Consider the following 115343-nt stretch of genomic DNA (forward strand, 5'->3'; position numbering starts at 1 on the left):
GGGTCATCCGATGCTGGCCTCCACTCCAGCCAGCATCTTGAATCACAAAACAGATAAATCTGGAATCCCCTTTGATTCCGTCAAAGGGGGAACCGCTCTAGCTGTGAAAGCAGTTTGTGGATCAGCAAACGAGCCATCCATCCAGCCGACGGCTTGTCGCGGCTGCACGTAGCACTCGCGCGAAGGCCCGCTTCGACCCTGGATGGATGGACTGCTGGATTTAGGCGGCATAAGGCACCGTCGTCCAGGTCAAATCCTGAGCCTGGCGCAACGGTTTCGCCGGTCAGGCCGCCTGCAGGATCTGGATTCCGTGGCGTCCGGTAAGCTCGATCACGCGGTTAATCATGTCAGCGGTCGGCGGGCCGGAGGGCGCGTCCTTGGATGCAGCCTCTTCGAAGAATGCGATCATCTCGTCGTCGACGATCGCCATGAATATAACCGGCACGGGACCAGCATTGCGATAGCCATGGGGCGCGTTGCCCGGAATGGTGACGACATCACCGGGTTCCACCTCATATTCTTGCGCGACACCATCGATCACCGTCCACATCGTGAGAGTGCCCTCGAGAATGCGGAAAATTTCCGCGGAAGGATGCGTGTGGGGCGGCGTGCCGCTTCCAGGAGGTACCGTGACGTCGATCACGTTGAGTGCCGTCCCAGCGAGCTTTGCCCGGACAGCGACCTGATCGCCCATCACCCAGAAGCCTTGAACCGAATCGGCCGGATGGACCGTCGCTTTGGTCTTATGCCAAGTCACTTGCTTTTTCCCTTTCGAACAGCGCCCTGCTGCGATTTTGCCGCATTGAGCAAGGCGCGAATTGCCCAGGCGGCTGCCTCTCCGGCCTCACGGCCGGTAAGACCCCAGTAGTCTTTCATCGTCTGCCAGGCAGTGGCGCTGAACAGGAGCTGGATCACGGCCTCAAGCTGGCGCGCCGCCTTCGGGTCCATTCCGTTTGCGACTTGCGAAAGGCTGCTCCGAAAGGCACGTTGCCGCTCACCATTGGCTTGCAGGCGCATCTCGCGCCCGGTAGCGCTCGCATGCGAGGCCCTGACTACGCCTTCGATTGCGTCCAACGAAGCGAAAAGGTCGGGAGGAAGATCGATCAGATCCTGCTCCCGCTCAGGCCAGAACCGCACTCCCAGCGAGGCATTGGTGCTGGCCCAAAAGGCTTCCAGAAGCGCTTCCTTCGTCGGGAAGTGGCGGAAGATCGTCCTTCGGTTCACGCCCGAAACCTCGGCAACCTCATCGAAGCCAAGGAGGCTGTATGGATTTTGCTCCAGGATCGTTCGAATGGACGCGAGGATGCGCTCGCGCGTCGCCTGCGCCTGCTCTGCCCGCAGCGGGCTCTCGTATTTCTGAGTCATCATTTGTGAATTCATGTCACTGCTAGTGACACAAAGCTTCCCAGTCGTCAATGGACATTGCGAAGGCTACGCACCAGTCCGTTTCCCGCTGCGAGAAGCCAGCTGACGCTCAGCGAGGCGAGCGGGAAGGCTTGCGTGGCCAGGCTGGCTGAGGCCGGAAGAGCGCCAATGTCATGCAGGATCGACAATCCAGAAATTCCTCTTGTTAGATTGTCGACAATCTGCTTGTGTCGCTTTTGGTCTCCTGGAGCAGCCGGATGGCAAAGCTGGATTTCAATCCGATCGCCGATACGACACGCAGGGCAGAGATCGTCGCGCTGCTCCGGCGGGCGATCCTGACCGGCCAGCTGGAGCCGGGGCAGAAGCTCAACGAACTCAGGATTTCCGAGCAGATGCGGGTGAGCCGCGCGCCGCTGCGCGAGGCGATGCGCGAACTGGTGCAGGAAGGCATCCTGACCAGCATCCCCTACGCCGGAACCTTCGTCATCGACGTTACCGCCAAGGATATCGACGATGCCTATTCGCTCAACAAGGTGCTGGACGAATTCGCCATCGCGCGGACCTGGTCGCTTCGCGACCAGCGCTTCTTCGACGAACTCGACCGGCGCCATGCGGCGGTGAAGCAGGCGACGCGCGAACTGGACACGACGCGGCAGATCGAAACGGCGCTGCAACTGCATGGCCTGATCCACGAATGGGCCGACAATTCGGTGCTGCTTGAAACGTGGCAACGGCTGACCAGCCGGCTGCAGATGTACTTCGCGTTGCACCAGCGGGCGCGCAACGAGCCGGTGCCTGCCGAAGATGCTCACGAGACCTATGTGCGGCTGCTCAAGGGCACCGACATGCGCGCCGCCCAGCGCCATGCCAAGGAGCACATCGATTTCGATTTCGAGGCATTGCTCGCCTATGCGCGCGGGCTGGAGCAACGCGGCTCAAATGACGCTAGTCGTGCAAGTCTGACCCGCGGCCGGCCCGAAACCGCCTGATGAGCCCGATAAGTTTGGTGGGCCACCCTTAATATCGCAGATAACGGACAGAAAACGTGCAGATCAAAACCATTGAAGCCTACCATGTCGTCCAGCCCTTCGTTGACGGGCCTTATCGTATGTCCAAGGGGCGCGTCGCCGATGCGTTCGACGCGGTGATCGTCGCCGTCACCGCCGATAGCGGGCTCACCGGCTGGGGCGAGATGGCGCCGCTCGGCAATTTCTATTCGCCGGCCTTCGCCGCCGGTACGCGCGCCGGTGTCGTCGAGATCGCGCCGTATCTCATCGGCCATGATCCACGCGGGCTTGCCAGTATCAACAGGCTGATGGATACCGTGTTCAAGGGCCATCCCTACATCAAGTCGGCGCTCGACATGGCGTGCTCGGATCTTGCGGCGCGCGCCGCCGACGTGCCGCTGGTGACACTGCTTGGCGGACGCGAAAGCGAGACTGCCGAACTCTACAAGGTCGTCACCCACGGCACGGTCGACGCGATGGCAGCACTCGCCAAGCACATCGTCGACCAAGGATTTCACCGGCTGCAGGTCAAGGTCGGCGGCAACGTCCATGACGACATCGAACGCGTCACAGCCGTTGCCGCCGCGGTGCCGAAAGGCACCGTCATCTTCTGCGACGCCAATGCCGGCTGGACCCCTTACCAGGCGCGCCAGTTCGTGGATGCGACGCGCACCATCGACTATACGTTCGAGCAGCCCTGCACGACGATCGACGAATGTCTGTCGGTGCGCCGCTCGCTCGACAAGCCGATGGTGCTCGACGAATCCGTCGCCTCGCTGGATGATATGCTCGACATCCATCGCAAGGGCGCCGCCGACGGGCTGACGCTGAAGATCTCGCGGCTCGGAGGAGTAACCAAAACGCGCCAGATCCGCGACCTTGCCGTCGACCTGGGCTTCATGATCACGGTCGAGGACACTGGCGGCGCCGAGATCGACACATCGGCCATGGCGCATCTGTCGCTGTCGACGCCGGAGGAGCGCCGGCTGCACGCCATCGCCTTTCACGAATGGGTGACGGTGCGCACCGCATCCAACATGCCGCCAGTTTCGGGAAGCCGCATGGGCATTCCGGACGGGCCGGGACTTGGCATCGATGTCGTTCCCGACCTGCTCGGCGCGCCCTTCTTCGAGATCGGCAGCTGAGCGCAATAAGGCTGCACCCAATCGACCTGAATATGCCGCGTCCTTCTGACTGCAGAGGCACGGCCGTGTGGATTGACCGCTCATCCAATCGTCTTCGGCCGATTGCAGAGCGACAATGCCCAATTGCCGGTTGAAATATTTTTCATTTGGAAATAGAAATGTTCAAAACTGATTTGGACGCTGCGGCGCGTCAGGAACTGGAGGAAGCGACATGTCCCATCCGCAATTTGCAGCGGAACTTCTGCAGCGCGCTGAACAGCAGGGACCGATCACCATCGGGCTTGCCGGCGCCGGGCAGATGGGCACCGACATCGTCGTCCAGGTCGCGCTGATGCCGGGCATGCGGATCGGCGCCATCTCCGAAGTCAGGCCGCAGGCAGCGATCGACGCGGCGCTGCTCGCTGGCCACGACCGTTCCGACATCGTCCAGGCCGGCAATGCGGCGGCGATCGACCGCGCCATCGAGGCCGGCAAGATCGCGGTGACCGAAGATTTGCATGCGCTGGCGGCGGCCGGCCGTATCGACGTCATCATCGACGCGACGGGCAATCCCAATATCGGCACGCTGTTCGCGCTCGAAGTGATGAAGAATGGCAAGCACATCGTCATGCTCAATGTCGAGGCCGACATCACCATCGGCCGCTTCCTCAAGGAGGAGGCACGCAAGGCTGGCGTCGTCTATACCGGTGCGGCCGGCGACGAGCCCGCCTGCACGCTGGAGATCATCGGCTTTGCCAAAAGCCTCGGCTTCAACATCATCGCCGCCGGCAAGGGCAAGAACAATCCGCTGAAGATCGACGCCATGCCGGCCGACTACGAGAAGGAGGCGGCCGAGCGCAACATGAATGCGCGCATGCTGGTCGAATTCGTCGACGGCTCGAAGACGGCGATCGAAATGGTGGCGATCGCCAATGCGACCGGGCTGGTGCCCGACGTGCCGGGCATGCACGGCCCAACCGCGACGCTGGAGGAACTGGCCAGCGTGCTCTGCCCGCGCGAGAATGGCGGCGTGCTGCATCGCAAGGGCGTGGTCGACTATTCCATCGGCAAAGGCGTCGCGCCCGGCGTGTTCTGCATCATCGAGACCCGGCATCCGCGCGTGCTGGAGCGCATGATCGACCTCAAGGTCGGCAAAGGCCCCTATTTCACGATCTTCCGGCCCTATCATCTGACCAGCCTGGAAGTGCCGCTGTCGGCGGCGCGCGCGGTGGTCTACAAGCGCGCCGACATGGAGCCGCTCGACCGTCCGGTCGCCGAGGCGGTGGCGGTTGCCAAGAGCGATCTTGGTGTTGGCCAGTCGCTCGGCATGATCGGCGAGAACGACTATCGCGGCTTCGCCATGACGTGGGACGATGCTCGCGCCCGCGGCGCCCTGCCGCTCGGCCTTGCCGAACGCGCCAAGGTGGTCAAGCCGCTCAAGACCGGCGACTTCCTGACCTATGAAAATTGTGTACCCGACGATTCGATGGTGATAACCCAGATCCGCCGCCGTCTCGACCAATCGGACGGACGGTTCGCTACCAACGCAGCCTGACCCCGCCGGATCTCCGCCTGATGGACGATGTCGTAATCGGGATCGATGCCTCGACCACGGCCGTGAAGGCAATTGCCTTCACGCGCGACGGCGAAGAGCTGTTCCAGGCGCGCGAAGCCTATCCGCTTTCAAATCCGAAGCCTGGCCATTTCGAGCAGGACGCCGAACATTGGTGGACCGCGCTGCTTGGCGCATTGAAGCAGGTCACCGAGGCGGTCGGCGCTGCGCGGGTGGCGGCGATCTGCATTGCCCACCAGCGCGAGACCTTCACGCTGGTGGACAGCGCCGGCAACCCACTTATCCCTGCGATCCTGTGGCTCGACGAACGCGCCCGGCCTCACGTTATCAGGCTTTCGGCCGAACTCGGCCGCGAGGCGATCCGCGACTGGAGCGGCAAGCCGCCGGACCCGACGCCGGCGCTCTACGCCATTGCCTGGCTTGCCGAACACCAGCCCCAGGTGCTTCACCAGGCAGCGGCGGCGGTCGACGTGCACGGCTTCTTCGTTCAGCGGCTGACCGGGCGATTGGTCACCAGCACCGCAAGTGCGGATCCGCTCGGGTTGCTCGACGTCGAGAAAGGTACCTGGCATCCCCGTCTCGTTGCGGCCGCCGGACTGCAGATGGAGCAATTGCCCGAGCTGGTCGCGCCGGGCGCAATTTGCGGCGGGCTTTCCACAACCGCGGCGCAGCTGACCGGCCTGGAGGCTGGCACGCCGGTTGTGGCAGGAGCGGGTGACGGGCAAGCTATGGGCCTCGGCATGGGTGTCTATGGCGAGGGCAAGAGCTATCTCTCGCTCGGCTCCGGCGTGGTCAGCGGCTGCTATTCCGGCAAGGTGAAAACCTCGGACGCCTTTCGAACGCTGGTCTCGCCGACCGGGTCCGGTTTCATGCTGGAGACCGTGCTGCGCTCGGGCATGCAGCTGGTCGACTGGATCGTTCGCACGACCGGTTCGCCGTCGGCGGCAGCGCTGGAGAAAGCTGCGCTGGATGTTGCCGCGGGCAGCGAGGGCCTGCTCATCATGCCCTATTGGGCCGGCGTCATGAGCCCGTATTGGGACGGTGCGGCACGCGGCGCCATTGTCGGCCTGTCGCTGGACCACCGGCCGGAGCATCTCTTCCGCGCTGTCCTGGAAGGCATCGCCTTCGAGCAGGCCGTTGCCACCGAGGCCATGGAAGCCCGGGCCGGCGGCAGACCGGCAGCGATAATTGCCGCGGGCGGCGGCACCAATTGCGCGCTGCTCATGCAGATCATGGCAAGCGTGCTCGAGCGGCCGCTCTCGGTTTCGCCGGTCAACGAGGCCGCCGCACTCGGCGCTGCCATGCTGGCGGCTGCCGCCGTCGGCTGGTTTGCCTCGCCGGAAGCCGCCGCGAAGGCAATGGCCGCCACTCCCACCAGGCATGTCGATCCGGTCGACGGACTTGTCGCCGGCTATCGCGACCGCAAGGCAATCTACCGCGATCTTTATCAGGCGACGCGCGACATCCACACCCGCCTCGGCGCTCTCAGCCGGATCTAAAGCGCGTCGCGTTCGACCGGCCTCATGCGATGCGCTTTAGATTCTTGTTTTGATGCATGTCGTTACCGCAAAACCGCTGCACACTTTTGCGCGACATGCATTAGCGGTTGAGCAGGCCCTTGGCCGCGTCTTCGTCGGTGATCAGAACCGATACCTTGGTGTTGGCGAGTGCAGCCCGCATCACCGCAACCTTCTCGCTGCCTCCCGACACCAGGATGATGCTCGGGATATCCGATAGATCCTGCAGCGGATAGGCACAGACGCGGCGGTTGACCTCGTGGTCGACCGGGCGGCCCTCGGCGTCGATGAAATGACACAGAATATCGCCGACGGCGCCGGCCGCCTGCAGTTCCTCGAGTTCGCTGGGCTTGATGAAGCCGTAATTGGCGATCGGGCTGTCGTTGGAAAACGAGCCGACGCTGAGCACGGCGATGTTTGCCCGGCGTGCTCGGAAGACGACGTCCTGAACGCTGCGCTGGCTCATGAAAGCGTCGCGCTGCTCCGGCCTGTCGGCATAGACCGGCACCGGCAGCAGGAAGCACTCCGCACCGATCTTTTCGGCGAAATCCCAGGCGCTTTCTGTCGGGTTGAGCGGCTGGGCATGGGTCAGGCCGCCAAGCATCGAAACTACCGTCGTCCTGGCGATGGGCCGCCGCGGCAATTCATTGATGGCGAATTTCAGTGTCCGCCCCCAGCCCAGTGCGATAACATCGCCGGCATTCACGTGGTCGGCCAGGTAGGCGGCGGCGGCGTGGCCGATCATCAGCGGCGCGTTGCTTCGGTCGGCCGCCGACGGTACCACAACAGCTTGGCTGAGGCCGAACCGCTGCTTCAGGCTTTCCTCCAAAATCACACATTCGACGACGCTGTCGCGGATGCGGAACTGGACGACACCCTCTTCGCGGGCGGCGGAGAGAATGCGATGCACCTTGATGCGGCCGACGCCGAGAATTTCGGAAATCCGCTCCTGTGTAAGGCCCTCGACATAATAGTGCCAGGCGGCGCGGGCCTTGAGTTCGGCGTCGGGGAAGCGCGAGGCTCTTTCGTTCTCTACGATCGTCATCTGTTTGCCTTGCCGCAGCCGCCGGCTCTGCTCACGATATTCCAATCCGGCGACTTCGAAATGCCCAAGATTTCGGAGACCTTGCGTAAGGCAAACCGGCGGACAGCGCAAACCCGTCGTCGAATGAAGCGGCAGGCCTTGACAATTTTCCGACGAACAGTTTAGCTGAACAAAATTGCATACTAAAGATAAATTGTTCACAGGGAGGGGCCTGGTGAACAAAGTGGCCCGGTGATGCAGCGCCGGATTGCTGTGGAGGAGACAAAGTGGCTGTGAGCAACGACGCAAGCGAGTTGAAGGCAGGCTCTGGCGCGCAGGCTACGGCGGGCACAAGGTTTTCGGCTGTCTTTGCCGGAACCATGGGCCCGCTGATCGGGCTGGTTCTGCTGTGCCTGGCGCTCTCGCTGACTACCGACACCTTCCTGACTGTCCGCAACATCCTCAACGTGCTCGACCAGGTCACCGTGCTCGGCATCATGGCGATCGGCATGACGCTGGTCATCCTGATCGGCGGCATCGACCTGTCCGTCGGCTCGGTGCTGGCGCTGGCTTCCATGGTGATGGGCTTCGTCGCCCATCCGGACTATCTCAATCTCGGCCTGCCGGTCGGCATCGCCGCAGCCCTCGTCGTCGCTGGTCTTTGCGGGCTGGTTTCGGGCCTGCTGGTGACGGTCACCAAGCTGCCGCCCTTCATCGCCACGTTGGCGATGATGTCGGTGGCGCGCGGTCTCGCCAACATGATCACCGACGGCTCGCAGATCGTCGGCTTTCCCGACTGGTTCACCAGCCTGTCGATCATCCGCCATTTCGGCTTCCTGTCGGTCACCGTCGGGCTGATGATCGTGCTTGCCGTCATTTTCGCGATCTTCCTGAATTATCGCGCCACCGGACGCAGCCTCTACGCAATCGGCGGCAGCGCCGAAGTCGCCCGGCTTTCCGGCATACCGGTCAAGTCGCTGACCAACTGGGTCTATGCGATCTGCGCCGTGCTCGCCGGTCTCGCCGGCATCGTGCTTGCCGCCCGGCTCGATTCCGTCCAGCCAAGCTCCGGCCTCGGCTACGAACTCGACACGATCGCGGCAGTGGTGATCGGCGGCGCCAGCCTGTCGGGCGGCGTCGGTTCGATCGGCGGCACCGCCATCGGCGTCCTCATTATCGGCGTGCTGCGCAACGGGCTGAACCTGCTCGGCGTGTCGCCCTTCATCCAGCAAGTGGTTATCGGCGTGGTGATCGCGCTGGCGGTGGCCACCGACACCTGGCGCCGCCGAGCACAATGAAGAATGGGGCACAATGAAGAATTGGGCTCAATGAGATTCACCCGGATATTCGGGCGAAAACGGATCGGTGATCCGAAACTGGGAGTTGTTCGGCCAAGGGGCGCCGCGATGCGCGGGCAGGACAGATTGAACATCAACGGAGGAATAAACATGCTGACCAAACGTTCATTGCTGCTTGCCGCCGCGGCCGTCATCCCGCTGCTTGGTCTGTCCGACATGGCCTCGGCCAAAGAGGCCAAGAAGCTCGGCCTCGCCGTCGCCAATCTGCAGGCCGACTTCTTCAACCAGATCAAGCAGTCCGTCGAAGCCTACGGCAAGGAAAAGGGCATCGAGGTCGTCACCGTCGACGCCAAGGGCGATTCGGCGACCCAGGTCAGCCAGGTGCAGGACCTGATCACGCAGAACATCGATGCGCTGATCTACATTCCGGCCGGCGCCACAGCCGCCACCGTGCCGACCAAGACCGCCAAGGCTGCCAGCATCCCGGTCATCAATGTCGACCGCAACGCCGACGGCGCACCCGGCGACACCTTCATCGCCACCAACAGCGTGGCATCGGCCAAGGCGGTTTGCGACTACATCGCCAAGCAGGCCGGCGGCAAGGGCGAGTTGATCATCATCCACGGCCAGAAGGGTACGACGCCCGAGGTCGACCGCTCGAAAGGCTGCGGCGAAGCGTTGAAGGGCTGTCCCGACATCAAGGTGGTCGGCGAATTGTGGAGCGAAGGCTGGCACCAGGACGAAGGCTTCAAGCTGACGCAGGATTTGTTGCAGTCGCATCCCGATGTGTCGATCGTCATCGGCCAGGCCGATGCGCTGGCGCTCGGTGCGGCGCAGGCCGTCAAGGTCGCCAATCCCGGCCACAAGGTCTGGGTTGCCGGCTTCGACGGTGACGTGGCGGCGCTCAAGGCACTGAAGGACGGCGTCTTCGACGTGACCGCGACGCAGCAGACCCAAGGCATGGGCCGGCTTGCCGTCGATGCAGCAATCAAGCTGGTGGCCGGCGAGACCATTCCCGCCGAACAGCTGCAGGATGCGACGCTGACCACCAAGGACAATGTCGAGCAGTTCATCGCCAAGCATCCCTGATTGAGACCAGTCCGGCAGTCGACGAGCGCAACGATGTCCACCGATCCTCGCCACACGCACAGCCTCCATAGCGGGCTCGTCGTCAGCGGCCTCTGCAAGAGCTACGGGCCGGTACAGGTCCTGGCCGATGCGAGCTTCGAGGTGCGGCCGGGCGAGGTCGTGGCGCTACTTGGCGAAAACGGCGCCGGCAAATCGACTGTCTCAAACATCATCGCCGGGTCGACCAAGCCCGATGCCGGCACCATCACCTGGCGGGGGAACCCTTATTCCCCCGCCAATCCTGCAGCGGCGATCGACGCCGGCATCGGCATGATCCATCAGGAGCTGAAGCTCTTGCCCGATCTGTCGGTCGCCGAAAACGTCTATGTCGGGCGCCTGCCGATGCGTGGCGGCCGCATCGACCGCGCGGCAATGAATGCACGGGCATCGGCCCAGTTGAAGCGTCTCGGCCTCGATGTCTCGCCCGAGCGCAAGGTGCGCACGCTGCGTATCGCCGCCCAGCAGCAGGTCGAGATCGCCAAGGCGCTGACGCTCAATGCCGAGCTGCTGATCTTCGACGAACCAACGGCAGCCCTCGGCGGCGAGGAGACGGAACTTCTGTTCCAGCAGATCCGCAAGCTCAAGGCGGAAGGCATGTCCTTCATCTATATCAGCCACCGGCTGGACGAGATCGCCCAAATCGCCGACCGCGTGGTGGTGATGCGCGACGGGCGCATCGTCGCCCGGCACGAGCGCGCCGACATTCCGGTGCGCACTGTCGTCGAGCAGATGGTCGGCCGCAGTGTCGAGCGGATGTTCCCTACGGTATCGGCGCCGGGCAACGACACGCTGCTCGAGGTCGAGAACCTGTCCTCGCCGGAACGCAGCTTCCAAAATGTCAGCTTTTCGGTGCGGGCCGGCGAAATCCTCGGCATTGCCGGGCTGATCGGCGCCGGACGCACGGAGCTGGTGCGGGCGATCGCCGGTGCCGATCCGATCTCATCGGGATCGGTGCGCGTCGCCGGCAAGCCGGTGCATCTCAATGGCCCGGCGGCGGCGATCAAGGCCGGCGTCGTTCTGGTACCGGAAGACCGCAAGGCGCAAGGCGTGGTGCTCGACCAGACGATCGGCGAGAACCTGGCGATCGGCAATTTCGACCATGTCGCGCCGAATGGCTGGGTGTTCCCGAAGGCGGTGCAGAAATTCGCCGAGGCTGGTATTCGCCGGCTCGGCGTCAAGGGACGGCCGAACCAGGCGGTCAGCAAGCTCTCCGGCGGCAACCAGCAGAAAGTGATCATTGCCAAATGGGTGTCGCGCCCGCCCAAGGTTTTCATTCTGGACGAGCCGACGCGCGGCATCGACGTCGGTGCACGCGCCGCGATCTATGATGTCATCGCCGACCTTGCCCGTTCCGGCATGGCGGTGGTGGTCGTGAGCTCCGACCTCGAGGAAGTGCTCGGCCTGTCGCATCGTGTGCTGGTGCTGAGCCGCGGCCGGCAACGCGGCATTCTTGACCGCAGCGAAGCAAGCAATGTCGCTGTGATGGAACTCGCCACGAGCTAGGACAGCCCATCGAAACAAAGCGCAGCAGGTGGTATCCTCCCAGGCACCAGACCGCGCGGGGCGCCAGCAACAGAGTTGGCGCCCCTTTATTTCCGGAGGACGGCGGTTGGAGCAAAGGGACCGACGATGAAACTATTCGAACTTCATGGTGACGTGGCACTTGTGACAGGCGCCGGCAGCGGCATCGGGCAAGCAATCGCCATTGGGCTGGCCGAGGCCGGCGCCGACATCGCTTGCTTCGGCCACGCCTCCAAAGGCGGGCTGGAGGAGACCGCACACCAGATCACCGCATTGGGCCGCAAAGCACTGGTGCTGACCGGCACGGTGACTGCAGAGGCCGATCTCGCGGCCGCGATCGAGCGTACGGAGGCGGAACTCGGCGCGCTGACGGTCGCCGTCAACAATGCCGGAATCGCCGGAGCTGAGCCGGCAGAGACGCTGTCGCTGGAAAAATGGCAGAAGCTCTATGACGTCAATGTCAGCGGCGTGTTCCTGTCCTGCCAGGCCGAGGCCCGCGCCATGCTGACGCGGCGCAAGGGCTCGATCATCAACATCGCCTCGATGTCGGGCTCGATCGTCAATCGCGGCCTGACCCAGGCGCATTACAATTCGTCGAAGGCCGCGGTCATCCACATGTCGAGGAGCCTCGCCATGGAATGGGCCGATCGCGGCCTGCGCGTCAACGTCGTCAGCCCCGGCTACACGCTGACGCCGATGAACAAGCGGCCGGAGGTCGCCGACCAGGTCAGGATCTTCGAGCGCGATACGCCGATGGGCCGCATGGCGGCGCCGGAAGAGATGGTCGGCCCGACCGTGTTCCTGGCCAGCCGCGCCGCGAGTTTCGTCACCGGCATCGACCTGATCGTCGATGGCGGCTTCGTCTGCTGGTAGGAGAAAAGATGCAGAAGCGATTCCAGGGAAAAACGGCGGTCATCACCGGCGCCAGCGGCGGCATCGGCGCGGCAATGGCCAGGCGCTTCGCGGCGGAAGGTGCCGCGGTCGTCGTCAGCGCCATCGACGCGCGCGTCGACGAGGTTGCCGCCGATCTGAAGGCTGCGGGCGCCAGGGTCGCATCGCTGCGCATGGACGTGACCAGGAAGGACGAGGTCGTTGCCCTCTACGACCTGGCCGAGCAACAGTTCGGACGCGTCGACATCTCCGTACAGAATGCCGGTGTCATCACCATCGCCAGGATCGAGGCGATGACCGAGGCCGAATGGGACAAGGTGATGGCGGTCAACACCAAGGGCGTGTTCCTGTGCTGCCAGGAGGCGATCGCGCGCATCCGCAAGCATGGCGATGGCGGCCGGCTGATCAACACCGCATCCGGCCAGGCGCGGCAGGGTTTTATCTACACGCCGCATTATGCGGCCTCGAAATTCGGCGTCGTTGGCATCACCCAGAGCCTCGCCAAGGAAGTGGCCAAGGAGAAGATCACCGTCAACGCGATCTGCCCCGGCATCATCGACACCGACATGTGGGCCTATAACGATGCCGCATGGGGCAAGTTGATGGGCGACTACAAGCCCGGCGAGCTGATGGCCGAATGGGTGAAGAACATCCCGATGGGCCGCGCCGGCAGCGGCGAGGATGTCTCCGGCCTGGTCAGTTTTCTGGCCAGTGACGATGCAGCCTACATCACCGGCCAGACCATCAATGTTGATGGCGGCCTGATCATGTCGTGAGCGGCGGCGCGGGCCAACGTACCATCGACCGGGATATGAAAGCCGCTTCGCTGCGTTCAGGCTGCTCGGCCCGCCCGTGCCAATCCATGTTCCACGAGCCGGTCGATGATTTCGGAATAGCTGACGCCGCTTGCCGCCATTGCCTTGGAATACATGCTGATATCGGTGAAGCCGGGGATGGTGTTGATTTCATTGACCAAGAACTGCATGTCCGGTGTCAGGAAGAAGTCGATGCGCGCCATCCCGTCACAGCCGACGGCTCTGAAAGCCCTTGCGGCTACATCCCGCATGCTTGCCTCGACCTCCGGCGGCAGTTCGGCCGGCACTTTCAGCACCGCGCCGTTCTCGTCGATGTATTTGGCATCGTAGCTGTAGAAACCGTGGCTTTCCGCCGGCACGATCTCGCCTGGCCGCGAGACGAACAGGTCGCCTGCCGGGTCCTCCAGCACGCTATATTCGACCTCGCGCCCACGAATGAATTCCTCGGCCAACAGCTTGCAATCGTGCCGGAAGGCTTCAGCAAGCGCTCCATCGAATTCCTGGCTGGCATTGATCTTTCTGACGCCGACAGACGATCCCTGACGCGCCGGTTTGATGAAGAACGGCAGGCCGAGTTCGCTTTCCAGTGTAGCGAGGGCGGGTGCCGCACCTTCATGGATCGTCACTGAGCGCGCGATTGGCAGCCCCGCCGCTTTCAGGAGCCGCTTGGCGATATCCTTGTCCAGCGCGGTTGCTGAACCCAGGATGCCGCAGCCGGCGAGCGGCACCAGAGCCACCCCGGCCACCCCCTGTACCGAGCCGTCTTCGCCATGAGGGCCGTGCAGGACGGGAAACAGGATGTCGATCTTTGGCAGATCATAGGGCGTGCCGTCGGCCGGGATCGCCATCATCCGTCCGCGCCCACCCGGAACGAGGCAAACTTGCGTGCCGCCCGCAGGTTTTGCGAGCGTACCATCCTGGAAGCTGCTCAGCAGCCACTGTCCTTCGCGCGTGACGAAGATTGGGACGGCATCGTATTTGGCGGGCAGCAGAGCCCGCATGACATTGGTTGCTGAAAGCACCGAAACGTCATGCTCGGCGGAACGTCCACCAAAGAGCACGGCGATGCGCAGTCTGTTCAGGGTCATGAAAGCCTCGGATATGATCTGGTGTTGAAAAGGTCAGAAGCCGGTGGCGATACCGCGGTTCGCAAAGAAGTAAGGCGCTTTGGTCTGCTGCATTGTATCGGTACCCTGGCCTCGCGGCTCGCATAAGGGATGACTGGCAACCTTGGCTTTTTTCAAACCCATCTACGGGTCCATGCAAAAAGACGGGCCGTGAAATTGGCACCGGCGTTAATCGTTGCGCGACATGAACGTTGGTATATATAATTTCATCTCATGAAAGTGGCTCTGGGCGAGTTGCCGAGCCAACAGCCGAGATCATGGGACTTTGATGGTTTTTACCTCAAGACCGGCGATCGATCCGCGGATGACTGCTTCGGCAGCAATCCTTCAGCAGTCATGACGCGGCCGGTCCCGCGCCACATCTTCACCAATTTGGGCACCACCCCGTTTTGCGCCGGCATCCGCTTCGGCAGCATTGTGGCGCCTACGGCCTTGCGCAACGACCAGCTTTTCCAACACAATCAAAAAAAGACGCAAGAAGGGAACTAACGATAATTTCCACCAGAGCTTGACAGGAGAACAAGCATGTCACTTCGGAGCATGATTTCGAATTTCTCAATGGGAGCCTTAACACTTGTCGCCGCAAGTGCACTGACACCTTCGGCCTATGCGGCGGCGCCGGAATCCAACGACCCGATCAAGATCGCGCTGTTCGACTGGACCAGCGTCAATCTGAACGCCAAGATCCTCGGCGGCATCCTCGAAAAGCTCGGCTACACCGTCGAGTATCCGACCGCCGACTATCTCTCCAGCCTGACCACCGGCCTGACCAATGGCGACATCGATGTCGGCCTGGAATTCTGGGACACGACGGCCGGCGAGGCGATGAAGGCCTCGGACGCGACGGGCCAGACCGAACGCCTCGGCAAGCTCGGACCCAAGGCCAAGGAAGAATGGTGGTTTCCCGAATATATGAAAGAGAAATGCCCCGGCCTGCCGAACTGGGAGGCGCTGAAGGACCCGAAATGCGCCGAGGCCTTTTCGACGGCCGAAACCACACCGAAGGGGCGCTATCTCGGCGGCCCGGTGACATGGGAAGGTTTTGACGACGAACGCGTCGAGGCGCTGAAACTGCCCTTCACCGTCATCCATGCCGGCACCGATGCGGCGATGTTCGCCGAACTGGACTCGGCCTATCAGCGCAAGGCGCCGATCATGCTGTGGATCTATTCGCCGCATTGGGCGCCGGCCAAATACAAGGGCGAATGGGTCGAATTCCCTGACTATACGACAGAGTGCTACACCGACCCGAAATGGGGTGTGAACCCCGACGCGAAATATGACTGCGGTAAGCCGCATGGCGAGATCTGGAAATATTCCTGGGCCGGGATGAAGGACAAATGGCCGGTCGCCTACAAGGTCGCGAAAAACTATACGGTCGATACCGACGAGCTCAACAAGATGAGCGGCCAGATCGATCTCGAAGGCAAGACGCCGGAAGACGTCGCCGCCGCCTGGATCGCCGCCCACGAAGCCGACTGGAAAGCCTGGGCCGAGTGACCGTCTGACTGGAAATCCGACGACCCGGCCATTCGTGGCCGGGTCTCGATCCCGTGTTCCAGAAGGACGATCGCATGACCGATACGATTGAACAGGCGGCGAAAGCGGGCAACGATGCCCGCCCGATAAAGCTTGCCTGTCGCAATGTCTGGAAGCTGTTCGGGGCGGACGCGGCCAATTTCATCCGCCGGCGCGACGGCAAGGCCAGCACGGCGGACATCGCCGCGGCCGGACTGGTTGGCGCGGTGCGCGCGGTCGATCTCGAAATCCGCCAGGGCGAGATCTTCATCATCATGGGACTTTCCGGGTCCGGCAAATCGACGCTGGTGCGCTGCATGTCACGGCTGATCGAGCCGACCCACGGCAAGGTCGAGTTTGAAGGCAAGGACCTGCTCAAGATTTCCGATGCCGCGCTGATCGAGCTGCGACGCCATCGCATGGGCATGGTGTTCCAGAATTTTGCCTTGCTGCCACATCTCGACGTACTGGAGAACATCGCCTTTCCCTTGGGCATCCAGGGGCAGGACCGACCGACGCGCGAAAAGCGGGCTCGCGAGGTCATCGAGCTGGTCGGCTTGCGCGGCCGCGAGCATTTCTATCCGCGCGAGCTTTCCGGCGGACAGCAGCAGCGTGTCGGCATCGCCCGCAGCCTCGCCACGAAGCCGGAAATCTGGTTCCTCGACGAGCCGTTCTCGGCCCTCGATCCGCTGATCCGCCGCGAGATGCAGGACGAGCTGATGCGGCTGCAGACCATGCTGCACAAGACCATCGTCTTCATCACCCATGATTTCGACGAGGCCATCCGGCTGGCCGACCGGATCGCCATCATGAAGGACGGCGAGGTCATCCAGATCGGCACGCCGGAAGAGCTGGTGGTCAACCCGGCGACCGACTATGTCGCCGAATTCACCCGCGACGTCGATCGCGCCAAGGTGATATCGGCGCGCAGCCTGATGCGCGCCTGCGACGGCGCCGAACATGGCGGTGTGGTCGCGCCGGATGCCAAGGTATCAAGTTTTTCGGCTGATATCGTCTCCGCCGGCAAACCGTTCGCGGTGGTCAACGGCACCGGCAAGCCGATCGGCGAAGTCACGCCTCAAGCGGTGATCGATCTTCTGGCAGGCATCGAGCGTCGTGGGTCCGGCGCATGACGGTCACGGCAAGCGCCAGCGCAGCGAGGCCCCGGCCGGTTCAAACCTGGCTGGCGATCTGGGCCTGCGCGCTCGCCGCCGTGCTTATTGTCTTCCTGCTGCAGGAAAGCCTGCCCTGGGCGGTCAATTACCCGGCCGACTCGACCGTTCCTGTCGCCGACTGGGTCAGTGCGCTCATGAACTGGGTGAAGTCGAACTTCTCCTGGCTGACCCGCTCGATCACCGCGGTGCTCGGCGTGCCGCTCGATTTCGCGCTCAGTCTTCTGGCCAAGAATTTCAAGATCGGCCATGGCGGGAATATGATCGTCTTGCCGCGGCTGTCCTGGGTCGGCGTCTGCGCTGCCGCCTACCTTGCGGGGCGCGCCGCCGGCGGCTGGAAGCTGGGTGCGCTGGTCGGCGGCTGTTTTCTCTACACCGCGCTGTTCGGGCAGTGGACCAGCGCCATGCTGACGCTGGGCTTGATCTCGATCGCCGTACCGTTTTGCATTGTCACCGGGCTGTTCGCCGGCATCTGGGCATGGCGCAAGCCTTGGGTGGAGAGGCTGTTGATCTCCCCTGCCCTCGATCTGATGCAGACGATCCCGACCTTCGCCTATCTCATCCCGATGCTGCTTCTGTTCGGCAACAGCCCGGTTTCGGCAATGATCGCGACGGCAATTTTCGCGACACCGCCAATGGTGCGGGCGACGATGCTGGGCCTGTCGCGGGTGCCGTCGGAGATCGACGATTTCAGCGAGATGGCCGGCTGCACGGCACGGCAGAAACTGTGGCGGGTGCTGTTGCCGTCGGCGCGGCCGACATTGATGGTCGGCGTCAACCAGGTCATCATGCTGGCGCTCAATATGGTGATCATCGCCTCGATGATCGGCGCCGGTGGGCTCGGCTATGATGTGCTTTTGGCGTTGCGCGCGCTCAAGGTCGGCGAGGCGATGGAAGCTGGCCTCGCGATCGTCGCACTGGCAATTGCACTCGACCGGCTGAGCCAGGCGATCGCCCACAATCACGCCAAGGGCAATGTCCGCCATCAGCCCGGCACCAGCTTCTGGCGGCGCTATCCCAACCTGACGCTGGCCGTCGCCATCCTCGCCGTCACCACGCTGCTCGGCCTGTTCGTGCCGGCCTTCGCCGCGGTGCCGAAGGCGATCACCTTCACCACCGCGCCTTTGTGGAAGGCGGCGGTGAACTGGATCACCATCAACTTCTTCGACACGATCGAAGCGTTCCGCGTGGCGCTTATCCTCAACGTGCTGAACCCGGTGCGCGCCTTCTGCGAGGGCTTTCCGTGGCTGGGCGCGGTGTGTCTCCTCGGCCTTGCCGGCTACCAGCTCGGCGGCTTGCGCCTCGCCGCCCTGGTCGCGGCATTGACAGCGTTCTGCGCCGTCACTGGCCTTTGGGAAAAGACCATGGCGACGGTCTATCTGTGCGGCATCTCGGCCTTTATCGCCTGCCTGATCGGCATCCCGATCGGGCTGATGGCATCGCGCAGCGACCGCTTCGAAAAGATCGTCACGCCGGTCAGCGACACGCTGCAGGTGCTGCCGTCGTTCTGCTTCATCATTCCGGTGGTCATGCTATTTAGAGTCGGCGACGTCACCGCGATGATCGCCACCGTCGCCTTCGCCGTGGTGCCGGCCATCCGCTACACCAATCACGGCATCCGGCAGGTGCCGCCGGCGCTGATCGAGGCGGCGAAGGTTTCCGGCTGTACCAGGCGCCAGACCTTCTTTCGCGTGCAGCTGCCGCTGGCGTTGCCCGAGATAATGCTCGGCGTCAACCAGACCATCCTGATGGCACTGGCGATGATCATCATCTGCGCCATGGTCGGCACGCGCGATCTCGGCCAGGAGGTGTTCATCGCCCTGTCCAAGGCCGATTCCGGTCGCGGCATCGTCGCCGGCCTGGCCATCGCCTTCATCGGCATCGTCGCCGACCGGCTGTTCAACGCCTGGACGGCGAAGGCTCGGGCAAGGCTGGGATAGTCCGGGACGTCGCTAATGGCGCGCCGGTGATGAGTTACCGATCCCTATGCCTAAAGACATAGCCCTTCGGGATTATTGCTCGCTCTAGCCTCACATCGTACGGCTGTCATGGGACGGGCAGGCTCAACAGGAGAGCGAACAATGTCTAAACGCGTTCCCTTTACTCCCGGTGATCTAACGGATCGTCAATGGGGCACTGATGACACCCTCGCAGGCGATCTAAATACAAATATCTTGATCGGCGATGCTGGCGGCAGCCTGCTAGATTTCTCGAGGGGCGGCAACGACACCTTCACGGGGCCGCCATCCTCCACCACCACTGCTTACGGCGATGCCGGCGAGGATAGCTCGGACCACAGCAAGGGCGGCAATGACACTTTCACAGGCGCCTCGCTAGGCACCTACATCTTCTTCGGTGACGTCGGCGGCAACATGTTCGTCCATGCTCAGGGCGGCGACGACAGTTTTAGGGCCGAGGGCGACTCCTTCAACACTTTTTACGGCGATGCCGGCGGCGACATGTCGGACCACAGCAAGGGCGGCAACGATACCTTGAGCAGTGAAGTGGGTAGACGGGTAGACAACACGTTCTACGGTGACGCCGGCGGCAACATGTTCGGCTTTGCTCAAGGCGGCGACGACATTTTCGTGACCAGCACTCGACAAGGAGCCGACCACACCTTTTACGGTGACGCGGGCGGCGAGATGTCCGATCATAGCAAGGGCGGCAACGACACCTTCCAGGGCTCGATAGAAGCCAATAACATTTTCTACGGTGACGCGGGCAGCAACATGTCCGGCAATGCGCAGGGCGGCGACGACAGTTTCACGAGCCGGACCGACTCCTTCAACACTTTCTACGGCGATGCCGGCGGCGATATGTCGGCCTACAGCAAGGGTGGCAACGATACCTTCACGGGTAGCTTCTTTTCCACCAACACCTTCTTCGGTGACGCCGGCGGCAACATGTCTGACCATGCTCAGGGCGGCGACGACCACTATACGGACCTGGGTGGGGAGATTGGGAGCAAAACTCTTTATGGCGATGCGGGTGGCGATCTTTCCGGTTTTGCCGCGGGCGGCAACGACAGCTTCACGAGCGCGGGTGGCTCGGAGATAACTTTCTACGGCGACGCGGGCGGCAGTATGTTCGACCATGCGCTTGGGGGCGACGACGTGGCCGTGCTGCAAGGCACTCATAATTTGGGGTACGGCGATGCGGTCACGATGCTCGGCAGCGCTGTGGGCGGCAATGATTCCCTGACTGGCGGCGACAGGAGCTCCGGTCCGGATGTTCTAAGCGAGTTGTACGGCGACGCCCTCGCTATGTCCGGTTCCGCCCAGGGCGGCAACGACATTCTTACCGGGGGCGACAACAACGAAAGCGGCCAGGTCCATAACTTCCTGTGCGGCGACGCTCTACAAATGTCCGGTTCGGCCAAAGGTGGAGATGATACCCTGTACGCCGGGAGCGCGGCACCTGGCTGCACGGTCATCAATGACATGTGGGGTGACGGACAACTGAGCGAGTTGGCTCAGGGCGGCGCAGACCAATTCATATTCAAGGACGATGGTTCAATGACGGTCGGAACCCAAAACACCATTTACGACTTCAGCCAGACCCAAGGCGACACTATCGTGTTTAGTGGCGTGGAGGGCGTCCAATCGTTCGATGATCTCACTATTTCGCAAAATGGAACCAGCACCATCATTACCGCGGGAGTCGATCAAGTTACTCTCGCAAACTTTACAAGCCCGCTGACGACGAGTGACTTTTTGTTCGTCTGAAAGCGAAGCTCTTATCGCATTCGAAGAGGGGGAATGGGTGAGAATTCGTTGAGCATCGTCGCGCGGCCGGTCGCCCCAATTCTGCTCGACCGGCCGATCGACAATCCAAGCCGCAGGTATGGCTCAAGCGGCCAGAAATCTCTCGGTCAATCGAGCCCAGAGCGCTGCGCCGACGGTCAAATTGCCGTCGTTGAAATCATATTTCGAGCTGTGCAGGATGGCTGAATCCTCGCCGTTGCCGAGGCGGAGGAAGCAACCAGGTTTGTGCTCAAGGAAATAGGAAAAGTCTTCGCTGCCGGGGATCAGCGGGCAGACGGACACCTTGTCCTGACCGACGAGTTCGACAGCGACGTCTGTCGCGAAGGACGTCTCGCCCTCGGAATTGATCAACACCGGGTAGCCGCGCTCGTAGTCGATCTCGACCGTTGCGCCATGTGCCTGCGCCACAAGTGCTGCGATACTGCGAATGCGCTTCTCAAGCGTGTCGCGAATCTCGGCCGAGAAGGAGCGGACGCTCAGCGTGATCTCGGCGTGTTCCGGGATGACGTTGGAGGCCGTGCCGCCATGAATGGTGCCGACGGTAACGACAGCCGTCTCGATCGGGTTGACGTTGCGCGACACCACCGTCTGCAGGGTCATCACGATGTTGGCGGCAGCGACGATCGGGTCAACCGTCAGGTGCGGACGCGAGGCGTGGCCGCCACGCCCGGTGATCTTGATCGTGACGGTATCGCTCGCCGCCATCAGCGGCCCGGCGCGCATCAGGAACGAACCCGTCGGCGCGCCCGGATGGTTGTGCAGCCCGAATATCGCATCGCAGGGAAAGCGCTCGAACAGGCCGTCGGCGATCATCGCCTGCGCCCCGCTTCCCTTGCCGGCTTCCTCGGCCGGCTGGAAGATAAGGTTCACCGTGCCGTTGAAATGCCGCGTGCGCGCCAGGTATTCGGCCGCGCCGAGCAGCATCGTGGTGTGGCCGTCATGGCCGCAGGCGTGCATCTTGCCGCTGGCTTGGCTGGCATAAGGGAGATTGGTCGCTTCGGTGATCGGCAGGGCGTCCATATCGGCGCGGATGGCGATGCTGCGGCCGCTGCCCTGGCGCAAGCGGCCGACGACCCCGAGCCCGCCGACATTGCGCGTCACCTCATAGCCCCAGCTTTCGAGGCGTTCGGCAACGTATGCAGCGGTTTCGTGCTCCTGGAAGGAAAGCTCGGGATGCGCGTGCAGGTGCTGGCGAGCCGCCGCAAGCTCGGCGGACTTGTCGGCGAAGTCGGAAACATCGGCGAACTGGTTGGAGGTCTTTGGCATCGAAGGTCCTTTGCCGGCCGAGCAGGTAATCGCGCCGGCTTTGCTTTAGATGAAACGGCTCAAGAAAGCCCGCGTACGCGGGTGCCTGGGTTTGGCGAGAACCTCGTCCGGAGGCCCGGCCTCGATCACATTGCCGTCGTCCATGAACACCACCCGATCCGCCGCTTCGCGCGCGAAGCCGATCTCATGCGTGACCACGATCATGGTCAAGCCCTGCCTGGCGAGATCACGCATGGTGGCGAGCACCTCGCCGACCAGCTCCGGATCGAGCGCCGACGTCGGCTCGTCGAAGAGCATCAATTTCGGGCGGATGGCGAGCGCACGGGCGATGGCGACGCGCTGCTGCTGGCCGCCTGAAAGCTGGCGCGGATAGGCGTCGATCTTGTCGGCGAGACCGACACGGGTCAGCAGTTCGCGGGCGTAGCCGATCGCCTCCTTGCGGTTCTCCCGGTGAACGCCGACCGGAGCCTCGATGACGTTCTGCAGGGTCGTCATGTGCGGATAGAGATTGAACTGCTGGAACACCATGCCGATCTTGCGCCGCTGCGCGGCGATCGCCCGGTCGGAAAGCTTGTCGAGGCGGCCGTCGTGCAACCGGTAACCGAGCTGCTCGCCGTCCACCTCGATCGACCCTTGGTCGATCGCCTCGAGATGATTGATGCATCGCAGGAAGGTCGACTTTCCGGAGCCGGACGGTCCGAGAACGACCACCACCTCGCCAGGCGCGACGTCCAGGTCAATGCCTTTCAGCACCTCGAGCGGGCCGAACGCCTTGTGAACGTTGCGCGCCCGGACCAGGGGCGTGTCATGCGCGCTCATTGGCGGCCTCCAGGGTGGCGGTCGCCGTCTTCTCGCGGTCGCCGCGGCTGTAGTGGCGTTCGATCGCGCCCTGCGCGACGTTGAGAATGGAGGTGATCAGCAGGTACCAAAGCACCGCAACCATCAGCAGCGGAATGATTTCGAAGGTGCGGTTGTAGATCGACTGCACCGAGTAGAGCAGGTCGGCCATGGCGATGACGCTGACTAGCGACGTCGCCTTGATCATGCTGATCAGCTGATTGCCGGTCGGCGGGACGATCGACCGCATCGCCTGCGGGATGATGATGCGCCGCAAGGCCCGCGGGCGGGTCATGCCGAAGGCTTCAGCCGTTTCGGCCTGTCCCTTGTCCACCGACAGCAGCCCGCCACGGATGATCTCGGCCATGTAGGCGGCCTCGTTCAGCGCCAGACCAAGAACCGCGGCCGTCAAAGGCGTGATCAGGTCGTTGGTGTTCCAGCTGGCGAAGCCGATGGAAATGCGCGGAAACAGCGTCGAAAGGTTGTACCACAAGATCAGTTGCACCAGCAGCGGCGTTCCCCGGAAGAACCAGATGAACAGGCCGGAGAGGAAGGATGCCAGCCTGTCCTTCGACATGCGCGCGATGGCGAGCAGCAGGCCGAGCACGATACCCAGGATCATCGCCACGACCGTCAGGCCGAGCGTTACGGAAAGCCCCTGCATGACCGTGGGATCGAAGAAATACTGGGCGACGACCGGCCAGCCGAAATTCGGGTTGACCGCAACGATATAGGCGAAGCCGGCCGCCACGGCGACGGTGAACGCCCAGAGCGCCAGCCGGACGAGCGGAAACGGCCGGTGGGCTCGTTTGACGTCGCGCAGCGCGTCGTCGGGACGTCGCGGCAGCCCGGCCGCGTAGGCAGCGGTCGCGTCGGTCATGGCAGCCTCTACTGGCCCTGGTTGATGCCGGGTGCATCGATCATGTTCTTCTCGAGACCCCACTTCTTCATGACCGCGGCATAGGTGCCGTTCTTCATCAGGATTTTGAAGGCGTCGAGCAGCACACCGCCCAGCGGCGAGCCCTTCTTGACGACGGCGCCTTGATAGATGTCCTTGAAGCCGTTGGCCTGGCCGACACCGGCGAGTTCCAGCTGGCCCTTCGCCTGCTCGACGAAATAGGTCAGCGGCGCCTGCGAGGAGAAGAATGCGTCGGAGCGCTTCGACCGGACGGCCAGTATCGAACTCGGCTGGTCGGTGAAGGATTGCACCTCGACGGCCGGCTTGCCGCCCTCGGTGCATTTCTGCGCCTGCTGCTTGATGACCTTTTCGGCCGACCCGCCCGACATGACGGCGATGCGCTTGCCGCAAGCGGTGTCGAGCGAGGTAATGTCTTGCGGATTGCCCTTCTCGACGGCGAAGACGACGTATTCGCGCACCCAATCGACGAAGTCGTTGGATTTCTGCCGGTCGGGATAGTCGCCGACAGGCCCCATCGCGAACTGATAACGGCCGGCATTGATGCCACTCAGCAACGCCGGCAGGCCGGCGACCGAGGCATGATCGACTTCGACGCCGAGCAGCTGGCCGATGGCGTCCGAAATGTCCTTGGTCGCCCCCGACAGTTCGGTGCCGGTGACGATCTCATAGGGCGGGAACGAACCGTTGTTGACGGCCGTGATCTTTCCCGCCGTGCGGATCTCTTCCGGCAGCCGGGCCCGCAAGTCTTCGTTCACCGATTGCTTTTGGACGTCCTGGGCAAAGCTGGCCTGCGCCAGCATGGTGACGAGCGAGGCGAATATGAAGCTGATTGTCCTCATGGCATTCTCCTTCGTGTTCTCCGTTGCGCGTTGTCAGGCTGCAGTGGCCCGCGACCTGGCCTCGAAAGGAAACAAGGCTTCGGCGGAAATCGGTTCCGTCAGAATGCCCTGGGCATGTAGCTCGGTGACGAAATCCTCGATCATGCGCCAGTTGGCAGGCAGGCCGCTGGCGTTCCAGGAGGCAGGCAGGTCGCGCCCCGCATGAAGCAGCTCCTCGAGGACCCAGGGCGAGGTATCGGCATATTTTCGGCGCTTTGCCGTCCAGACGCGCTGGCTTTCGTCGATCAGCCTGGCAAGTTCCTGCGGCAGCCAAGAGTGCTCCCTGGCTATTGCGGCCTTGACGGCGACCAGATGCATGCCCGGCACATAACCGACGTCGGCGAAATAGGCGCGTTCGGCCGCGCGAAAATCGCGCAGCACTTGCCGGAAGCCGGAAGCCGGGCCGAAAAAGCCGTCCGGCATGAAGGGCGTGAAAACGGCGTCGAGCTCGCCTTGCGCCAGCAGTTCCATCATCGGGCGCTCGCCCGGTGCCGCTTCGATGCGCCCCGGCCTGCCGAATCCGTCGAGGCGGTCGGCGACCGGGTGCTCGGATGTCAGCCTGCCGGCAAACCAATAGGCATCCTCGATGCCGACACCTTCCCGGCGAAGTGCTGCTCGCGTCCATGTGTTGCCGGAATCGCGCCAGCCGGTCACGCCGATGCGTTTGCCGGCAAGGTCGGAGAGCCGCTCCAGCGGGCTGGTCTCGACCGTTATGATGCAGCGATGGCGAAAGCCGCGCATGATGAAGCACGGTATTCCAACCACCGTATCCCGGCCCGACTCCATGGCCGACACATAACGGCTGAATGAGACCTCCGCCGCATCGTAGTTCGGATCGGTGCCGAGATCCGCGATCAGCGTGGCGACACGATCAACCTTCACCGACAAGCGGCTGGAGGCGACGTCACCCAAGACCAAGGGAGTGAGATAGTCCCAATCGCGGGTGGCTATAGTGATGGAGACGGGCATCGGCATGAACTTCAAAGCTATGTTTGACCGGCGATTGGTAAATGTTTATTTTTGGCCGATCAAATGTTATTATGTTACTGAACATTCACCCTGACAGTTGTTGATTCGATGGACTTCGATGCAGGATGGTTCGCTGAACGCCTTGGCGACCGCACGACGCGGGGCATCGCGCGCGAGACCAGTGCGCTGATCAGAAGCGGCGCGCTGCCTGTCGGCGCAAAACTTCCGCCGGTGCGCGATCTGGCCTATGTGCTTGGCGTCAGCCCGGCGACTGTCTCGCAGGCGTGGAGCGAGCTTCGGCGCTACAAGATCATCGGCGGCCGTGGGCGCAACGGCACCTGGATCATGGGCAACCGCTTTGCCGCCCGGCCCGAGCGCCACATGAGCGGCGGCAATTACGGTGCGGACGTTCTGAACCTGGCGATCGCGGAGCCCGATGTGATGCTGTTGCCGCCGCTCGACATCGCGCTGGCGCATGGCGCGCGCGCCGAAAAGCTCAACAGCTACGAGCGGGTGCGCATTCTGCCCGAGCTGGAGGCCGCCGTGCGCCCGTCATGGCCGTACGATCCTGGCGCGTTCCTGGCCACCAATGGCGGCTACAACGCCATCTACACCTTGCTGCATGCGCTGGTCCCGTCGGGGGCGCCGGTGGCTATCGAGAACCCGACGGCGCTTCGCCTTCTCGACATCCTCGAAGATCTCGACGTGCCGATCATCCCGGTGGACTGCGACAGTGAAGGTCCCTTGCCGGATGCACTTGCCAACGCTCTGCGGCAGCGGCCCGTCGCGTTCCTGTTCCAGCCGCGCGTCCATTCGGTGACCGGCGCCTGCATGTCGTCGGCGCGGCTGGAAGTCATCGGCGACCTGCTCGCCGGCACCGACGTACTGATCGTCGAAGATGACGGCGTCGGCGATATTGCCTCGGCGCCGCGCATTTCGCTGGGCCGGCGCTTTCCCGATCGCGTCGTCCACATCCTGTCCTATTCCAAGACCCATGGCCCGGACCTGCGGCTCGCCGTGCTGTCCGGATCGGCGACGATCGTCGAGCAGATCCAGTCCTATCGCAGCTTCAGCTCGGGATGGACCAGCCGTATCCTGCAGGCGGCCACCGCCTGGCTGCTACAGGATCCTGCCACGGCTGACCTCGTTGAGCAGGCGAAGGAGGTCTACCGCCGCCGTCGCGCACGGCTCGCCGGCGAACTGGCGAAACGCAATGTCGCGATCGACGCCGGACACGGTCTCAGCGTCCTCATTCCGGTTGCCTCGGAACCTTACGCGATGGTCACGCTGGCCGCGCACGGCATCGCGGTCCATGCCGGGGCGAAGTTTTCGACCGGAAAAACGAACGCCGTCCGCGTCGCGACCAGCATCCTGGACGAGGAGCACCTCGAGCACGTCGCAAATTCCCTGGCGCTGGCAGCCGACCCGGCGCGGGAGGTTAGCTGAAGGCAGGCCTCCGATGGATAGTCGCCGACTTGCTATATACAGGCCCTGTCCTCCGTCGCGCTCAACTGCCACTGGCGCTTCTCGAGATCATGCTCGGCGTCAACCAGTCCCTCGTGATGGCGCGGCGATGATCAGAAGATCTCACTAATCCGCCGTTCACCGAGACGAGGCTGCAGGTCTAGGCGGGGCCGTTTCCACGGCCCGCGGTGGAGCTTTCCACGCTGACGCACACGCCTGCTTCCATATCGCTGGCCGATGACAGCTTCGAAGAGATCCTTCGAGGGGCAAGAACATGTCGAATCGTCAAATATCACCAACTGCAGGCAGGGAGGTTCGGGACAGCACAATACGGCTGCGCGGCCTATTGGCCGCGGCCGGCGCCACGATCGCCATGGCTTTCGGATTTGGCAGCCTGGCACTCACATCCGTTTTCATCAGACCGCTTGAGGCGGAGTTTGGCTGGTCGCGAGCCGACATCAGCCTTGCCTACACGCTATCGAGCGTCGGCATGGCCCTGGGCGGGCTGTTCTGGGGCCGGCTTGTGGACCGTTTGAATATCAGAACACTGCTATTCATCGGCTCGGCTGGCATGGTGGTCGCGCTCGCCGCGCTTTCCTTTGCCACTTCGCTCTGGCAGATCTATGCCGCCAACTTCGCTTTAGGCGGGCTAGGCTTTGCCTGTCTCTATGCGCCGGTACTTGCCGTGACCGGGCTCTGGTTCGACCGCCGCCGCGGCCTGGCGATAGGGATCGTCACAGCAGGCGGAGCCCTGGGCCAGGGCGTACTGCCCTACGCCGCAAATGCATTGATCGATGGCGTCGGCTGGCGCCTCGCATACGCGATCATGGCTGTGGCGACGACGGCTGCGCTGGCGATCTTCATGCCGGCGGTTCAGGCGCCGCCCGTCAATCGGATCCTTGCCGCACCGGCGCATTTTTCAGCGAGGCCAGGCTTCCAAGGTGGCCATCTTTCCCCGGTGACGCTGCTATCTGCCGCAGCCTTCCTCTGCTGCGCCTGCATGGGCGTCCCGCTGATGCACCTCACGAGCTTCGTCACGGCCGTGTGCGGATCTTCGGATGTCGGATCGCTCAGCCTGCTGATCGCCATGCTGTTCGGCGCCATCGGGCGGATCGTATTCGGGCTCCTCGCCGACCGGGCAGGCAACATTTCTGCCTACGCCCTGGCGTCGTTTATTCAGACGGCATGCGTTGCGATTTTTCCCGCGCTGGACCAGCAGCTGAGCCTGCTGGCGCTGTCGGCGGTTTTTGGCTTCGGCTTTGCCGGAAACATGACATGCCTGATCCTTTGCGTGCGCCAATTTGCGCCAGCCGAACGCTTTGGCCAGTCACTCGGCATCGTCATGCTGATCGCCTGGGTGGGGATGGGCGTGGCCGGATATTTCGGCGGCTTTGTCTATGACAGCTTCGGCAGCTATGGGCCCGCTTTCCTGGCGGCATTTGTCGCAGGCGCGGCCAGTCTCGTGGTTCTGGGCGCATTGGCGGCATCATCCAGCGCAAGAGCGCAGGTCCCATGCAGCCGCGTTCCGGATCCTGCGATGTGCCGCTGATTCAAACGTCGAAATCCATTTACTTCAACGTTGGTTCGAACGCTGCAAACCACGGCCTTCCTGCCAACCTCAGAGATCGAACGGACCGGCGGAGCACCGTCGTCACCAAGCAAGGACCAGCTGAGATGAGCAGTATCTACGACAGCATTCTCGACACGATCGGCAATACGCCGGTCGTCCGCCTTTCCCGCATCAACAACGGCGCCGCTTCGCTCTATGCCAAGCTCGAGGCGTTCAATCCTGGCGGCTCGGTCAAGGACCGGCTTGCCGCCGCGCTCATCGAAGAAGCGGAGAGTTCCGGCGCACTTCGGCCTGGCCAGACGGTGATCGAGGCGACGAGCGGCAACACGGGCATAGGACTCGCCATGGTTTGCGCGAGGAAAGGCTACCCTCTCGTCATCGTCATGCCGGAAAACGCCAGCCTCGAACGCCGCAAGCTGATGCGTTTTTTCGGGGCCAAGGTCGTGTTGACCCCTGCCGTCGAGCGCGGCAGCGGCATGCTCGCCAAGGCGGTCCAACTGGCCGGAGCGCACGGCTGGTTCCTGTGCCGGCAATTCGAGACGCCCGTCAACGCCGATATTCATGCCCGCACGACAGCGCTTGAAATCCTCGCGGCGTTCCAGAACCGTCCACTCGACTACTGGGTCACCGGCACCGGGACCGGCGGAACACTTGCCGGTGTGGCGCGAGTGCTCAAGCGCGAGCGGCCGGAAACGCGGATCATAGTCTGCGAGCCCGACAATTCGGCGCTGCTGTCGAGTGGCATTCCCCAAACTTTCGACGAACAGGGGCTGCCGACTCGGGCGCACACCCGCTTCCGGCCACATCCGATGCAGGGGTGGAGCCCTGATTTCATTCCGCAGATCGTCGGCAACGCGATGGCTGACGATCTTGTGGACGAGATCCTACCCGTTTCAGGCGCCAGCGCTCTGGAAGCCGCGCGCCGGCTTGCGACGGAAGAAGGAATACTGGCGGGCATCTCCGGCGGGGCAACCTTGAGCGGGGCACTGGAAATCGCTCGACGCGTCGGCCCGGACCGAAACGTGCTCTGTATGTTGCCTGATACGGGTGAGCGGTATCTCAGCACGATCCTGTTCGATCACATCAGCGAGGAAATGTCGCCCGCCGAAGAGGCGATCTCTCACTCCACACCCGGCTACCGCTTCGACCGGCCGCCATCCTTCGCCCTTTCATCGGCACCTGTAAACGAAATCCAAATCGATCAGTCGGCGCATGCGATGGTCGACAAGGCGATCCGTGATCCGGAGCGTCCGGTGGTCATGTTCGCGCTGACATGGTGCGAATTCTGCTGGACGGTAAGAAAGCTCTTCGACCGCGCGGGAATCGCCTACAGGTCCATCGAAATCGATGCTCCAGAATTCCAGAAGAACGGCCTGGACGGGGAAATCCGGAAGGCCCTGAGGGCCCGGATCGGTTCGCCTACAATTCCGCAGGTCTTTGTCGGCGGCGAGCATATCGGTGGCTGCATGGATACGCTTGCGGCCTGGCGGGACGGCACGCTCGCCGCCCGGCTGGAGTTCGTCGGGGCAAGCTACACGTCCAGCGCATGCGCAAATCCCGAGAGCCTGCTGCCTCGATGGGTGCGCGCGGCAGCGTGAGATCCCGCCTACGGGCTTTTCAGAGTGCCGTTACCAGCACTAGCCGAGCCGGAACGGGCGTGATCCCGTTTCCGGCTCGGCTTTCATCCGCACCTGTCCGTCCCGGCTCTCTCACGAAGAGAAGAGCAAATCAGCGCAGGCGGAAACCTCGCGCTCCGGAAACGAACGCTTTCGGCAGCGGCACGGACTTGATACAATCCATCGCTAATTTAGCAGGCGCACTAGGATCAACAAAGTGTCGCTCGAAATTCGCGTTCTCGGAGATCTGACCGTCCTTCGCCTTGGCGAGGTCGTTTCCTTGCCGCCTTCGAAAAAGACGCGGGCGCTGCTGGCCTATCTTGCCCTCGTAGAGCGCCCGCAGCGGCGCGAGCGCCTTTGCGAGATGTTCTGGGAGGTACCGGACGATCCTCGCGGCGCCCTGCGCTGGAGCCTCTCGAAGATCCGACAGGTTGTCGAGCTCGGGGACGGCGGGATCCTGGAAGCCGACCGTAACGCAGTTCGCCTGAACACCAGCGAAATCGTGCTGGACGTCGCGCCGCTCCGCGGCCTTGGCGCTCGCGACATAGAGGCTCTCGAAGGGGAGAAACTGGAGGCACTCGCCGGAGCGTTCCGCGGAGGTTTCCTGGATGACCTCTCATTGCCGCGCTGTCCGGAATTCGAAGCCTGGCGCATTGCGACCGCCGACGAACTGCACGTGACGCATCTGCGCATCCTTCGGGTGCTCGTCGACCGGCTGGCGGATGAGCCGGCGCGGGCGCTTCCGTACGCCCATGTCCTTCACGGGTTGGAGCCCGAAGACGAGGCTCTTCGAGCGGACATCCGCCGGCTGAGCGAGGCAGCACGGCAATCCGCCATGGTCCAGAGCCGCGCTTCGAGAACCGAACCCGCGGCCGCTCCCAGCGGAGAGACCGTCACTCCGCAGGTTTGGCCTGCAGCGGAGATACAGCTCCGTCCTCCGCCGGAGCGAGTCCTCGCGCAGGAGATCCGCCGGTGCACGACGCCCGATGGCGCGCGCCTGGCCTATTCCTTGAGTGGTCAAGGTCCCCCTTTGGTAAGGGCCGCGCACTGGATGTCCCATCTCGAGCTCGAATGGGACAGTCCGGTGTGGAAGCATTGGATCGAGGGCCTCTCGGCGCACTACCAGCTGATACGCTACGACCAGCGCGGCAACGGTCTGTCGGACCGGTATCCCGCCGACCTATCCTTCGAAGCCATGGTCGCCGACCTGGAGAGCATCATCGATGCGGCCGGTCTGCGCCGCGTTTCCCTGCTTGGCATTTCCCAAGGGTGCGCCGTTTCGATAGCCTATGCCGTCCGGCATCCCGAGCGCGTGGCCGGGATGGTGCTGTATGGCGGATTTACCAAAGGCTGGCGCAAACGGGGCAATCAGCGCGAAATAGCGCGCCGCGAAGCGATGGGATCGCTGATACAGGAAGGGTGGGGCCAAGACGACCCTGTGTTCCGGCAGATGTTCACCTCCCTCTTCATTCCTGAAGCAACGCCGGAACAGAGGAATTGGTACAACGAGCTGCAACGCAATACCGTCTCGCCGGAGATTGCCCATCGCATTTTCGAGGAAGGCGCCGTCATCGACGTGGACGAGCTGTTACCACGGGTCCGCGTTCCGACTCTGGTGATGCATGCCACGCGGGACGCAGTCATTCCGTTCGACCATGGCCAAGCGATGGCAGGGAAAATTCCCGGCGCGCGTTTCGTCGCGCTCGACAGCGCCAACCACGTGCTGCTTGGCCATGAACCGGCATTCGCGACCTTCGTGGAGGAAACGCGTCGTTTCCTTGCCGACCCTGAACAGACGCAGCAATTGGCCGGCCCTCCGGCGTCCTTGGGAATCAACCGCTCCCGGCAGTACATAACCGTACTAGCCACGGAAGTGGTCAGTCCCATGCATCTCCTCGAAACGGAGGATCCGGAAGTGGCGATCCGCGAATTCCAGCCCGTCGAGGATCGGGTGATAGAAGTCGTGGAGAGTCATGGCGGCGTCGTCACGTCGGCTGCTGACGGGACAATCACCGCAGCATTCGGCCTCGCTCGCGCCACGGAGGATCACGCTTATCTTGCATGCCGCGCCGCGCTTGCGGCCAAGCTGGCGGTGGAGGAGCTTTCCCAGGGCGGGATCCAGTTGAGGGTCGGAATAGACACCGGCGAGGTGATCGTACGGCAGCAATGGACGACCCAAGCCAGCAAGGTTGAACTGGCCGGAGCCGCGCCGCGTGCAGCCAACCGGCTGATGCGTGCCTTGCACCGTGCGACGATCGCCGCGACAGGCCGGGCGCGCGCAGCAGCCGGGGGCTATGTGCAGATGCACCGCTTGGCGCATTCGGAGCATCCACAACTTGGCCGCGACGAACGCGTTTACGAGCTGTTGGGCGAAAATCACGCTCTGTCGCGCTGGCACTTGAGGGCCAACCGCGGCCTCACCGGACTGGTGGCCCGCGAGCTCGAGCTCAAAATCCTTCTTGCAACCTGGCGCAGGGTCAGGGAGGGCCACGGCCAGGTCGTCGGGATCGTCGCGGACCCCGGCATGGGCAAGTCGAGGCTTGCCCATGAATTTCTCTCCCTCGACGAGGTGGCCGGTTTTACTGTGCTTGAATGCGGCGGTCTGGAATTTGATTCGTCAGTTGCTCTCGGGGCTGTAAAGAAGCTGCTGCTCTCGGCCTGTGGCATTCGCGGCGAAGACGGCTTGGCGGAAGCCGAGCGCCTGTTTGCCTTCAAACAGGCGGAGTTGAACCTGGATCCACGTCACACGGCGCCGCTCTCCTTCCTCGCGGACCTGCCGGTCAACGATTCTTCCTGGCGGCATCTCGATGCGCGGGAGCGGACCTCACGCGTATCCGAAGCGATGAGCGCTTTTCTCGTTGCCTTGAGCCGAGCCGCACCCGTCGCCGTGCTTATCGAGGATCTGCACTGGATCGATGCCGAGAGCGAGGCTGTAATGAACAGGCTGGTCGAAGTCATGGGTGCCAACCGCATCATGCTGCTCGCCACCTACAGGCTGCAGTATCGGCACGAATGGAATCGCCGCGGCTATTTCCAGCAGATAAGACTGGAGCGGTTCGCGCGAGATGAAATGGAGCAGTTCCTCACCGAATTGCTAGGATCCGATCCCAGCCTGGGGGAACTGCGGAAGTCGCTTGCCGAGCGGGCCGAGGGCACACCGCTATTTCTGGAAGAAATGGTGCGCGGACTGGTGGCGGACGGCGTCCTTGCCGGCCAGTTGGGCCGCTACGAGCTCACGAGACCGGTGGAATCCATCACCGTCCCGTCGACGGTTCAATCGCTCATCGCCGCACGCATCCAGCAGCTAGGTGACTCGGAAAGGCAAGTACTCCAACTGGCTTCGGTTATCGGCAAGAATGTTCCGTTTCCGCTGCTGAGGGCGCTCTCGCCGCTCTCGGAGGCGGAGTTGGAGGCATGCCTGGCCAAACTGCAGAGTCTGGAATTCCTGTTCGAGGTCCAGAGCTATCCTCACGTGGAATATACCTTCAAGCACGCGTTGACGCTGAAGGTGACCAACGAATCTCTGCTGGCGGAGGACCGAAAGAGGCTGCATCGGGCTGCGTTGGTTGCGACGGAAAGACTCTATGCCGGGTCGCTGAACCACCACATCGAGCAATTGGCCGAACACGCTCTTCGTGCCGAGGCATGGGAATCTGCCGCGGATTATCTGCTGCAAGCGGCGGGTCGGGCGGAGGAACGTTCGGCCTATTCCGCCGCGGTCCAGTTCCTGGAAAGCGCCCGCAAGGCGGTCGCCGCGCTGCCCCGAAATCCGACAACCCTGGCCCAGGCGATCAACCTGCGGGTGCGGATGCGACCCGCCTACGGCGCCCTCGGGGCCTACCGGAAGGTGCTGCCGCAGCTGTTGGAAGCGCGCGAACTGGCCATGGAACTGGGCGATCCGCAACTCATTTCCGACGTGTTGCTCCACTTGAGTTATCTTAACAGCTCCCACGGCCGCTACGAGGAGGCGCTGGAACCGGCCGATACACTCAAGCGCGGCGCCACGGCAAACGGCGTGCAGCGCTGCATAAGCGAGTCGGATCTGGCCGCCTCACAGGCGCTTCTGATCCGCAGCGAGGCCCGGCAGGTGCTGGAGCGGCTTGTTCCGCATGAGGAGAGATTCACCAAAGCTTGGCGTCTGGAGCGTTTCGGACAGCTCGGTGCGCGTGCGGTTTGGTACCTGGGGCACCGTGCGCAAGCGGAAGCGCGCCTTGGCCGGTTTGACGATGCGGAGCGTTCGCTTGCCGAACTGCATAAGGTCGCCGCCGAAGTGGCGCGCCCGATCGACAGCTGCGCGGCCGCCTATTTCACCGGTGTGGTGGGCGTCCTGCGCGGACCCGAGCCGACGCTTGTCGAGGCGCTGCAATTGTGGTCCTCCGAAGCCGCGACCAGCGGATCTATCCTACTCCGGCCATGGCTGTTGACGGTGCTCGGGCATGCGGAATTCCTGCTGGGCCGCAACCACGACGCGGGCGCCACCTTGGAGATGGCGGTGACCGAGTCTGAGCGGCTCGATCTTGCCCAGTTCGAATGTCACGCGCGCGCTGTGCTCGCATGCGTGCGTGCGCGCCTCTGTGAGCCGGAAGCTGCGGCCAATCTCGGCCATGCGCTCGAGTTAGCACGGGGGCGCGGCGATCCGTGGAGCCAGATCATCGTACTGCGCGGCCTTGCCGAGCTGAAACCTTCCAGATCGGCGATTGGCTGGCTCGAACAGGCCTGCAATCTTGCCAGGCGGGTGGAATTGCGGCCGGAGCTTGCCCGCTCCTTGCTAGCTCTCGGGCTTGCGAAGCGGCGCGGCAAGATCGCTGGCGCGGATGCCACTCTCGCGGAAGCGGCCAAGCTCTACACAGAAATGCAGATGCGGGACGATTTCTTCGACACGGAGGAGCCGGCCGGAAATATGATACGCGATCGCATAGAAGCTACGGTGTGAATTCTCCGCACCCACGGATCTGCTTCGAAGGGTCGTGCTGCCTGTGGGACAGGCAAGTTGCGGTCATGCAGCTCGCGATCCCGCGGTGTCATGGGACAAAATCTGCCGGACCAAACGATCCGCCACCAGATCTGCGTGGGTCAGCGGCCCCATGTGTCCCGCGCCAGGAACAATCGTACCGATTGCGCCCTGAACGCGGGAAATGAGTTCCCGGGCGATGAGCCGCGTCGGAACTGAAGCAAATTCGCCGCGCAATACCAAGACCGAAAAGCCAAATCGGGCATATTCGCTTGCTGACATCGACTCATGGATCAATGCGTGGAAGTCGAGGCTGGCCTTCGGCAGAAACTGCACCAGTGCCGCCTGAACGCGTGCGGCGGCTGGGGTCACGCCCGGCAAACCAGGTGATCGAGTTGATCTCGAAGCGGGTGATGCCGACGTCGCGCAGGATGTAGTCCGGCAGCTCATTAAGCTGTCGACGGTCCCGCTGGATGCGAATGAAATGCCAGACTGCGGCCAGCATCGTTCCGCCGGCCCAGCGCAAACCTCGCGTTGTGGTGAGGGACAGGGAAGGGTTCATCATTGTACTCATTTCGATTTTCTCCATGGTTGCGGGCGCTAACTATGGCGCCAGTGGAGCCCTTGTCGTGGTCGGGCGTGAGCGTCAGCGTTGATGGCAACGTCGATTTTTGCCGCACCAGCGTTGTATTCGGCGGTCAGGCCGCGGCTCGGCGAGAGGCGTCGAGAAACATTGCCATGTGAGCCGCCAAAGCCTCGGCATCGCGGCCGACGCCGTCGAGGAAGCTGGAGCTTCGATGGCGCATGAAATTCAGGCCTAGCACGTAAAGTCCCGGATACGCGCAGACGCCGCCATCGTTCAGGATTTCGCCCCGGGCGTCGAACACATCCAACTTCAGCCATGGGTATTCGCGGCGATAGCCGGTGGCCCATATGATGGTCTCGATACCCTCGTCGATGAGGTCGATTTCGGTCGGTTCGGCGCTCAGGATCAGGCTCGGAATGGAACCGGGATCGATTGAGTAGCGGCCCTCGCCGGCGGCCGCGCGGTCTATGTTGGCCAGCACGCGCCTCAGTGTGCGTTCCGCCGCCGCGGTCGTGTCGGCGAGATCGCCATTGAACCGAATGCGTGTATCGCAAGCGGCAATGGCTCGACCAACAAGACGAACGCCTTGCTGCCGAAGGCCGGCGAGATCGAGCGACCTGCGCTCGGGTGTACCTATGAGCTGTAGCGAGGGCTGCCGCCGTGCCGCGGCGAGATCCGAGACTTCGGCGACGGGCTTGGCAAGCATTCCCAGCCGGTCGAGCCACCACAGGATGTCGTGCCCGCGGTAGAGCCTCGGCAGGCGTGTATGGCTGCCGACCGACAGGGTTACCGGGCGGCCGGACCGATTGATCTCCTCCGCAAGTTGTATGCCGGTCGCCGAGGCCCCGGCCACGAGAACGCCGCCCTGAGCCAGTTGCCGGGGATTGCGATAGTCCCGCGGCACGATCTGCCTGATGCGGGAGGAGATCTCCTTTGCCAGTGGCGGAATGCGTGGCCTGTCGCTGTATCCGGTCGCGATCACGACCGCACGCACGCTCCATTGGCCGCGATCGGTCAGCAGCCGGAAGCCTCCGTCGATCGTTTCGACCGAAAGCACCTCCACACCGTCCTCCACCGGCGCGGTGATCGAGCACGCGTAATCCTCCAGGAACCCGACGGTCTCAGCCATTGTCATGAAGCCGTTGGGATCGGCGCCGCGATAGCCGCCGCCGGGCAGGCGCGTCATCCAGTTGGGCGTCAGCAGGCGGAGCGAGTCCCACCGTTCGCTGCGCCAGCGCTCCGCGATCCGGCCGCGCTCCAGCACGACGTGGTCGACGCCGCGCTCGGACAGGCATCGGCTCATGGCTAGACCCGCCTGTCCGGCGCCGATAATGGCCACGTCTGTACGCTGCATGGAATCCGCGCCTTGCAAGCAGGGGCAACAGATCGCCGGCGCCATCCTTTTCCAGGACGAGGCCGGCGATATTGCTCTTCCGGACCGAAGTCAGCCTTTCACGACAACCGAGACCGGCACGCCGTTGGTCAGCACGTCGAACACGGCGGAACGGGCACGCGACTGCGTCACGATTTCCTCGAGCTTCTCAGCGGGAGCATCGCCCTTGATCTTGAAGGAGATACGGATGCCTTGGTAGCCGTTGCGGACCTCGTTCGAGATGCCGAGGATGCCGCGAAGGTCGATGTCGCCTTCGACGGTCGATTCCACCTCATGCAGCGTCACCCCGCGCACGGCCGCGATGTTCGCGATGCCGGCCGTGAGGCATGAAGCAAGCGCGTGGAGAAGATATTCGACCGGCGTCGGGCCGTTGTCTGTGCCGCACAGCACCGCTGGATGGTCGCTGTCAGCCTGGTAGGCCATCTTGTGAGACTGCTCGGTGCCAGCGCCGAAGAAATTGGCCATGGTGCTGCTGCTGTGCGTGCCGGCAATCCAGCGGCTCTTGGCACGGAACTGGAACTTGGCAAGCTCGGGCTGCCCCGCGACTGCGTTGATGGTGGCCAGAAGGGTGGGCGTGTCAACGCCGTTCCTTGGCTCCCGCGGCGCCTTCTTAACGGAAGACTTCTCCATGACCATTGTATCGTCCTGCATGTCATTCACTCCTGGTTCGGATGTTGCTCGACCGGGATTGCCCGGACGGCTAAACCTCGGCCGGCAGCGTTTGACGTGCAGTGGGAACAATAGTGGGAAAACGAGAGGTTTTTTGCGTCAGCCGGTAGTGAAGAGCGCCAGGACCGTAATCAGCGAAACGACGGGCCTTCAAACGCTTGCTTCCCGCGACACCGCGATCTCACGCAGCGCCGAGAAGGCGTCAAAACCGAAACCACAGGGTCAACTTGCGTCGTCCGGACCTCTGCGACGACGCAGCCCGTCCAAACGATTTGGGTATTCGACCCCTGGCCTACTCCGCCGCGACCCCCTTCACCTCGAGATAGCTTTCCATTGAATCGTCCATCGCCTGCAGCCAGGGCGTATGGTGCAGCGGCGCCATCGTGCCGGTCATCAGCGAGCGATAGGAATGGTCGCGGAAGCCCATGATGTCTTCCGCCTTGTGGTGCTCCCACTCCATGAAGGTCTGATTGACGGCCTCGACATCGAAGCCGGGATAATCGGTCTGCTCCATCAGCTTCCTGGTGTAGTCGCCCTGGAACCAGATCATCTGCTCGGCGTCTTCCAGCGTTTCCTCGCGTGCCCGCCACTTTTTGCCGTGCTCGGCCATCGCTTCGGCCGAGGGCAGCTTGATGCGACCCATGATGACGTCGCGGGCGAACCAGGCCTGCGCGTCGAACATGTTGAAGGTGTAGAACTGGTCCTGCATGCCGATATAGGACAGCTTGGGGTTTTTCTCCCAGACGACGCCTTCGTAAAGCCCGTCGGGCCACATGCGGTTGGCGGTCTTGAGCTTCAAATCCTCGGTGAGGAACGGGAAGGAATGGAGATAGCCGGTGCACAGAATGATGGCGTCGACGTCTTTGGTGCTGCCGTCCTTGAAATGCGCCGTCTTGCCGACGACCTTCTGCAGCAGCGGCACTTCCTTCCAATTCTCCGGCCATTTGAAGCCCATCGGCTTCGAGCGGTAACTGGAGGTGATCGATCTGGCGCCGTATTTGTAGCATTGCGAGCCGATGTCCTCGGCCGAATAAGAGCGGCCGATGATCAAAATGTCCTTGCCCTTGAATTCCATGGCGTCGCGGAAATCGTGGCTGTGCAGGATACGGCCGTTGAAGGTCGAAAAGCCCTCGAAATAGGGAACGTTGGGCACGGAGAAATGCCCCGAAGCGACGACGACATTGTCGAACTCTTCCGAATAGGTGAGGTCGTTGGTGCGGTCATGCGCGGTGACGGTGAATTTTTTTGTCGTTTCGGAAAAGGTGACCATGCGCACCGGGCTGTTGAAGCGTACCCATTGGCGCACGCCGGACTTTTCGACGCGGCCCTTGATGTAGTCCCACAGCACGGCGCGAGGCGGATAGGAGCCGATCGGCCGGCCGAAATGCTCCTCGAAGGTGTAGTCGGCGAATTCGAGGCATTCCTTCGGGCCGTTCGACCAGAGGTAACGGTACATCGAGCCATGCACGGGATCGCCGTGTTCGTCGAGGCCGGTGCGCCAGGTGTAGTTCCACAGGCCGCCCCAGTCGGACTGCTTTTCGAAGCAGACGATTTCGGGAATGTCGGCGCCCTTGTCGGCGGCCGACTTGAAGGCCCGGAGCTGGGCCATGCCGGACGGCCCGGCTCCGATGACGGCAACACGATCTTTCATTGCGGGCCTCCCGATCTCATTTCCCTAACGAAACAAATTTCACTGACAGGACAGTAATTGCCCCTTCGATGCTGTCAACAGGTCTTGTCGCGAAACCCTCGTTTCACCAAGCTGGATTTCCAAGCGACGTGGTAGCTCGGGCGAAATCCGGACATTGCGCAATTCGACACGGGTGGCTTGCCGTGAGAGTTGCGCTTCTGTATCGGCACCGAATATGTTCACCGTGAGTGAAATGAATCGGCAAGGTCCGGGGTGGCAACATGGCGAAAAAAGCATCCAGTCTAAAGCCTGCTGCAGCCGCCGCGGGCAAAGCCAAGCCGTCGGTTGCTGTAATCGATCCGCGCAAGATACGCGCGCCGCTCACACAAAACCCGCACGCCATTCGCGATACCCGCGAAAAAGTCCTGGAGGTCGCGATCGGCCGCGAGGTGCGGGCATTCCGCAAGAAGCTCGGCATTACGGTGGCCGATCTGGCTGCCGCCACCGACATTTCGTTGGGCATGCTGTCGAAGATCGAGAACGGCATCACCTCGCCGTCGCTGACCACGTTGCAGGCGCTGTCGCGGGCGCTAGGCGTTCCTGTCACCGCTTTCTTCCGCCGCTTCGAGGAAGAGCGCAGTGCCGTCTTCGTCAAGGCCGGCGAAGGGCTCGACGTCGAACGCCGCGGCACGCGCGCCGGCCACCAGTACAATCTGCTCGGCCATATCGGCTCCAACACCAGCGGCGTCGTCGTCGAACCCTATCTGATCACGCTCACCGAGGATTCCGACGTGTTTCCGACCTTCCAGCACGAGGGCATGGAGTTCCTCTATATGCTCGAAGGCGAAGTGGTTTACCGGCACGGCAGCAATCTCTACCCGATGAAGCCCGGCGACAGCCTGTTCTTCGACGCCGACGCGCCGCACGGACCGGAAGTGCTGAGCGTTCTGCCGATGCGCTATTTGTCGATCATCTGCTACCCGCAAAGCGCGGGTTAGCGGAGCTCGATCTCCCCCTTGGTCGCCTCGTGAGGGAGATCGGCGGCTTCGCGACGGCTACTCTTTTGCAGCATTGGGGATTGGCGAAAGCCGAAGTGACATTCGATCTCCCCCCTTGAGGGGGAGATGTCCGGCAGGACAGAGGGGGGCGAACCGCGATGACGCATAATCTAGTATCCGCCAACAACCGCCGCAATGCGCGCAGGATGCGCAAGGCGATGACCGATGCCGAACTCAAGCTTTGGAATGAGATCAGGGCACACAGGTTGATGGGACTGGGATTTCGACGCCAGATGCCTATCGCCGGCCATGTCGTCGATTTTGCATGCCCGGACAAAAAGCTGATCGTCGAGCTTGATGGTTCCCAGCATGGCCAGGCCGAAACGTCGGAATCGGACGCTGCAAGAACCGCGAAGTTCGAAGCGCTGGGCTGGACGGTCCTGCGCTTCTGGAACGACGATGTCATTCGCGATATCGACAATGTCTGTCAGCATGTCGTGATCGTGGCTGGGCTGGGCGGCGCGGCGTGAGCTTCGCGGAGGCGCTGGGGTGGGAGATTGGGCAAGGCCGGCGCTCCACGGCGCCCCCCCTCTGCCCTGCCGGGCATCTCCCCCTCTAGGGGGGAGATTGGCTGCTTTAGGGGCAGCGCCAACAGGGGCGAGAAAAACTCAATCCGGCCCGAACCCAGGCGACGTCGGGCTGCCATCATCCAACCTCGACAGCCACTCGACCAGTGTCGGCCGATAGCGCGTCAGGCCTTTGTAATTGGCGAGTTCCTCGGGCAGGTCGCGGATGACGCGGTGCAGGCGCCGTGCCCATTTCGGCTGCGTCACCAGCTCGTCCATCTTGATCAGGTAGCAGCGGATCGGGAAGACGATCGCGTTCGAGCGCGGCAGCCGCCAGAAGCTCTGCAGCTCAACGCGCAGATGCACTTTTTCGCCGACATTTTCCGGCGTCACCGTGGCGCGGTCCGAGCCCCATTTGTGGTAATTTTCCGGGCTGGTGTCGAGGCGCGGATTGATGGTCATCGTCCAGTTCAGCCGGCGCGCCGGCTTGCCCTGCTGAATGTTGGTGAGGAACTTCAGCGCCCGGACGAATATCCCCTTCTCATGCGCCAGCGGCACCGGCGCGTGCCATTCGAAGAAGTTCATGCCGATGTCGAAATCGAGCGACCAGTCGGCCTGGGTGGTGACCATGCCGGCATCCATCCACAGATTGCCGTCGCGCTGGTCGAGGATGCAGAAATCGCCCTGGCTCTGGCGGGTGATATATTCCATCGGCCCATAGGGCAGCGTCGAGACGTCACCGAAGGTGAAGCTGTCGTCGATGCCGAGCGGCCGGTTGATCCAGCGCCAGCGGTCGCCGTCGCGCGTCAGCGTGAAATGCTCGGGATAGCCCAGCGCCTGCTGCTCCATCAAAAGCTCGAGCAGATCCCAGCCGGCCAGCGTCATGTGCGGCAGCGACTGGCAGCGCAGCGGGTCTTCGGCCAGCACCAAAGCGCGGTCCTGCATTTCGGCGACATAGTGCTCGTCGACGTCGATCAAATTCTCCAGCACGCTGCCCTTCGGCCCGACGACATGCGGCTCGATATTGACCGCATACATGTAGCTGTCTTCATGGAACGGGAAAGGAAACCGCCTGATGTGCTCCGGGCTGTTCCTGAAGGTGAAGTCGTCGCGGAACGTTTCCTTGCGAAAGGTGATGCCCAAGCTCGCCTCCTATCTTTCCAGCACCAGCGACCGACCCTCGAAGCGCGACACGCAGGGCATGATCTTGCAGCCCGAACGGTGGTCTTCTTCGCTCAGCCAATGGTCGTTGTGGATGAATTTGCCGTCATGCGAAATGACGTTGGTCTCGCACTGGCCGCAGACGCCGCCACGGCAGAGATAGGGCGGATCGACGCCGGCCGCCTCGATTGCCTCGAGCAGGCTCTGCTGCTCGTCGACACGGATTGTCTTGCCGCTGAGCGCCAGCGTCACGTCGAAAGGCGCGCCGGGCTGCGGCGCCGCGAAATGCTCGAAATGCACGGTCTCGGGAGGCCAGCCGAGCGCCGCGGCACGCTCGCGCACCCAGCCGATCATGCCGGACGGGCCGCAGACATAGAGATGCGTGCCGAGCGGCTGCGACGACAGCAGCCGGTCGAGATCGACGCGCTCGTCGCGGTCGTCGTGATAGAACCTGACCCGGCGGTCGTAGCGCTCTCTCAGCAGATCGGCATAGGTGCCGAGCGAGGCGGTGCGGCAGGTGTAGTGCAGCTCGAAATTGCCGCCTTCCGCCGCCAGCTGCGCGGTCTGCGCCATGAACGGGGTGATGCCGATGCCGCCGGCCAGCATCAGATGCTTCCTGGCGCGCAGATCGAGCGAGAACAGGTTGACGGGATAGCTGACCACCATCTCCGTGCCCGGCCTGACCTGCCTGTGCATGAACAGCGAGCCGCCGCGGCCGGCGTCGTCGCGGCGCACCGAGATGGTGTATTCGCGGGTGTCTAGCGGCGAGCCCATCAGCGAATAGGGATTGAGCCTGGTGCGTTCGCCATCGCGCATCTCGACGACCACATGGGCGCCGCCGGAAAAGGTCGGCAAAAGCTCGCCGTCGCGCCTGCGGAAATGAAAGCGCGTCACCAGCTCGTTGACCGGAACGACATCGCTGACGACAACGTCGAGCTTGGTGGTGCCGGTGCTCATCGAAAGACCTCCTCCGTTGGAGGAATTTCGCTGCGGTCCTCGGCATTGATGCAGACGCCCTGGAACGCGGCGAGGCGCCGCGAATAGTGGTCGCGCACCAGAAGCAAGAGGCCGCAATGCGAACAGGTCGCCGGCTGCGTCGTGACGTTCTCGGTGATGCCCTTGCAATGGACGCACTGCATGCGGCGCGCCAGCGAGCCGCGATGCTCGGTCTGGATCGAGGTGTGGTCGATGCCGGCTTCGAGCGCCGCCTGCATGGCCTGGCCGATCAGGCCTTCGGTGCCGGCAAGATAGAGCCTGAGCCCCATATGCGCGTTGGCCAGCGTCTGCTTCAGCCGCGGCAGGGCGCTGGCAAAGGAATGGCCGAGGTAGAACTGCGCCGGCTTCAGTGCTTCGAGCACATCGGCATATTTGCCGTCGCGGCCGGGAATGAAGATGATGTGGGCGCCGCCGAAGAAATCCGCCGGGGCCTTAGCGGCCAGATCGGCAATCGCCAGCGCTCCCTCTGCATCCGCTATGAAAAGATGATGCTTGCCAGGCTGCGGAGACAGGGTCCCATAGACCGGGCGGCTGATGATGCTTTTCGCTGCCATACCCGCAGTATGCCTCAGCCTTTCGCCGTGCGCTTGGTCTTCTTCGGATCGTCGAAGGGAAGCGGCTCGGCCGTTGCGCTGATGGCGCCGCTCTTGTTGCGAATCTCAAGCCTGGTGCCCTGCACCGCGCAGTCGACGTCGAGCCGGGCGATGCCCATCGATTTCCTGACCAGCGGCGAATACATGGCGCAGGTCACCACGCCGACTTTTTTGCCGTCGCGATAGACCGGTGCGCCCTCGTCGGCTGGCTCCTTGCCTTCGAGCAGCACGCCGAAGATCTTGAAGCGTTCCTTGCCCTTGAGGCGATAGTGCTCCTCGGCGCCGCGAAAGCCCGTCTTGCCGGGGCTGACGGTGAAGTCGAGACCGAGCTCCCACAGCGTGTCGCCCGGGCCTTCGTTCTCGAACGGGTATTTCTGCGAATTGTCGTAGGGGTAAAACAGCAGGTAGCTCTCGACGCGCAGCATGTCGAGCGTGGTGAAGCGGCACGGAATGATGCCGGCGCTCTTGCCCTCGTCGAGGATCCTGTCCCAGATCGTGCCGGCGTCCTGGCCGCGGCAGAAGATCTCGTAGCCGCGCTCGCCGGTATAGCCGGTGCGCGAGATCATCACCGGAAAACCGAACAGTTGCGTCTGCATGTGGTGGAAATAGTTGAGGTCGCGAATGCCGGGCACATGCTTTGCCAGATAATCGATCGCCGTCGGGCCTTGCAGCGAAAGGTCGTGCAGATTGTCGTCGAAGCGCAGCGACACGTCACGACCGACCGATGCGCGCTGCAGCTCTTCATGGCCGGTGCCCGAGCCATGCACGACCATCCAGGAATTCGGGCCGGTGCGGTAGAGGATGCAGTCGTCGGTGAACTTGCCGGCCTCGTTGAGCATGCAGGCATAGGCCGACTTGCCGGGATAGATCTTTTCGACATCGCGCGTCGTCGCCAGGTCGATCAGGTGCGAGGCGTGCGGCCCGGTGATGTGGACCTTCTTCAAACCGGACACGTCCATCAGGCCGGCCTTGGTGCGGATGGCGATGTACTCTTCGTCGGCGTCCTTGTCGTAGGTCCAGGCGGTGCCCATGCCGCTCCAGTCCTCGAGCTTCGAGCCGAGCGCCCGGTGGCGGTCCGCAAGGGCCGAAAATCTCCAGGATGCCGTCATCCGCTGGTCCTCCGTTCGACAGAACTTTTTGCTTTCCCCTGCTCCCGGCACACAGGCGGGAGCGTTGCCGAATATTGATCGCAAACGCCGGGAGCCTGCAATACCCGTAAGCAAATAATTTCATTGTCAGGCAAATCCGCGGACCAAACAAACGGTTAACGCTGTGTAAAATCGTCTTGACAATTCCAAAATTCGGCCGGATTTTATGAAAAAAATTTCACTCTCTTGAAAGAGGGCAATGACCGGCCAATCCGGACCGGGCGTTGAAAAAGGGGAAAGCCGATGTCCGACCTGCAACAGCGCGTCGAAGCGTTGTACCGTTCCGACGTGCGTGGATCCATGCTCCTGATCGTCTGCCTGTGGGCGACGATCCTCTTTGTCCTGTTCATGACATGGCCGTACATTCCCGACGCCGGCATCAAGCTCGTTGTCGCGGTCGCCGCCGGCGCCGTGCTGATCTTCAACACGGCCGCGATCCTGGCGATGGTCAACCACTACAAGGAAGACAAGGACTTCATCTACGGCCTCGACATCAAGAATGCCGACGCCTACCGCAACCGCAAGTCCTGAGGGGGAGACGCATGGCCCGCTATACACCGCCCGAACAGAGCAAGGCCGGACAGGTTTTCGATATCGCCGTCGTCGTGGTCGCGATTTTCGTCGCGCTGTGGCTGCCGCTGAAACTAGGGCTGGCAGGGGCGGCAAAATCCATCGACGCGCTCGACGCCAAGACGTGGGAAGCGCTCGGACAAAACCCGACCATGGCCTCGATCTGGGAAAAGCTCGGCTACACGCCGGAAACCGCGCACGACATCATCCAGAACCGGTTCCACTACATCATCGACTGGCCGACGCTGATCATCATGGCCGCGGTGCTGATCGGCTATTTCATCTTTCTGTTCCGCGCATCGGACCGCGAATACCGCGACGTCATCGACGAAAAGTTCGGCGACAAATAGATAGGGAAGCATCGTCATGTGGGTGGCACTCTCTTACGCATGCTGGGGCATCTCGATCGTGCTCGCGCTGTGGATGCTCTACGACTGGTTCAAGATCGATACGACCTATTCCGAAGAGATGCTGACCTCGTCCAGGGAAGGCGAACTTGAAGCCGTGTCCGAAAAACACCGGATCTGAGTGGGGGATTGAACGATGACGATCACGGCTGAACCAGCGGTGCAAGTGCAAGGCGACAGGGTTTCGCTGCTCAGGGTGCTTGGCCCCGCCCATGTCTGGGCGCTCGGCGTCGGCATCGTTCTGGTCGGTGAATTCACCGGCTGGAATTTCGCGGCGGACAAGGGCGGCGCGCTGGCCGCGCTGATCGTCTGCTGGATCGTCGGGCTGCTCTACACGTCGGTGGCGATGATCGATTCCGAAGTCACCTCGACGGTCGCTGCCGCCGGCGGCCAATATGCCCAGGCAAAGCACATTGTCGGGCCGCTGATGGCCTTCAACGTCGCGCTTTTCCTGGTCTTTGCCTATACCATGCTCGAAGTGTCGGACGCGATCCTGCTCGGCGACACGATCGTCGCCAAGGCCGGCGTCGAGGGCCTCAACCACAATTCCTTCATCGCAGCGACCATCGTCGTTCTGGCGTGGCTGAACTATCGCGGCGTGCTGATGACGCTCAACGTCAACTTCGTCATCACCGCCGTCGCCTATGTCTCGATCGTCATCCTGTTCTTCTCGGTCAGCCCGTGGACGCAAGGCGCCGTGCTGAAGCTGAACGAGTTGGTGACCCCCGGCAACGCCCTGCCCTATGGCTGGATCGGCGTCATCGCCGCCTTCCAGTTCGGCATCTGGTACTATCTCGGCATCGAGGGCACCACGCAGGCCGCCGAGGAAGTGCGCTCGCCGGCGCGCTCGCTGCCCTACGGCACGATGGCCGGTATGATCACGCTTTTGATCGCCGCCGCCATGACCTGGTATGTCTGCGCCTCGCTGATGCCCTGGGAATATCTCGGCATCACCTACTATCCGCTGTGGGACGCAGGCAAACTGACCGGCAGTGCGCTGCTGGAGAACCTGTTGTTCATCGCGACGCTGCTTGCCGCACTCGCCTCCGCCAATGGCTGCATCAATGACGCCGCGCGCGCCTGGTTCTCGCTCGGCCGCGACCGCTATCTGCCGACCTGGTTCTCGGCGGTGCATCCGAAATACCGCACGCCCTACCGTTCGATCCTGTTCCTGCTGCCGATCGCGCTGGCCTTCGCCTTCATCGCCGACCTCAACCAGGCGATCACCTTCTCGATCCTGTCGGGCGTGCTGCAATACACCTTCATGAGCATCAACATCATCATGTTCAGGAAGAAGTGGCCGCTCGGCTCGATCCGCCGCGGCTACACCCATCCGTTCCATCCGCTGCCGGCGATCGTGCTGTTCTGCCTTTGCGTGGTCACCTTCTTTGCGATCTTCCTCGGCTTCGGTTCGCAGCTGATCGCCATGGTCGCTTTCTACTTCCTGATCTCGCTGTGGTTCCACTTCTACCGCTACAAATTCGTGCGCCGCGGCGCCCAGTTCACCATGCCGTGGCCGAAGCCGCAGGGGTACTGACGGGAGGCGCGCCCTGTCGGGCGGACATTTGCGTGACAAGGTGCGTTAGGTGATCTCAGCATTGCTCGCCGGGGCGGTTGCCCTGGCTCTCGTCCTTCATTTCGCCTGGCTTGCGCGCGCCAGCCGCATCAAGGCCTTGGCCGCGCTTGCCGCCGAGGAAGCCGGAATCCGCGCCGTCATCCCCGACGTCGCCAATATCTCGGACGGCACTACCGGCGTCGTCACCTTCGCCGGCTCGTGGAACGGCCGGCGGGTGCAGGTGCGGACCATCGTCGACACGCTGGCGATCAGGAAGCTGCCGGCGCGCTGGCTGAGCGTTTCGATCACCGAAAAGGTCGCGATACCAGGCACTTTCGACATGATGATGCGGCCAGGATCGCCGACGACTTTTTCCAATTTCGATCATCTCGACCATACGCTGCCGAAGGCGGCTGGATTTCCGGCCGAGGCGGTGCTGCGGAGCGACCGCAAGGGCGTGCGCTTCCCCGAAGCCGTCATCGCCGATCACCTCGATGTCTTTGCCGAGGGGCGCGCCAAGGAATTGCTGATCACACCGAACGGCGTGCGCATCGTCTGGCTTCTGGCCGAGGCCGAGCGGGCGCGCTACGGCGTATTCCGGCAAGCCGAATTCGGCACGGTCAGGCTCGATCCGGTGCTGATCGAGAGGCTGCTGTCGTCGGCTTCGGCGCTGCGCGATGCCATCAATCAAAGCGAACGGCAAGCGGCATGACCAGCCAGATCACCACCTCCCCCGCACCACCGAGCCCATATCTGGTTCTCGGCGCTGCGATCGTCTTGCCGGCGAGCGGGCATGTCGTTCTCGGCGTGCCGGTGCGCGGCCTGCAATTTCTGTTCTTCATGGTGATCTTCGCCTGGGTCACCGCCAAGATCGCGCCGCCCGACGCCAGCTTCATCGGACGCCATGCCGGCGGCTTCCTGATCTATGCCCTGTCGATCCTGGATGCCTACAAGATCGCGCGCATCCGCTATGCCAAATGGGTTCACAATGGCGGCGCGCGCGGCGATAGTGCGGTTGGCGGCGCCTCAGCCGATATATAACGACAGGAAAATTTTTTTCATACCAATTGAATTCCCCGGACGCATTCGATACATCTCCAAGGGAACAAATCTCGGGAGCCTGACATGTGCGGAATCGTCGGACTGTTTTTGAAGGACAAGTCGCTCGAGCCACAGCTTGGCGCGATGCTGTCGGAGATGCTGATCTCCCTCAGCGATCGCGGTCCCGACAGCGCCGGCATCGCCATCTATGGCGCGCCCTCCAATGAAGCCAAGATCACCATCCAGTCGGCTAAGCCGGAGCACGATTTCCGCGGCCTCGACGCCGAACTCGCCAAGGCGATCGGTGCGCCGGTGAGCATTGCTGCGAAGTCGACGCATGCGGTGGTCCGGACGACGCCTGCCAAGATCGACCAAGCGCGTGAGGCGATCCAGGCGCTGCGCCCCGACATCCGCATCATGGGTGCCGGCGACGTCGTCGAGATCTACAAGGAAGTCGGCTTGCCCGAAGCGGTCGTCGACCGTTTCGGCGTCCGCGAGATGACCGGCACGCACGGCATCGGCCATACCCGCATGGCGACCGAATCGGCGGTGACAACGATGGGCGCGCATCCGTTCTCGACCGGCGCCGACCAGTGCCTGGTGCATAATGGCTCGCTGTCCAACCACAACAATGTCCGCCGCGAGCTGATCCGCGAAGGCATGACATTCGAGACCGAGAACGATACCGAGGTCGCTGCCGCCTATCTCTCCTCGCAGATGGCGCATGGCAAGAATCTGGGCGAGGCGCTGGAAGGCACGCTGAGCGATCTCGACGGCTTTTTCACCTTCGTCGTCGGCACCAAGAACGGTTTCGGCGTGGTGCGCGATCCGATCGCCTGCAAGCCTGCCGTAATGGCCGAAACCGACCAGTATGTCGCCTTCGGCTCGGAATATCGTGCGCTCACCAAACTGCCCGGCATAGACAATGCGAAGGTCTGGGAACCCGAGCCCGCAACCGTCTATTTCTGGGAGCATTGAACCAATGCCGGCAATCAACCTCTCCAAGGCCGCGCGAGAGCCGGGCCAGGCATCGAGGGTCTTCGACCTGGCCGAAATGTCATTGCGCGAGCTCAACCAGGCGCTGCACGATCTGGCCCCCGGTTCAAATGAGACCGCCTGGGAGGTGCTGCACCCGCGAGGCAGCCATTCGGTCGCCGTCGGCGTCGACCAGCCTGTCGCCATCGATGTGCGCGGCAGCGTCGGCTATTATTGCGGCGGCATGAACGACGGCGGTACCATCACCGTGCATGGTTCGGCCGGACCCGGCGTCGGCGAGAACATGATGTCCGGCCAGATCATCGTCAAAGGCGATGCCAGCCAGTATGCCGGCGCCACCGGCCGGGGCGGGCTGCTGGTTATCGAAGGCAACGCGTCATCTCGCTGCGGCATCTCGATGAAAGGCATCGACATCGTCGTCCATGGCAATATCGGCCACATGTCGGCCTTCATGGCGCAATCCGGCAACCTCGTGGTGCTGGGCGACGCCGGCGATGCGCTCGGCGATTCAATCTACGAGGCGCGGCTTTTCGTGCGCGGCAAGGTCGAAAGCCTCGGTGCCGACTGCATCGCCAAGGAGATGCGGCCCGAGCATCTCGAATTGCTGCAAAACCTGCTCGACCGCGCCGGCGTGACCGGCGTCAAGGCGGCGGAGTTCAAGCGCTACGGCTCGGCGCGCACGCTTTACAATTTCAATATCGACAACGCCGACGCGTATTGAGGCTCAATGACCTATCGCAACCCGCCGACGACGCCGCGCAAATCCGCGACCTTCGACGACTACACGCTTTCCGAGATCCGCCGCGCCGCGGCGACCGGCATCTATGACATCCGCGGCGCCGGCGCCAAGCGCAAGCTGCCGCATTTCGACGACCTTCTGTTCCTCGGCGCCTCGATCTCGCGCTACCCGCTCGAAGGCTATCGCGAGCGCTGCGACACCAGCGTCGTGCTCGGTTCGCGCTATGCGAAAAAACCGATCGAATTGAAAATCCCGATCACCATTGCCGGCATGAGCTTCGGCTCGCTGTCCGGCCCGGCGAAGGAAGCGCTCGGCCGTGGCGCGACGCTGTCGGGCACCTCGACCACCACCGGCGACGGCGGCATGACCGAGGAAGAGCGCGGCCATTCGAAGACGCTGGTCTACCAGTATCTGCCGTCGCGCTACGGCATGAACCCGCGCGATCTGCGCCGCGCCGATGCGATCGAAGTCGTCGTTGGCCAGGGCGCCAAGCCCGGCGGCGGCGGCATGCTGCTTGGCCAGAAAATCTCCGACCGCGTCGCCGAAATGCGCACGCTGCCGAAAGGCATCGACCAGCGCTCGGCCTCGCGCCACCCCGATTGGACCGGGCCGGACGACCTCGAGATCAAGATCCTCGAACTGCGCGAGATTACCGACTGGGAAAAGCCGATCTACGTCAAGGTCGGCGGCGCGCGGCCCTATTACGATACCGCGCTTGCGGTGAAATCGGGCGCCGATGTCGTCGTCGTCGACGGCATGCAGGGCGGCACCGCCGCAACCCAGGAAGTGTTCATCGAAAATGTCGGCCAGCCGACGCTTGCCTGCATCAGGCCGGCGGTGCAGGCGCTGCAGGATCTCGGCATGCACCGCAAGGTGCAGCTGATCGTCTCCGGCGGCATCCGCAACGGCGCCGACGTCGCCAAGGCGCTGGCGCTCGGCGTCGACGCGGTGTCGATCGGCACGGCAGCGCTTGTCGCGCTCGGCGACAACGACCCGCGCTGGGAAGCGGAATACAACGAGCTCGGCACCACCGCCGGCGCTTATGACGACTGGCATGAGGGACGCGACCCGGCCGGCATCACCACGCAGGATCCCGAGCTAATGAAACGGGTCGATCCGATTGCGGCCGGACGACGGCTGGCGAATTATCTCAAGGTGATGACACTTGAGGCTCAGACAATCGCCCGCGCCTGCGGCAAGAACAGCCTGCACAATCTCGAGCCCGAGGATCTTGTGGCCTTGACGATCGAAGCCGCCGCCATGGCCGGCGTGCCGCTGGCCGGCACCAACTGGATACCGGGCAAGAACGGCTTCTAAGACAAACCAAAAATGCCAGTAAGCGAGGAATTATAATGGGGAACGATCTCGCCGCCTTCGCCAAGGAGAAGGGCGTCAAATATTTCATGATATCCTACACCGACCTGTTCGGTGGGCAGCGTGCCAAGCTGGTGCCGGCGCAGGCGATCGCCGACATGCAGCGGGACGGTGCCGGCTTTGCCGGCTTTGCCACCTGGCTCGACCTGACGCCGGCGCATCCCGACATGCTGGCGGTGCCGGATCCTGATTCGGTGATCCAGTTGCCGTGGAAGCCCGAAGTCGCCTGGGTCGCCGCCAACTGCATCATGGACGACAAATCGGTCGAGCAGGCGCCGCGCAACACGCTGAAGCGGCTGATTGCCGAGGCGGCCGGCGACGGCATGCACATCAAGACCGGCGTCGAGGCCGAGTTCTTCCTGATCTCGCCGGACGGCAAGACGATTTCGGACGAATACGACACGGCGTCGAAGCCCTGCTACGACCAGCAGGCGGTGATGCGCCGCTATGACGTCATCGCCGAGATCTGCGACCACATGCTGGCGCTCGGCTGGGGCGCCTATCAGAACGACCACGAGGACGCCAACGGCCAGTTCGAGATGAACTGGGCCTTCGACGATGCGCTGGCGACCGCCGACAAGCATTCCTTCTTCAAATTCATGGTGAAGTCGGTTGCCGAAAAGCACGGCCTGCGCGCCACCTTCATGCCGAAACCCTTCCAGGGCCTGACCGGCAATGGCTGCCATGCCCACATCTCGGTGTGGGACAGGGACGGCAAGACCAATGTCTTTGCCGACAATGCGATGGAGCTCGGCCTGTCGGCCAAGGGCAGGAATTTCCTTGGCGGCATCATGAAACATGCTTCCGCGCTTGCCGCCATCACCAACCCGACGGTCAATTCCTACAAGCGCATCAACGCACCGCGCACCATCTCCGGCGCCACCTGGGCGCCGAACACGGTGACCTGGACCGGCAACAACCGCACCCATATGGTGCGTGTGCCCGGCCCCGGCCGCTTCGAGCTGCGCCTGCCGGACGGGGCGGCAAACCCCTATCTGCTGCAGGCCGTCATCATCGCCGCCGGCCTTGACGGTGTCCGCTCGAAGGCCGATCCCGGCAGGCGCTACGACATCGACATGTACCAGTTCGGCCATACGGTGGAGGGCGCGCCGAAGCTGCCGCTCAACCTGCTCGACGCATTGCGCGAGTTTGACAACGACAAATCGCTCAAGGCGGCGCTGGGTGAGGAATTCTCGTCGGCCTATCTAAAGCTCAAGCAGCAGGAATGGAATTCCTATGCTTCCCACTTCACCCAGTGGGAGCGCGACCACACGCTCGACATCTGATCCGGAATTGTTGCACGCCCGGCGCGAAACAGGTTCATGAAATACTCGATCTTCTCCCTCGCCCGGGCGGCATTTTCCGGCCACAGGAACTGGCAGCGCACCTGGCGCGACGCCAGCCCGAAGAGCCACTACGACGTGGTGATCATCGGCGGCGGCGGCCATGGCCTGGCGACGGCATGGTTCCTCGCCAGCGAATACGGCATCAGGAATGTCGCGGTGCTGGAAAAGGGCTGGATCGGCTCCGGCAATGCCGGCCGTAACACCACCATCATCCGCTCCAATTACGGGCTGCCCGGCAATACCGGTTTCTACGAGCTTTCGATGAAGCTCTGGGAGCGCATGGAGCAGGACCTCAACTACAACACCATGGTCAGCCAGCGCGGCGTCATCAATCTCTACCATTCCGACGCGCAGCGTGACGCCTATGCGCGGCGCGGCAACACCATGCGCATCAACGGCATCGATGCCGAACTGCTCGATCTGGCGGCGGTCAGGAAGATGATGCCGTTCCTGAACTTCGACAATGCGCGCTTTCCGGTGCAGGGCGGGCTTTTGCAGCGACGCGGCGGCACGGCGCGCCACGACGCCGTGGTCTGGGGCTATGCGCATGCGGGGAGCGCGCTCGGCGTCGACATCATCCAGAACTGCGAAGTGACCGGCTTTGTCCGCGAGGCCAACGGCAAAGTGACGGGCGTCGAGACGAGCCGCGGCAGGATCGGTGCCGCCAAGGTCGGCATGGCCGTCGCCGGCTCCTCGTCGCGCGTTGCGGCGATGGCCGGCATGCGGCTGCCGATCGAAAGTCATGTGCTGCAGGCCTTCGTCTCGGAGGCGATCAAGCCGCTGATCCCCAATGTCATGACCTTCGGCGCGGGCCATTTCTACGTCAGCCAATCCGACAAGGGCGGGCTGGTCTTCGGCGGCGACATCGACGGCTACAATTCCTACGCCCAGCGCGGCAATCTGCCTGTGATGGAAGACGTCTGCGAGGGCGGCATGGCGCTGATGCCGATGATCGGCCGGATACGGCTTCTGCGCCAGTGGGGCGGCATCATGGACATGTCGATGGACGGCTCGCCGATCATCGACAAGACGCCGGTCGACGGGCTCTATCTCAACGCCGGCTGGTGTTATGGCGGCTTCAAGGCAACACCCGGCTCCGGCCTGGTCTTTGCCCACCTTCTGGCGCGCGACGAGCCGCACAACGAAGCCACCCGCTTCCGCCTCGACCGCTTCCGGCGAGGTGCGATGATCGACGAAAAGGGCCAAGGCGCCCAACCGAACCTGCATTGATGGCTGGCTGAAGAAGCATGCGTATTGTCTGTCCCTTCTGCGGCGAACGCGAACTCGGCGAGTTCACCTATCTCGGCGACGGCAAGCCGGCGCGCCCGGCAGCCGAGGCCTCCGAAGACGAGGTCTTCGACTACGTCTATCTGCGCGACAATGTCGCCGGGCCGATGAGCGAATTCTGGTATCATGGCGGCGGCTGCCGGGCCTGGCTGAAGGTCGCCCGCAACACGCTGACGCACGAGATTTCGGCGGTCGAACCGGCTGCAGGCGTTGGTGCCCTCGAGGTTGGGGCCTGATGGTTGGCCCCGCGCAGACACACCGGCTGGCGAGCGGCGGTCTCATCGATCGCGCCGCGCCGCTGGGCTTCCGCTTCGACGGCAAGAGCTTTGCCGGCTTCCAAGGCGACACGCTCGCCTCGGCGCTGATCGCCAATGGCATCAAGCTGGTCGGCCGCTCGTTCAAATACCATCGGCCGCGCGGCATCCTGACCGCTGGATCCGAAGAGCCCAACGCACTGGTTGAGTTGCGCACGGGAGCGCGGCGCGAGCCGAACACCAAGGCGACCACGGCCGAGCTTTATGACGGGCTCGAAGCCGCGAGCCAAAACCGCTGGCCATCGCTGCGCCACGATCTGATGGCGGTCAACCAGCTGTTTGCGCCGATCTTCGTCGCCGGCTTCTACTACAAGACCTTCATGTGGCCGGCGAAATTCTGGGAAGCGGTCTACGAGCCGGCGATCCGCCGCGCCGCCGGCCTCGGACGCGCTGCTGGCGTTGCTGATCCCGACCATTACGACAAGGCGTGGGCGCATTGCGACGTGCTGATCGCCGGTTCCGGCCCCGCCGGGCTCGCGGCGGCATTGGCGGCCGGGCGCAGCGGCGCCCGTGTCATCTTGTGCGAGGAAGATTTTGCGTTTGGCGGTCGCCTGCTCGCCGACGGCGGCATGATCGACGGCGAGCCGGCAGCCGAATGGATTTCACGCACGCTGGGGGAACTCGCAGCGCTCCCCGATGTCCGCATCATGAACCGCACGACACTGTTCGGCGTCTATGATGGCGGCACCTATGGCGCCATCGAGCGGGTCAACGACCACCTGCCCTCGCCGCCCGAGCACCAGGTGCGCCAGCGGCTGTGGCGGATCGTGGCCAAGCGCTGCGTCGTTGCCGCCGGCGCCATCGAGCGGCCGATCGTCTTTGCCGGCAACGACACGCCCGGCGTGATGATGGCTTCGGCTATGCGGACCTATGTCGCGCGTTACGCGGCGACGCCGGCAAAGCGGATCGCGCTGTTCACCAACAATGAGGACGGCTGGCGCACCGTCGAGACCGCACTTGCCGCCGGGTTGCAAATCGCGGCGGTCATCGATGCGCGCCCGGACGTGTCCGCCGCGCATCGCGCGCTCTCCGCCAAGGGCGGCTTTGCCGTGCTTAACGGTTCCGTCAGCGGAGTCGAGGGCGGCAAGGACGGCGTTCGGAAAATCGCGGTGGCGCTCACCGGCGGCGCACGGGCCGAGGTCGAGGCCGACGGGCTTGCCGTCTCCGGCGGTTGGAATCCGGCGGTCGGGTTGACCTCCTATCATCGCGGCCGGCCGAAATGGCAGGACGATATCGCCGCTTTCGTGCCCGATTGCCCGCCTCCGGGCATGGTGGCCGCCGGCGCCGCCAACGGCGCCTTCGGACTTGCCGAGTGCCTGCGCCAGGGCTTTGCCGCGGGTGCTGCGGCAGCGCAGAACGCTGGACGCAGCGGCAATGCCGGCACATCGCCGGTCGCCGACAGCGAGGCGTTTTCGCTAACGCCGCTCTGGCATGTGGCCGGCAAAGGGAAAGCCTTCGTCGATTACCAGCATGACGTGACAGCGTCCGACATCGAACTGGCGCAGCGCGAAGGCTTCGAGTCGGTCGAGCATCTCAAGCGCTATACGACGCTCGGCATGGCGACCGACCAGGGGAAGACCTCGAATGTCGCCGGCCTCGCCATCATGGCAGCTGTGTCAGGCAAGTCCATTCCCGAGACCGGCACGACGATCTACCGGCCGCCCTATGTGCCGGTCGCCATCGGCGCCTTCGCCGGCCATCATCGCGACGAGAACTTCCATGCGACACGACTGACGCCGTCGCATCACTGGGCAGCCGAACAGGGCGCGGTGTTCGTCGACACCGGCTTGTGGAAGCGGGCGCAATGGTATCCGCGCGCCGGCGAAAAGGACTGGCTGGACTCGGTGACGCGCGAGGTCAGGGCGGTGCGCTCCGGCGTCGGCTTCTGCGACGTCTCGACGCTCGGCAAGATCGACGTGCACGGCCCGGATGCCGGCGCCTTCCTCGACCGTGTCTACATCAACACCTTCTCCAATCTTGCTGTCGGCAAAGCCCGCTACGGGCTGATGCTGCGCGAGGACGGCATCGTTTATGACGACGGCACCACCTCGCGGCTGGCCGAGGATCACTATTTCCTGACCACCACCACCGCCAAGGCCGGGCTGGTGATGCAGCATCTCGAATTCTGCCGGCAGGTGCTGGTCCCCGAATTCGACGTGCAGCTGACCTCCGTCTCCGACCAGTGGGCGCAATTCTCGATCGCAGGGCCGAAGACGCGGGACCTGCTTCGCGAAATCGTCGATCCGGCCGAGGATCTGTCGAATGAAGGTTTTCCGTTCATGGGGGCGCGGGAAGTCGCGCTTCGCGGCGGCATCAAGGCGCGGCTGTTCCGCATCTCGTTCTCCGGCGAGATGGCGTTCGAGATCTCGGTCCCCACCCGCTATGGCGACGCGCTGGTGCGCAATTTGATGCTGGCCGGCAAGTCATTCGGCGTGACGCCCTACGGCACCGAGGCACTCGGCGTCATGCGCATCGAAAAGGGGCACGTCGCCGGCCCGGAGCTGAACGGCACGACGACCGCCGCCGACCTCGGCCTCGGCAAGATGATGTCGACCAAGAAAGACTTCATCGGCCGCGTCATGGCGAGGCGCGAGGCGCTGATTGCGCCGGACCGGCAGGTCGTGGTCGGCATCAAGCCGGTCGACAAGACACGCCGCCTGCGCTCCGGCGCGCATATCATCCCGAAGGACAAGACACCCGATCCCGATAACGACCAGGGCTATGTCACCTCGGTCTGCTTCTCGCCGGTGCTCGGCCAATGGATCGGGCTTGGCCTGGTCGAACGAGGGCGCGAGCGCATCGGCGAGATCGTCCATGCGCATGACCCACTGCGCGGCGAAGACTACGATGTCGAGCTGTGCAGCCCGGTTTTCTACGATCCGGATGGAGGGCGCCAGCGTGGCTGAGTTTTCCTGGATTGCCCGCAGTCCGCTGGAGAAAACGCTTGTCGTCGGCGCCTATGGCGCGCGCCGCACGGCGGCCAGCGTATCGCTCACCGAGATCCGCAATTTCGACCTGATCCAGGTGATGGCGCGGCGCGGCAAATGGGCCGAACTGGCAAAGGCTGCCAAAGCGCGTTTTGGCATGGCCGCCCCGGAAACGCCCAAGGCGGTCCGAGCTCCCGACGCTACGCTGATCTGGTCGGGACCGGATCAGTTCCTCGTCCTGTCCAATGGCGGCAAGCACGCGAGCGAACCGCTGAGCCAGGCGTTTGCGCAATCCGCCTCGCTGTCCGACCAGTCGCATGCCCGCGTGCTGATCAGCGTTTCGGGAGAAAAGGCACGCGCGATGCTGGCCAAACTGTCGTCGCTAGACCTGCACCCGGCGGCGTTCCCGGCCGGCACCGCTGCCGCGACCTCGGTCGATCACACCAGCATCAATCTCTGGCGCGGCAATGACCGGCCGGACGGACAGGCGGTGTTCAATCTTCTGGTATTTGCGACGTTTGCCGAAAGCCTGTGGCATACGATGCTCGATGCCGCCGCGGAGTATGGCGTCGATATCGGGCATTCCGAGGAATTGGGGTAAACTGTCTGCGTCGGCGCCGCCCCTCATCTGCCTGCCGGCATCTTCTCCCCGTATAGTGACGGGGAGAAGGGGGCCTGCCGCGACGGCTGCGCCTTTCCTGCAACGCCGATAATTGGCGAAATCGTTGGTGACAGGATCTTTCTCGCCGTCACTATACGGGGAGAAATGCCCGGCAGGGCAATGAGGGGCAGCGCCGACAATCGGAAGGATAAGGCCGAGCTGCTCCACCTTCACTTGCCAACTCCGGCTCTTCTGCCCTATTCTTCCCGCTAAAATAATTTCACACACAGGCAAACTTGTTTCTCGAAACCAGGGTTGAGATGAGCCAGTCGCCCTACCCCGCCGTCGCCGCCGGACCGCCCCGGCCAAGCCTGATCCTGCGGCCAGGCCAGATCGCGCTGCCGGCCGGGATGGAGCGCTATCCGGTTCAGGGCAATGGCGCGGTGCTGATCGAGGTCGAGGCCGGCGATACGATCACCGTGCGCGATGTGGAAGGCGGGCAGGCCTGCGAGCTGCTGGCATGGGACAGCAGCGGCGCGACCGATCCCGGCATTCTCGGCGAGAAATCGAACAGCAATGCCGCCGGCATCAAGGCGCTGCTGGCCGAAGGCGACGACAGCCTCGCTTCCTTGCGCCGGGGGATCGAGCGGCGCCAGGTGCAGCTCGACCAGGCAAAGGCGGTTCGCGTTTTCGGCGGCACCACCCCTGCCGGTACCCAACAAGTTTTTACCGTCGCCCGCGATGGGTCGATGCTGATTGCGGCGCCCGGTGGTCCGATGCTGGTCGACGGCCACGATACGGCGACGCCGCTTAGCGTCATCGTCCGCCGCGCCACCATCCGCCCGGCGGCGGAGTCGCAACTTGCCGACCCGCTGGCCGATCCCGTGCTAGACCTGCGCGTCCATTCGGCGACGGCGGAAGCCTATTTCGTCAAGGCGGGCGACTATCTGCAGATCATCGATGTCGACGGGCGCCAATGCACCGACTTCCAGTGCTTTTCGGCGCGCAAGCTGGACAGGGGGCGCGATCATCCGCTCGACGTGACCACGACCCGCACACTGATGGGCTCGAGCTATCCGATGCCCGGCCTGCATTCGAAATACTACGACCAGGACATGGAGCCGCTGGTCGAGGTTATCCAGGACACTTGCGGCCGCCACGATGCATTCGCGCTCGCCTGCGCCGCCAAATATTACGACGACATCGGTTATCCCGGCCATCCCAACTGCTCGGAGAATTTCAACCGGGCGCTCGCCGATAAGGGCGTCACGCCCCGCGCCGGCTGGATGGCGATCAACTTCTTCTTCAACACGTCAATCGACGCGCATGGCATCGTGGTTTCTGACGAGCCGTGGTCGCGGCCGGGCGACTATGTGCTGCTGCGGGCGCTGACCGACATCGTCTGCGTCTCGTCCGCCTGCCCCGACGACACGACGCCGGCCAATGGCTGGAACCTGACCGACATCCATGTGCGAACCTATTCCGGCCAGCATAAATTCTCGCGAGCGATCGCCAGACGCATGACGCCCGATTCGGAACCGAAAATGACCCGCGAGACCGCCTTTCATTCGAGCTTTGCCAAGCACACCCGCAACTTCGTCGAGTACAAGGGCTATTGGCTGGCCAATTCCTTCGCCAGGCAAGGCCCGATCGATGAATACTGGGCCTGCCGGCAGGACGCCGTGATCATGGACCTGTCGCCGCTGCGCAAGTTCGAGGTCACCGGCCCGGATTCGGAAGCGCTGCTGCAATACACGCTGACCCGCGACATCAAGAAACTCGGCGTCGGTCAGGTGGTCTACTCCGCTATGTGCTACGAGCATGGCGGCATGATCGACGACGGCACGCTGCTCAGGCTCGGCAAGGATAATTTCCGCTGGGTCGGCGGCGACGATCTATCCGGCGAATGGCTGCGCGAGACGGCGCAAAAACTCGGCCTCACCGTGCTGGTGCGCTCATCGACCGACCAGATGCACAACGTCGCCGTGCAGGGACCGAAAAGCCGTGACATCCTGCGGCAGATCATCTGGACCTCGCCGCTGCAGCCGTCGATCGACGAGCTTGAATGGTTCCGTTTCGCGGTCGCCCGCATCGGTGGCGGCAACGGCATTCCCGTCGTGGTTTCGCGCACCGGTTACACCGGCGAGCTCGGCTACGAGATCTGGTGCCATCCGCGCGACGCCGAAAAGGTGTTCGACGCGATCTGGCAGGCCGGCCAGCCGCACGGCCTGAAGCCGATGGGGCTACAGGCGCTCGACATGGTGCGCATCGAGGCCGGGCTGATCTTTGCCGGCTACGAGTTCTCCGACCAGGCAGATCCGTTCGAGGCCGGCATCGGCTTCACCGTGCCGCTGAAGACCAAGAGCGACGATTTCATCGGCCGCGAGGCGCTGATCCGGCGCAAGGAAAACCCGCAGAGGAAGCTGGTCGGCCTCGACATCGACGCCAATGTCGCGGTAGGCCATGGCGATTGCGTGCATGTCGGCCGCGCCCAGATCGGCATCGTCACCTCCGGCATGCGCTCGCCGGTGCTGAACAAGACCATCGCGCTGGCCAGGCTCGAGGTCGCGCATTCGGCGATCGGCACCGAGGTGGAGATCGGCAAGCTCGACGGCCACAGCAAGCGGCTGCCGGCGCGCGTCGTCGCCTTCGCCCATTACGATCCGCAAAAGACCAGGCCGCGCTCCTGATCGATCGCCCCCACGGGAGGCTTAGTCCGGCCTTTCGGCGATGCGGCTGCTTGTCCTGTCTTTCACAGCAATGTGCACAGCGTCACAAAGCGCTTGACGTGAAAGCGCGTTGGGTCAATCTTCACTGCTAAGAATAAAATACTACTGAGCGGAAAACGCCTGGGCCGTTCAACGTGAGCGTCGATGACGCCTCGCGAGATTGCGGCTGTTGCCGATGGGGAACATCAAAAATGGGGAATCCACGTACATGAGCACGATAGTCACCACCTTGGTGCCGCCTGCCGAAGGGCAGCTGCACCGGAACATCGATTGGCGCGGCGCCTTCTGGGTCGCAAGCGGCGTTCCGGCCCTTGTCCTGTTTTCGATCGGCGGCATTGCCGGCACCACCGGAACGCTGGCCTTCCTGATCTGGACAGTATCCATGATCATGGGCTTCCTGCAGTCCTTCACCTATGCGGAAATCGCCGGCCTGTTCCCGAACAAGTCCGGCGGCGCCTCGATCTACGGCGCCACCGCCTGGCTGCGCTATTCGAAATTCATCGCGCCGCTTTCTGTGTGGTGCAACTGGTTCGCCTGGTCGCCGGTGCTGTCGCTCGGCTGCTCGATCGCCGCCGCCTATATCCTCAACGCACTGGCGCCGGTGCCGCTGTTCACCCACACTTCGCCGGAAGTCGCCGCCTATATCGCAGCCCATGCCGGAACCAGCGCCGCCGATGCCATCACCGCGGTCACCGCGGCGGCGACGCCGGCGATCCGCAACTGGACGCTCTACGGTCACACGCTTGGCCCGGTTTCCTTCACCTTCAACGCCACCTTCTTCATCGGCGCGGTGCTGATGCTGATCATCTTCTCGATCCAGCATCGCGGCATCCTGGGCACGGCCAATGTGCAGAAATATATCGGCCTGCTGGTCATCATCCCGATGCTCATCGTCGGCGTGGTGCCGATCGTCACCGGCCAGATCAACTGGGCAAACTTCTCGCCGCTGGTGCCGCTGGCGGCAGCCTATGCGCCGGAGCCCGGCGCATGGAACATCGCCGGCTGGACGCTGGTGCTCGGCGGCATGTTCATCGCGGCATGGTCGACCTACGGTTTCGAGACCGCCGTCTGCTACACCTCCGAATTCAAGAACCCCGGCACCGATACCTTCAAGGCGATCTTCTACTCCGGCCTGCTTTGTATGCTGCTGTTCATCCTGGTGCCGTTCACCTTCCAGGGCGTGCTCGGCTTGAACGGCATGCTGGCGACGCCGATCGTCGACGGCTCCGGCGTTGCCGATGCGCTGGCCGGCATGGTCGGCGGCGGCCAGCTGATCCACAGCCTGCTGGTCATGCTGATGATCCTGGCGCTGGTGCTCTGCATCATGACGGCGATGGCCGGCTCTTCGCGCACGCTCTACCAGGGTTCGGTCGACGGCTGGCTGCCGCGCTACCTCAGCCACGTCAACGAGCACGGTGCGCCGACGCGGGCGATGTGGACCGACCTGATCTTCAACCTGATTGTGCTGGCCATCGCTTCGGCCGACGCGACGAGCTTCTTCTTCATCCTCGCGGTGTCGAATTGCGGCTACATCATCTTCAACTTCCTCAACCTCAATGCCGGCTGGATCCACCGCATCGACAATGGCCACATCGCGCGGCCATGGAAGGCGCCGAGCTGGCTGCTCGGCCTCGGCGCGATCTTTGCCTATGTCAACGCGGTCTTCATGGGCGCCGGCGCCAAGGTCTGGAACCCGATGGCATTGTGGGCCGGGCTGATCACTGCAGCCTTGATCATCCCGGTGTTCTGCTTCCGGCATTACATCCAGGACAAGGGCAAGTTCCCCGACCACATGCTGGCCGATCTCGGCATGAACTCGTCCGACCTCGCAGTGCGAAAGGCCGGGATGCTGCCCTATCTGACGCTGGTCGCTGGCGTCGCGGTGATGCTGCTCGCCAACTGGCTGTTCGTCATCTGAGGCTTGCCTTGAGGGATCGGGCGCGCGATGCGCCCGGTCCCTGCATTTTGTTCTTGCTTTGTGCCGGCAGCTATGCTATTAATTTCGCTATGGTGCTGATTCGCCCCGAGACCCGCCGCTGAGGCGGGTTTTTCGTTTCTGGGCTAAAAGCGCGTCGCGTTCGATCGGCCTCATGCGACGCGCCTTAGATTCTTGTTTTTATGCATGTCGTTATCGCAAAACCGCTGCACACTTTTGCGCGACATGCATTAGCGGGCTCAATCGATCTTGATGAACACGCCCTTGGTGTTAAGATATTCGTCAAGGTGTTCGGCGCCGCCCTCGCGGCCGTAGCCGCTCATCTTGTAGCCGCCGAAGGGCACGGCCGGATCGATGGCGTGATAGGTGTTGACCCAGACCGAGCCGGAGCGGATCTTGCGCGACAGCTGATGGGCGGTGGCGAGATTTTGGGTGAAGACCCCTGCAGCCAAGCCGTAAGGCGTGTTGTTGGCCCGCTCGACCGCCTCGTCCAGCGTATCGAACGGCAAGGCTGAAATCACCGGCCCGAAGATCTCCTCACGGGCGATCTTCATGTCGTCCGAGACACCGGCAAAGACCGTCGGCGCGACGAAATTGCCGGCGGCAAGCGCGCCTTCCACAAGCCGTTCGCCGCCGGTGACGAGTTTCGCCCCTTCCGCAGTGCCGGCCTCGAGGTAACCGGTGACCCGTTGCAACTGCTTTTCGGAGACGAGCGGACCGATCTCGGTCGCGGGGTCGATGCCGTCGCCGACCCTGAGACCCTTGGCATATGCCGCCAGTCGCTCGACGAACTCGTCATGGACGGCGCGTTCGACAAACAGGCGCGAGCCGGCAATGCAGATCTGGCCGGAATTGGCGAAGACCGACATTGCCGCCACCGGCACCGCTTTGTCGAGATCGGCATCGGCGCAGACGATGACCGGCGACTTGCCGCCGAGTTCCAAGGAGACGCGCTTGAGGTTGCCGGCCGAGGCCCGCACAATCGACTGGCCGGTCGCCGTCGAGCCGGTGAAGACGATCTTGTCGACACCCATGTGCTCGGCGAGTGCCGCGCCCGCCTCGGTGCCGGTGCCGGTGACGATGTTGACGACGCCTTGCGGGACGCCGGCTTCGTTCATGATGTCGGCGATCAAAAGCGGCGTCAGCGGCGCCTCTTCCGATGGTTTCAGCACGATAGTACAGCCGGTCGCCAGCGCCGGGCCGATCTTCCAGATCGACGCTGCCGTCGGCGCGTTCCACGGGATGATGGCGCCGACGACACCGACCGGCTCCTTGCGGGTGAAGGAGACGATTTCGCCGGACAGCGAATTCTCGATGGTCTCGCCGTGCAGCGCCGTCGCCATGCCGGCATAGTAACGCAGCATGCCGATGACGCGGTTGCGGTTGGCGCGGGTGCGCACGATCGGCATGCCCATGTCGGTGGTGTCGGAGCGGCTGATCTCTTCCCAGTGCTTTTCGAAGAGGTCGGCGATCCTCAGCAGCAGCACCTGCCGCTCATAAGGCTTGAACCGGCTCCACGGGCCCTCGAACGCCTTGCGCGCAGCAGTCACCGCCAAGTCGATGTCCTGGCGGTCGCCGCGGGGAACCGTGGCGATGACCGCGCCGGTGGCGGGATTGCGGCTCTCCATGGTCCGGCCGGAGCGGGCATCGACCCAGCCACCGCCGATGAACATCTGGCGATGGCGCCCGTCGATCGGCAGCCGCAGCGGTGCCTTTGTCTGAGCTATGGTCATGACGGTCCTCCTCCGGCGCCTACGCCTGGTGGGCGGATTAAACCGCCGGAGGTCACATTTGCCAACAGCTCTATTCGGCCGCCAGGGCCAGTTGCGGCCTTTCGTTCTTTTCTTCCGTCTCGGCCGCCTGCTCCACCACCTTCTTGGGCTCCCTGCCGAAGAACAGCGCGTAGGCTGCCGGCAGGACAAGGATGGTCAGCACCGTGGCGACGAGAATGCCGCCCATCATGGCGTAGGCGAGCGGCCCCCAGAAGACGCCGCGCGAGATCGGGATCAGCGCCAGCACCGCAGTCAACGCCGTCAGCACGATCGGCCGGAACCGGCGGACCGCCGAGCCGATGATGGCCTCGGAGCGCTCCACACCGGCGGCGATGTCCTGATCGATCTGATCGACCAGGATGATCGAGTTGCGCATGATGATGCCGAGCAGGGCGATGACACCGAGGATGGCGACGAAGCCGAACGGGGCGCCGCTGATCAAGAGTGCCGCCGCCGCGCCGATGATGCCAAGCGGACCGGTCGCCAGCACCAGCATGGCTTTGCCGAAATGCTGCAGCTGGATCATCAGCAACACGACGATGACGGCCAGCATGATCGGCGCTTTCGCTGCAATCGAGGCCTGGCTTTCGGCCGCATCCTCGGCGCCACCCTGGATCTCGATCTTGTAGCCGGGTGCGAGGCTGGCGCGCAGGCCCTGCATGTCGCTGTACATTTTCATGGCGACATCGTTCGGCTGCACGCCGTCCGGCAGCGTGGCGCGTACGCTGATCGTCGGCAAGCGGTCGCGCCGCCATTCGACGCCTTGCTCCAGCACCGGAACGATCTTGGCGACCTGCGACAGCGGCACGGAGCCACCGAAATCCGTCGGGATATAGACGGAATCGACCGCCGACAGCAGGTGACGGCTTGCCTCCGGTTCGCGGGCGACGATCGAAACCGTCTCCTCGCCGTCGCGGAAATCATCGAGCGGCGCTCCCGACATGGTCGCCTGCAGCATCTGGCGGATGCGCTGCGAGGTGACGCCGAGCGCACGGGCACGATCCTGGTCGATCACCAGCTTCATCGCCGGCACCGGCTCCAGCCAGTCGTCGTGGATGGCGCCGAGCAACGGATTTGCCTGGAACTTCGCCTTCACCTCGTCGGCGATGCGGCGCACTTCCTGGCGATCCGGACCCATGACGCGCATCTGCACCGGCCAACCAGTCGGCGGACCGAGGAACAGGCGATCAACCTTGGCGCGGATCGATGGGAAATCCTCGGCCAGGACGGTGCGCAGCTTGACGATCAGCCGCTCGCGGGCCGGTTCGTCATTGGCCATGACCAGAAGCTGGGCGAAGTTCGGGTTGCGAAGCTGCTGGTCGAGCGGCAGGAAGAAGCGCGGCGCGCCTTCGCCGATATAGGTGGCGATGAAGCGCTTGTCCTTGTCGTCCATCATCCTGGCTTCGAGCGCCTTGGCCTGCGTCTCGACTTCCTTGATGCTGGTGCCTTCCGGCAGCCAGAGATCGACGAGGATTTCCGGACGCGACGATTGCGGGAAGAAATTCTGCGGGATGAACTGGAACGCCCACAGGCTGGTGGCAAAGGTCATCAGCGTCATCACCAGGACGATGATGCGATGGCGCACCGCCCATGACACGGTCGAGCGAAGACGGCGGTAAAAACCCGTGTCGAAGACATCGTGATGGCTGCCGGCGTGCTTGCGCTGCTTCAGGATCATGTGGCCGAGCCATGGCGTGAAATAGACCGCAGCGAACCAGGACACGACCAGCGCGATGCCGACGACGTAAAACAGGGTGCGCACATATTCGCCGGCCGTCGAGGCTGCGAAACCGACGGGGATGAAGCCGGCTGTGGTGATCAGCGTGCCGGTCAGCATCGGGAAAGCGGTCGAGGAATAGGCGAAGCTCGCCGCCTCGACCTTGACCAAGCCTTCCTCGAGCTTTCGCTCCATCATTTCGACGACGATCATCGCGTCGTCGACCAAGAGCCCAAGCGCGATGATCAGCGCGCCGAGCGAGATGCGCTGCAGGTCGATGCCGAGTTCGTACATGATGGCGAAGGTGGCTGCCAGGACCAGCGGAATGACGATGGCGATCACCAGGCCCGAACGCCAGCCGATCGACAGGAACGAGACGACAAGCACGATCAGCAGCGCTTCACCGAGCGCTTCCATGAACTCGGCCACCGCATCCTTGACGACGCCCGGCTGATCGGAAATCTGATTGACCGAGACGCCATAGGGCAGCGCCTCCTCGAAGCGCTTGTAGGTCGCTTCGACGTCCTTGCCAACGTCGGTGACGTTGAAGCCCTTTGCCATGACGACGCCAAGCTGGACGCTGTCGTGACCGTTGATACGGTATTTGCGCTGATAGGGATCCTCGAGGCCGGAGGTCACCGTGGCGATGTCGCCGAGGCGCGTCACCTGGTTGCCGGCGCGCAGGCGAAGCTCGCGGATGTCGGCCGCCCTGGTGACGTCGCCTTCGACCGAGATGCGCACGGAACGCTGGCCGGTGTCGACCGAGCCCGCCGGGTCGACATTGTTTTGGCCCCTGATCGCATTCTGCAGGTCGGTCAACGTCAGGCCGCGTTCGGCAAGTACCTTGGATGAAACGTCGATGTAGAGCTTTTCCGGCTGGTCGCCGATGATCACGGCTTTCTCGACGCCGGGCGTCGTCAGCAGCATGTCGCGTGCCTGGATGGCGAATTTCTTCAGCTCGGGATAGCTGTAGCCGTCGCCGCTGATCGAATGCAGGGTGATGAATGTGTCGCCGAATTCGTCGTTGAAGTAGGGCCCGAGCGAGCCCTGCGGCAGTTCATTCGAGATATCGCCGACCTTCTTGCGCACCTGATAGAACGCATCCGCGACCTGCGCGGGATTGGTGTCGCCCTTGACCTGCAATGTGATGATGGCGCTGCCGGCGCGGGTGTAGGAGCGGACGAAATCGAGATGCGGCGTTTCCTGCAGCTTGCGCTCGATCTTGTTGACGACCTGGTCCTCCATCTCCTTGATCGAGGAGCCAGGCCAGATCGCCTGGACGACCATGACGCGGAAGGTGAAATCGGGGTCTTCCTTCTGGCCCATGCGCATCAGGCCGAGCGCACCGGCGACGATGATCAGCCCGAACAGGAAGCGGGCAATGCTCGGATGGCCGATTGCCCAGCGCGAAAGATTGAAAGATCGCTTTTCATTGGTGTCGGTGGTCATCGGCGTCAGTCCGTTTCAATTTGATCAACAGAGCACGCGCTTTCGCATGCCCAAGGAACTTCCGATGTGGGCTTCCGGGCGGCGAGGCTTTCCGAGTTGAGAGATCTACATCGCGGTGGGACGCGAGGATCGACGTGGGGGTTACATCGACCTGAGATCTCGAAAATCGGGGGGCCGCCTGCCGCCCGGAAACTGTGGATTGCCTGGCCGTCAGCGCAAGCGCCTTGCGGCGTCGTCATCGGCCGACGCCGACTGTTGCGCTGCATCACCGGTCAGCTTGACTTTCAGATTCTCGGTCATGAACTGCGTGCCGGCGGCGACGACCACGTCGCCCGGCTTCAGCCCATCGGCGACGCTGACGCCGTCGGGGGTGAAGGCGGCGACCTTGACCGGATGCGCATGGACGGTCCCGCCATTGCGGTCGACTGTCCAGACGATCGATTGGCTGTCCTTTTGCGCCAACGCGGCCAGCGGGATCGACACCAGCTGCTGCCGGTTATCCGCCGCGGCTTCGATGGAGGCGGTCATGCCTAGCAGCACGCGCGGATCGTTGGGCAGGCTGACGCGGACGGCAAAGGTGCGCGACTGCGGATCGGCGCTGCCGGCGACTTCGCGGACCTTGCCGTCGAGCGTCAGCGCCTCATCGGACCAGAAGCCCGCCTTGACGGTCTTGCCCGGCTTGAATTCGGCGATATCGGTTTCCGGAACAGCGATCAGCACTTCCTTCTCGCCGTCGATGGCAACGGTCACCACCGGCGTACCGGAGCCGACGACCTGGCCGACATCGGCGGCAACGGCGGTGACGATGCCGTTCTTGTCCGCCTTGAGATCGGTATAGCGGACCTGGTTCTGTGCCTGGGCAAGCTGTGAGCGGGCGGAGTCTCGCGTGGCGACCGCCTGATTATAGGCGAGCGTTGCCTGCTCGAGCTGCGACTTCGGCGCGAAATTCTTGGCGTAGAGCTGTTCGGCGCGCTTGCGCGTAAGCTCGACTGTCTCGACCTGACGGTCGGCAGCATCGAGGCTGGCCTGAGCGCTTCTCACCGAAAGCTCGTAGTCGGTGGGATCGATGCGGGCGAGAACGTCGCCGGGCTTGACGCGGTCACCGATGTCGACAAGGCGCTCGGTGATCTTGCCGTTGATGCGAAAACCGAGATTCATCTCGGTCCGAGCACGCACCGATCCGGAATAGGAGAGCTGACGGGTATCGCTCGCCTTAGCGATCTCGACCACCTTGACCGGGCGGATGATCTCGGTGACCTCGGCTTTCTCCTGCGAGCAGCCGGCGAGGCCGAGAGCGGCAACGATAATCAGTGCCAGGCCGGCGGCCGGTCGCCTGTAGGTGATGGACTTGGACAAAGACACTTTTCGTACTCCCGAACTGTGGGGATGAATTGCCGACATCACCGCCCGACGGGCGGCAACGGTCATTTCTTCAAGGCTCTGATGGCAAACTCGGTAAGCTCGTCCGGTGTCGCCCGGTTCTTCTTGGCGAGGCACTGGGCCATCATCTGCGGATGACAGAGGCTGATAATAGCAGCACCGAAACACCGGGACGCGATCACCGGATCCTGATCGACGAACTCGCCGGTGGCGATGCCCTCGCGGATCACTTCCGCAACCAGTTCGTGGATGCTGTCGATGTGCTTTTCGATGACATGCCAGTCGCGCTCGATGGCGACGATGACCATCTCGTGCACCTTCTCCTGGTCGATCATGGTCTCGAGCGTCCACTGATAGTGCGTATGCACGTAGCGGCGGAGCTTTTCGCTGGCGGTGCCGGGACTATGGCAGGCTTCGTAGGTCAACCGGTAGCAGGTCTCGAGCATACGGCCGCAAACCGCCTGGTGGATTTCCACCTTGGAGGCGAAGAAGCGGTAGATATTGGCGGTCGACATGCCGAGTTCGCGCGCTATGTCGGCGACGTTGGTCTTGCCGTAGCCGTAGTGGCGGAACAATCGCTCCGCGCAATCCAGGATGCGTGTGACATTTTCCTGGCGGGCGGAATCGGCGGTGGTGTCTAGAGTTTCCAGCATCTTGTTTGCCAAATTTACGACTGACGAATTTAGAATTTCGTCACTCGTAAATTGAAAACCATCACCTGTCAAGGCCGATTTTGGCCGCTGATGACAGATGGTGACATCTCTGGACGGAGTTGGACCATGAAAAGCATGTGGGTCCCGCCGGGCGCGCCTGCAACGCCGCCCCGTCTGTTCGACGCAAAGGATTTTGAATTGATGTTTTCAGATCAGGCGTTAAGGCTGCTTCGTCATCTCCCGCAGCCGGAACTTCTGGATCTTGCCCGTCGAAGTCTTCGGGATTTCCGCGAAGATCACCGCTTTCGGCACCTTGAAGCGGGCGAGCAGCGCGCGGCAGTGCTCGATGATTTCGGCCTCGGTCGCCGCCTTGCCCGGCTTCAGCTCGACATAGGCGACCGGCACCTCGCCCCATTTGTCGTCGGATCGGGCGACAACGCCGCAGGAGCCGACGGCGGGATGTTTGTACAGTGCCTCCTCGACCTCGATCGAGGAGATGTTTTCGCCGCCGGAGATGATGATGTCCTTGGAACGGTCCTTGAGCTGGATGTAGCCGTCAGGATGCATGACGCCGAGGTCGCCCGAATGGAACCAGCCGCCGGCAAAGGCCTCGTCGCTCGCCTTGCGGTTCTTGAGATAGCCTTTCATGACGATGTTGCCGCGGAACATTACCTCGCCGATAGTCTCGCCGTCGGCCGGCGTCTCTTGCATCGTCTGCGGGTCCATCACCATCAGGCCTTCGAGCGCGGCGTAGCGTACGCCTTGCCTGGCCTTCTTCGCCGCCCTCGCCCCCTTCTCCAGCCGGTCCCACTCGCCGTGCCATTCGTTGACGACGGCCGGGCCATAGGTTTCGGTCAGGCCGTAGAGATGCGTGACGGCAAAGCCCGCATCGGCCATGCCCGACAGCACCGCCTCAGGCGGCGGCGCTGCGGCGGTGTTGAAGCTGACGGTCTGCGGGAACTGCCGCTTGTCCTCGTCCCTGGCGTTGATCAGCACCGACATGACGATCGGTGCACCGCACAGATGGGTGACGCCGTGATCGGCTATGGCGTCGTAGATCGGCTTCGGCCGCACCCAGCGCAGGCAGACATGCGTGCCGGCCTGCACGGCAAGCGTCCAGGGAAAGCACCAGCCGTTGCAGTGGAACATCGGCAACGTCCACAGATAAACCGGGTGCTTGCCCATTCCGGCATGGATGGTGTTGGCATAGGCCATGAGTGCCGCACCGCGATGGTGACAGACGACGCCCTTCGGATTGCCTGTCGTGCCAGAGGTGTAGTTGAGCGAGATAGCATCCCATTCATCGTCCGGCATCGACCAGGCGAAATCCTCGTCGCCGTCGGCGACAAACGCCTCATAGTCCAGCGTGCCGATCCGTTCCCCCTTGGGATAGGGCGCATCGGCGGCATAGTCGGGATCGTCGTAATCGATCAGCAGCGGCTTGACCTTGGCCAGCGCCAGCGCTTGCCGAACCACGCCGGCGAATTCGCGGTCGACGATCAGCACCTTGCTTTCGGCGTGGTCGAGCTGGAAGGCAATGACCGCAGCGTCGAGGCGGGTGTTGAGCGAATGCAGCACCGCCCTGGTCATCGGCACGCCGAAATGCGCTTCCAGCATCGGCGGTGTGTTGGACAGCATAACGGTGACGGTGTCGCCCTTGCCGATACCGCGCTTCGCCAGCGCCGAGGCAAGCCTCAGCGAGCGCTTCCAGAAATCGCGATAGGTCGTGCGCTGGCGGCCATGGATAATGGCGGTCTGGTCGGGAAAGGTTTTTGCCGCCCGCTCGAAATAGGTCAGCGGCGTCAGCGGCTGGTGGTTGGCCGGGTTCCTGTCGAGGTCCTGTTCGTAAGGATTGCCCATCCCGTCCTCCGCAATGTGTTATTAGGCCTTCTTACCACCAGGCTTTGAACACGGTGTAGGATTTGTGCATCGCCGGTCTGTTGCGACCGTCTTTTCGCGATGCAAGTGCCCGCCGTTGGTGAATATCTCATCGAAGCCACCTCAACGGTATGCGGCTTCGCCTATCCACCTGGGCGCCCCTACTCGCCTTCACCCTCTGGCCACAAAGCATCGATGTCCCGATGTCCTTCCACAATGTTCGCCACCTCGAAGAAATCGCCATAGTAACGGAAGAAAATCACGTACCCCCTGAAAGCGAAACTTCGGACGTCAGGCCGGAGTTCGGGACGAGCACGACCGATCGTCGCAGGCAAGCTCGCCAGATCGCGGCATTTCTGACGCAACGCATCCACAAAGCGCCGGCCGATCAATAGGCTGCCGCTTTGGCCGGTGATGTATTCAAGGATATCGACCAAATCTGTCTGTACCGACGGCAGCATGCGCAGCCGCGGCACTCCTAAAAACCTTCCTTTGCGAGCTGCTTGGCCTTGGCTTCCAAGGCCGCGTCAATATCTTGCTCCGAGGCTTCGCCGCCTTCGGCAAACGACTTGTCCACCATGGCACGCAGCGCCTTCAACTTTTCCTCGCGCTCTTCGACCAGGCGCAGGCCCTCACGCACGACTTCGCTGGCAGAGCCGTAGCGGCCGCGTTTGACAATATTGGACACGAAGGTTTCCCATCGCTCTCCCAATGATACATTCATTCTCGGATCTCCTGTCTGATCAAATGGTACCGCAATAACAATAAATGTGCAATTACTGACATCGGCAATGCTCCAATGCCATATCATGCCTCCTGTCTTAATTTGACTTTTGTCGAGAGCCGTGAATAATGTCAGCGAGGAGATGGCATGGCGATCCGACCGGCAGAACAGCTTATCCACAAGGCCGCCTGGCTTTACTACGCACACGGCCTGCGCCAGGACCAGGTGGCCAGCCAGCTCAAGATTTCCCGTGCCTCGGTGGCGATGTATCTGCGCAAGGCGCGCGAGACCGGCATCGTCAACATCTCGACCTCGACCCAGCTTTTCACCGACGACGTGCTGGCACGCAAGCTGGAAGACGCGCTGAGGCTCGACGCGGTCTGGATCGCGCCGGAAAACGGCTATGTCGCCGACCCCTCGACCGATATCGCGGTGCTGGCGGCAAGCGTCTTTCTCGAGCTGATCAGGAAGGGCGACCGCATCGGCGTCGCCTGGGGACGGACGATCTACACCATCGCCGACATCATGTCCTATGCCGATCTGCAGGACGTCACCGTGGTGCAGCTCTGCGGCAATCTGGGCGCCCCCTATTCGTACCGGCCGGACCAATGTACGATGGAAATCGCACGCCGGCTCAATGCCAAGGGGCTGAATTTTTACGCGCCGCTGGTGCTGACGACGGAAGAACTGGCACGCGGCCTGCGCGCCGAGCCGGTGATCCGCGAGCAGTTGTCGGGCATCGGCGAATGCGACCTGGCGCTGTATTCGGTAGGCTCGGTGGACACCGACAGCCATCTGGTCAAATGCGGCGCGCTGACGCCAAGCGAAATGGCTGTATTGCGCAAAGCGGGTGCGGCCGGCGTCATTGCCGGGCAGATCATCGACGCCCAAGGCCAGGCGCTCGACTGCAGCTACAACCGCCGGCTGATTTCGGCAGAGCTGTCATCGTTGCGCAGCATCGAAAAGCGCCTTGTGGTGGTGCAGGAGGAGAGCAAGTTCGAACCGCTCGTCGCGGCGATCGCCGGCGGGCTATGCACTCATCTCGTCGTCGACGCACGGATGGCGCGACGGCTGCTCGACCATGCCGGAGCGGCAGCAGAAAAGGTCGCCTAGACAGTACATTTCCAGCCGCCGGCGCGTTGTCATCAATTTGTCGCGGCATTCCTGTTCACAACAAAGAGAAATCGGACGAAGCTGACATGAAGAACCTGTGGAATGACGACGAGGCGGAGAAGCTGGTCGCCGACTATGCAAAGAAGGGTGTGGCCCGCGATCTGGCGCTGCGCGTCTACACGACCAGGCTGCTGGGCGGCGAGCCGCGGCTCGTCCTGCATGGCGGCGGCAACACCTCGTGCAAGACCAGGGCCACCGATCTTGTCGGCGACGAATGGGACGTGCTCTGCGTCAAGGGCAGCGGCTGGGACATGGGCGTCATCGAGCCGCAGGGCCTGCCGGCGGTCAAGCTCGGCGCGCTGTTGAAGGCGCGGTCGCTGAAGAAGCTCTCCGATGAGGACATGGTCGCGCTGCAGCGGGCGAACCTCATCGATCCGTCCTCGCCCAATCCCTCCGTCGAGACGCTGCTGCACGCCTTCCTGCCGCACAAATTCGTCGACCACACGCATTCGACCGCAATCCTCGCCATCGTCGACCAGGAGGACAGCGAGGCGCTGAGCCGGAAGGTGTTCGGCGAAAAGATGGGCTTTGTGCCCTACATCATGCCGGGCTTCGATCTGGCGAAGGCGTCCGCTGATGTTTTCGACGCCGATCCGACGGTCGAAGGCCTGATCCTCGACAAGCATGGCATTTTCACCTTCGGCGACGATGCCAAGCAGGCCTATGACCGGATGATCCATTACGTGAACGTCGCCGAGGATTTCATCGCCAGCCACGGCAAGCCGCGCACCGAAAAAGTGGCCCTGCCGGCCAGGCTTGCGAAGCCCGCGGAGATTGCGCCGATGCTGCGCGGCGCGGCGGCGGTGGCGCGCGGCGAAGGCCGCTTCGACCGGATGATCAGCGATTTCCGGACCTCGGATGCGATCGTCGACTTCATCAATTCGGCAAAAATTGCCGACTATGCCGGGCGCGGCGTCTCGACACCCGACCTGTCGATCCGCATCAAGACCGGACCGATGGCACTGCCGGCGCCCGACGCTGACAAGGTCGGCGACTACAAATCCGTCATCCGCGAGCATGTCGAGAAATTCGCCAAGGACTATCGCGCCTATTTCGAGACCAATGATGCGCTCGACGATGTGAAGCGCACCATGCTCGACCCGATGCCGCGGCTGACGCTGGTGCCCGGCCTTGGCATGTTCGGCCACGGCCGCACGCTCAAGGACGCGAAGATCGCCTCCGACGTCGGCGAAATGTGGATCGAGGCAGTGCGCGGCGCCGAAGCCGTCGGCGATTTCCGCCCGCTCTCCAAAGCCGACCTGTTCCCGCTCGAATACTGGTCGCTGGAACAGGCCAAGCTCGCCGCCAACAAGCCGAAGCCGCTGACCGGCCAGGTGGTGCTGGTCACTGGCGGCGCCGGCGCGATCGGTGCGGCCACGGCAAAGCTATTCGCCGACAACGGTGCCCATACCGTCGTCGTCGATCTCGATGCGTCAAGGGCTGCCGAGGCGGCAAAAAAAGCTGGCAACGGTTCGATCGGCATTGGCGCCGACATCACCGATCCGGCGCAGATGCGCGCTGCGTTCGACAAAGCGGTCGCCGTCTACGGCGGCCTCGACATTCTCGTCTCCAATGCCGGTGCTGCCTGGGAGGGCCGGATCGGCGAGCTCGACGACGCAACCTTGCGCAAGAGCTTCGAACTCAATTTCTTCGCCCACCAGTCGGCGGCGCAGAATGCCGTGCGCATCATGCTGGAACAGGGCACCGGCGGCGTGCTGTTGTTCAACACCTCCAAGCAGGCGGTCAATCCGGGGCCGAAGTTCGGCGCTTATGGAATTCCCAAGGCGGCAACGCTGTTTTTGTCCAGGCAATATGCGCTCGACTACGGCGCGAATGGCATCCGCTCCAATGCCGTCAACGCCGACCGCATCCGTTCGGGGCTGTTGACCGAAGCCATGATCGCCAGCCGCTCGGGCGCGCGCGGCGTGTCGGAGAAGGAGTACATGTCCGGCAACCTGCTCGGGCAGGAAGTGACGGCCGAAGACGTCGCCCAGGCCTTTCTGCATCAAGCGCTGGCCGAGCGGACCACCGCCGATGTGACGACGGTCGACGGCGGCAACATCGCAGCGGCGTTGAGGTAGATCTAAACACCGGACCAACAAAAAGAGCGGCCCGCGAGCCGCTCTTTTTCTTTGCCGATAGCGAAAGACTACTTCGCGTTCGGGTTCGGCATCCAGGCCGGCATTGCGACATCGGCATGGGCGAACTGCGGCAGCTTGGCCGAGAGATCCTCCATGTTCTTGATGTCCTTGTCGAGCAGGTCCTTCTGGGTGATCAGCGTCGGCGGCACGATGACGTTGTGGCCGGGATCTTCGCCGGCCAGAAGCTGCGCCAGCGCACGCACGGATACCTGACCGACGACGGCCGGGTTGGTAGCGGCGGTTGCCGCCCAGGCGCTGTCGGGCTCGCGCATCGCGGCGATGTCCGAGGTCGAGATGTCGGCCGAATAGATCTTGATGTCCTTGTTCAGCCCGGCCTCGTCGACGGCGATCTTCACGCCCTTGGCGAATTCGTCATAGGGCGCGAACATCACCTTGATGTCGGGGTGGGCCGACAACACCGAGCGGGCCTGGTTGGCGACCGAATTGGCGATCGGGTTGTCGAGCGTGCCGAACATGGCAACTTCGTCGATGCCTGCATACTTCTTCTTGAATTCGACCCAGGTCTCGTTGCGGCGGTCGAGCGGCGCGATGCCGGCGACATAGACATAGCCGGCCTTCCAGCTCTCGCCATTGTCCTTGACCGCCTGTTCGAGTGCGAGGCGCGCGAGGTCGCGGTCGGATTGCTCGATCTGCGGGATCTTGGGGTTTTCGACATTGACGTCGAAGGCGACGACCTTGATGCCGGCGTCGACCGCGCGCTGGGCGGCGTCCTTCATCGATTCCGTCAAGCCGTGCTGGATGATGATGCCCTGGACGCCGAGCGCGATGGCCTGGTCGACCATGTCCGCCTGAAGCGCCGCGTCCTGGCGGCTGTCGAGCACGCGCAGGTCGACGCCGAGCGCCTTGGCCTGCGCTTCGACACCGGACAAATACGCCTGGAAGAAGTCGCCGGTCGAGAGATAGCGGACCAGCGCGATCTTGACGGCACCCGGCTTGTCGAACGGCGCCGGCCTGTCCTGCGCCATCGCCGGCATCTGCATCAGCAATGTTGCGCCGGCAAGCCCGAGCGCTGCCTTCCCCAAAAGTCTTCTTGTGATGTTCACGTCGCTTCCTCCACTTGTTGAACCCAAAATGTGACCCGGTCGAACCCTATCTCCTGCCCCTGCCGGACAGGGCGAAGGTAAAGACAAGGGCGACCACGAGAACCACGCCCTTGACGAAATCCTGCGTGTAGTAAGGCGCGTTCATCATCGTCAGGCCCTGCAGCAGCACGCCGACAAACACCGCGCCGACGGCCGTGCCGAAGGCGTTTGGCTTGGCGGCGCCGAGAACCGCGTAACCGATGAGTGCAGCAGCCACCGCGTCGAGCAACAGATTATTACCCGAGGCGATGTCGCCGCGTCCAAGCCGGGCGGCGAGCAAAATGCCGCCGATCGAGGCAAATACTCCCGAAATAACGTAGGCCCAGATTTTGTATGCCTTGACAGGCGCGCCGGCGAGTTCGGCAGCGCGTTCGTTGCTGCCGACCGCGTACATCATGCGCCCGAAACGGGTGTATTCGAGAAAGAACCAGATCAGTACCGCCAGCACGAGCAGGACGACGACCGACACCGGAATGAGGTTCGGGATGAAGAAATCGAAGCGATGGCGGCCAAGCGCCAGAAAGGCGGCGCCGAAGCTGCCGTTGGCGACCGAGCCGTCCGGCATGGTCATGCCGGTGGCGATCGAGCGGCCTTCGGTCGGGATGCGTTGCAGACCGACAAGCAGGAACATCATGCCGAGTGTCGCTAAGAGGTCCGGCACCCGCATATAGACGATCAGCCAGCCATTGATCAGGCCGACGACGGCGCCGATCACGAGACAGACGACGACCGCCACGACGGCGTTCTGTTCCAGCACCACCATGACATAGGCAGCCGCCATCATGGCGCTGGTGGCGACGGAGCCGATCGACAGGTCGAAGCCGCCGACGACCAGCGTGGCGGTGACGCCGAGCGCCAGAACGCCGGTGATGGCGACCGACTGGAAGATGAAGACAGCACTTTGCGGCGAGACGAAGCCGTCGGCGGCGATGGCGAAATAGGCGATCAACCCGAACAACAGAACGATGAAGCCGTAGCGAATAGCATTGTCGCGCAGGATCATTCGGCGCTCCCGCACGCTGACGCCGTCTTTATCCAACCCGAACTCATGCCCTCTCCATTCCAATTCTCTTTGTCTTCCCGCCGTCAGGCTGCGCTGTGCAACGGCCCGCCCGCTACTTCGGCCAGCAGACGCTCGAGATCGACATCGGTATTGCGGTGCTCGCCGACGATCGTCTGCTCCGACAGCACCAGAATGCGATCGGCCGTCTCCAGGGCCTCGTCGAGTTCGGTGACGAACAGCAGCGTCGCGCGGCCGCTGGCGCTGGCCCGCAGCTTGGCGGCGATATCGCGCCTGGCCGAAATGTCGACGCCCTGAAACGGCTCGTCGAGGATGAAAAGCCTTGCGCCCTGCGACATCCAGCGGGCGACCATCACCTTCTGCTGATTGCCGCCCGAAAGGGTGGACATCTCGTCCTTTTCCGAGCGGCAGACGATGCCCAGTTCCTGGATCTGCTGGCGGGCAACGGCGCGTTCGATGCGGCGCTTGAGGACGCCGAGACGCGACATGCGCCTGTGGAACGGCAGGCTGATATTCTCCTGGATGTTGAAGTCGCCGACGATGCCGTTTTCGCCCCGGTCCTTGGCGACGAGAAACACACCGGCGGCAATCGCTTCCCCCGTCGACTCCGGCGCATAGGGTTTCCCGTTCAGCATCATGGTCCCGGCCAGCGGCTGGCGCAGGCCGAACAGCGTCTCGGCGAGCGCGGTCTTGCCGACGCCGACAAGGCCGGTGATGGCAACGACCTCGCCGTCGCCGAGCGTCAGCGAAATCGGCCGGGCGCCTTCTGCAATCCGCAACCCGTCCGTGGCAAAAATTGCTTTGGCCGAATTCCTGGCGACGATCCGCTCGAGCTGGATCTTGCGGCCGAGCATGGCGTTGACCGCACCTTCGTAATCCAGCGGCTTCTTGTCGAAGATGCCTGAGATAACCCCATCGCGCATCGAAATGATGCGATCGGCAAGCCGCCTGATGTCAGACATACGGTGCGAAATGTAGAGAATGGCCACGCCTTGCTGGCGGAGCCGGTCGAGCAATGCGAACAGCCGGTCGGCCTCGGCACTGGACAGCGAGGAGGTCGGCTCGTCGAGGATCAGAACTTTCGGCCGGTGTGCCATGGCGCGGGCGATCGCCACCATCTGGCGGTCGGCAAGAGAGAGATCGCTGATCCGGGCCTTGAGGTCGATGACCAGTCCCATGCGGTCGGCAACCGCCTTGGCCTCGCGACGCACCCGGCCTGGATTGAACAGCATCGGCACGCCGCTGCCGCTCAACCTGTCGAGGGTAAGATTGGTGGCGACGTCGAGGTCGGCGACGACACCGTCATTGATGTTCTGGTGGACGGTAACGACGCCGGCGCGGATCGCCTCCGCCGGCGTTTTCGGGGCGAAATCCTGACCGGCAAGCGACATCGAGCCGCCGCCATGGTCGTAAACACCGCTGATGATCTTGACGAGGGTGGATTTGCCGGCGCCATTGGCGCCCATCAGCACGGTCACTTCGCCGGCATGCAATTCGAGCGAGACGCCGCCAAGCACCTCGATATGGCCAAAGGATTTCCTCAGGCCGTCGACGCGGAACACGGCATCATTGCCCATTCGTTCCTCCCTGACCGTGACGCTATGGGCTATATCGGCAATTGTCAACACGATTGACAATTGCCAGCAGGCTTCCTAGCTTGGCCCGACCGCGTTGGCTCCGCTATCATCGGAGCACATGAGCGGGAGGTGAGGATGACTGGGAAATCGCCGTTCGAAGCACTGTCGGTCGAGACATTGGCGGGCCGTCTCCGTGCCAACGAGGCCCTGCGTTCGCAGATCGGCAAGGACACGAGCCAGTGGAAGGTTCGTGAAGTCGGCGACGGCAATCTGAACCTGGTGTTCATTGTCGAAGGCGCTGAGGGTGCGGCCGTCGTCAAGCAGGCCCTGCCCTATGTCCGGCTGGTCGGCGACAGCTGGCCGCTGCCGCTAAAACGCTCCTTCTTCGAATATCATGCGCTGACGCGGCAACAGGCACGGGCGCCGGGTTCGGTGCCGGATATCTACCACTTCGATGAAGGCCAGGCGCTGATCATCATGGAGTATCTGTCGCCGCACATTATCTTGCGGCGGGCGCTGATCGAGGGCCGGCAACTGCCCAACATCGCGAAAGACATCGGCCTGTTCATGGCCCGCACGTTGTTTCGCGGCTCCGACCTGCATATGGCGACCAAGGCCCGCAAGGCCGATCTGGCGCTGTTCGCCGACAATGTCGAACTCTGCGACATCACCGAGAACCTGGTTTTCTCGGATCCGTATTTCGATGCCAAGATGAACCGGCACACCAGCCCGCAGCTCGATGGCATTGTCGCCGAGCTGCGCGCCGACCGCGACCTCAAGGTCGAGGCGCAGCGCATGAAGCACATCTTCGCCGCCAATGCGGAGACGCTGCTGCATGGCGACCTGCATTCCGGCTCGATCATGGTCACCGACACCGAAACGCGGATGATCGATCCCGAATTCGCCTTCTACGGCCCGATCGCCTTCGACGTCGGCATGCTGCTCGCCAATTTCTGGATGGCGTTCTTCTCGCAGCGCGGCCATGAACAGGGCGGAAGCCGCGACGCCATGCGCGACTATCTGCTCGGCGTTACGGTCGAGACATGGTCGGTGTTCCGCAGCGAGTTCTCGCATCTGTGGCGAACCGAGCGTACCGGCATGCTCTACCAGAAGAGCCTGTTCGAAGATCAGGGCGACAGGCTTGGCGCCGAGCAGGCGCTCGACCACATGCTGCATTCGATCTGGACCGATCTGCTCGGCTTTGCCGGCGTCGAGGTTCACCGGCGCATTCTCGGCCTTGCCCATAATGCTGATTTCGAGACCATTGCCGATCCGGATCTGCGCGCCAGATGTGAAGCAAGGGCGCTGAAATTCGGCCGTCACCTCGCCGTCAACCGGCGCCAGATCCACAGCATCGACGAGGTCAATCAATTGGCCGCGCTGATCGAACGGGAGAGCAGGATTTGAACGTCGGCGACCGCCACTACCGTACCATCTGGCCGAGCGACGACGGGCGTTCGGTGGAGATCATCGACCAGCGCTGGCTGCCGCATGATTTCCGCATCGAAAAGATCGATACCGTCGCCGGCATCGCCACGGCAATCCGCGACATGTGGGTGCGCGGGGCGCCACTGATCGGCGTCACCGCCGCCTATGGCGTAGCCATGCAGATGGCCGACGATCCGTCGGATGCGGCGCTCGACGCGGTCTGGGCAACCTTGCACGAAACGCGCCCGACGGCGATCAATTTGCGCTGGGCGCTGAACGAAATGCAGCGCTTCCTGCTGACGCTTCCCCTGGCAGAACGTGCCGCGGCTGCGTATCGACGTGCCGGCGAGATCGCCGACGAGGATGTCGGCCTCAACCGCGCCATCGGCGCCCATGGGCTCGAAATCATCAAGGCGATCGCGGCGCGCAAGCAGCCGGGCGAACCAGTCAATATCCTGACCCACTGCAATGCCGGCTGGCTGGCCACCGTCGACTACGGCACCGCCACTGCGCCGATCTATCTGGCGACGGAAGCCGGCATTCCAGTCCATGTCTATGTCGACGAAACGCGACCCCGCAACCAGGGTGCCCAATTGACCGCCTGGGAGATGGCCGGCCACGGCGTGCCGCATACGTTGATCGTCGACAATGCCGGCGGCCATCTGATGCAGCGCGGCCAGATCGACATGGTCGTCGTCGGCACCGACAGGACCACCGCCAACGGTGATGTCTGCAACAAGATCGGTACCTATCTCAAGGCGCTCGCCGCCGACGACAACGACGTGCCGTTCTATGTAGCGCTGCCGTCGCCGACAATCGACTGGACCGTGGGCGACGGGCTGGCCGAAATCCCGATCGAACAGCGCTCGCCCGACGAGGTCTCGCTGGTCTGGGGCAAGACGGCTTCCGGCGAGATCGCCCAGGTCCGCGTATCGCCGGAAGCCACGCCGGCGGCCAATCCGGCCTTCGACGTGACGCCGGCGCGGCTGGTCACCGGCTTGATCACGGAACGCGGTGTCGCTACGGCCTCACGCGAAGGCCTGAGGGCGATGTTTCCCGAGCGCGGATGATCTCCCTCTTGAGGGGAGATGTCGCCGGAGGCGACAGAGGGGTCGCAGCGTGTGGAGCGCCCGCGCCTTCTAGGCCGAGAAGATGTTGGCGCTCTACGTGAGACGACCCCCTCTGGCCTGCCGGCCATCTCCCCCTCAAGGGGGGAGATTACAGCTCCAGCCACGGCGTCGATTGACATCGGTAATGCGGCCTTCCATACAAACGCCGTCAATGTTCTCAGGGCGGGGTGAAAGTCCCCACCGGCGGTAAGGGTCTCGGCCCAAGCCCGCGAGCGCTTTCCGGTTAGCCGGAAGGGTCAGCAGATCCGGTGTGATTCCGGAGCCGACGGTCACAGTCCGGATGGAAGAGAACGAACGGAAGACGGTCCGCTTTCGCGGTTCGGATTCCGTATCGTGCGTCCTGATTCTGGATCGAAACGGAAAGATGGACCCATGAATCAGCATTCCCACAACGACTATGAAACGATCCGCTTTGCCGTCATTCGGGCGCGCTGGCACGCCGATATCGTCGACCAATGCGTTGAAGCATTCGAGGCGGAACTGGCGGTTCTCGGAGAGAAACGCTTTGCCGTCGATGTCTTCGATGTGCCAGGCGCCTATGAGATTCCCCTGCATGCAAAAACGCTTGCCGAGACCGGCCGCTATGCCGCTATCCTCGGCGCCGCGTTCGTCGTCAATAGCGGCATCTACCGGCATGAATTCGTGGCAAGTGCGGTCATCGACGGTATGATGACCGTGCAATTGTCGACTGGCGTGCCGGTGCTTTCGGCGGTGCTGACGCCGCACAACTACCATGACAGCGCGGACCATCACCGCTTCTTCTTCGAACACTTCCAGGTCAAGGGCAAAGAGGCAGCCAATGCCTGCGTGCAGATCCTGGCCGCGCTGGAACGCATCGCCGCGTGAAATGTCCGTCCCCGGGTGGAAATCCCGGTAACACGCTGTACTATCTGCGAAAATACCGAAATCGGGAGGATGCAGGTGCAGACCAAGAAGATCATCAATGACGGCAACCGCACGGTCGACGAGATGCTGGAAGGCATCCTGGCCGCGCATCCCCGCCAGCTTAAAAGCGCGGACGGAAGCCCCCGCTCCATCATCGCCCGCGACGGCCCACGCCCCGGCAAGGTCGGCCTCGTCATCGGCGGCGGCTCGGGCCACGAGCCGACCTTCCTCGGCTTCGTCGGCAAGGGGCTGGCCGACGCCGCGGCCATCGGCAATGTCTTCGCCTCGCCGCCGCCGGACCCGATCCTTGAATGCGCCAAGGCGGCCAGCGGCGGTGCTGGCGTGCTGTTCATGTATGGCAACTATGCCGGCGACGTGATGAATTTCGACATGGCCGCCGAAATGGCGGCAATGGACGACATCGAAGTGCGCACCGTGCTGACCACCGACGACGTCGCCTCGGCGCCACGCGACCAGAGGCAGAAGCGACGCGGCGTCGCCGGCAATTTCTTCATCTTCAAGGCCGCCGGTGCCGCCTGCGACCGGATGCTGTCATTCGACGAATGCGAGCGCATCGCCAGGAAGGCCAACGATTACACCTTCACCATGGGCGTGGCGCTGTCGCCCTGCTCGCTGCCGCAGACCCGCCGGCCCAATTTCGAGCGCGGACTGGGCGAGATGGAGATCGGCATGGGCGTCCGGGGCGAGCCCGGCAGTGCGCGCGGACGGCTGAGGCCGGCCGACGAGAGCAGCGACGAGCTGCGGGACTATATCCTCGACGAGATGGCGCCGGCGCGAGGCGACAAGGTCGCTGTGCTCGTCAATTCGCTCGGCTCGACGCCGCTGATGGAACTTTACGTCATGAACCGACGGGTCAAGCACAGGCTCGATGACATCGGTGTCGCTGTCCATGCGACCTGGGTCGGCAATTATTGCACCTCGCTCGAAATGGCCGGCGCCTCGGTGACGCTGATGCATCTCGACGGCGAGTTGCAGGAGATGCTCGACCATCCCTGCGACTGCGCCATGTTCCGTGCCGGCTGAGAGGGCATCATGACCTCGATCGACACAGCCGGCTTGAAAAGAATGTTCAATGCGATCGCCGCGGCGATCGATGCCGACAAGGACCGGCTCTGCCGGCTCGACGGCGTCATCGGCGATGCCGACCACGGCATTGCGATGGCGCTCGGCTTTGGCGCTGTGCGCGACGCGCTGGACCAGATCGATGCGTCGACCGAGCCGACGGCATTGCTCAACACCGCGGCAAAGTCGTTCCTCAACGCCGTCGGCGCCTCGTCAGGCCCGCTCTATGCGACGGCCTTCATGCGCGGTGCCGTCGCCGTCAAAGGCAAGGCAATTCTGGAGGACGCTGACGTCATCGCCATGCTCCGGGCGATGGCGCAAGGCATCCAGGATCGCGGCAAGGCCGAGCTCGGCGAAAAGACCATGGTCGACGCCTGGCTGCCGGCGGCGCAAGCGGCCGCCGCAGCCCAAGGCGCCGGCAAGACGCTGGCCGAAAGTCTTGACGCTGCGTTCGCCGCGGCTGAGCGCGGCGCCGAGGCGACCAAGGACATGATCGCCGCGAAGGGCCGCTCGTCGCGGCTCGGCGAGCGGTCGCTCGGGCACATGGATCCCGGCGCCGCGTCGGCCGTGACGATCATCAATGCGATGCGGAACAGTCTGGTCTAACCCCGCTTCGCCGCGTCGAGCCTGTCGATGGCCTGGACATTGCCTGCCGATGGTCCCTTCTCATCGAATTCCGATGCGAGCCATGCGTCGACGATCGACTTGGCCAGTTCCGGGCCAATGACGCGGGCGCCCATGGTAATGATCTGGGCGTTGTTGGATTTTGCGGCGCGCTCTGCCGAATAGGTGTCGTGGGTGAGTGCGGCGCGAATGCCGGGCACCTTGTTGGCGGAAATGGATACGCCGATCCCGGTGCCGCAAAACAGGATGCCGCGATCGTTCTCGCCGTCCAGGATGGTCTGGGCGAGCTTCTGCGACAGGTCGGCATAGTAGCCCGCCTGGCTGAGGTCATTGACCGTGAGGCCGGGCTTGGTGGCGAGGTGAGAGGCAATGACGTCGAGCAGCGGCTTGCCGGCGCTGTCGGCTCCAATGGCTATTTTCATGTTCGGTTTCCTTCCTGTTCGATGCTTAGATCGCCGCCGAGGCGCGTTTGAGGATGTCTATATAGCCTTCCGCCTGCCAGGCGGAACGGCCGATGAACAAGCCGTCGATATGAGACTGTCCGATCAGTTCGGCGGCATTTTGCGGATTGACGCTGCCGCCATAAAGCACCGGCGGTATGGCCGGCAGGAGGTCGCCGGCGATTTTCTTGATCAGCGCCTGCTGTCGGCCGGCATAGTCCGAGCTTGCCGGCACACCCTTGTCACCGATCGCCCAGACCGGCTCATAGGCGAACAGGATAGTCGCCGCCTTGGCCGCGCCTTCGAGAAACTGCAGCGCGCCGTGCACCTGCAAGGCCAGCACCGCATCGGCCTGGCCGCTGTCGCGTTGAGCCAAGGTCTCGCCGACGCAGATCAGTGGCACGAGACCGTGCTTCACCGCCGCCGCAGTCTTCAGCCCGACAGCCTTGTCGGTCTCGCCGAAATGCTCGCGCCGTTCGCTGTGGCCCAACTCTACCATATCAAGTTCGCAGTCTTTCAGCATTATCGGCGAGATCTCGCCGGTCCAGGCGCCAGCGTCAGCCCAATGCATGTTCTGCGCGCCGACCTTGATGCGCGCCGGCGACAGCGCTTTCTTGACCTCGCGTATCGCCGTGAAGGGCGGGATGACGAAGGGCTGAATGCGCTCGTCGAAACCGGGGACGAACTCGGCCAATGCATCGGCGAAAGCCATCGCCTCGGCGAGCGTCTTGTTCATTTTCCAGCTGGTGCCGACCCAGTAAACCATGCGTGCTCTCCTACTCTGCGATCACTGTCAGCGAAACGCCAGCACCATCCAGCGCCGCGCGCATCTGCGGCTGCGGCTCGCGGCCGGTGAAGACGGTATCGAAAGCCTTGAGATCGGTCAGGAAATGCAAGGCGGTGCGGCCGAATTTCCCATGATCGACCAGCAGATATTTGCGCGCGGCTGCGGCCATCATCAGCCGTTTGGTCTGGACCACTTCCTGATCTTGGTGAAAGGCAGAGGCACCATGTATGGCCGATGACGACAGGAAAGCGACATCGGCGCGCAATGATTTCAGCGTGTCCTCGGCGAGCAGGCCGAAGAAGCCGTGGAACTTCTTGCTGTACTGGCCGCCGAGCGCAATCAGGTTAATCCCGGCAACGCCCGCCAAATCCTGGATGACAGCCAGGTTGTTCGAGATCACCGTCAGCGGACGCAGATCGGCAAGGTGCCGAGCAACGCCGCCCGCGGTTGAGCCATCGTCGATAATCACCGTCTGGCCCGGTTCGATCATCGTCACGGCGGCGGCGGCGATGCGCTGCTTTTCATCGCCGGCCAGCCGCTGGCGGTAACGGAAATCGCTCTCGAAAAGGCTGCTCGGCTGGATCGAGGCGCCGCCGCGCACCTTGCGCAGAAAACCGCTTTCCTCGAGCTCGTCGAGATCACGGTGGACGGTCATCTTGGAGACGCCGAAGCGCGAGGCAAGATCGTCGACACTGGCGGTGCCGGTGTCCATCAGAAAATCCATGATGCCTTGCCGGCGGCCGTCGCTCTTCATTTCCGCGGATTCCTCGTGCAACCCGAACGCACGTTCCGAGATATAACAGGAAACGTCGCACAGCCACCAAATTTTTTGTGATAATGTTATGTCTCTATGAGATATCATGACGCTTCTGGTCGCGTGCTGTAACAAGAATTGCTGCCGGCCGAGCGCCCAGCGGTTGCGGTGCCGCGGAAATGCGGCCAGAAGCATCAGGGGCTCGACGACAACCGAACAGCCCGCAAACACTGGCTCGAAACCGGATACGGGAGACTACTGAGTGGCTCGCATCACACTGAGACAATTGCTCGATCATGCCGCCGAATACGGCTATGGCGTGCCTGCCTTCAACATGAACAATATGGAACAGGGCCTCGCTATCATGGAGGCCGCCGAGGAGACCAAATCGCCGGTCATCCTGCAGGCGAGCCGCGGCGCGCGGGCCTACGCCAACGACGTCGTGCTTGCCAAACTGATCGATGCGCTGGTCGAAATCCATCCCGATATCCCGGTCTGCATGCATCTCGACCATGGCAACAACGAAGCCACTTGCGTCACCGCGATCCAGCACGGCTTCACTTCGGTGATGATGGACGGATCGCTAAAGGAGGACGGCAAGACACCCGCCGACTACGCCTATAATTCCGGCATCACCCGCCGCGTCGTCGACATGGCGCATTGGGGCGGCGTGTCGGTGGAAGGCGAGATCGGCGTTCTTGGATCGCTTGAGATGGGCGGCGGCGAACAGGAAGACGGCCATGGCGTCGAGGGCGTCATCAGCCACGACCAGTTGCTGACCGATCCGGTACAGGCCGAACAGTTCGTGCGCGACACCCATGTCGATGCGCTGGCAGTCGCCATGGGCACCAGCCACGGCGCCTACAAGTTCAGCCGCAAGCCGGACGGCGCTGTACTGGCCATGAACGTCATCGAGGAAATCCACCGCCGCTTGCCTAACATGCATCTCGTCATGCACGGCTCGTCCTCGGTGCCGGAGGAGTTGCAGGAGATCATCAACAAATATGGCGGCCAGATGAAGCCGACATGGGGCGTGCCGGTCGAGGAGATTCAGCGCGGCATCAAGCATGGCGTGCGCAAGATCAATATCGATACCGACAACCGCATGGCGCTGACCGGCGCGATCCGCAAGGTGCTGACCGAGAATCCGAGCGAATTCGATCCGCGCAAATATCTGACGCCGGCAATGGCAGCCATGCGGAAGCTGTGCAAGGAGCGCTTCGAGCAATTCGGCACCGCCGGCAACGCTTCCAAGATCAAGCCGCTGCCGCTGCCGGAAATGGCCAAACGCTACAAGTCCGGAAGCCTCGATCCGAAATTTGGCTGACATATTCCGGTTCTGAGCAGGAGCCGCCTCGGCTCCTGCTCATCCCATCATGCTCGCGGCAACAGATCGGCCCTGCCGGTCTCGATGAAGGGCGCCCAGTAGTCGACCGACTCGCGGATCATGGCGACGACCTGATGGTCGACCGGCTCGCGTTCGCGGAACGACAATTCGAGGCAGATCTCGTTGCCGATGCCGCCGCCCCGGCGAATCGTCTCCAGCAGCTTTTCCGGCGTGATGCGGCCGTCCTTGTTGTGGGCGGCAATGAACGGCCAATGGCCACCCTTGTTCATCGACGATTGCTTGATGTGGATGATCGGCGATTCCTTTGGAAAAGCTTCGGCCCAGGCATAAGGGTCGATGTCGTCCGGATTGCTCGACGTCACGTCGCCATGGTCGATGTCGACCATCATCTTGAGCGGGATCGCCGTGCCGGTCGCATTGATTTCGCGCTGCAGCGCGCGGCAGCTCTCGATCGTGTGGCCGAATTCGCGGCCGACCGACATCGGCTCCCAGAACAGGTAGGTCAAGCCGGCGGCCCGGGCATGCTCGGCAACCTCACGCCAGCATTCCAGCGCGATGTCGAAAAGCCGCGCGCGACGCTCAGGATCGTCGTAGTCACGATGGGTGAAGATCGCGAATTGCGTGCCCATGCCGGCAGCGCCGAGTTCGGCCGAAATTTCGGCAAAAGTCTTGAACCAGTCGACATAATAGCGCCGCACGTCGGCGTCGGGATGGCCGAAATGATTGAGCCTGCCGTAGGGGCCGGTCATCGCCGATGTTACGCGCACACCGGTGCGGGTGAGAGCGGAGCGGAACAGGCGGATGAATTTGGCGATCGTCGCCGCCGGCCAGCCGGGATTGACGAACTCATGCGTGAGCTGAACGTCTCGGATGCCGATCGCGTAGGCGATCGTATCGATCAGGTCGTCCGGCTCGGCAAAACGGTTGACCAGCGGATTGGTGTTGAGGGATAGCGCAAAAGCCATCAGCCGGCCTTCGCCAGCCGACTCGAACACCAGTCTTCGAACGCTTCTCTTTCCGCGCCGGACAGATGCAGGCCATGCTTGGTGCGTCGTTCGAGAATATCGGCCGCGGTCTCGGCCCATTCGTGCTCGAACAGGTAGTTGGCTTCGCGCTCGAAAAAATCCTTGCCGAAGCGCCGGCCCAGTTCGGCGAGCGAACCAGCCGTGCCGACCAGATCACGCGTCCTTGTGCCGTAGAGTCGGCCATAATGCTTGACCAGCGATGCCGGCATCCAGGGATATTCGTGGCCGAGGTCACCGAGGAACTGCTCGAAATCGGCATTGGCGATATCGCCGCCCGGCAGATGCCCTTTCGAGGTCCACGGCTTGCCCATCTTCGGAAAGAACGGGGCGATGCGGTCCAGCGCGTGCTCGGCCAATTTACGGAAGGTGGTGATCTTGCCGCCGAAGACGGAAAGCAGCGGCGCCTGCCCTGCCGAAGCGTCGAGTTCGAAAATATAATCGCGGGTCACCGCGCTCGGATTGTCGGCATTGTCGTCATAGAGCGGCCTGACGCCGGAAAACGAACGAACGACGTCGCTGCGCGCAAGCTGGCGCTTGAAGTAGCGGTTGACCACCTTGATCAGATAATCGATCTCGCCGGCATCCGCGGTCACGTCCTCCGGCCGCCCGTCATAGGGAATATCGGTGGTACCGATCAGCGCGAGATCGTTTTGATAGGGATTGATGAAGATCACGCGCTTGTCGCTGTTTTGGACGAGATAGGCCTGTCGCCCTTCCCAGAATTTTGGCACGACGATGTGGCTGCCCTTGACCAGGCGCACGTTCCGCTTGGAGTTCTGGCCAGCCACGCGGTTGATGACGTCATTGACCCAGGGACCGGCGGCATTGATCAGCGCCCGTGCCCGGACTGTGGTCCTGACGCCGGTTCGACCGTCGCGCATCTCCACCGACCACAGGCCGTTTTCGCGACGGGCGGCAATGCAGGCGGTGCGGGTGAATATCCTGGCTCCGCGCTCGGCGGCGTCGAGCGCGTTGATGACGACCAGGCGGGCGTCGTCGACCCAGCAGTCGGAATATTCGAAGCCGCGCTTGAAGGCGTCCTTGATCGGCGCGCCTTCTGGCGCGGTGCGCAGGTCGAGCGTGCGCGTGGCCGGCAGCCGCTTGCGGCCGCCAAGATGGTCGTAGAGGAACAGGCCGAGCCGGACCAGCCAGGCCGGCCGGTCATCGGGGCTGTGTGGCAGCACGAAGCGCATCGGCCAGATGATGTGCGGCGCGGATTCGAGCAGCACCTCGCGCTCGATCAGCGCCTCGCGCACCAGGCGGAACTCGTAATATTCGAGATAACGCAAACCGCCATGAACGAGCTTTCCCGATCGCGAACTGGTGCCCTCGGCGAGATCGTCTTTTTCGCAAAGAATGACCGACAGGCCCCGGCCTGCCGCATCGCGCGCGATCCCGGCGCCATTGACGCCGCCGCCGATGACGAAGAGGTCGACGATTTCGGTTTCACCGCTCATCTCGCTCTATGCCCTGTCGTCAGCATGGATTGACCGGAGGCAGACCGGCGATGAAGCGGCGCACTTCCTCGGCCGCCTGCTCGGCCGCATAAGTCACCGTGCGCACCGACGCGCCGGCGATATGCGGCGTCAGTGTCACGTTCGGCAGCTGCAGCAAGGGCCAGTCGGCAGGCACCGGCTCGACGGCGAACGTTTCCAGCATGGCGCTGCCGATGTGCCCCGAGACGAGCGCCTCATAAAGCGCATCGTAGTCGACCAGCGGTCCGCGCGCGGTGTTGACGAAGATCACGCCCGGCTTCATCCGGGCAATGGCGTCCTTGCCGATCAGACCGCGCGTCTCTTCGGTGACCCGGGAGTGCAGCGTGACCACATCGGAGCGCGACAGCAGATCGTCCAGCGCAACCAGCTCGACGCCGGTATTGCGGTCCTCGGCGCTCAATTGCACATAGGGATCGCAAACCAGGATGCGGCAGCCGAACGCGCGCAGCAGCCGAACCAGCCTGGTGCCGATATTGCCGTAGCCGATGACGCCGACGGTCATTTCGTTGAGCTCGCGGCCGGTGCGGTCGGCGCGGTAGAGATCGCCGCGCCACTCGCCCTTGCGCAAGGCTTCGTGGCCGACGCGGATCAGCCGCGTCTCGGCGAGAATGGCGCCGATGGTGAACTCGGCCACGGCGCTGGCATTGCGACCGGGCACATTGACCACCGTGATGCCATGGGCCTTGGCGGCCGCCATGTCGATGTTGATCGGCCCGCCGCGCGATACCGCAACCAGCTTCAGCGTCGGCAGGCGCTGCATCATGGCTTCGGAGAGCGGCGCAAGCTGGGTAACAAAAATTTCGGCATCGCCGATAAAATCGACCACCTCGTCAGGATCACCGAAATACTCCTTGACCTTGTCGAGGCCGAGCGCAGCATTGCCGAATTCCATCGGCTCGTCGGGCCATGCAGTCTCAATGGTGCGGATGTCGAGATTATCGCCGCAGGCCGCCTCGATTTTCTCGCGAAACACGTCCGGAAGCATGAAGCGGTCACCGATGATCGCAATTTTTTTGCGCATGCTCTTCTCAATTCACGTCAGTTTGTCTGGATGCGGCCATCGAACGCCAGACCGGCCGCAGCGCCTCATGCGCCAATGCGTAGGACGGAGCAATCGCCTCATAGGCGGCGGCAAGTTTCCGGTCGCTGGGCTCGGCCGCACGGAGCAAAGGCGTGACCCATTCACTGACGCAATCGTCCATCGATACGTACTGGCCGACGCAGACCGCAGCAATCATTGCAGCGCCCGCAGCGCCGGCCTCCTCGCGCTCGCTGGTGCGAATGTCCGCGCCGACCGCAGCACCCAGGATCTTGCGCAGAGCCGGGCTCCTGGCCGCTCCGCCGGTCAGGCGGATTTCCTTGGGCAGCGGCCCCATCGCGGCGTAGCAATCGCGTGCCGCGAAAGCCAGCCCCTCGAACACCGCGCGGACCATGTCGGCATAGCCGTGCCTGGACGAAATGCCAACGAAGCCGGCCCTGGCATTGGCATCGACGAACGGCCCGCGCTCGCCGGCCTCCGAGACATAGGGCTGGTAGAGCAGCGAGCCTGGCTCGGACGACGATATCCACTGGTCGACCAGCGCGATCATCTCGCCATTGGTCCGCGTGATACCTTGCGAGGCGAGAATGCCGGAGGCGAGGCCAAGGACCCAGTCGATATTGAGCGTTGCCGCCATGTTCGACTGCATCTGCGCAAAGACGCCCGGTGCCGGCATCGTCATCGTGTAGCCGGTTGCAGCCTCGTTGAGCAGAACCTCGTCCGGCGTTTCGGCAAGCCGCATATGCATTCCGGTAGAGCCGATGATCGAGCATCCCGGCTTGCGCTCGCGATCGAACAGGCCGGCGCCGAGCGCCGTGCAGGCGACATCGACATAGGCCAGAACGACCGGTGTGCCGGCGAGCAGGCCGGTCGCATCGGCTGCTGCTACCGACAGCGAGGTGCTTTGCCTGGTGCCATCGACGATGGGCGGCAGTAGATGCCTGAGATCGGTGACGCCGAGTACCTCGAGCACATCATCTGAATAGCCGCGCGTGCGGAAGTCGCCGAAGGTAAAGGTGCCCTCGGACGGGTCGGTGGCACGGTGACCGGTCAACTTGAAATAGAGCCAGTCCTTGCAGTGGAAGGCCGTCGCTGCATTGGCAAGCATCGCGGGCATGTGGCGCTTCATGAAGACGAACTGCGATCCCTGCTGGCAGGCAGCGAGCCCGCTGCCGGTCTTTTCGAAGCGCAGCCGGTCCTCTGGCCGCGCGCGGATCTCCTCGACGACCGCAGCAGCGCGCGCGTCGAGCCACAGCCAGCCCTTGGCTACCGGCTCACCATCCTTGTCGATCAGCCAGGTGCCGTCGCCTTGGCCGGTCACGGCAACGGCAATGGTCCGGCTGGCTAGGTTCGGCACCTTGTCGGCGAGCTGGCGCAAGGTCGTCGCGGTATCGGCCCAGGTGCGCGTCAGGTCCTGCTCGGCGCCGCCGCCCGGCAGTGTCTCGTATTTATTGGGCAGCGCGGCGGACGCGATCTGCCTGCCCGCCGTGTCGAAGGCGACGGATTTTATGACAGACGTGCCGGCGTCGATGCCGATCAGCACATCCTGCATCAAGCAAGCTCCGTGCCGTGCGAAATGGCATTGCCGCTCGCCTGATCGAAGACGTGAAGGTTTTTCGGATCGATGCTGATCTTGATCGGCGCGCCAAGCTCCAAGCGGGTTCGGTCATGTTCGACCAGGACCAGCGAACCGCCGGCGAAATCGGCGGCGATATGGGTCTGGTCGCCGAGCCATTGATTGGCCGAAACCGTCGCCGGCACACCATCCTTCGAGCGGCGGACCGCATAGGGCCTGACGCCGATGACGACGCGCTGCCGGTTGAGCAATTCGTCGCGAACCGGGCCGCTGAACGCATCCTTGTCGTAGTCGAGCGAAAGCCCGTCGGGCAGCTTGAGATTGATCTTGCCGTCAGCTGTGCCGACATAGGCCTCGAAGACATTCATCGGCGGCTCGCCGACGAATGTGCCGGTAAACAGGTTTGCCGGCCGCTCCTTGAGCCTGTCAGGCGTGTCGAACTGCTGCAGCACGCCGCCCTCCATGACGGCGATGCGGTCGGCAAGCGCGTTGGCCTCAGTCTGGTCGTGCGTGACCAGGATCGCGGTCAGGCCGCGCTCCTTGATGAAATGCTTGATGCGGCCGCGCAGCACGGCGCGAAGCTGCGGCTCGAGCTGGCCCATCGGCTCGTCCAGCAGATGCAGGTCGGCCTCGCGGATCAGCGCCCGGCCGAGGCTGGCGCGCTGCTGCTGGCCGCCGGAGATCGAGCTCGGATAGCGCTCGAGAATGTCCTCGATCTCGAGAAGCTTGGCGATGTTGGCAACCTTTGCATCGACCGCACTCTTCGCCAGCCTGGCGGCCTTGAGGGCGAAGGCGATGTTCTCACGCACGGTCAGCGGCGGGTAGAGCGAATAGCCCTCGAAGGCCATTGCGACGTTGCGCCTGACCGGCGGCAACGTGTGCACTTTGCGGCCGGCAACCGCGATGGTGCCGCGCGAGACCTCTTCGAAGCCTGCGATCATGCGCAATGTCGAGGTCTTGCCGCAGCCGGACGAGCCGAGCAGCGCCACGATCTCGCCCTTGGCGATTTCCATCGTCAGGTTCTTGACGGCGTGTACGCCGCGGTCGATCGGACCGTAGAACTTGTCGACGCCCGAAATGGTGATTGCGGTCGGGCTCATGCCGCTTCTCCACTGCGCAAATTGACGACATTCTTCGAGCCGATACGCTCGCCGCTTGCCCGATCGAACAGCACGGCGCTTTTGCTATCGACGGCGATATGCGCCCGGCCTTCGGATTGGCCCGGCGTCCCGGACGGACGCGAGACCAGGATTTCACGGCCGCGCACGGTTCGCACCAGCGTGACGATCTTCTCGTTGAGCGGCGTCTCAGCCTCGACCGTCACCGGGATGGCGCCGGGCGTGCCTTCATCGACAAAGGCCAGTGCCTCCGGCCGCAAACCGATCACGCAGTCGCGGCCGACCACCGCCTCATGAGCGCCGGCAAGATGGACCTGGACGTTGGACAGGCCGACATAGATGCCCTTGGCGTCCCGCGACGGCTTGACGTCCAGAAGGTTGATCGTCGGGTCGCCGAACAGCCGGGCAATCTCGACATTGGCCGGCTCGCGATAGATCTGCTCGGGCGTGCCGAGCTGTTTGACGACGCCCTGCGACATCACCGCGATGCGGTCGCCGAGCGCCATCGCTTCCTTGTAGTCCTGGGTGACGTAGATGACGGTCGCGCCGCGATCGGCGAGCAGCCTTGGCAGTTCGAGGCGCATTTCGAAGCGCAATTTGGCATCGACGTTGCGCAAGGGATCGTCGAGCAGGAGAAGCGGCGGCGAGCCGACCAGCGCGCGGGCAAGCGCGGTGCGTTGCTTCTGGCCGTTGGACAGCGCCCGCGGCTTGTGGCTGAGCACATGGCCGATTTTCAACAACTTGGCGACGCTCTCGACGCCGGCCTTGATCGTGCCCTGCGATGAGTGCTTCGCCTGCAGCGGCGTCGCGATGTTATCGAACGCCGTCATATGCGGGAACAGCGCGAAGTTCTGGAATGCCATGCCGACGCCACGGAACTCGGCGTCGAGATCGGTCATGTCCTCGCCGCCGATGAGGATCTTTCCCTCGTCGGGGTCGATGACGCCGGCGACCAGCCGCAGCAGCACGGTCTTGCCGGCGCCGGACGGTCCGAACAGGACCAGCGTTTCGCCGTCGGCGACGGTCAACGACAGATTGTCGAGAACGGTCTGGCTTTTATAGCGCTTGACGATGTTTCGCAGTTCGAGGCTTGCCATCGGACTATCCTTTCACCGCGCCAAGCGACAAGCCTTCGACGAGATAGCGTTGCGCATAGAGCGCGAGCGCCAGCGTCGGCGTGATCGACAGCACGATCGCCGCCGAGATCTGGCCGTACTGGATGCCCGAGGACGTGATGAAGGCGAGCGCGCCGACCGTCACCGGCTGCTTGTCGGCCGAGGCGAGCACCAATGCAAAAACGAAATTGTTCCAGGCAAAGATGAAGGCGAGCAGACCGGCAGCGGCGATTCCCGGACCGGCGAGCGGCAGCGCGATCTTGCGAAAGGTGGCAAACCAGGAATGTCCGGCAATGCGGTAGGCGTATTCGATATCGGCGGGGATATCCTCGAAATAACCGCGCACGATCCACAGGATCAACGGCAGGCAGATCAGCTGGTAGACCCAGATCAGCCCGATATAGGTGTTGGCCAGCCCGAGCTTCTGGAAATAGAGGGTGAGCGGCAGGAGCACCAGCAGCGCCGGCGCGAACCGGAACGACAGGAGCGTGAAGGCAATGTCCTCCGAGCCGCGGAATTTGTGCCGCGCAAAGGCGTAGGCCGCGGGAACGCCGAGCAGCAACGCGACGGCAACCGAGGTGACCGACAGAAAGACGGAATTCCACAGATTGCGCATGAAGGCGATATCGAGCGTGCCGGCTGCCGTCATCAGCTTGCCGGTGATCAAGGCAGTGTAGTTGGCGAGCGTCGGCTCGAAGACAAGCTGCGGCGGAATCCGCAGGATTGTCTCGTTGGTCTGGAACGACATCATCAGGATCCAGACGATCGGGAACATGAAGAAGATCACGACCAGCGCCAAGGCAATGCCGCGCAGGATGCGTTCGAGAAGGGAGGTGTGTTCCATGCCAGCCTCCTATGCCTGTCCGCGGGCGCGTTCGCGCAGCCGCAGCCAGTTCTTGATGAAAATATTCGAGAGGAAATAGGTGATCGCCCACAGAATGATCATCAGCGCCGCCGAGCGGCCGACATTGGTCGACTGGAAGAAGTTGAGATAAGCCTCAACCTGGAACACGGTCAGCGTATCGCCCGGACCGCCCTGCGTCATGGCATAGATGATGTCAAACTGCTGGATGGAATCGAGCAGGCGGAACAATGTCGCCGTCAGGATATAGGGGGTCAGCATCGGCAGGGTGATGCGGAAGAAAACGAAGCTCCTCGGCACGCCGTCGAGTGCTGCCGCCTCGAATGGCTGCGTGGGCAGGCTGCGCAGGCCGGCAAGCAGCAGGATCATGATGAACGGCGTGTAGACCCAGATGTCGACAAGCACGACGGTGAGCAGTGCCGTGGACGGAGACGAGGCCCAGCGGAAATCCTGCAGCCCGATCAGGCTGGCGAGATAGCTGAGCACGCCAAAGCCGGGATTGGTCATCAGCTTCCACATCAGCGCGGCGAGCGCCGGCGCGGTCATCAGCGGCATCAACAGCATGATCGAGATAAAGTTGTTCAGCGTCGAGCGCTTTTGTAGCAGCATGGCGATGCCGAGACCGAGAAGCAGCTCGAGCACGACGGTGATGCCGGCGTAGAGCAGCGACACCTGCAGCGTGTTCCAGAACTTCGGGTCAGTGAAGAACGAGATGTAGTTGTCGCCCCAGTTGAACTGCCGCGCCCAAGGCTGGCTCAATCGGTAGCGCTGGAAAGAATAGACCACCGATGTGAAGAACGGGATCAGGATGCCGATGCAGACCAGCAGGGCCGGCAAGCTGAGGAGATAGGGCAGCACCCGCTTGCTGATCCTGAAGCCCGACGGCCTGTTTCTTTGTGTTGTCGCCGCAGTCATCTGCTGCTCCGTCATCCTGTTGCTTCGCCGTCCCGGCCGCCCAAGGGAGCAAGGCGGCCGGTCGGGCGAGCAGGCGGTACCGCTCGGCACCGCTTCGCAAACGTGTCACATCCTAAAGGCTGGCCCGCGGGACGGGCCAGCCCTGGCCGCGGCTTAGCCGAGCCCGGCTTCCTTGAGCTGGCCGTTGATGCTCTCGGCCAACTTGTCGAGGCCCTCGTCGACTGGCACTTCCTTGGCCACCATCTTCTGCAGCGTCGCCGCCCATTCGGTGGTGAGATCGAAGAACAGCGGCTGCGGAGTGAACTTGATGCTGGCGCCCGGTGCCGAGACGTCGAACATCTCGACATAGCCCGGATAGCTCTTGTTCAGTTTGTCGCGGAACATCTCGTCCTTCCAGACCGACTGACGGACCGGATTGACGAAGTCCATCTTGGTCGCACCGAACAGACCGTGCTCGGGTCCGGATGCCCATTGCATGAAGTACCAGGTGGCGTCCTTGTCCTTCGAGAAATTGGACATCGACAGCGACCAGATCCAGATGTTGGGCGTCGGTGCCTTGGCGGCGGGATTGGCCTTGAAAGCGGAAAAGGCGAGCTTGCCGGCCATTTTGTTGTCGCCGCCATTCATGAAGTAGCCGAGGATATCGGCGTCGAAAATCATCGCCGAGGCGCCGGCACCGAGATCGGTACCGACTTGGTACCAGGTGTAGGTCGACCAGTCCTTGGGGCCGCTCTCCTGGATCATCTGGACCCACTGTTTGTGGAAAGCCTTGGATTCGGCGGTGCTCATCGCGGCCGACAATTTGCCGTCGGCCGAGACGTTCAGGTCCTTCTGGTCGAAATTGGCGTAAGCCGACAGGAAGCCTGGGTGGATCGTCGCCCAGGAGCGCGAGCCGCGCACGCCGATGCCGTAGACACCGCCACCGACGTCCTTGGTGAGCTTCGCTGCCGTAGCTACCATCTCATCCATATTGCCGGGAACGCTGACGCCGACTTTGTCGAACATGCCCTTGTTGTAGGTGATGTTGTTCTGCTCGAAGCCCCACGGAATGCACCATTGCTTGGCGTCTTCCGACCCGAGCACGCCGCCGGGCTGCCCGTTCCAGGCGCAAGAACTCCTGACGCCAGGCAGGAAGTCGTCCCAGGCATATTTCGGGTTGGTCTTAGCCGGATCCTTGATCCATTCGTTGAGGTCGGTGATCCAGCCGGCCGGACCGTAGGTCCAGGTCATGTAGGCGCCGGTCATGAAGGCATCGTATTCGGGTGAGCTGGCCGACAGTGCCGCGGTGACCTTGTCGAAATAGACGTCTTCCGGAAATACGTCGTAGACGACTTCCATGCCGGTCAGCTGCTTGAAGTTGTCGAGGTCGGCAATCATCGCATCGGCGTAGGGATGCTTGTTGAGCAGCAGCTTGATGGTCTTGCCCTTATGGGCCTGCCAGTCGAAATCAGCCGCCAGGGCGCGGGTCTGCCCGAGGTTGAGCAGGGTGCCGGCGGTGCTGGCGGCAAGGCCCATTGCACCGAGGCCCTTGATCAGCCCACGGCGGTCGACTTGTCCACGCAGGAACGCGTCGATGAGGTCTTTCTCTTTCTCATGCATTTCTCTTCTCCTCCACAGGGTAGTTTCAACGAAATGGTTGCCGGCTACCCGACCGGCGTCTGTTCCACGAGCGATCGCGCCGTCCGCTCGTCGGTTATCAGGCCTTTGAGATAGCGGCCCTCCAGCACTGACTTGATGGCGCGAACCTTCACCTTGCCGCCGGCAACGGCGACAATCCTGCGGTTGCTGATGTCTTCGCGCGCCAGTGCCAGCGCCCGGTCGGAAAGCGTCGTCGCAACAGCCTTTCCGGCATCGTCGAAGAAATGGCCGAGCAGTTCGCCGACGCCGCCATTGCTGCGGATTTCCTCCATTTCGCCCTTCTCGATCATGCCGGTTGCGACAAGCGAGGCCTCACGCTCGGCAGTTCCGATGCCGGCGATGAGCAAGTCGGCGGACTTGGCGAGGTCGAAGACATCGCTGACGCCTTTCTGCCCGAGCAACACGGTTCGATCCTCGACCGTGTTGGCGAACATCGGTACGGGCATCACATAGGCCTCCGCACCAGTCCGCTCGGCGACGCGGTGGATGACGTCATGCGGATTGGCCGAGAACTTGCGCGTCAGGCCGCCAAGCAGCGAGACGAAACGGATCCTGCCGGCCGATATGCGCGGCAGATATTCCACGCAGGCGGCAAGCGTGCGGCCGTGGCCGACGCCGATCAGCGCCTCTTCGCCGCGTTCGATCTCGCGCTTGAGAAACTGCGCGCCGGCGATGCCGAGCGCCTTGAGCGGCAGGTCTTCGGCATCGAAGTCCGGAACCACCTCGCAATAGTCGAGGCCGTACCGGCCGGACAATTCGTCCTCGAGCTCCACGCATTCGGAGACTTCGCCGTCGATGTAGACTTTGACCAGGCCTTCCTGATTGGCCTTGGTGATGAGGCGATGCGCCTTGAGGCTGGTCAGGCCGAGCCGCTTGGCGACCTCGGACTGGGTCAGGCCGCCAGCATAATGAAGCCAGGCGGCACGGGCTGCCATCCCGGTCTCATCATCGCGCAGCAGGCCGTTGCCAAAACCAACCATTTCCGCCCTTTGATATTTTTATCAGTTGTTGCAAAATTTTTCACAAGGCGTCGCCCGAGTCAAGCAACCGCTGCGTTTAAATCTCCATCCGGGAGCTTGCTGGCTTGGTCGAACAAGGGCCAAGCGGATCAACGGGCAAGAATCAAATACCGCTTGCGCGCATTTAAAACGTTTGCAATTTGACCTGGACTGATTACAAACGTTTCAAACTTCGTTCGGGAGGAAACGATGCCGACCCGCGTTACCACCCTCAAGGAACTTGCTGCGCAGCTCGACCTGTCGATTACCACCGTTTCGCGCGCGCTTGCCGGCCACGAGCAGATCGCCTTGAGAACGCGCCAACGTGTCGCCGAGGCCGCGCGCCAGGCCGGCTATGTGCCGAACACGGCAGCCCGCACGCTGGTCTCCGGCCGCAGCGGTTTTGTCGGCATGGTGCTGCCGATCCGCGGCCCCAATCTGGTCGATTCCTTCCTCGGCGAATTCGTCACCGGGCTCGGCGAAGGGTTGGTTTCGCACGGGTCCGACCTGATTCTGGCCGCAGCGGCGCAGGGCCAGTCGGAACTTTCCGTGCTTCGCCATGTCGTCGAATCCGGACGCGCCGATGGGGTCGTCGTCACCCGCATCGCCGAGGTCGACGAGCGGCTTGCTTATCTGCGCCGACGCAATTTCCCGTTCGTCGCGCATGGCCGGCTGCTCGACGGCGACTTTGCCTACCATTGGCTCGATACTGATGGCGCACATGCTTTCGGCGAGGCCTTCGACATGCTCTACGATCTCGGACACCGCCATTTCGGCCTGGTGACGATTTCCGAGCCGATGACGTTTCGCCATCTCAGACAGGACGGGCTCGCTGCCGCGATTGCGCGCCGGGGCGATCCGTCCGTCAGGCTCTATGTGGCGACGGCGCCGCGTTTCGATCGCGGTGCCCGCATCCAGGCAATCAACCGGCTTCTGCACGCCACCGAGCGGCCGACGGCGATTATCGCGCTGTTCGACGAGCTGGCGCTGACGGTGATGGAAGAGGCGGGGCGCGCCGGACTTGCCGTTCCTCGCGACCTTTCGGTGATCGGCTTCGACAACATAGCCGCCTCAGCCTATGCCCCGCCGGGGTTGACCACTTTCGACGCTTCGATCCGGCAGTGCGCGCGCGAGATCGGCGAGATGCTGCTGACCGTCATCCGCAACAAGCCGGACGCGCCACTGACCCGGCTGGTCCGGCCGACACTTGTCTCGCGAGCAAGCCATGGCTCGGTACCCACAGGACAGAACTGATGTCCGCTTCGCGGCGCAACCCAGGGAGGAAGATGACGATGAATGCTTTGAGGATATTGGCAGGCGCCGTGCTGGCGCTGTCGCTCGCTGCCGGCGCAGCACAAGCCCAGCAGGTGTTGTTCTGGTCGACACAGGCGCGACCTGTGGAAGAGACGCAAAAAATGCGCGGTGAGGTGCTGAAGGGGTTTGACGGCCAGGTTGACTATCAGGTCGCCGAGGACGGGCCCTGGCTCACCCGCCTTCAGGCCGAACTGCAGGCCGGCTCCGGCACCATAGGCGTGCTCGGCGGCCTGCACGGAGACTTCTCCACCGTCGGCGCGAACCTTGTCGATCTCTCTGGCGTCGATCTCGGTGGCGTCAAGGTCAACGAGACCTACAAGAAGCTCGGCATGCTCGGCACCGGAGAGCAGAAGTACCTGCCATGGATGCAGGCCACCTTTCTGATGGCGGCCAACAAGCAGGCGCTGCAATACCTGCCGGCCGGCGCCGATCTCAACACCATCACCTATGACCAGCTCATCGAGTGGGCGAAAAACATCGCAGAGAAGACCGGCTCACCCAAATTCGGCTTTCCGGCCGGCCCGAAAGGGCTGAAGCACCGTTTCTTCGAGGGTTTTCTCCTTCCATCGTATACCGGCTCGATGGTGACCAAGTTCCGCTCGGCGGAGGCCGAGACGGCGTGGAACAAGTTCAAGGAATTGTGGCAATACACCAACCCGAATTCGACCAACTATGCCTTCATGCAGGAGCCGCTGCTAACCGGCGAAGTCTGGGTGGCATTCGATCACGTCGCGCGCCTCGCCGACGCCTTCAACCAGAAACCCGATGACTTCGTCGCCTTCCCGGCGCCGGCTGGCCCGGCAGGCCGCGGCTACATGCCGGTGGTGGCCGGCGTCGCTATCCCGAAGACCTCGCCTGACATGGACGAGGCCAAGGCGCTGGTCGCCTATATGCTGAAACCGGAAACCCAGATCGCGACGCTGAAGGCGACAAACTTCTTCCCCATCGTCGACGTCAAGCTGCCCGACGACATGCCGGCCTCGGTAAAGGCCTTCAGCCCAGTGATCGCCACCATGACCGGTGCCCCGGATGCGCTGCCGGCGCTGCTGCCAATGGGACTTGGCGGCCTCGGCGGCAAGTTCAATCAGATCTACACCGACAGCTTCGAGCGCATCGTGCTCGGCGGCGAGGATGTGCACGGCGTGCTCGACGAACAGGCGACGGCGCTGAAGGCGATCATCGACCAGGCGAAAGCGCCGTGCTGGGCGCCCGACAAACCCTCGCAAGGCGCCTGCCCGGTCGATTAAGAATCCTCCCCGGGCGTCCGGACCTAGCGCGCCGGGCGCCCACCCTTTCAAACGCCGAACAGAGAACGCTCCATGCACGGCAAGGCCCTGCCCTATCTGCTGCTGATGCCGGCGACGCTGTTCCTCTGCGTCTTTTTCCTCTACCCGTTCGTGTTGGTCGCCTTCGAGGCGTTCACCCGCGACGGCAGCTTTACGCTCGACAATTTCCGCACCATGGCGGGCAGCTGGAAATTCCCGGTCACGGTCCGCAACACGCTGCTGTTGAGCGCCGTCGTCGTGCCCATCCAGCTGGTCATGGCGCTGCTGATGGCAACGGTGGTGTCGCGGCTTGAAACCGGGCGCAGCGCCGCGCTTTACATCTTCGCTATTCCGCTCGGCATCTCCGATCTCGCCGCCGGGCTGATCTGGCTCGCCATCTTCGACCAGTCCGGCTTCCTCAACACCTTGCTCTCCAATCTCGGCGTCATCGACAGGCCGGTCATGTTCCTCGGCTACCAGAGCAAGCTGACGATCTTCATTGCCGTGGCGCTGGCCGAGATCTGGCGCGCGACCGCCATCATGATGGTCATTCTGGTCGCCGGCATGGGGCTGATCCCCCGGGAATATTACGAGGCAGCCGAGGTCTTCGGCGCTAGCCCGTGGAAGCGCTTCATCAAGATCACGCTGCCTCTGTTGCGCCCAAGCCTGCAGACGGCGATCATCCTGCGCGTCATCCTTGCCTTTGAGGTCTTTGCCGTGGTTGCAGCACTCGGCGGCACCAATCTGCCGGTGCTGATGGGCGAGACCTACAATTGGCAGTTCACGCTGCAGGACCACAATGTCGCCGCCGCCATGGCGCTGTTCATCCTCGCCATCTCGATCGGCTTCACGCTGTTCTTCCTGCGGGTGCTGCGTGTGCCGAAGGAGGCTCGCATATGAGCACCGTCGCGGAGCTCTCGATCGCCGCGCCTGAGGCCCGCAAAGCGGGCAACTGGTTGCTGGTCGCAACCGTCATCCTGCTTTGCGTCTGGGTGCTGCTGCCGATCTATCTGTTGATCGTCAACACGCTGTCGTCGCCGGAAGAGGTGACCGCCTTTCCCAAGCGCTTCTTCCCGTCATTCGATTTCGGCAGCCTTTCTTTCTTCATCAATTTCGCCGGTGTCGCCAAGGCGCTGTGGAACTCCGTCCTCGTCGCCACGCTGACGATGCTCCTCTCGATCGGCTTCGGCGCACCCGCCGGCTACGCGCTGTCGCGGTTCGAATTCCCAGGCAAGGAAACGTTCCGTTTCCTTGTGCTGATGACCCGCGCCTTCCCGCTGCCGCTGCTGGCGCTACCGCTGGCGGTGATGTTCATCCGCACCGGCCTCGACGATACCGCGATCGGGCTGGCGCTGGTCCACACCACGCTGGCGCTGCCATTCGCGGTGCTGATCACTTTCTCGCTCTTCTCCGGCATTCCAGTTGAGCTGGAGGAAGCGGCCTGGACGCTCGGCTGCACGAGATTGCAGGCATTCCGAAAAATCATTCTACCGCTGGCGCTGCCGGGCATCGCGGCGTCGGCGGTATTTGCCTTCACCATCTCCTGGAACGAGGTGTTTGCCGCCGCCGTGCTCACCATCGAGAACCGGACGCTGACCGCCTTCCTGCTTCAGAGCCTCGGCGAATCGCCGCTCTACCTCAAATTCGCCGGTGGCGCGGCACTGGTCATCCCGGCGCTGATCTTCATCTTCGCCGTTCGCAAATATCTGTTCGCCATGTGGGGGATCGCCAACCGATGATGCGCACAAAAGAGAACGCCGATGGCTGAGATCGCCATCAAGCAGGTCGCAAAACGTTTCGGTGGCTTCACCGCGCTGCATTCGATCGACCTGACCATCGCCGACCAGGAATTCATGGTGCTGCTTGGCGCCTCGGGCTGCGGCAAGACCACGCTGCTGAGGATCGTCGCCGGGCTGGAAACGCCAAGCCAGGGCGAGGTCTGGATCGGCGGCCGTCGCGTCGACCATCTGCCGCCGCGCGAGCGCGGCATCGCCATGGTGTTCCAGAATTACGCCGTGTTTCCGCACCTGACCGTGTTCGAGAACATCGCCTTCGGCCTGCGGATGAAGAAGCTGCCGCAGCAGGAGGTCGAGGGGCGCGTCAACCGCACCGCGGAGCTCATGCACATCGAGCAGCTTTTGAAGCGCTATTCGGGCCAGCTTTCCGGCGGCCAGCGCCAGCGCGTGGCAGTCGCTCGGGCGCTCGCGATGGAACCTGACGTGATCCTGATGGACGAGCCGCTGTCGAACCTCGACGCGCTGCTGCGGCTCGAAATGCGCGCCGAACTCAAGGGCGTGCTCGCTGCGTCCAAGACCACCACCATCTACGTTACCCATGACCAGGTCGAGGCGATGAGCCTCGCCGATCGCATCGCCGTCATGCACCAGGGCCGTATCGTCCAGGCCGCCTCGCCGGTAGAGGTCTACCGCAATCCAGCGGCCCGCTTCGTCGGCTCCTTCATCGGCAACCCGCCGATGAATTTCATCCCGGCGACCAAGGCGGCAGACGGCAGTTGGACCGTCGCCGGGCTGACGCTGCCTGGCCCCAAATCCGACAAGCCGACGATAGAATTCGCCATTCGCCCCGAGGATGTCGACGCCGGCACCGAAGGGCTGCACGCCACCGTGCGCGTTGTCGAGCCGCTCGGACCGCACACGCTGGTCACCTGCGATGTCGAGGGCGGCCTGTTCCGCGCCATCCTCGAATCGAATGTCACGGTCGCTGTCGGCGATCACCTGCGGCTCTTGCCCAAACCCGACCGCATCCGCTGGTTCGATCCCGAAACCACCAACGCCCTTTGATCCACCTTCGATCCTGAAAGTACGAACGCCCCGATGATATCTCTTGCTGTCGACGAAACCATCGCCCGCGCCGTCGAGGTGCTCAGGGAAAACGACCAAGGCACCTACACCATACCGACCAAGGGCCTCTACCCGTTCCAATGGAACTGGGATTCCTGCCTGACCGCGCTCGGTCTTGCCCACTACGATGAGGCTCGGGCCTGGACCGAGATCGACACGCTGTTCGCCCACCAGTGGCCGGACGGCATGGTACCGCACATCGTCTTCCATGTCTGGAGCGATGGCTATTTCCCCGGGCCGGAGGTCTGGCGAACGGACCGCCCGACCGCCACGTCGGGCATCACCCAGCCGGCGGTCGCCGGCTTTGCCGTGCGCCGTCTGTTCGACCGGGCCAAGGACAAGACCCTGGCGGCCGAGCGCGCCCGTGCGCTGTTGCCGAAAATCGATGCCTGGCACCGCTGGTTCTACGAACATCGCGACCCGAATGGCGAAGGGCTGGTCGCCATAATCCACCCATGGGAGTCCGGCCGCGACAACTCGATCGACTGGGACGAGGCGTTGGAGCGCGTGCCGACCGAAGGCGTCGAGCCCTACACCCGCCGCGACATCCTGCACGCCGATCCGGCGCATCGTCCAACCGAGGCACAGTATGACCGCTATATCTGGCTGCTGCAGCATTTCCGCGGGCTTGGTTGGGACAACGCCCGGCTGCACGACGCCTCGCCATTCCAGGTCGTCGATCCCGGCTTCAACGCCATCCTGATCCGTTCCGCCGCCGATCTTGCCGATCTCGCCGAGGCACTTGGCGAAACCGAAATCGCCAAGGCCAACCGCGCCCGTGCCGAAAAGGGGCTTTCAGCAATAGAACGGCTGTGGAGCGACGCGCATGGCCAGTACATTTGTTTCGACCGAGTGGCCGGAAAGCACGTTGACAGCGCATCGGTCGGCGGCATTCTGCCGGTGTTTTCGGCCATTCCGGAAAGCCGGGCAGCGGCCATCGCTGCAACGATCGAGCGCATCGCTGGCAAAGCGCGTTACATCGTCCCCTCGCATGAGCTCGATGATCCCCGCTTCGATGCCAAGCGCTATTGGCGCGGCCCGGTCTGGCTGGTGGTCAACTACATGATCGCCGACGGCCTTGCTGCCGCCGGCCACAGCCAAATCGCACAACGGATCACGCAATCCAGTCTCGAGCTGATCGCCGAGAGCGGTTTTGCCGAATATTACGATCCCCTTAGCGGCGAGCCGCTCGGCGGCAGCCGCTTCACCTGGACCGCGGCAATGGTGATCGAGTTCCTGAAGGGCAGAGCCTGAACGCTTCCGCCTAGGCCGCCGGCTATCAAAGCCCGTTCTGTCTGCCGAATAACAGTCGACACCATTTGCGTCTGAGGCATGTCCTGGCCCGTCAAAACAGGGCCAAGGCATGCCGATCTTCACCATGCCAGAGCTATAATAATTCTTCACAAACCGCTATCTATACTGCGTCGGGGCGGGGAGAAACGCGGCTTGGAATTCGATCTGAAAACCATTGAGGCGCTTGCTCCCGATCAGGCGTCGCTGAGCGCCGCCTCCAAGCTCACCAAACGAACGAACTGGCCGCGGCTCGAAAAGCATGAGCAGCAGGCGCTCATCTGGGGCGAATGCCAGGGCTCCGGCTCCAATCCTTATCGAGTGGTGGTCGACACGGGCGATCACGGCTACAAATGCACCTGTCCCTCGCGCAAATTCCCATGCAAGCACACGCTGGCCCTGATGTGGATTGCTGCCACCGCGCCAGCCAGTTTTGCCGCTGCCAATACCACGCCGGAATGGGTGAATGACTGGCTTGGCCGACGCAGGAAGACAACGCCACAGCCGGCGCAACCGGTACCCGGCGCGGAAGCCAAGCGCATCGGCGAAGCCGCACAAGCAGACGAGAGCACCGCCGTTGAAGATATCGCGGCGCTGGAGCGTCGCGAGGCGGCGCAGCGCAAGCGGGCGGAAAGCACACGAGAAGCAGTGTCGGCTGGGCTCGATGAGCTTGACCAGTGGATTGCCGACCAGTTACGGCTCGGTCTGTCCGGGTTTGTCGACGCCAGCAGCGACCGTTGCCGGCGGATTGCTGCGCGGCTGGTCGATATGAAGGCAGCCGCGCTCGCCGGCCGTATCGACGAGATTCCGTCGCGGCTGATGGGGCTGCGCAGCGAGGAACGGTCTGATGCGGCAATCCGCGAGCTCGGCAAGCTCGTGCTGCTGGCAAAGGCGTGGCGGGCGGCGCCCGACGACCCCGAGCTGAAGCGCCTCGTATCGACGTCTGAACCCCGCGAACAGGTTCTCAGCAGTCCGGATGCAAGACAGGTTGAAAGCCTCTGGGAAGTTCTCGGCGAGAAGATCGAGAGCCGCCGCGATGGTCTGGTCAGCCATTCGACCTGGCTGCTCGATTTGAAGAGCGCCACCCCGCAATTTGCCGTGCTGCTCGACTTTTTCCCGGCTTCGGCCGGGCGCCGGTCCAACGCTTTTGCACCAGGCGACCGTTTCAATGCCCGACTGGTGTTTTATCCATCACGCATGCCGCTCCGCGCCCTGGTGGCGGAGCGCATGGGGGAAGTTGCGCCCGGCGCGTGGCCCGATTTTGCTTTTGGCACCGCGAAGGATCCGCTCGCCACGCATGCTTCCCATCAGGACGCCGCGCCCTGGATCGCCGATTGTCCCCTCATGCTGCCGCCCGGCGCTATCCTGCTCGACGATCGGGGCATGGCATGGTGGCAGGCGGAGGATGAACCGCAGGAGATCGCCTTGCCGATCGCCGGCGCGGTAGATCAAACCTTGCTCGGCCTCGACCTTGCGGCCACGGCAGCGCTCTGGAACGGCGCCCGGCTTGAGCTTCTGGCGGCGCAAAGCGAGTTTGGGAGGCTTGATCTGGCGTGAACGAAAGCGAGCAAACAGGCCTGGCGGCAATGCGCGATTGCTGGATCACCGGCGGTGCTACGTTCGATCTGGCTCCGGCCGGATGGAAGGCAATCGCCGGCAGTGCAAGTCCCGACGAACAGGAGCGCCGGCTCCTGGCAATCGCAGCACAAGCGCTCGACGTCGCGCTGCGGCCGGCCGCGCCGACGACACTCAATCGTCGTCCGCCGCTGCCCAGACTTGTCCTGCCCATTCTGCCGGCACGATTTCGCCCGTTGTTGAGAGCCGCTCTGAAGCACGCCGCCGACGCGAGGCGAAAGACACGCGTGGCGGCGCTCGTCGCCAGCCGCGGCTTTGTGCTCCATCCCATGGACTGGATGCCCTCGGATCAGACCTGTCCTGACGTCTACGCACCATGGGTAGACTGGCAAGCAAGCGTGGACGGGGAAAGACATGCCCCACGAGAGAAACTGACGGCGGAAAACTGGGATGAGTTCTATCCCGCCGCGCGACGCTTGGCCCTTGCCGATATGCGCCGTACCGACCCGACATCGGCTCGAATGTTGATCGAAGCCAAGGCGTCGGGCGAACCGGCGGAAGTCAGGCTTGCGCTGGTCGAGCTTATGCGCTTCGGCCTGAGTGCCGAGGACGCGCCTTTCCTGAAAAGCCTTTCCGTCGACAGGTCCGGCAAGGTGCGCGAACTGGCTGGCCGGCTGCTGGCAAGATTAGGAGAGCACGTTCGCCCGAGCGACGGTGGACCGGACGATCCCGTAGCCGAGCTCGCCGCCCTTATCACTGAAGGCAGATCGGGCTTCATCCGCCGCCGGACGATCTACACTCCGGCAAAACTAAAATCCCAAGCGCAGGAGCAACGCCGCGCCGAACTGTTCGAGATATGCAACCTCGTCGACCTTACCGAACGGTTCAACACTACGGAAGCCGAATTCATAGGAGGCTGGCAATTCGGCGCCGACAATAAAGCCGACATCCTGATCGCACGAATGGTCGCCGCCTCAGGGAGCGAAGCCGCCCTTACGCAGATGGCGGATACGCTTATCGCCGAAGGCGGCAAACCGGCACTGTTCGTGCTTCACCTCATTCCCCGCCTGGACAGCCGCAGAAAGCGTGTCCTCATCAGGCTGATCCTCAAGGAGACGACTTATCTTGGCATGATCAACCTGGCGGAAGGCATCGATGCCGACTGGTTGGAATGGGACGACCTGACGAATGGACAGGCGCTCGCCGCACTGCGTTCCGCCGCCGGCGGAAAAGACGACGCCGCGCGGCGGGGTCTCGACGATGTACTGGAGACGATCGGCTTCCTTGCCACCGCGACCACGGCAGCGAAATTGATCGACGACATGGCCGCGGCGGGCGTGCCGCCCGCGGCTCCTTCACTCGGGCTTCTACGTCTCAACACATCACTGGCGGGGCCTGGAACCAACACATGACCAATCCGGAGAACAGCAAAATGAACGCAGCCATCCGCCTCCCGGTCGAGCAGGCCTACGCTTCGGAATTGCAGGCGCTGGCGCGCGATGACGATCGGCAGAGGCCTGCCGGCTGGAGCCTGTCGCCACAGGCTGTGCTGACCTATCTGCCAGGCGGGAAGGCCGGTGACGGCACCTTGGTAACGCCAAAATATGTCGGTCGCCGCCGGTTGATGGAAACCGCGGTAGCGACGCTCGCCACCGACCGAGCACTCTTGCTGCTCGGCGTTCCCGGAACCGCCAAGTCCTGGGTGTCGGAACATCTTGCCGCCGCCATCATGGGCGACTCGACGCTGATCGTGCAGTGCACGGCCGGCACCGACGAGAACCAGATCCGCTATGGCTGGAACTATGCGCAGCTACTGGCAAAGGGCCCGAGCCAGGAAGCGTTGGTGCCGACGCCGCTCTACCGAGCCATGTAGAACGCCAAGCTCTGCCGGCTGGAGGAACTGACCCGCATGGGCTCGGACGTGCAGGACACGCTGATCACCGTGCTTTCCGAAAAGATGATGCCGATCCCGGAATTGAACACCTCGATCTACGCCCAGCGCGGCTTCAACATTATCGCCACGGCAAACAACCGCGACAAAGGTGTCAACGAGCTCTCCTCGGCGCTCAAGCGTCGCTTCAATGTCGTGGTGCTGCCATTGCCGGAAGACATGGCCGAAGAGGTGGCGATCGTCTCCAAACGGGTCGACGAGATGGCTGGCGGACTCGACCTGCCGGTGCCGAAAAACGTCGGCGAGGAGATCGCCCGTGTGCTGACCATCTTCCGCGAATTGCGCTCCGGCGCGACTGCCGACGGCAAGGTGACGCTGAAGACGCCTTCCGGCTCGCTGTCGACCGCAGAAGCGATCGCCACGATGGTTGGCGGGCTCAGCCAGGCGGCGTGGTTCGACAGTGGCAAGCTCGGCGCCGAAGGTCTCGCCGCCAGCCTTGTCGGCGCGATCGTGAAGGATCCGGTGCAGGACAAGGTGGTGCTGGAGGAATATCTGGAAACGGTGCTCAAGAAGCGGCCCGACTATGCCGGCTATTACGCGGCGCTGAACGCAGCGATCTGACGCCATGGGCCACGGCGACATTGCCTATTTCGGGATACGCCATCACGGGCCGGGTTCCGCCGACAGCCTGGTGCAGGCACTGCAGGATTTGAACCCGGTCGCCGTGCTGATCGAGGGGCCGATCGACGCCTCTGAGCTTCTGCCCATGCTGGCCCGCCCCGAAATGCAGCCGCCGGTGGCGCTCCTTTGCTATCCGGAGGAGGATCCGGCTTCGACAAGCTTCTGGCCTTTCGCCGAGTTCTCGCCCGAATACCAGGCGGTGCTTTGGGCTGTGGGCAATAAGGCGACGTTGCAGTTTATCGACCTGCCGTCATCGGCACGGTTCACCACTGCTGCGATCGGTGGCGCGGAGGACGCCGATGCGACCGAAGCTATCCAAGCCCCCGAGAATGGTGACGCGGCTCCGCTACCGCGTGATCCGATAGCCATGCTGGCGCACGCCGCCGGTTATGAGGATGGAGAAAGCTGGTGGTCGGACATCATTGAACAGAACCCGGAACCCGGCCCCATATTTGCCGCCATCGCCGATGCGATGACGACACTGCGGGATGGCGAGGGTCCGATCGCGCAGCTCGAAGCAAAACGCGAGGCGCATATGCGGCTCGAAATCGCCGCGGCGCGCAAGGAGTTCGACGGGCCGATCGCCGTCGTCTGCGGGGCATGGCATGTGCCGGCGCTGCAGACCACCCACACTCAAAAAAACGATCAGGTCTTGATCAAGGGAATTGCGCGGCGCAAGACCACAATGACATGGGCACCGTGGACGGGACCGCGCCTGGCGCTGGGATACGGCTATGGCGCGGGCGTCGTCGCACCGGGCTGGTGTAAGCATCTCTGGCGCACGCGCGGCCGGCGCGATGTGGCGACCCTGTGGCTTGCGACGATCGCCGCCGTGCTGCGGGCGAAGGGTCACCTGATCTCGACCGCCTCGCTGATCGAAGCGGAGCGGCTCGCCCGGACGCTTGCCGCCATTCGCGAGCGGCCGAAACCCGGGTTTGAGGAATTGCGCGACGCCGCGATTGCGGCCCTCTTCAACGGCGAAGCGTTGCTGTGGAGGCTGGTTGAGGCCGAGCTGCTTCTGGGTTCGGACGTCGGGGAAATTCCGCCCGACACACCGCTGGCGCCGCTGATCGAGGATCTCCAGCGTAACCAGAGGGCGGCGCGCCTGAAGCCTGAGGCGCTGAACGGGAACTGTCGGTCGACCTGCGAAGCGAAAGCGGGCTGTTCCGCTCGACATTGCTGCATCGGCTGAACGTGCTCGGTGTGCATTGGGGCAGACTGACCGATGCCGGTCGCAGCCGTGGCACCTTCCGCGAGCGGTGGACCCTAGCGTGGGAACCGGAATATGCCGTTCGTCTGGTCGAGAACCTGATTTACGGTCCGATCATCGAAAAGGCTGCCAACGGTCGCCTGATCCAGATGATCAATGCTGCGGCGACGCTCGATACGCTTGCGGGACTGGTCCAGAGCGCCATCACGGCAAACTTGTCGGAAGCATCTACTGCCGGCCTCACGGCGTTGGAGGCACGCGCGGCGCGCAGCAGTGAATGCCTGGAGATCCTGGCGTCGGTGCCGCCGCTCGCCGAAATCATCCGCTACGGCGAGGCCCGCAAAACGCAGACGGACCGGCTGTCCGGCCTCATGGAGCGGCTGATCGTCGAAGGTGCGATCGCGCTTCCCTATGCTGCGCGCGATCTGGACGAGCAGGCCGCCGCGACACTGGTTGGTGCGATGCGCAAGGCCAATGAGGCGATCAGGCTGGTCGAACCCGGCCAAGACGTACTGGATGGGTGGCGCAACGGGCTGGCGGTCGTGCTGGAGGCGTCACGGTCGACGGCGCTGCTGGCCGGGTGCGCCGCACACCTGCTGTATGAAGCCGGTCGCCTGTCCGCCGAAGCCGCTGCCGGGCTGCTCGGGCGACGCCTGTCACCGGGGACGCCTGTCACTGAAGCGGCCGGGTTCTTCGAAGGCTTCTTCAGCACAGCCGGTCAACGGCTGATTTATGACGAGGGTCTGCGCAGTGCGGTCGATGGGTGGCTCAGATCCCTGGACGAAGATGCTTTCATCGCGCATCTGCCGTTGCTGCGCCGCGTCTTTTCCAATCTGGACAGCATGGAACGCCGCCGGCTGATCGAAGCGGTCCTCGGCCGCGCCGCGCGCTTGCCGGCTGGCCTGACGCCGACGCCGGATGGCGGCGAGGCATGGCGCCGGCACCTGGGGCTGCTTGGATCATTGCTCAACGGAGAAACCGGCAATGGATGACGAGGCCGAAATGAACGAACCCGGCCCGCTCACTGCTGATGGCGGAAGGGAGCGCCGCTGGCGACTGGCGATCGGCGCCGATGACGAAACGTCTGGGGCACTTTCCAGCGACGACAAACGGCTTTCGGCGGCACTCGACGCTCTCTACGGCGACGGCGTTAGCGCCGCTTCTGCCGACCCGCGCAAGCGGCGTGGCGGCCTTGGCCGGTCGGCGCCGCGCGTCGCGCAATGGATGGGCGACATCCGCTCCTTCTTTCCGGCGCAGGTCGTCCAGATCGTCCAGAAGGACGCCTTCGAACGGCTGGACCTGAAGCAGATGCTGATGGAACCGGAATTCCTCAAGGCGATCGAGGCGGACGTCAATCTCGTCGCCGACCTGATTTCGCTGCGCTCGGTCATGCCGGCCAAGACCAAGGACATTGCCCGGACGATCATTGCCGATATCGTCGCCAAGCTGATGCAGAAGCTGGAGCAGAAGACCGCCGAGGCGATACGCGGCGCGCTCGATCGATCGAGACGAACCAACCGCCCGCGTGCACGCGATATCGACTGGCAGCGCACTATTTCGGCGAACCTTCGCCACTATCAACCCGAGCACAAGACCATCGTGCCGGAGAAACTGGTCGGCTTCATGCGCAAGCAGCGCCGGCTTGTCGATCTGGATGAGGTCGTTCTCTGCGTCGACCAGTCCGGCTCGATGGCAAGCTCGGTGGTCTACGCCTCGATCTTCGCGGCGGTGATGGCCTCGCTGCCGGTTGTGCGCACGAAGCTTGTCTGCTTCGATACGGCGATCGTCGACCTGACCGAAGAGCTCAGCGATCCCGTCGAGGTGCTGTTCGGCGTGCAACTTGGCGGCGGCACCGACATCAATCAGGCGGTCGCCTATTGCGCCGACCGTATCGAACGGCCCACCAAGTCGCATCTGGTGCTGATCACCGACCTCTATGAAGGCGGTGATGGCCAGGAACTGCTGAGGCGACTGGCAGCGCTGGTTCGATCCGGCGTAAATGTCGTCGTGCTTCTGGCGCTGACTGATCAGGGCCGGCCCGGCTACGATCCCACAATGGCAGGCTCGGTAGCAGCCGTTGGTATTCCCGTCTTCGCCTGCACGCCGGATCTGTTTCCGGACATGATGGCTGCGGCCTTGCGCCGTGCGGATATCGGAGTATGGGCGGCGACCGCCGATATCAAGCTGGTCCGCGCCGAGGCGGAGGCGTCACCAACTGCCATAGTTTGACAAAACGCGGTCCCCGCCTATGGTCGACCTGTTACAGGAGCGGCGCATGGCGACAGCAACTGACTGTATTTTTGGCGGGTTTTCCGCACTTTTTCTTTCCAGCGAAATTCGCGTCAAGCCGCTCCTGCAATCCTCGCCGGTCTTCGCGTGCGTCGCATCGCTATCTGCGCGCCAATAGCATCCGTGAGCGCCCTCTCCTCGCGAACCGCCGAGCTTCTCTCGCGACTTGAGGGTCGGCTGGACCGGTCGGCGATCGTCTCGGCCGATGAGGCCGGGCCGCGTTACAGGGAAGACCCCGACGGCAAGACCGGTGCGCGGCCGGAGGTCGTGCTGCGACCGCGCACTGCCGGCGAGGTGTCGGACATACTGCGCCTCTGCAATGAGGCGGGGCAGAGGCTTGTGATCCAGGGTGGCCGGACCGGGCTCGCCGGCGGCGCTCGCATCCAACCCGGCGAAGCTGTGCTGTCGCTGGAGCGCATGACTTCCGTTGAAGCTCTCGACCGCGAGGCGGCGACCATCATCGCCGAGGCCGGCGCGCCGCTGCAAACGGTGCAGGACGCCGCCGATGAGGCCGGCTTGCTGTTCGGCGTCGACATCGGAGCGCGCGGCACGGCCACGGTCGGCGGCAATGTCGCCACCAATGCCGGCGGCATGCGCGTGCTGCGCTACGGTATGTACCGGGCCCAGGTGTTTGGCCTGGAAGCGGTGCTTGCCGACGGCAGTATCCTGACCTCGCTCAAGGGTTTGGCGAAGGACAACTCCGGCTACGACCTCAGCCAATTGTTCATCGGCAGCGAGGGCACGCTCGGCGTGGTCACGCGCGCATGCCTGCGGCTGCATCCGAAGCCAGCCACCGAGATCAACGCCTTCTGCGCGCTTGCTTCGCTGGACGCAGCGATCACGTTGCTGGCGCTGCTCAGGCGGAAGCTCGGGCCCTTGCTGTCGGCCTATGAGGTGAATTTCGCACCGCTCTATGGCGCCATGATCGCCGGAATGGAGGCGCCGGCGCCGCTGCCCGCCGGCTCGCCCGTCTATGTGCTTGCCGAGATACAGGGCAGCGAGCCCGATCGCGACGGCGAACGTTTTGCCGCGGTGCTGATGCAGGCGGTTGAAGATGGCGTGATCGACGATGTGGTCGTCTCGCAATCGCCGCGCGAATTCCGGGCGCTCTGGGCGGTGCGAGAAGAGGCCAACCGTTTCCTGTTTTCGATGGCGGGCCTGATTGGCGTCGATGTCAGCATCCCGCTGGCGAAAATGGGGACTTTCCTGCGCGAAACAGAAGCCGCCATCAAGGCCATC

96 protein-coding genes, 2 pseudogenes and 1 riboswitch (1 of these 99 running past the window's edge) are annotated in these 115343 nt (G+C 63.2%); of the genes and pseudogenes, 56 read left to right on the plus strand and 42 right to left on the minus strand.

Annotated features, from left to right (window positions below):
* Positions 1-283 precede the first annotated feature (283 nt).
* Positions 284-694 (minus strand): cupin domain-containing protein, encoded by a 411-nt coding sequence (locus tag NKH23_RS16275; RefSeq protein ID WP_292653907.1) that lies wholly within the window; start codon positions 692-694, stop codon positions 284-286.
* Between the two features lie 59 nt (positions 695-753).
* Positions 754-1416 (minus strand): TetR/AcrR family transcriptional regulator, encoded by a 663-nt coding sequence (locus NKH23_RS16280; protein WP_352717984.1) that lies wholly within the window; start codon positions 1414-1416, stop codon positions 754-756.
* Positions 1417-1622: 206 nt separating this feature from the next.
* Here NKH23_RS16280 and NKH23_RS16285 point away from each other — a divergent pair, with 206 nt between their 5' ends.
* From NKH23_RS16285 to NKH23_RS16300, 4 genes are all read left to right on the plus strand, one after another.
* Positions 1623-2354 carry a GntR family transcriptional regulator gene (locus NKH23_RS16285; protein WP_352717982.1) on the plus strand — a complete coding sequence of 244 codons (732 nt, stop codon included), beginning with the start codon at positions 1623-1625 and terminating at the stop codon, positions 2352-2354.
* Positions 2355-2410: 56 nt separating this feature from the next.
* Positions 2411-3517: a mandelate racemase/muconate lactonizing enzyme family protein gene (locus NKH23_RS16290; RefSeq protein ID WP_352717980.1), complete on the plus strand. Its 1107-nt coding sequence runs from the start codon at positions 2411-2413 to the stop codon at positions 3515-3517.
* 211 nt (positions 3518-3728) lie between these two features.
* Entirely contained in the window at positions 3729-5051 is a 1323-nt protein-coding gene (locus tag NKH23_RS16295) for an NAD(P)H-dependent oxidoreductase (protein ID WP_352717978.1), read from the plus strand.
* A 20-nt stretch (positions 5052-5071) separates the two neighbouring features.
* Entirely contained in the window at positions 5072-6568 is a 1497-nt protein-coding gene (locus NKH23_RS16300) for a xylulokinase (RefSeq protein WP_352717976.1), read from the plus strand.
* Positions 6569-6668: 100 nt separating this feature from the next.
* Here the strand turns inward: NKH23_RS16300 and NKH23_RS16305 are convergent, their stop codons facing one another.
* Positions 6669-7631 (minus strand): sugar-binding transcriptional regulator, encoded by a 963-nt coding sequence (locus NKH23_RS16305; protein ID WP_031211026.1) that lies wholly within the window; start codon positions 7629-7631, stop codon positions 6669-6671.
* Positions 7632-7897: 266 nt separating this feature from the next.
* On the opposite strand from NKH23_RS16305, the gene NKH23_RS16310 reads away from it, so the two are divergent.
* The 5 genes from NKH23_RS16310 to NKH23_RS16330 all read left to right on the plus strand — a co-directional run bounded on the left by NKH23_RS16310 (position 7898) and on the right by NKH23_RS16330 (position 13224).
* Positions 7898-8908 (plus strand): ABC transporter permease, encoded by a 1011-nt coding sequence (locus tag NKH23_RS16310; protein ID WP_352717974.1) that lies wholly within the window; start codon positions 7898-7900, stop codon positions 8906-8908.
* Positions 8909-9058: 150 nt separating this feature from the next.
* Positions 9059-9997: a sugar ABC transporter substrate-binding protein gene (locus tag NKH23_RS16315; RefSeq protein ID WP_353035076.1), complete on the plus strand. Its 939-nt coding sequence runs from the start codon at positions 9059-9061 to the stop codon at positions 9995-9997.
* Positions 9998-10030: 33 nt separating this feature from the next.
* The gene (locus tag NKH23_RS16320) at positions 10031-11539 is read left to right on the plus strand and encodes a sugar ABC transporter ATP-binding protein (RefSeq protein ID WP_352717970.1); all 1509 of its coding nucleotides are present in this window, start codon (positions 10031-10033) and stop codon (positions 11537-11539) included.
* A 126-nt stretch (positions 11540-11665) separates the two neighbouring features.
* Positions 11666-12430: an SDR family oxidoreductase gene (locus tag NKH23_RS16325; protein ID WP_352717968.1), complete on the plus strand. Its 765-nt coding sequence runs from the start codon at positions 11666-11668 to the stop codon at positions 12428-12430.
* A gap of 8 nt (positions 12431-12438) precedes the next feature.
* A complete protein-coding gene (locus tag NKH23_RS16330; RefSeq protein ID WP_352717966.1) occupies positions 12439-13224 on the plus strand; it encodes an SDR family oxidoreductase in 786 nt (261 codons plus the stop codon).
* A 56-nt stretch (positions 13225-13280) separates the two neighbouring features.
* On the opposite strand, the gene NKH23_RS16335 is transcribed toward NKH23_RS16330, so the two are convergent.
* A complete protein-coding gene (locus tag NKH23_RS16335; RefSeq protein ID WP_352915770.1) occupies positions 13281-14351 on the minus strand; it encodes a D-alanine--D-alanine ligase family protein in 1071 nt (356 codons plus the stop codon).
* Between the two features lie 33 nt (positions 14352-14384).
* Positions 14385-14513, minus strand: a complete 129-nt coding sequence (locus NKH23_RS16340; RefSeq protein ID WP_352915767.1) for a hypothetical protein — start codon at positions 14511-14513, stop codon at positions 14385-14387.
* Between the two features lie 90 nt (positions 14514-14603).
* On the opposite strand from NKH23_RS16340, the gene NKH23_RS16345 reads away from it, so the two are divergent.
* The 5 genes from NKH23_RS16345 (at position 14604) to NKH23_RS16365 (ending at position 20808) form a co-directional block, all read left to right on the plus strand.
* Positions 14604-14879: a hypothetical protein gene (locus NKH23_RS16345; RefSeq protein ID WP_352717962.1), complete on the plus strand. Its 276-nt coding sequence runs from the start codon at positions 14604-14606 to the stop codon at positions 14877-14879.
* Between the two features lie 36 nt (positions 14880-14915).
* Positions 14916-15890: an ABC transporter substrate-binding protein gene (locus tag NKH23_RS16350; protein WP_352717960.1), complete on the plus strand. Its 975-nt coding sequence runs from the start codon at positions 14916-14918 to the stop codon at positions 15888-15890.
* A 74-nt stretch (positions 15891-15964) separates the two neighbouring features.
* Positions 15965-17041: a quaternary amine ABC transporter ATP-binding protein gene (locus NKH23_RS16355; protein WP_352915764.1), complete on the plus strand. Its 1077-nt coding sequence runs from the start codon at positions 15965-15967 to the stop codon at positions 17039-17041.
* The gene (locus NKH23_RS16360; protein WP_353035078.1) at positions 17038-19020 is read left to right on the plus strand and encodes an ABC transporter permease; all 1983 of its coding nucleotides are present in this window, start codon (positions 17038-17040) and stop codon (positions 19018-19020) included. The genes NKH23_RS16355 and NKH23_RS16360 overlap by 4 nt, the downstream gene beginning before the upstream one ends.
* Positions 19021-19161: 141 nt before the next feature.
* Positions 19162-20808 carry a hypothetical protein gene (locus tag NKH23_RS16365; RefSeq protein ID WP_352717954.1) on the plus strand — a complete coding sequence of 549 codons (1647 nt, stop codon included), beginning with the start codon at positions 19162-19164 and terminating at the stop codon, positions 20806-20808.
* 123 nt (positions 20809-20931) lie between these two features.
* On the opposite strand, the gene NKH23_RS16370 is transcribed toward NKH23_RS16365, so the two are convergent.
* From NKH23_RS16370 to NKH23_RS16390, 5 genes are all read right to left on the minus strand, one after another.
* The gene (locus NKH23_RS16370) at positions 20932-22113 is read right to left on the minus strand and encodes a M20 aminoacylase family protein (RefSeq protein WP_352717953.1); all 1182 of its coding nucleotides are present in this window, start codon (positions 22111-22113) and stop codon (positions 20932-20934) included.
* A 45-nt stretch (positions 22114-22158) separates the two neighbouring features.
* A complete protein-coding gene (locus NKH23_RS16375; RefSeq protein ID WP_352717951.1) occupies positions 22159-22932 on the minus strand; it encodes an amino acid ABC transporter ATP-binding protein in 774 nt (257 codons plus the stop codon).
* Positions 22919-23830, minus strand: coding sequence for an amino acid ABC transporter permease (locus NKH23_RS16380; protein WP_352717949.1), 912 nt, complete (start codon positions 23828-23830; stop codon positions 22919-22921). The genes NKH23_RS16375 and NKH23_RS16380 overlap by 14 nt, the downstream gene beginning before the upstream one ends.
* Before the next feature lie 8 nt (positions 23831-23838).
* Positions 23839-24669, minus strand: a complete 831-nt coding sequence (locus NKH23_RS16385; protein WP_502908318.1) for an ABC transporter substrate-binding protein — start codon at positions 24667-24669, stop codon at positions 23839-23841.
* Between the two features lie 72 nt (positions 24670-24741).
* A complete protein-coding gene (locus NKH23_RS16390; RefSeq protein ID WP_352717945.1) occupies positions 24742-25716 on the minus strand; it encodes a substrate-binding domain-containing protein in 975 nt (324 codons plus the stop codon).
* 108 nt (positions 25717-25824) lie between these two features.
* Here NKH23_RS16390 and NKH23_RS16395 point away from each other — a divergent pair, with 108 nt between their 5' ends.
* The 4 genes from NKH23_RS16395 (at position 25825) to NKH23_RS16410 (ending at position 35299) form a co-directional block, all read left to right on the plus strand.
* The gene (locus tag NKH23_RS16395) at positions 25825-27162 is read left to right on the plus strand and encodes an aminotransferase-like domain-containing protein (RefSeq protein WP_352915758.1); all 1338 of its coding nucleotides are present in this window, start codon (positions 25825-25827) and stop codon (positions 27160-27162) included.
* A 391-nt stretch (positions 27163-27553) separates the two neighbouring features.
* Positions 27554-28729 (plus strand): MFS transporter, encoded by a 1176-nt coding sequence (locus NKH23_RS16400; RefSeq protein WP_352977857.1) that lies wholly within the window; start codon positions 27554-27556, stop codon positions 28727-28729.
* 125 nt (positions 28730-28854) lie between these two features.
* Complete coding sequence (gene cysK, locus NKH23_RS16405; protein WP_352717939.1) at positions 28855-30348, plus strand: cysteine synthase A; 1494 nt, start codon at positions 28855-28857, stop codon at positions 30346-30348.
* A gap of 235 nt (positions 30349-30583) precedes the next feature.
* Positions 30584-35299 (plus strand): alpha/beta fold hydrolase, encoded by a 4716-nt coding sequence (locus NKH23_RS16410; protein WP_352915756.1) that lies wholly within the window; start codon positions 30584-30586, stop codon positions 35297-35299.
* 63 nt (positions 35300-35362) lie between these two features.
* Here NKH23_RS16410 and NKH23_RS16415 read toward each other — a convergent pair whose 3' ends face one another.
* The 5 genes from NKH23_RS16415 to NKH23_RS16435 all read right to left on the minus strand — a co-directional run bounded on the left by NKH23_RS16415 (position 35363) and on the right by NKH23_RS16435 (position 39616).
* The gene (locus NKH23_RS16415) at positions 35363-35653 is read right to left on the minus strand and encodes an alpha/beta fold hydrolase (RefSeq protein ID WP_352977859.1); all 291 of its coding nucleotides are present in this window, start codon (positions 35651-35653) and stop codon (positions 35363-35365) included.
* Positions 35604-35879 (minus strand): DUF1127 domain-containing protein, encoded by a 276-nt coding sequence (locus NKH23_RS16420; RefSeq protein WP_353024829.1) that lies wholly within the window; start codon positions 35877-35879, stop codon positions 35604-35606. Before NKH23_RS16420 ends, NKH23_RS16415 begins: the two co-directional genes overlap by 50 nt.
* Positions 35880-36015: 136 nt before the next feature.
* Positions 36016-37257: an NAD(P)-binding domain-containing protein gene (locus NKH23_RS16425; RefSeq protein WP_352915754.1), complete on the minus strand. Its 1242-nt coding sequence runs from the start codon at positions 37255-37257 to the stop codon at positions 36016-36018.
* 90 nt (positions 37258-37347) lie between these two features.
* Positions 37348-37947 (minus strand): OsmC family protein, encoded by a 600-nt coding sequence (locus tag NKH23_RS16430; protein ID WP_353035081.1) that lies wholly within the window; start codon positions 37945-37947, stop codon positions 37348-37350.
* A 310-nt stretch (positions 37948-38257) separates the two neighbouring features.
* Positions 38258-39616 carry a trimethylamine monooxygenase gene (locus NKH23_RS16435; protein WP_352717930.1) on the minus strand — a complete coding sequence of 453 codons (1359 nt, stop codon included), beginning with the start codon at positions 39614-39616 and terminating at the stop codon, positions 38258-38260.
* 260 nt (positions 39617-39876) lie between these two features.
* On the opposite strand from NKH23_RS16435, the gene NKH23_RS16440 reads away from it, so the two are divergent.
* Together NKH23_RS16440 and NKH23_RS16445 are read left to right on the plus strand one after the other, a co-directional pair.
* Positions 39877-40593: a helix-turn-helix domain-containing protein gene (locus tag NKH23_RS16440; protein ID WP_352717928.1), complete on the plus strand. Its 717-nt coding sequence runs from the start codon at positions 39877-39879 to the stop codon at positions 40591-40593.
* Positions 40594-40751: 158 nt separating this feature from the next.
* Entirely contained in the window at positions 40752-41123 is a 372-nt protein-coding gene (locus NKH23_RS16445) for an endonuclease domain-containing protein (RefSeq protein WP_352717926.1), read from the plus strand.
* A 138-nt stretch (positions 41124-41261) separates the two neighbouring features.
* Here the strand turns inward: NKH23_RS16445 and NKH23_RS16450 are convergent, their stop codons facing one another.
* The 4 genes from NKH23_RS16450 to NKH23_RS16465 are packed head-to-tail and all read right to left on the minus strand — an operon-like array spanning position 41262 to position 45018.
* The gene (locus tag NKH23_RS16450) at positions 41262-42302 is read right to left on the minus strand and encodes a heme-dependent oxidative N-demethylase family protein (RefSeq protein WP_352717924.1); all 1041 of its coding nucleotides are present in this window, start codon (positions 42300-42302) and stop codon (positions 41262-41264) included.
* A 9-nt stretch (positions 42303-42311) separates the two neighbouring features.
* Positions 42312-43277, minus strand: a complete 966-nt coding sequence (locus tag NKH23_RS16455; protein WP_352915745.1) for a PDR/VanB family oxidoreductase — start codon at positions 43275-43277, stop codon at positions 42312-42314.
* On the minus strand, positions 43274-43870 hold the full coding sequence (locus tag NKH23_RS16460) for a dimethylamine monooxygenase subunit DmmA family protein (RefSeq protein WP_352717920.1): 597 nt from the start codon (positions 43868-43870) through the stop codon (positions 43274-43276). The genes NKH23_RS16455 and NKH23_RS16460 overlap by 4 nt, the downstream gene beginning before the upstream one ends.
* Positions 43871-43884: 14 nt before the next feature.
* Positions 43885-45018, minus strand: a complete 1134-nt coding sequence (locus NKH23_RS16465; protein WP_352717918.1) for an aminomethyl transferase family protein — start codon at positions 45016-45018, stop codon at positions 43885-43887.
* 282 nt (positions 45019-45300) lie between these two features.
* Here NKH23_RS16465 and NKH23_RS16470 point away from each other — a divergent pair, with 282 nt between their 5' ends.
* The 16 genes from NKH23_RS16470 (at position 45301) to NKH23_RS16545 (ending at position 62861) form a co-directional block, all read left to right on the plus strand.
* Positions 45301-45588, plus strand: a complete 288-nt coding sequence (locus NKH23_RS16470) for a hypothetical protein (protein WP_292653877.1) — start codon at positions 45301-45303, stop codon at positions 45586-45588.
* 11 nt (positions 45589-45599) lie between these two features.
* Positions 45600-45977, plus strand: coding sequence for a hypothetical protein (locus tag NKH23_RS16475; protein ID WP_023673992.1), 378 nt, complete (start codon positions 45600-45602; stop codon positions 45975-45977).
* Between the two features lie 16 nt (positions 45978-45993).
* Positions 45994-46155, plus strand: coding sequence for a hypothetical protein (locus NKH23_RS16480; RefSeq protein ID WP_023673991.1), 162 nt, complete (start codon positions 45994-45996; stop codon positions 46153-46155).
* Between the two features lie 15 nt (positions 46156-46170).
* Complete coding sequence (locus NKH23_RS16485) at positions 46171-47571, plus strand: APC family permease (protein WP_352717916.1); 1401 nt, start codon at positions 46171-46173, stop codon at positions 47569-47571.
* 49 nt (positions 47572-47620) lie between these two features.
* Positions 47621-48301 carry a hypothetical protein gene (locus NKH23_RS16490; RefSeq protein ID WP_352717914.1) on the plus strand — a complete coding sequence of 227 codons (681 nt, stop codon included), beginning with the start codon at positions 47621-47623 and terminating at the stop codon, positions 48299-48301.
* Complete coding sequence (locus NKH23_RS16495; RefSeq protein WP_352717912.1) at positions 48298-48630, plus strand: hypothetical protein; 333 nt, start codon at positions 48298-48300, stop codon at positions 48628-48630. Before NKH23_RS16490 ends, NKH23_RS16495 begins: the two co-directional genes overlap by 4 nt.
* Positions 48631-48714: 84 nt before the next feature.
* Positions 48715-49608 carry a class II glutamine amidotransferase gene (locus NKH23_RS16500; RefSeq protein ID WP_352915739.1) on the plus strand — a complete coding sequence of 298 codons (894 nt, stop codon included), beginning with the start codon at positions 48715-48717 and terminating at the stop codon, positions 49606-49608.
* Positions 49609-49612: 4 nt separating this feature from the next.
* On the plus strand, positions 49613-50347 hold the full coding sequence (locus NKH23_RS16505) for a GltB/FmdC/FwdC-like GXGXG domain-containing protein (protein ID WP_352915737.1): 735 nt from the start codon (positions 49613-49615) through the stop codon (positions 50345-50347).
* A gap of 6 nt (positions 50348-50353) precedes the next feature.
* Positions 50354-51682, plus strand: coding sequence for an FMN-binding glutamate synthase family protein (locus tag NKH23_RS16510; protein WP_023673984.1), 1329 nt, complete (start codon positions 50354-50356; stop codon positions 51680-51682).
* Positions 51683-51717: 35 nt separating this feature from the next.
* Positions 51718-53025 (plus strand): type III glutamate--ammonia ligase, encoded by a 1308-nt coding sequence (gene glnT / locus NKH23_RS16515; RefSeq protein WP_292653869.1) that lies wholly within the window; start codon positions 51718-51720, stop codon positions 53023-53025.
* A 36-nt stretch (positions 53026-53061) separates the two neighbouring features.
* Positions 53062-54315, plus strand: a complete 1254-nt coding sequence (locus NKH23_RS16520) for a sarcosine oxidase subunit beta family protein (RefSeq protein WP_352717905.1) — start codon at positions 53062-53064, stop codon at positions 54313-54315.
* A 17-nt stretch (positions 54316-54332) separates the two neighbouring features.
* Positions 54333-54608, plus strand: a complete 276-nt coding sequence (locus tag NKH23_RS16525; RefSeq protein ID WP_352915730.1) for a sarcosine oxidase subunit delta — start codon at positions 54333-54335, stop codon at positions 54606-54608.
* Positions 54608-57592, plus strand: a complete 2985-nt coding sequence (locus tag NKH23_RS16530; RefSeq protein ID WP_352717901.1) for a sarcosine oxidase subunit alpha — start codon at positions 54608-54610, stop codon at positions 57590-57592. Before NKH23_RS16525 ends, NKH23_RS16530 begins: the two co-directional genes overlap by 1 nt.
* Positions 57585-58214, plus strand: a complete 630-nt coding sequence (locus NKH23_RS16535) for a sarcosine oxidase subunit gamma (protein ID WP_352717899.1) — start codon at positions 57585-57587, stop codon at positions 58212-58214. The genes NKH23_RS16530 and NKH23_RS16535 overlap by 8 nt, the downstream gene beginning before the upstream one ends.
* Positions 58215-58534: 320 nt before the next feature.
* Positions 58535-60904 (plus strand): trimethylamine N-oxide demethylase, encoded by a 2370-nt coding sequence (locus NKH23_RS16540; RefSeq protein ID WP_352717898.1) that lies wholly within the window; start codon positions 58535-58537, stop codon positions 60902-60904.
* A gap of 247 nt (positions 60905-61151) precedes the next feature.
* The gene (locus NKH23_RS16545; RefSeq protein ID WP_352717896.1) at positions 61152-62861 is read left to right on the plus strand and encodes a trimethylamine N-oxide permease; all 1710 of its coding nucleotides are present in this window, start codon (positions 61152-61154) and stop codon (positions 62859-62861) included.
* Positions 62862-63118: 257 nt separating this feature from the next.
* Here NKH23_RS16545 and NKH23_RS16550 read toward each other — a convergent pair whose 3' ends face one another.
* The 7 genes from NKH23_RS16550 to NKH23_RS34615 form a co-directional block, all read right to left on the minus strand.
* Positions 63119-64612 carry an aldehyde dehydrogenase family protein gene (locus tag NKH23_RS16550; RefSeq protein ID WP_352717894.1) on the minus strand — a complete coding sequence of 498 codons (1494 nt, stop codon included), beginning with the start codon at positions 64610-64612 and terminating at the stop codon, positions 63119-63121.
* Between the two features lie 70 nt (positions 64613-64682).
* Positions 64683-67817, minus strand: coding sequence for an efflux RND transporter permease subunit (locus NKH23_RS16555; RefSeq protein WP_352915726.1), 3135 nt, complete (start codon positions 67815-67817; stop codon positions 64683-64685).
* Between the two features lie 210 nt (positions 67818-68027).
* Entirely contained in the window at positions 68028-69179 is a 1152-nt protein-coding gene (locus tag NKH23_RS16560; RefSeq protein ID WP_352466059.1) for an efflux RND transporter periplasmic adaptor subunit, read from the minus strand.
* Positions 69180-69241: 62 nt separating this feature from the next.
* Complete coding sequence (locus NKH23_RS16565) at positions 69242-69850, minus strand: TetR/AcrR family transcriptional regulator (RefSeq protein WP_352466058.1); 609 nt, start codon at positions 69848-69850, stop codon at positions 69242-69244.
* 219 nt (positions 69851-70069) lie between these two features.
* Complete coding sequence (locus NKH23_RS16570) at positions 70070-71710, minus strand: acyl-CoA synthetase (protein WP_352717890.1); 1641 nt, start codon at positions 71708-71710, stop codon at positions 70070-70072.
* A 179-nt stretch (positions 71711-71889) separates the two neighbouring features.
* Positions 71890-72204, minus strand: coding sequence for a type II toxin-antitoxin system RelE/ParE family toxin (locus tag NKH23_RS16575; RefSeq protein ID WP_352717889.1), 315 nt, complete (start codon positions 72202-72204; stop codon positions 71890-71892).
* A gap of 2 nt (positions 72205-72206) precedes the next feature.
* The gene (locus NKH23_RS34615; RefSeq protein WP_352977862.1) at positions 72207-72452 is read right to left on the minus strand and encodes a type II toxin-antitoxin system ParD family antitoxin; all 246 of its coding nucleotides are present in this window, start codon (positions 72450-72452) and stop codon (positions 72207-72209) included.
* A 147-nt stretch (positions 72453-72599) separates the two neighbouring features.
* On the opposite strand from NKH23_RS34615, the gene NKH23_RS16585 reads away from it, so the two are divergent.
* Complete coding sequence (locus NKH23_RS16585) at positions 72600-73565, plus strand: sugar-binding transcriptional regulator (protein ID WP_352717887.1); 966 nt, start codon at positions 72600-72602, stop codon at positions 73563-73565.
* Between the two features lie 86 nt (positions 73566-73651).
* Entirely contained in the window at positions 73652-75706 is a 2055-nt protein-coding gene (locus tag NKH23_RS16590; protein WP_352915720.1) for a bifunctional aldolase/short-chain dehydrogenase, read from the plus strand.
* Between the two features lie 68 nt (positions 75707-75774).
* On the opposite strand, the gene NKH23_RS16595 is transcribed toward NKH23_RS16590, so the two are convergent.
* The 3 genes from NKH23_RS16595 to NKH23_RS16605 all read right to left on the minus strand — a co-directional run bounded on the left by NKH23_RS16595 (position 75775) and on the right by NKH23_RS16605 (position 79467).
* Positions 75775-76830, minus strand: coding sequence for a substrate-binding domain-containing protein (locus tag NKH23_RS16595; RefSeq protein ID WP_352717884.1), 1056 nt, complete (start codon positions 76828-76830; stop codon positions 75775-75777).
* A 46-nt stretch (positions 76831-76876) separates the two neighbouring features.
* Positions 76877-77872 (minus strand): ABC transporter permease, encoded by a 996-nt coding sequence (locus NKH23_RS16600; RefSeq protein WP_292653853.1) that lies wholly within the window; start codon positions 77870-77872, stop codon positions 76877-76879.
* Between the two features lie 83 nt (positions 77873-77955).
* Entirely contained in the window at positions 77956-79467 is a 1512-nt protein-coding gene (locus tag NKH23_RS16605; protein WP_352717882.1) for a sugar ABC transporter ATP-binding protein, read from the minus strand.
* A 135-nt stretch (positions 79468-79602) separates the two neighbouring features.
* Between NKH23_RS16605 and mtnK the strand changes: the two genes are divergently transcribed.
* The 5 genes from mtnK to dhaL all read left to right on the plus strand — a co-directional run bounded on the left by mtnK (position 79603) and on the right by dhaL (position 84599).
* Entirely contained in the window at positions 79603-80874 is a 1272-nt protein-coding gene (gene mtnK, locus NKH23_RS16610; protein ID WP_352717881.1) for an S-methyl-5-thioribose kinase, read from the plus strand.
* Positions 80871-81965: an S-methyl-5-thioribose-1-phosphate isomerase gene (gene mtnA / locus NKH23_RS16615; RefSeq protein ID WP_352717879.1), complete on the plus strand. Its 1095-nt coding sequence runs from the start codon at positions 80871-80873 to the stop codon at positions 81963-81965. Before mtnK ends, mtnA begins: the two co-directional genes overlap by 4 nt.
* A gap of 209 nt (positions 81966-82174) precedes the next feature.
* A riboswitch (FMN riboswitch) is annotated at positions 82175-82321 on the plus strand.
* Positions 82322-82397: 76 nt separating this feature from the next.
* Entirely contained in the window at positions 82398-82871 is a 474-nt protein-coding gene (locus NKH23_RS16620; protein WP_352717878.1) for a 6,7-dimethyl-8-ribityllumazine synthase, read from the plus strand.
* A 75-nt stretch (positions 82872-82946) separates the two neighbouring features.
* On the plus strand, positions 82947-83954 hold the full coding sequence (locus NKH23_RS16625) for a dihydroxyacetone kinase subunit DhaK (RefSeq protein ID WP_353035084.1): 1008 nt from the start codon (positions 82947-82949) through the stop codon (positions 83952-83954).
* Positions 83955-83963: 9 nt separating this feature from the next.
* The gene (dhaL, locus tag NKH23_RS16630; RefSeq protein WP_352717876.1) at positions 83964-84599 is read left to right on the plus strand and encodes a dihydroxyacetone kinase subunit DhaL; all 636 of its coding nucleotides are present in this window, start codon (positions 83964-83966) and stop codon (positions 84597-84599) included.
* On the opposite strand, the gene derI is transcribed toward dhaL, so the two are convergent.
* Genes derI through NKH23_RS16645 form a run of 3 tightly spaced genes read right to left on the minus strand, consistent with a single transcriptional unit; the run spans position 84596 to position 86598 of the window.
* Positions 84596-85039 (minus strand): D-erythrulose-4-phosphate isomerase, encoded by a 444-nt coding sequence (gene derI, locus NKH23_RS16635; protein ID WP_352717875.1) that lies wholly within the window; start codon positions 85037-85039, stop codon positions 84596-84598. The two genes, dhaL and derI, sit on opposite strands and share 4 nt — an antisense overlap.
* A 25-nt stretch (positions 85040-85064) precedes the next feature.
* Positions 85065-85823: a triose-phosphate isomerase gene (locus tag NKH23_RS16640; RefSeq protein ID WP_352717874.1), complete on the minus strand. Its 759-nt coding sequence runs from the start codon at positions 85821-85823 to the stop codon at positions 85065-85067.
* Between the two features lie 10 nt (positions 85824-85833).
* Positions 85834-86598 carry a DeoR/GlpR family DNA-binding transcription regulator gene (locus NKH23_RS16645; protein WP_292653840.1) on the minus strand — a complete coding sequence of 255 codons (765 nt, stop codon included), beginning with the start codon at positions 86596-86598 and terminating at the stop codon, positions 85834-85836.
* Positions 86599-86860: 262 nt separating this feature from the next.
* On the opposite strand from NKH23_RS16645, the gene fba reads away from it, so the two are divergent.
* Positions 86861-87925, plus strand: a complete 1065-nt coding sequence (gene fba / locus NKH23_RS16650) for a class II fructose-bisphosphate aldolase (protein WP_352717873.1) — start codon at positions 86861-86863, stop codon at positions 87923-87925.
* 47 nt (positions 87926-87972) lie between these two features.
* On the opposite strand, the gene NKH23_RS16655 is transcribed toward fba, so the two are convergent.
* The 10 genes from NKH23_RS16655 to NKH23_RS16700 form a co-directional block, all read right to left on the minus strand.
* On the minus strand, positions 87973-88911 hold the full coding sequence (locus tag NKH23_RS16655; protein WP_352718003.1) for a sugar phosphate isomerase/epimerase family protein: 939 nt from the start codon (positions 88909-88911) through the stop codon (positions 87973-87975).
* Complete coding sequence (locus tag NKH23_RS16660; RefSeq protein ID WP_352717872.1) at positions 88911-90428, minus strand: glycerol-3-phosphate dehydrogenase; 1518 nt, start codon at positions 90426-90428, stop codon at positions 88911-88913. The genes NKH23_RS16655 and NKH23_RS16660 overlap by 1 nt, the downstream gene beginning before the upstream one ends.
* Positions 90429-90447: 19 nt before the next feature.
* Entirely contained in the window at positions 90448-91488 is a 1041-nt protein-coding gene (locus tag NKH23_RS16665) for a 2-hydroxyacid dehydrogenase (RefSeq protein WP_352717871.1), read from the minus strand.
* Positions 91489-91495: 7 nt separating this feature from the next.
* Positions 91496-93058, minus strand: coding sequence for an FGGY-family carbohydrate kinase (locus tag NKH23_RS16670; RefSeq protein WP_352717869.1), 1563 nt, complete (start codon positions 93056-93058; stop codon positions 91496-91498).
* Complete coding sequence (locus NKH23_RS16675; RefSeq protein WP_352717867.1) at positions 93058-94182, minus strand: ABC transporter ATP-binding protein; 1125 nt, start codon at positions 94180-94182, stop codon at positions 93058-93060. Before NKH23_RS16675 ends, NKH23_RS16670 begins: the two co-directional genes overlap by 1 nt.
* Positions 94179-95297, minus strand: a complete 1119-nt coding sequence (locus NKH23_RS16680) for an ABC transporter ATP-binding protein (RefSeq protein WP_352717866.1) — start codon at positions 95295-95297, stop codon at positions 94179-94181. The genes NKH23_RS16675 and NKH23_RS16680 overlap by 4 nt, the downstream gene beginning before the upstream one ends.
* Before the next feature lie 4 nt (positions 95298-95301).
* Positions 95302-96159 carry a carbohydrate ABC transporter permease gene (locus tag NKH23_RS16685; RefSeq protein ID WP_023676025.1) on the minus strand — a complete coding sequence of 286 codons (858 nt, stop codon included), beginning with the start codon at positions 96157-96159 and terminating at the stop codon, positions 95302-95304.
* 9 nt (positions 96160-96168) lie between these two features.
* Entirely contained in the window at positions 96169-97092 is a 924-nt protein-coding gene (locus NKH23_RS16690) for a carbohydrate ABC transporter permease (protein ID WP_352717864.1), read from the minus strand.
* 153 nt (positions 97093-97245) lie between these two features.
* Positions 97246-98691: an ABC transporter substrate-binding protein gene (locus tag NKH23_RS16695; protein WP_352717862.1), complete on the minus strand. Its 1446-nt coding sequence runs from the start codon at positions 98689-98691 to the stop codon at positions 97246-97248.
* A 44-nt stretch (positions 98692-98735) separates the two neighbouring features.
* Positions 98736-99710 carry a sugar-binding transcriptional regulator gene (locus NKH23_RS16700; protein WP_352717860.1) on the minus strand — a complete coding sequence of 325 codons (975 nt, stop codon included), beginning with the start codon at positions 99708-99710 and terminating at the stop codon, positions 98736-98738.
* Between the two features lie 228 nt (positions 99711-99938).
* Between NKH23_RS16700 and NKH23_RS16705 the strand changes: the two genes are divergently transcribed.
* The 12 genes and pseudogenes from NKH23_RS16705 to NKH23_RS16760 all read left to right on the plus strand — a co-directional run.
* The gene (locus NKH23_RS16705; protein ID WP_352717858.1) at positions 99939-100982 is read left to right on the plus strand and encodes a substrate-binding domain-containing protein; all 1044 of its coding nucleotides are present in this window, start codon (positions 99939-99941) and stop codon (positions 100980-100982) included.
* A 38-nt stretch (positions 100983-101020) separates the two neighbouring features.
* Complete coding sequence (locus tag NKH23_RS16710; RefSeq protein ID WP_352912846.1) at positions 101021-102289, plus strand: ABC transporter substrate-binding protein; 1269 nt, start codon at positions 101021-101023, stop codon at positions 102287-102289.
* A 72-nt stretch (positions 102290-102361) separates the two neighbouring features.
* Positions 102362-103207 carry a carbohydrate ABC transporter permease gene (locus tag NKH23_RS16715; RefSeq protein ID WP_352977868.1) on the plus strand — a complete coding sequence of 282 codons (846 nt, stop codon included), beginning with the start codon at positions 102362-102364 and terminating at the stop codon, positions 103205-103207.
* The gene (locus NKH23_RS16720; protein WP_352717854.1) at positions 103204-104046 is read left to right on the plus strand and encodes a carbohydrate ABC transporter permease; all 843 of its coding nucleotides are present in this window, start codon (positions 103204-103206) and stop codon (positions 104044-104046) included. The genes NKH23_RS16715 and NKH23_RS16720 overlap by 4 nt, the downstream gene beginning before the upstream one ends.
* Before the next feature lie 21 nt (positions 104047-104067).
* Entirely contained in the window at positions 104068-105108 is a 1041-nt protein-coding gene (locus tag NKH23_RS16725) for an ABC transporter ATP-binding protein (protein WP_352912848.1), read from the plus strand.
* A 33-nt stretch (positions 105109-105141) separates the two neighbouring features.
* Positions 105142-106422, plus strand: a complete 1281-nt coding sequence (locus tag NKH23_RS16730) for an amylo-alpha-1,6-glucosidase (protein ID WP_352717851.1) — start codon at positions 105142-105144, stop codon at positions 106420-106422.
* A gap of 192 nt (positions 106423-106614) precedes the next feature.
* Complete coding sequence (locus NKH23_RS16735; protein ID WP_352717850.1) at positions 106615-108015, plus strand: SWIM zinc finger family protein; 1401 nt, start codon at positions 106615-106617, stop codon at positions 108013-108015.
* Positions 108012-109445, plus strand: coding sequence for a DUF5691 domain-containing protein (locus NKH23_RS16740; RefSeq protein WP_352717848.1), 1434 nt, complete (start codon positions 108012-108014; stop codon positions 109443-109445). Before NKH23_RS16735 ends, NKH23_RS16740 begins: the two co-directional genes overlap by 4 nt.
* 20 nt (positions 109446-109465) lie before the next feature.
* Positions 109466-110545 (plus strand): annotated as a pseudogene (locus NKH23_RS16745) (ATP-binding protein).
* A 4-nt stretch (positions 110546-110549) separates the two neighbouring features.
* A pseudogene (locus NKH23_RS16750) lies at positions 110550-112807 on the plus strand (DUF5682 family protein).
* Positions 112800-114044 (plus strand): VWA domain-containing protein, encoded by a 1245-nt coding sequence (locus NKH23_RS16755; RefSeq protein ID WP_352717847.1) that lies wholly within the window; start codon positions 112800-112802, stop codon positions 114042-114044. The pseudogene NKH23_RS16750 and the gene NKH23_RS16755 overlap by 8 nt, the downstream one beginning before the upstream one ends.
* Positions 114045-114227: 183 nt before the next feature.
* A protein-coding gene (locus NKH23_RS16760) for an FAD-binding oxidoreductase (protein ID WP_502912359.1) crosses the window boundary here: on the plus strand, positions 114228-115343 show its 5' portion. It continues 285 nt past the right edge of the window; 1116 of the gene's 1401 nt are visible here — the first part of the coding sequence; it begins with the start codon at positions 114228-114230; the stop codon falls past the right edge of the window.

Origin of the sequence: Mesorhizobium sp. M1328, assembly GCF_040318075.1 — a bacterium.
In the GTDB taxonomy this organism is placed as follows: Bacteria; Pseudomonadota; Alphaproteobacteria; order Rhizobiales; family Rhizobiaceae; genus Mesorhizobium.

What these genes read in the sequence shown, in the direction of transcription:
- NKH23_RS16275 (WP_292653907.1), bottom strand. Translation starts at nt 694, where the DNA reads ATGGGCGATCAGGTCGCTGTCCGGGCAAAGCTCGCTGGGACGGCACTC.
- NKH23_RS16285 (WP_352717982.1), top strand. Translation starts at nt 1,623, where the DNA reads ATGGCAAAGCTGGATTTCAATCCGATCGCCGATACGACACGCAGGGCA.
- NKH23_RS16295 (WP_352717978.1), top strand. Translation starts at nt 3,729, where the DNA reads ATGTCCCATCCGCAATTTGCAGCGGAACTTCTGCAGCGCGCTGAACAG.
- NKH23_RS16300 (WP_352717976.1), top strand. Translation starts at nt 5,072, where the DNA reads ATGGACGATGTCGTAATCGGGATCGATGCCTCGACCACGGCCGTGAAG.
- NKH23_RS16305 (WP_031211026.1), bottom strand. Translation starts at nt 7,631, where the DNA reads ATGACGATCGTAGAGAACGAAAGAGCCTCGCGCTTCCCCGACGCCGAA.
- NKH23_RS16315 (WP_353035076.1), top strand. Translation starts at nt 9,059, where the DNA reads ATGCTGACCAAACGTTCATTGCTGCTTGCCGCCGCGGCCGTCATCCCG.
- NKH23_RS16320 (WP_352717970.1), top strand. Translation starts at nt 10,031, where the DNA reads ATGTCCACCGATCCTCGCCACACGCACAGCCTCCATAGCGGGCTCGTC.
- NKH23_RS16325 (WP_352717968.1), top strand. Translation starts at nt 11,666, where the DNA reads ATGAAACTATTCGAACTTCATGGTGACGTGGCACTTGTGACAGGCGCC.
- NKH23_RS16330 (WP_352717966.1), top strand. Translation starts at nt 12,439, where the DNA reads ATGCAGAAGCGATTCCAGGGAAAAACGGCGGTCATCACCGGCGCCAGC.
- NKH23_RS16335 (WP_352915770.1), bottom strand. Translation starts at nt 14,351, where the DNA reads ATGACCCTGAACAGACTGCGCATCGCCGTGCTCTTTGGTGGACGTTCC.
- NKH23_RS16340 (WP_352915767.1), bottom strand. Translation starts at nt 14,513, where the DNA reads ATGGGTTTGAAAAAAGCCAAGGTTGCCAGTCATCCCTTATGCGAGCCG.
- NKH23_RS16345 (WP_352717962.1), top strand. Translation starts at nt 14,604, where the DNA reads ATGAAAGTGGCTCTGGGCGAGTTGCCGAGCCAACAGCCGAGATCATGG.
- NKH23_RS16350 (WP_352717960.1), top strand. Translation starts at nt 14,916, where the DNA reads ATGTCACTTCGGAGCATGATTTCGAATTTCTCAATGGGAGCCTTAACA.
- NKH23_RS16355 (WP_352915764.1), top strand. Translation starts at nt 15,965, where the DNA reads ATGACCGATACGATTGAACAGGCGGCGAAAGCGGGCAACGATGCCCGC.
- NKH23_RS16360 (WP_353035078.1), top strand. Translation starts at nt 17,038, where the DNA reads ATGACGGTCACGGCAAGCGCCAGCGCAGCGAGGCCCCGGCCGGTTCAA.
- NKH23_RS16365 (WP_352717954.1), top strand. Translation starts at nt 19,162, where the DNA reads ATGTCTAAACGCGTTCCCTTTACTCCCGGTGATCTAACGGATCGTCAA.
- NKH23_RS16370 (WP_352717953.1), bottom strand. Translation starts at nt 22,113, where the DNA reads ATGCCAAAGACCTCCAACCAGTTCGCCGATGTTTCCGACTTCGCCGAC.
- NKH23_RS16375 (WP_352717951.1), bottom strand. Translation starts at nt 22,932, where the DNA reads ATGAGCGCGCATGACACGCCCCTGGTCCGGGCGCGCAACGTTCACAAG.
- NKH23_RS16380 (WP_352717949.1), bottom strand. Translation starts at nt 23,830, where the DNA reads ATGACCGACGCGACCGCTGCCTACGCGGCCGGGCTGCCGCGACGTCCC.
- NKH23_RS16385 (WP_502908318.1), bottom strand. Translation starts at nt 24,669, where the DNA reads ATGCTGGCGCAGGCCAGCTTTGCCCAGGACGTCCAAAAGCAATCGGTG.
- NKH23_RS16390 (WP_352717945.1), bottom strand. Translation starts at nt 25,716, where the DNA reads ATGCCCGTCTCCATCACTATAGCCACCCGCGATTGGGACTATCTCACT.
- NKH23_RS16395 (WP_352915758.1), top strand. Translation starts at nt 25,825, where the DNA reads ATGGACTTCGATGCAGGATGGTTCGCTGAACGCCTTGGCGACCGCACG.
- NKH23_RS16400 (WP_352977857.1), top strand. Translation starts at nt 27,554, where the DNA reads ATGGCTTTCGGATTTGGCAGCCTGGCACTCACATCCGTTTTCATCAGA.
- cysK (WP_352717939.1), top strand. Translation starts at nt 28,855, where the DNA reads ATGAGCAGTATCTACGACAGCATTCTCGACACGATCGGCAATACGCCG.
- NKH23_RS16420 (WP_353024829.1), bottom strand. Translation starts at nt 35,879, where the DNA reads ATGAACCCTTCCCTGTCCCTCACCACAACGCGAGGTTTGCGCTGGGCC.
- NKH23_RS16425 (WP_352915754.1), bottom strand. Translation starts at nt 37,257, where the DNA reads ATGCAGCGTACAGACGTGGCCATTATCGGCGCCGGACAGGCGGGTCTA.
- NKH23_RS16430 (WP_353035081.1), bottom strand. Translation starts at nt 37,947, where the DNA reads ATGCAGGACGATACAATGGTCATGGAGAAGTCTTCCGTTAAGAAGGCG.
- NKH23_RS16435 (WP_352717930.1), bottom strand. Translation starts at nt 39,616, where the DNA reads ATGAAAGATCGTGTTGCCGTCATCGGAGCCGGGCCGTCCGGCATGGCC.
- NKH23_RS16440 (WP_352717928.1), top strand. Translation starts at nt 39,877, where the DNA reads ATGGCGAAAAAAGCATCCAGTCTAAAGCCTGCTGCAGCCGCCGCGGGC.
- NKH23_RS16445 (WP_352717926.1), top strand. Translation starts at nt 40,752, where the DNA reads ATGACGCATAATCTAGTATCCGCCAACAACCGCCGCAATGCGCGCAGG.
- NKH23_RS16455 (WP_352915745.1), bottom strand. Translation starts at nt 43,277, where the DNA reads ATGAGCACCGGCACCACCAAGCTCGACGTTGTCGTCAGCGATGTCGTT.
- NKH23_RS16460 (WP_352717920.1), bottom strand. Translation starts at nt 43,870, where the DNA reads ATGGCAGCGAAAAGCATCATCAGCCGCCCGGTCTATGGGACCCTGTCT.
- NKH23_RS16465 (WP_352717918.1), bottom strand. Translation starts at nt 45,018, where the DNA reads ATGACGGCATCCTGGAGATTTTCGGCCCTTGCGGACCGCCACCGGGCG.
- NKH23_RS16470 (WP_292653877.1), top strand. Translation starts at nt 45,301, where the DNA reads ATGTCCGACCTGCAACAGCGCGTCGAAGCGTTGTACCGTTCCGACGTG.
- NKH23_RS16475 (WP_023673992.1), top strand. Translation starts at nt 45,600, where the DNA reads ATGGCCCGCTATACACCGCCCGAACAGAGCAAGGCCGGACAGGTTTTC.
- NKH23_RS16480 (WP_023673991.1), top strand. Translation starts at nt 45,994, where the DNA reads ATGTGGGTGGCACTCTCTTACGCATGCTGGGGCATCTCGATCGTGCTC.
- NKH23_RS16485 (WP_352717916.1), top strand. Translation starts at nt 46,171, where the DNA reads ATGACGATCACGGCTGAACCAGCGGTGCAAGTGCAAGGCGACAGGGTT.
- NKH23_RS16495 (WP_352717912.1), top strand. Translation starts at nt 48,298, where the DNA reads ATGACCAGCCAGATCACCACCTCCCCCGCACCACCGAGCCCATATCTG.
- NKH23_RS16500 (WP_352915739.1), top strand. Translation starts at nt 48,715, where the DNA reads ATGTGCGGAATCGTCGGACTGTTTTTGAAGGACAAGTCGCTCGAGCCA.
- NKH23_RS16505 (WP_352915737.1), top strand. Translation starts at nt 49,613, where the DNA reads ATGCCGGCAATCAACCTCTCCAAGGCCGCGCGAGAGCCGGGCCAGGCA.
- NKH23_RS16510 (WP_023673984.1), top strand. Translation starts at nt 50,354, where the DNA reads ATGACCTATCGCAACCCGCCGACGACGCCGCGCAAATCCGCGACCTTC.
- glnT (WP_292653869.1), top strand. Translation starts at nt 51,718, where the DNA reads ATGGGGAACGATCTCGCCGCCTTCGCCAAGGAGAAGGGCGTCAAATAT.
- NKH23_RS16520 (WP_352717905.1), top strand. Translation starts at nt 53,062, where the DNA reads ATGAAATACTCGATCTTCTCCCTCGCCCGGGCGGCATTTTCCGGCCAC.
- NKH23_RS16525 (WP_352915730.1), top strand. Translation starts at nt 54,333, where the DNA reads ATGCGTATTGTCTGTCCCTTCTGCGGCGAACGCGAACTCGGCGAGTTC.
- NKH23_RS16530 (WP_352717901.1), top strand. Translation starts at nt 54,608, where the DNA reads ATGGTTGGCCCCGCGCAGACACACCGGCTGGCGAGCGGCGGTCTCATC.
- NKH23_RS16540 (WP_352717898.1), top strand. Translation starts at nt 58,535, where the DNA reads ATGAGCCAGTCGCCCTACCCCGCCGTCGCCGCCGGACCGCCCCGGCCA.
- NKH23_RS16545 (WP_352717896.1), top strand. Translation starts at nt 61,152, where the DNA reads ATGAGCACGATAGTCACCACCTTGGTGCCGCCTGCCGAAGGGCAGCTG.
- NKH23_RS16550 (WP_352717894.1), bottom strand. Translation starts at nt 64,612, where the DNA reads ATGACCATAGCTCAGACAAAGGCACCGCTGCGGCTGCCGATCGACGGG.
- NKH23_RS16555 (WP_352915726.1), bottom strand. Translation starts at nt 67,817, where the DNA reads ATGACCACCGACACCAATGAAAAGCGATCTTTCAATCTTTCGCGCTGG.
- NKH23_RS16565 (WP_352466058.1), bottom strand. Translation starts at nt 69,850, where the DNA reads ATGCTGGAAACTCTAGACACCACCGCCGATTCCGCCCGCCAGGAAAAT.
- NKH23_RS16570 (WP_352717890.1), bottom strand. Translation starts at nt 71,710, where the DNA reads ATGGGCAATCCTTACGAACAGGACCTCGACAGGAACCCGGCCAACCAC.
- NKH23_RS34615 (WP_352977862.1), bottom strand. Translation starts at nt 72,452, where the DNA reads ATGAATGTATCATTGGGAGAGCGATGGGAAACCTTCGTGTCCAATATT.
- NKH23_RS16585 (WP_352717887.1), top strand. Translation starts at nt 72,600, where the DNA reads ATGGCGATCCGACCGGCAGAACAGCTTATCCACAAGGCCGCCTGGCTT.
- NKH23_RS16590 (WP_352915720.1), top strand. Translation starts at nt 73,652, where the DNA reads ATGAAGAACCTGTGGAATGACGACGAGGCGGAGAAGCTGGTCGCCGAC.
- NKH23_RS16600 (WP_292653853.1), bottom strand. Translation starts at nt 77,872, where the DNA reads ATGATCCTGCGCGACAATGCTATTCGCTACGGCTTCATCGTTCTGTTG.
- NKH23_RS16605 (WP_352717882.1), bottom strand. Translation starts at nt 79,467, where the DNA reads ATGGGCAATGATGCCGTGTTCCGCGTCGACGGCCTGAGGAAATCCTTT.
- mtnK (WP_352717881.1), top strand. Translation starts at nt 79,603, where the DNA reads ATGACTGGGAAATCGCCGTTCGAAGCACTGTCGGTCGAGACATTGGCG.
- NKH23_RS16620 (WP_352717878.1), top strand. Translation starts at nt 82,398, where the DNA reads ATGAATCAGCATTCCCACAACGACTATGAAACGATCCGCTTTGCCGTC.
- dhaL (WP_352717876.1), top strand. Translation starts at nt 83,964, where the DNA reads ATGACCTCGATCGACACAGCCGGCTTGAAAAGAATGTTCAATGCGATC.
- derI (WP_352717875.1), bottom strand. Translation starts at nt 85,039, where the DNA reads ATGAAAATAGCCATTGGAGCCGACAGCGCCGGCAAGCCGCTGCTCGAC.
- NKH23_RS16640 (WP_352717874.1), bottom strand. Translation starts at nt 85,823, where the DNA reads ATGGTTTACTGGGTCGGCACCAGCTGGAAAATGAACAAGACGCTCGCC.
- NKH23_RS16645 (WP_292653840.1), bottom strand. Translation starts at nt 86,598, where the DNA reads ATGAAGAGCGACGGCCGCCGGCAAGGCATCATGGATTTTCTGATGGAC.
- NKH23_RS16655 (WP_352718003.1), bottom strand. Translation starts at nt 88,911, where the DNA reads ATGGCTTTTGCGCTATCCCTCAACACCAATCCGCTGGTCAACCGTTTT.
- NKH23_RS16660 (WP_352717872.1), bottom strand. Translation starts at nt 90,428, where the DNA reads ATGAGCGGTGAAACCGAAATCGTCGACCTCTTCGTCATCGGCGGCGGC.
- NKH23_RS16665 (WP_352717871.1), bottom strand. Translation starts at nt 91,488, where the DNA reads ATGCGCAAAAAAATTGCGATCATCGGTGACCGCTTCATGCTTCCGGAC.
- NKH23_RS16670 (WP_352717869.1), bottom strand. Translation starts at nt 93,058, where the DNA reads ATGCAGGATGTGCTGATCGGCATCGACGCCGGCACGTCTGTCATAAAA.
- NKH23_RS16675 (WP_352717867.1), bottom strand. Translation starts at nt 94,182, where the DNA reads ATGAGCCCGACCGCAATCACCATTTCGGGCGTCGACAAGTTCTACGGT.
- NKH23_RS16680 (WP_352717866.1), bottom strand. Translation starts at nt 95,297, where the DNA reads ATGGCAAGCCTCGAACTGCGAAACATCGTCAAGCGCTATAAAAGCCAG.
- NKH23_RS16685 (WP_023676025.1), bottom strand. Translation starts at nt 96,159, where the DNA reads ATGGAACACACCTCCCTTCTCGAACGCATCCTGCGCGGCATTGCCTTG.
- NKH23_RS16690 (WP_352717864.1), bottom strand. Translation starts at nt 97,092, where the DNA reads ATGACTGCGGCGACAACACAAAGAAACAGGCCGTCGGGCTTCAGGATC.
- NKH23_RS16695 (WP_352717862.1), bottom strand. Translation starts at nt 98,691, where the DNA reads ATGCATGAGAAAGAGAAAGACCTCATCGACGCGTTCCTGCGTGGACAA.
- NKH23_RS16700 (WP_352717860.1), bottom strand. Translation starts at nt 99,710, where the DNA reads ATGGTTGGTTTTGGCAACGGCCTGCTGCGCGATGATGAGACCGGGATG.
- NKH23_RS16705 (WP_352717858.1), top strand. Translation starts at nt 99,939, where the DNA reads ATGCCGACCCGCGTTACCACCCTCAAGGAACTTGCTGCGCAGCTCGAC.
- NKH23_RS16710 (WP_352912846.1), top strand. Translation starts at nt 101,021, where the DNA reads ATGAATGCTTTGAGGATATTGGCAGGCGCCGTGCTGGCGCTGTCGCTC.
- NKH23_RS16715 (WP_352977868.1), top strand. Translation starts at nt 102,362, where the DNA reads ATGCACGGCAAGGCCCTGCCCTATCTGCTGCTGATGCCGGCGACGCTG.
- NKH23_RS16720 (WP_352717854.1), top strand. Translation starts at nt 103,204, where the DNA reads ATGAGCACCGTCGCGGAGCTCTCGATCGCCGCGCCTGAGGCCCGCAAA.
- NKH23_RS16725 (WP_352912848.1), top strand. Translation starts at nt 104,068, where the DNA reads ATGGCTGAGATCGCCATCAAGCAGGTCGCAAAACGTTTCGGTGGCTTC.
- NKH23_RS16730 (WP_352717851.1), top strand. Translation starts at nt 105,142, where the DNA reads ATGATATCTCTTGCTGTCGACGAAACCATCGCCCGCGCCGTCGAGGTG.
- NKH23_RS16755 (WP_352717847.1), top strand. Translation starts at nt 112,800, where the DNA reads ATGGATGACGAGGCCGAAATGAACGAACCCGGCCCGCTCACTGCTGAT.